Raw genomic sequence first — 115,343 nt, forward strand, 5'->3', positions numbered from 1 at the left:
CCGATGTTGACCCGGCGGCAGCCGGTGGCCAGCGCCGCCTGGAGCGACTCGTCGTCGCGGATGCCACCGGACAGCTCGACGTGCACGTCGAGCTGTCCGACGACCTTGGCGAGCTGCGCGTGGTTGCTGCCCCGGCCGAAGGCGGCGTCGAGATCCACCAGGTGGATCCACTCCGCGCCCGCCTCCTGCCAGGCCAGCGCGGCGGCGAGCGGGTCGCCGTAGCCGGTTTCGGTGCCGGCCTCACCCTGGACCAGGCGTACGGCCTGGCCGCCCACCACGTCCACGGCCGGGAGCAACACGAGCGACATTCAGATCCTCCGGTTGAAGGCAAGGGTCACGAACACAGGGACGAACAACACCGAGAAGACGAGCACCCCGAAACTCACCGCCGGCGCCCGCCAGATCAGCCACACCAGGAGCTGCACGAGCAGGAAGACGCCGGCCACGATGGCGTTCTGGACGCGGTGGCGGCGGGCCAGCACCCCGCCCTGGCGGGCGAAGCGCACCGGCCGGGGAACCAGCCGGACGAGGCGGGCACGGCGGCGCGCCGAACGCGCCTGCCGCTCCTCGTTGCGCCGCATCGCCTGTGCGCGCTCGGCCTCGCGCAGCGCGCGCCGCCGCGCGCGTTCCTTGCTCACCGCCTGTTCACAGGGTGCCGACCCAGTTCTTCAGCAGGACGGCTCCCGCGTCCCCGGACTTCTCCGGGTGGAACTGGGCGGCCATGAGCGGACCGTTCTCCACGGCGGCCACGAACGGCACGCCGTGCTCGGCCCAGGTGACCAGCGGCGCGCCGAAGCCGTCGCCGGGCACCAGCTCCCACTCCCGCACGCCGTAGGAGTGCACGAAGTAGAAGCGCTCCTCCTCGATCCCGGCGAACAGGACGCTGCCGCCGGGCACCTTGACGGTGTTCCAGCCCATGTGCGGCAGGACGGGCGCCTCCAGCCGCTCGACGGTGCCCGGCCACTCGCCGCAGCCCTCGGTCTCCACGCCGTGCTCGACGCCCCGCGCGAACAGCACCTGCATGCCCACGCAGATGCCCAGCACCGGCCGGCCGCCGGCGAGCCTGCGCCCGACGATCTCGTCGCCGCGCACGCCCTTCAGCCCGGCCATGCACGCCGCGAACGCCCCCACACCGGGCACGACCAGCCCGTCGGCGTTGAGCGCCGCGTCGTAGTCGGCGGTCACGGTCACCTGCGCGCCGGTCCTGGCCAGGGCCCGCTCGGCCGAGCGCAGGTTGCCCGAGCCGTAGTCGAGCACCACGACGTTCCTGCTCACCACCACAGCACCCCCGCCGTGATCGCCATGACGCCACCGAGCGCGCAGAACACCGCGCCCAGCTTCAGTCCCTGCTTGAGCAGCGAGAACACCCCGCCGAACAGGAAGAGCCCGATGAACACCATCGCATAGGCGATCATGTTCTCGCTCATAGGACACCCTTGGTGGACGGCACCCCGCTGGCGCGCGGGTCGCGCTCGCTCGCCTCGCGCAGCGCCCTGGCCAGCGCCTTGAACTGCGCCTCCACGATGTGGTGGGCGTTGCGGCCGTAGGGGACGTGCACGTGCAGGCAGATCGCCGCCTGCGCGACGAAAGACTCCAGGATGTGCCTGGTCATCGTCGTGTCGTACTCGGGGCCGATCATCGGCGCCATGCCCTCGGGCTCGGAGTGCACCAGGTACGGCCGGCCGGACAGGTCGACCGTCACGTTGGCCAGCGACTCGTCCAGCGGGCACGACGCGCTACCGAACCGCCGGATGCCCGACTTGTCACCCAACGCCTGCCGGAACGCCGCGCCCAGCGCCAGCGCCGTGTCCTCGATCGTGTGGTGGGAGTCGATGTGGAGGTCGCCCTCGGTCTTGACGGTCAGGTCGAACAACCCGTGCTTGCCCAACTGGTTGAGCATGTGGTCGTAGAAGCCCACCCCGGTGGACACCTCGACCTGACCCGTGCCGTCGAGGTCCACCTCGACCAGCACCGACGTCTCCTTGGTGGCCCTCTCCACGCGGCCGATACGGCTCACAGAACTCCCTCCAGAGCGGCGCGGAACGCCGCCATCTCCTCGCCGGTGCCGATCGAGACCCGCAGCCACTGCGGTGGCCCGACCTCGCGGATGAGCACTCCCCGCTCCAGGAGCCCCCGCCACACGGCCTCACGATTTGCGAACCGTCCGAACAACACGAAATTGGCGTCCGAATCGGCGACCGTCAACCCCTGACCGCGCAGCCATTCCACCGTGGCATCGCGCTCGCGCCGCAGCGCCGCCACGCCGCCGAGCAACTCCTCGCGGTGGCGCAGCGCCGTACGCGCCGCCGCCTGCGTCAGCGTCGACAGGTGGTACGGCAGGCGGACCAGCAGCAACGCCTGCACCACCACCGGATGCGCGGCCAGATACCCCACCCGCGTCCCGGCCATGGCGAACGCCTTCGACATCGTCCGCGTCACGATCAGCCGGGGGAAGTCCGGCAGCAGCGACAGCGCCGACGCCGTGCCCTCCCGGGCGAACTCCGCGTAGGCCTCGTCCACCACCACCATGCCGGGCGCCGCCTCCAGCACCGCCCGGATCGTCTCCAGCGGCAGCGACGTGCCCGTCGGGTTGTTCGGCGAGGTCAGGAAGACGATGTCGGGCCGGTGCTCCTCCACCGCGGCCACCGCCTTGCCGGGGTCGAGCGTGAAGTCCTCCTCGCGCGAGCCGTCCACCCACTCGGTGCTCGTGCCCGAGGTGATGATCGGGTGCATCGAGTACGACGGCTCGAAGCCCAGCGCGCTGCGGCCGTGGCCGCCGAACGCCTGGAGGATCTGCTGGAGCACCTCGTTGGAGCCGTTGGCCGCCCACACCTGCTCGCCGCCCAGGCCGTGGCCGAGGTAGGCGGCCAGCTCCGCGCGCAGCTCCACGGCGTCGCGGTCGGGGTAGCGGTTGAGCGTCGAGGCGCTCCTGCGCACCTCCTCGGCCAGGTCGTCGACCAGGGCCTTGGAGGGCGGGTACGGGTTCTCGTTGGTGTTGAGCCGGATCGGGACGTCGATCTGGGGCGCGCCGTACGGCGTCTTGCCCCTGAGGTCGTCGCGCAGCGGCAGGTCTTCCAGCCTCACGGGTTAGGCACTTCCCAGTCGAAACGGGCGCGGACCGCCGCGCCGTGTGCGGGCAGGTCTTCCGCGTCGGCCAGCACCGACACGTGCGCGGCGGCGCCGGCCAGCGCCTCGCGCGTGTACTCCACGACGTGGATGCCGCGCAGGAACGACTGCACCGACAGCCCGCTGGAGTGGCAGGCGCACCCGCCGGTCGGCAGCACGTGGTTGGACCCGGCCAGATAGTCGCCCAGCGACACCGGCGCGTACGTGCCCACGAAGATCGCGCCCGCGTTGCGCACCCGCGCCGCCACCGCGGCGGCGTCCTCGGTGTGGATCTCCAGGTGCTCGGCCGCGTACGCGTCGACCACCTTCAGCCCCGCCTCGACGTCCGACACCAGCACGATGCCCGACTGCCTGCCGCCCAGCGCCTCGGCGATGCGCTCGCCGTGCCGGGTCGCGGCGACCTGGCCGGGCAGTTCCTTCTCCACCGCCTCGGCCAGCTCGACGCTGTCGGTGACCAGCACCGCGGCGGCGATCACGTCGTGCTCGGCCTGGCTGATCAGGTCGGCGGCCACGTGCGCCGGGTCGGCCGTGGAGTCGGCCAGGATCGCGATCTCGGTCGGCCCCGCCTCGGAGTCGATGCCGATGCGGCCCTTCAGCAGCCGCTTGGCCGCCGCCACCCAGATGTTGCCGGGGCCGGTCACCATGGTCGCGGGCGCGCACTCCTCGGTGCCGTAGGCGAACATCGCCACCGCCTGCGCGCCGCCCACGTTGTAGACCTCGTCCACGCCCAGCAGCGCGCACGCCGCCAGGATCGTCGGGTGCGGCAGCCCGCCGAACTCCTTCTGCGCCGGGCTGGTGACCGCCAGCGAGGCGACCCCCGCCTCCTGCGCCGGAACCACGTTCATGACCACGCTCGACGGGTAGACCGCCCGGCCGCCCGGCACGTAGAGCCCGACCCGGTCCACCGGCACCCAGCGCTCGGTGACCGTGCCGCCCGGGACCACCTCGGTCGTGGTGTCCGTGCGCCGCTGGTCGCGGTGGACCTTCCTGGCCCGCCTGATCGACTCCTCCAGCGCCGCCCGCACCCTGGGGTCGAGCTCGGCCAGGGCCCGGTCGATCTCCTCCTTCGCCACGCGCGTGGAGGCGATCTCGACACCGTCGAACCTGGCGGTCAGCTCCCGTACGGCTGCCGCCCCACGATGGCGCACGTCCTCGCAGATGGGCCGCACCTTCTCCAGGGCGGCCTCGACGTCGAGCTCGGCGCGGGGCAGCACGTCGCGCAGGTTCTCCGGCAGGGAACCGCGCATGTCGATACGGGAAATCACCCTCCCTAGTCTACGGAGTCCAGCACCCCATCCCCGTAACGTCCACGATGCGGACAGTTTGTACGCCAGCACAGCCCGTGGCCGACGACTTGGTGGTCCAGCACGAAGCACAATCGCACCCGGCGGGCGGAGGGTTACGGAAAGCGATTCGAGCCCCAGGAGGACCACTGGCATGGGACTCGCCGGAAACACCCCCACCCTGACGCCCGTCCAGGTGCGCAGGACCGCCACCGTGACGGTCGGCCTGCTCATGGGCGTCTGGGTGATCGACTACGTCGACCGCGTCATGATGGCGGTGGCCCTGCCGTTCATCGGAGAGGAGTACTCGCTCACCAAGACCGAGCAGGGCTGGCTCATCACCGTCTTCTCCCTGGTGTACCTGCTGTGCCAGGTGCCCGGCGGCATCCTCGCCGACCGCTACGGCGCCCGCCGCCAGCTCATGGTCTCCCTCGTGCTGTGGTCGGCGTTCACCGCCCTCACCGGCCTGGCCTGGGGCCTGGCGTCGCTGCTGGTGATCAGGGCGCTGTTCGGCGTCGGCCAGGGACTGTTCCCCGGCGCGTCGTTCAAGGCCATGGCGGAACGCACCACGCCGGCCACCCGCGCCACCGCCGCCGGGTCCATGCTCGCCTCCAACCAGCTCGGCGCCGGCGTCGCCCCGCTCATCGTGGCCCCGCTCATCCTCCTGATCGACTGGCGGCACACCTTCTGGGTCATCGCCGCCGCCGGCGTGGTCATCGGCTTCCTGCTGTGGAAGATGCTGCCCCCGCCGCTGCCCGCCCACCTCAACGGCTCCGACCGGCCCGAGCAGCGCGGCGTGCCCCTGTCCGTCGTGCTCCGCTCCGCCTCGGTGTGGAAGTTCGCCGCCCTGTTCTGCGCCACCAACATGCTCGGCTACGGCATGATGACCTGGGTCCCCAGCTACCTGCTGGAGGAACGCGGCATCTCGCTCATCAGCACCGGATTCATGGCCGCCGTGCCCAGCCTCGTCATGTGCGCGACCACGTTCGTCGGCGGCTGGCTGTTCGACCGCTACTTCCACGACCGCGCCCGGCTCTACGTCATCCCGCTGCTGCTGCTCACCGCCGTGCTGCTGGTCATCATGCTCCAGGCCGAGACCGCCGCCGGCTTCACCGTCTACCAGACGCTCGCGCTGGCCGTGGCGGGCCTTTCCACGATGGGCATCCTCGGCATGCCGTTCCGCGCGCTGCCGCCCGCCGTCGTCGGCTCCGGCATGGGCGTCGTCAACGTCGGCGGCCAGGTCGCCGGCGTCCTCGCCCCCGTCCTCATGGGCCTGCTCGTCGACCGGTTCTCCTACACCGCCGCGTTCGGGCTGCTCATCGCCACCACCGTGCTCGCCGCACTGATCGCCGTCATCGTCCCGCAACGCCCCGACCAGTTCATCCTCGGCACCAAGGAGGCCGCGTGAGCGGATACGACCTCGTCCTCGCCAACGGCCGGGCCATCGACCCCGAGACCGGCCTCGACGCCGTGCGCGACATCGGCATCACCGGCGGCGTCATCCGCGCCGTGTCGGCGACGCCGCTGACCGGCGCCACCCGCGTCGACCTCGGCGGCCTGGTCGTCTGCCCCGGCTTCATCGACCTGCACAGCCACAGCGCCGACGTCGCCGGGCACCGCCTGCAGGCCCTCGACGGCGTCACCACCGTCCTCGAACTCGAGGCGGGCGCCTACCCCGTCGCCGGCTCCTACCACCGGGCCGCCCAGCAGGGCAGGCCGCTCAACTACGGCTACGCCACCTCCTGGGCCATCGCCCGCATGTCCGTCCTGCTCGGCCTGGAGACCGGCGGCGACCTCGACGCCTTCCTGCCCCACATCGGCCACGAGGACTGGCAGCAGCCCGCGCCGCGCCCCGCCGTGGACCGCATCCTCGGCATGCTCGAAACGGACCTCGCCGACGGCGCGCTCGGCATCGGCATCCTCGTCGGCTACGCGCCGCGCATCGACCCCGCCGAGTACCTCGCCGTCGCCGCGCTCGCCGCCCGCCACAACCTGCCGACCTACACCCACGCCCGCGAACTCGTCGAACAGGACCCCACCACGCCGATCGACGGCGCCGAGGAGATCGTCAGGGCCGCCGCCGAGACCGGCGCGCACATGCACTACTGCCACGTCAACAGCACCTCCATCCGGCACGTGGACCGGGTGCTCGGCCTCGTGGAGAAGGTCCGCGCCGAAGGCTCGCGCGTCACCACCGAGGCCTACCCGTACGGCGCCGGCATGACCGGCGTCGGCGCCGCCTTCCTCGCCCCCGAGATCCTGCACCGGCGCGGGCTGACCGCCCACTCCATCGGCCTGCTCGGCGCCGAGGGCCGCCTGGCCGACGACGCGGCCCTGCGCGCCGCCCGCCGCGACGACCCGGGCGCGGCCGCGTTCGTCCACCTCCTGGACGAGGACGACCCGGACGCCTTCGCCTACATCCAGCGGGCGCTCGCCTTCCCCGACGCCGCCGTCGCCACCGACGCCGTGCCGCTGCTGTGGCGCTCGGGCGCGCCCGACCCGCTCGCCTGGCCGCTGGCTCCCGACGCGGTCACCCATCCGCGTACGGCCGGCACCTACGGCCGCACGTTCCGGCGCCTCGTGCGTGAGAACGGCGTGCTCGGGCTCCAGGAGGCCATCAGGCGCTGCACGCTGGTGCCCGCCGACGTCGTCGGCTCCGGCGTGCCGGCGATGCACCGCAAGGGCCGCGTCCAGGTGGGCTGCGACGCCGACCTCACCGTCTTCGACCCGGGAACCGTCACCGACCGCGCCACCTACACCGACACCGCCGCGAACTCGTCCGGGTTCGTCCACGTCGTCGTCTCCGGCGAGTTCGTGGTCAGGGACGCGCAGATCGTCCCCACGGCCTTCCCCGGCCGCCCGGTCCGCGCCTGACCCCCGCCAAACCCGGGGCCCCAGCCCGACTCCCTCCGGGGCTGGGTCCCCGCCCGGGGCCCGGGATCCCAGCTTTTCCCCTGGCTGGGATCCCACCCTCCCCACCCGCTCCCACCCCAACGCAACCGCCCACGCGACACCACCACCGCCACCGCGCGACCCACCTCGCGCGCCGCCACCGCCACTGCGCGACCCACCTCGCGCGCCGCCACGAAGCCCGCACGGCAAGCAGCCCCCAGCTTGTCCAACCGCGCCCTGACACCCCGTCTCCGGCAAGCTCGCCCTGACACCCCGTCCTCCGGCAAGCGCGCTCGGCCTCAGGCCGGTCCCGCTTGGGCAGCGCCGTACAAGCTGCTCGTCCGAGGCGGTCTGGGCCGGGCCGCGGTTGGGTCGGTGAGGCCGCTACGGCACGGCGATCGCGGGCTCCTTGAGAGGGCGGGACAGGAGCCAGGCCAGCAACGGCATCGCGATCAGGGTGGCCAGGGCCAGGCGTAGTGAGGTGGCCTCGGCCAACGCGCCGACCAGCGGGCTGGCCACGCCGCCGGCGCTGACGGCCAGGCCGAGCGTGACACCGCTGGCCGTACCGGCGTGGCGGGGCAGGTAGTCCTGGCCGAGCGTGACGTGCAGCGAGAACGGGACGTAGAGGGCGAGGCCCGACGCCGCGACGAACAGGAACACGGCCGGTCCGGGCACCAGCACCACGCCCGCCACCGCGGGGACCGCGGCCAGGTAGGCCAGCCGCAGCGTCCGCACCCGGCCGAAGCGCGTGGCCAGGCGCCCGCCCAGGATCGTGCCCGCCGCACCCCCCGCGAACTGCACGAACAGCGCCACCGCACCCGCCGCGCCACCGCCGACGTACAGCGCCACGAACGTGCTCAGCCCGATGTAGCCCACCGACCGCAGCCCCATGACCAGCGCCAGCCGCACGAAGGCCGCCCAGTCGTCGCGCGCCCCCTCCACGGTACGGCTGCCGCCCCCACCCCGCCCCACCGACCGCATCGCCCCCACGGTGACCAGGCACCCCAGCACCGCGGGCACCGCCAGCAGCGGCGAGACGGCCAGCCCACCCCACGACAGCAACGGCGTGACCAGCAGCGGCGCCACCGCGAACCCCAGGTTGCCGCCCAGCGAGAACCAGCTCATCCCCACATGACTGCCCTGACTGGCCGCCCGCGCCAGCCGCGCGGACTCCGGGTGGTAGGCCGCCACCCCCAGCCCGGACAGGGCGATCGCGAGCCACGTCAGCGGGTACGAGCCCGCCGGACCCGCCAGCCCCACCCCGAGTCCGGTCACCAGCATGCTCACCGGGATCAGCCAGCCCAGCCGCCACCGGTCGGCGATCACGCCGAACACGGGCTGCACCACCGACGACAGGAGGGTGGCGGCCAGCACGATCCCGGAGGCGGCCACGTACCCGTAGTGCCGCTCCGCCACCAGGAACGGCACCATCGCGGGGACGACCCCCTGGTAGAAGTCGACGCTGGCATGCCCGGCGGCCAGCACGCCCATCCTGTTGATCCGCACCCTACGATCGTCGCCTTAACGACATCTGGCGCGCTTCCGATAAAGTGCCAACATATCCCGGAAAATCGCCAATCACCGGCGAGCCCGCCCGGGAACGGGAAGACAGCAGCGGGACGACGACCGCGGGACGACTGCGGGATGACGACACCGGGATCACGACACCGGGATCACGGCACCGGGATCACGGCAGCGGGAGGGAGGCGGCCAAGTGGTACGGCACATGCCGGAAGCGCCCACCGGCACCCGCCCCCTGCCCGGCGGCGCCGAGATCGACGCGCACCGCCACGACGACCACCAGATCGCCTACCCCCGCGAGGGCGTCATCTCCATCAGCACCGGCGCCGGCACCTGGGTGGCCCCCGGCAACCGGGCGCTGTGGATCCCCGCGGGCACCGTCCACGAGCACCGCGCCTACGGCCGCACCGACCTGCGCCTGATCGGCCTCGCCGAGAACCCGCTGGGCCTGGACCAGCCCGCCGTCCTGTCCGTGACGCCGCTGCTGCGCGAGCTGATCGTGGCCTGCTCGGAGGAGCCGGGCGACCCGCTGCTGCGCGCCGTCCTGCTCGACCGGTTGCGGCGCGCCCCCGTCCCCGAGCATCCGGTACGCCTGCCCGAGCCCCGCGACCCCCGGCTGGCCGCGGTGTGCGCGATGGTCCGCGACGACCCGGCCGGCGACCGTACGCTGCCGGAGCTGGCCGCGGCGGCGGGCACCAGCGACCGCACGCTGGCCAGGCTCTGCCGCGCGGAGCTCGGCATGACCTTCCCCCAGTGGCGCACCCAGGCCCGCCTCCACCACGCGCTGATCCTGCTGGCCGAGGGCCTGCAGGTCACCACGGTGGCGCACCGGTGCGGCTGGTCGTCGGCCAGCGCGTTCATCGACGCCTTCCGGCACGCGTTCGGCCACACGCCCGGCCGCGCCTTCCGGACCTGACGCCTTTACATTGTAGATCCCGAGTACGATGAGGGCTGTGAGCAAGAAGAGCAAAGGCGGCGGCCAGGGCACCCCGGCCACGGTGGCGCTGGCCAAGGCGGGGGTGGACTTCACCCTCCATCCGTACGAGCACGACGCGAACGCCCAGGCCTATGGCGAGGAGGCGGCCGACGCGCTCGGCCTGCCGTACGAGCGGATCTTCAAGACGCTCGTGGCCGAGGTGGAGAGCGGCCTGGCGGTGGCGGTGGTGCCGGTGGCGGGCAAGCTGGACCTGAAGGCGTTCGCGGCGGCGCTGAAGAGCAAGCGGGCGGCGATGGCCGACGCGGCCAAGGTCGAACGCGTCACCGGGTACGTCGTGGGCGGCATCAGCCCGCTCGGGCAGCGCAGGCCGCTGCCGACCGTGGTGGACGCCTCGGCGCTCGGCTTCGCCACCATCTACTTCTCGGCCGGGCGCCGCGGGCTGCAGATCGAGACCGCCCCCGGCAACCTCGTCGGCCTGACCGGCGCCACGACGGCCCCGATCGCCAAGACCGGCTGAGCACCCTCCGGCCGGCGGTTCGTAGGATCGGCCTGTGACGGATCTGCACTACCTGACGGCCACCGAGATGTCGCGGCTGCTGCGTGCCCGCGAGATCGGCGCCGTGGAGCTGCTCCAGGCCCACCTCGACCGCATCGAGCAGGTCAACCCCCGCGTCAACGCGATCGTGACGCTCGCCGCCGAGCAGGCCATGGACACCGCGCGGGCGCTGGACTCCGTCGCGCCCGCCGGGCCCCTGCACGGGCTGCCCATCGCCCACAAGGACCTGGTCGACACCGCGGGCCTGCGCACCACGTACGGCTCGCCCGCCTTCGCCGACCACGTACCGGAGAAGGACGACCTGATCGTCCAGCGGCTCAAGGCGGCCGGGGCGGTCACGATCGGCAAGACCAACACGCCCGAGTACGGCACCGGCTCCCACACCGTCAACGAGGTCTTCGGCGCCACCCGCAACCCCTACGACCTGTCGAAGTCCGCGGGCGGCTCCAGCGGCGGCGCGGCGGCGGCGCTGGCGGCCGGGATGATCCCGCTGGCCGACGGCTCCGACATGGGCGGATCGCTGCGCAACCCCGCCTCGTTCTGCAACGTGGTGGGCCTGCGCCCGACGCCCGGACGGGTGCCAGCCCTGTCGGACAAGGCGGCCTGGTACACGCTGGCCGTACCGGGACCCATGGCCAGGACCGTCCCCGACCTCGTGCTGATGCTGCAGGTCGTCGCCGGGTTCCACCCGGGCTCGCCGTTCGCGGTCACCGAGCCCTTCCACCCCGACCCCATCGAGACCGTGGAGCACCTGCGGGTGGCCTGGAGCCCCGACCTGGGCGGACTGCCCGTCGACCCGCGCACCGCCGAGGTCACCGCGAGCGCGCCGAGGGTCCTGGAGGAGCTCGGCGCCCGGGTCGAGCGGGTGGACCTCGATCTGTCCGACGCCGACGAGGCCTTCCGCCTCTACCGGGCGTGGTACTACGCGCTGGCCTTCCCCGACCTGGAGATCCTCGGCCCCAACACCCGCTGGAACGCCGAGCAGGGCCGCCTGCTCACCGGCGCCGACCTGGCCCGCGCCGAACGCCTGCGCACCGGCCTCTACCACCGGATGACCGCGTTCTGGGACCGCTACGACGTCCTGCTGGCCCCGGTCAGCCAGGTGCCGCCGTTCCCGGTCGAGGACCCGTACGTCGGCGAGATCAACGGGGTCCGCCTGCCCGACTACCTGTCGTGGATGCGCTCGGCGTACTGGATCAGCGTGCTGCACGCGCCCGCCGCCAGCGTCCCCGCGGGCTTCACGCCCGACGGGCTGCCGGTCGGCGTGCAGATCGTCGGCCGCCCGTTCGCCGACGCGCGCGTCCTGCGTGTGGCGAACGCCTTCGAGCAGGCCACCGGGTACGGCTCCCGCCGCCCCGCCCTCTAGATCCCGTACGGCTTGCGCAGCGCCGAGTCGCGGTAGCCGTGCATGCCTTCGAGCAGCCCGAACAGCGCCACCGCCAGCAGCGGCCAGGCCACGAGCACGCCGCCCGCGGTGAGCTCCAGCGGTCCGGGCACCACCTTCAGCCCGGGCGCCGCCGCCTCCACGGTGACCACGCCGATGGTGACCGCCGAGCCGACCCAGAGCGTGAGGAAGGCGGCCAGCACGCCGCCCGCGCACAGCCCGGCCAGCACGGGAAGCTGGTCCTGCCGGTTGCGCAGCCACGCCACGGCGCCGCAGAGCAGGCCGAGCCCGCCGGTGATCGCCGCGAACCAGCCGTCGGCGGCGATGAGCGCCTGCGTGGACGGGTCGGCCAGCGCGGGGCCCTTCTCGGTGACGGCCATCGCCGCGCGCGGAGCGGCGTACGACCAGGCCAGGCCGGCCAGAACCCCTAGCACCGCCATGACGAGCACGGTCACCGCGAAAGGCCGCACATGCCGTACCAAGCCACTCTCCCTCGCAACTATGCCCGAACCGCTCGATGGTATCCCGGTACCTATCCGAACACGCCGAGGCGGACATCGCACGAGCGCCTCCGGTAACGCGGGACAATGTCCGGATGAGCGATGAAGAGGTCTGGCTGATCGATCCCTCCGGACCGCTGCGGGGGGACGTCGTCGTCAGGGGATCCAAGAACGGCGTCTCCAAGCACATGGTGGCCGCCATGATGGGCAGCGGGGAGAGCACGATCGGCAACGCGCCCGAGGTCGGCGAGGTCGGCATCACCGCCGCCATGCTGCGCGCCCTCGGCATCAACGTCGAGATCGACGACGGGGAGATCCGCATCGAGCAGGGGCCGGAGATCCGGCCGCGGGTGCCGGAGGAGTACACCGGGCTCAACCGCATCCCCATCCTCATGCTCGGCCCGCTGCTGCACCTGGCGGGCGAGGCGTTCGTGCCCCTGGTGGGCGGCGACCCGATCGGCCGGCGGCCCATCGACTTCCACGTCGACGCGCTGCGCCAGATGGGCGCCGAGGTCGACATCCAGGAGGGCGGCGTCTACGCCAAGGCCAAGCGCCTCAACGGCGCCCGGCTCGTGCTGCCCTACCCGAGCGTAGGCGCCACCGAGACCGTGCTCATGTCGGCGGTGCTGGCCGAGGGCAAGACCGTGCTGAAGAACGCGGCCATGGAGCCCGAGGTCGTGGAGCTGGCGCTGTTCCTGCAGCGGATGGGCGCCAGGATCGAGCTCTCGCCCGACCGCAGGATCGTCATCGAGGGCGTCGAGCGCCTGCACGGCGCCCAGACCTGGCTGGCCGGCGACCGCATCGAGGCCTTCTCCTACCTGGCGGCGGGCCTGGTGACCGGCGGCGAGGTACGCGTGCACGGCTGCCCCCAGGACCGCCTGGTCACCGCGATCACCACGCTGGCCAGGATGGGCGCCCAGTTCGAGATCAACGACGAGTACCTGTGCGCGACCGCCCCGCCCGAGGGCCTGCGCTCGGCCGCGGTGCAGACCGACACCCACCCGGGCTTCATGACCGACTGGCAGACGCCGCTCATGGTGCTGTTCACCCAGAGCCAGGGCATGTCGGTGCTGCACGAGACCGTCTTCGAGAACCGCCTGGTCTACGTGCCCGCGCTGCAGGAGATGGGCTGCGAGATCGAGGTGTTCGACCAGTGCCTGGGCGGCCCCGCCTGCCGCTACCACGACACCAACGCCAAGCACTCGGCGGTCGTGCGCGGCGTCTCCCAGCTCAAGGGCGCCGACGTGCGGCTGCCCGACATCCGCGCGGGCTTCTCCGCGGTGCTGGCGGCGGCGGTGGCCGACGGGCGGTCCACGCTGCGCGGCGTCCACCACATCGAACGCGGCTACCACCGGCCTTTCGAGCAGTTCAAGATGCTGGGATTGAACATCCAAAGGCGCCGGTAAAGAGTTGGAAGCGGGCGTTTGCCGCTGATCACCAGGTCGTACATCAACCTTCGTGACTGTCCTCAAATCCGTCGGCGCGCTGGGTGTGGTGGGGGCTCTCGGAGGGGTGCTGGCGGCCGCCTTGGCCGTGCCCGCCGTCAGCGGCGCGGGGCTCACGGCCAAGGGCCTCGCCGCGACCTTCACCGACCTGCCGCCCGCCCCGCGCGAAGAGCCGCTCTCCCAGGTCACGCGGCTCCTCGACCGCCACGGAGAGGTCTTCGCGCAGTTCTACACCGCCAACAGGACCGAGGTGCCGCTGGCGGCGGTCGCGCCGGTCATGCGCCAGGCCATCGTGGCCATCGAGGACGCCCGCTTCTACGAGCACGGCGGCCTCGACGTCAAGGGCACGCTGCGGGCGCTGATCACCAACAGCCAGGCGGGCGGCATCCGCCAGGGCGGCTCCTCGCTCACCCAGCAGCTCGTGAAGAACATCCTGGTGGAGAACGCCCAGAGCGAGGTCGAGCGGGACCGCGCGCGGGCGCCCAGCATGGCCAGGAAGATCACCGAGCTGCGGTACGCGCTGGCGCTGGAGGAGAAGTACCGCAAGGACGAGATCCTGGAGCGCTACCTCAACATCGCCTACTTCGGCGCCGGCGCCTACGGCGTGGAGGCCGCCGCCCAGCGCTTCTTCTCCACCTCCTCGGCCAAGCTCACACTCACCCAGGCGGCCACGCTGGCCGGGGCGGTGCGCTCGCCGTACGCCAACGATCCCTCGCTCGGACGCAGGCAGCAGGCGCGGCTGAAGGCGCGGCGCGACCTCGTCCTGGACCGCATGGCCGAGCTCGGCCTGGTGACGGGGGCGCAGGCCACGGCGGCCAAGGCCGCCAAGCTCGGCATCAGGCTGGCGCCGCAGCCGGGCGGCTGCGCGCAGAGCCCCTACCCGTTCTACTGCGTGTACGTGCAGCGCGAGCTGCTTTCCAGCCCGGTCTTCGGCAACACGCCCGCCGAGCGGCAGCGGCGCATGACCCGCGGCGGGCTGACGATCCGCACCGCGCTCGACCCCAAGGCGCAGCGGGCCGCCGACCGGGCGATCACCGCGCGCGTGGCGGCCGACGACACCGAGGTGGCCGCCGAGGCCATGGTCGAGCCGGGCACCGGGCGCATCAGGGCGATGGCCGCCAGCAAGCGCTTCGGCAACAACCCGGGCAACCGCAAGAACGGCCCGCGCACCACCTTCAACCTGGCCGCCGACGTACGGCACGGCGGCGGGCAGGGCTTCCAGGCCGGCTCGACGTTCAAGGTGTTCACGCTGGCCACCGCCCTGCAGCAGGGCTGGCGCTTCGGCCAGGGCTTCCAGACGCCCGGCGCGCTGGTGCCCGCCAGCGGCTACCGCGACTGCCGCGGCAACCCCGTCAACGACCCGGGCGCCCGCGTCTACAACGCCAGCGGCGAGGGCAAGGGCGGCCCGCACAGCCTGGAGACCGGAACCTGGCAGTCGGTCAACATCTTCTACATGATGCTGGAGCAGAAGGTCGGCCTGTGCAACGTGGTCAGGACCGCGCGGGCGCTCGGCATCGGCCGTGCCGACGGGGCGGCGCTGCGCGAGGTGCCGACGTTCACGCTCGGCGTCAACGAGATGGACCCGGTCACGGTGGCCGCCTCGTTCGCCGCGTTCGGCGCGCGGGGCCGCTACTGCGAGCCGCAGGCCATCCTGGAGATCTCCGGCGGCGACAGCGGCAGGACGGCGGTGCCGCCCTCCTGCGAGCAGGCGATCGAGCGGCCCGTGGCCGACGCGGTCAACCACGTGCTGAGCGGGGTGTTCAGCAAGGGCACGATGAAGGGCCAGAGCATCGGCCGCCCCGCCGCCGGCAAGACCGGGACGAACAACGGCTACACCTCGGCGTGGTTCGCCGGCTACACCCCGGACCTGGCGGCGGCGGTCAGCGTCGGCGACATCCGGGGCTCCTATCGCTACCCGCTGCGCGGCGTCCAGATCGGGGACTCCTACTACGGCTCGGTCCAGGGCGCCTCGCTGCCCGGCCCGATCTGGGTGCGGTCGATGGAGGCGGCGCTGCGTGGCGTGCGGAGCAACGGCTTCGCCCATCCCGACATGTCCCGCTTCGGCGGTGGGTTCACCCCGGGATTGAAGGAGGCCCAGAAAGAGGCCGAGGCGGCCGAGCGCAAGCCGGGCCGCGACCGCAGGGCCCGCCACCAGCGGGCGCGCTGGAACCGCGGCGGCCACCACCGCAAGCCGCACAAGGTCCGCTGGAAGCGCCGCCACCGTTGACAGGGCCGCTTGACACCGCATCGCAACCCGGGAGTTATGTTCCGGGATTGAACCACGTGTCTGCGGTGGATAACGTCCGGGAGGATTCACCTAGCCGTTCGGAGTCATTCATGCGCGATTGGCCAGGTTTAGTCGGGCGGGACGCCGCACTTCAGTCGCTGCGTGAGGCGATGACGGCTCCCCCGTCCGTGGCGTTGGTGGAGGGTGAGCCGGGCATCGGCAAGACCACCCTGGTGCACGCGGCGGCCGTCCACGCCCGGGCGTCCGGGCGCAGCCTCCTGCTCGGGCACTGCCATCAGTTGCGTGAGCCGTTCCCCTATGGGCCGGTCTTCGAGGCGTTGCGCGATCTGATGGGGCGCCTGCCGTACCCGGACCGGCTCAATCCGGTCACCGGCGCGTTGCACGGGCACCTGCCCGAACTGGGGGACGTCTTACCCCCGGCGCCGGCGCCCCTCTCCGATCCGGACGCCGAGCGCCATCGCCTCTTCCGCGCCGTGCACGGGCTGCTGGACGCCGCGGGGCCGACCGTCCTGGTCATCGAGGACCTGCACTGGGCCGACGACGGCACCCAGGACCTGCTGCGGTTCCTGCGCCGCCGGCCGCCGGACGGACTGTCGCTGGTCATGACCTACCGCAGGCGCGACCTGCCCGCCGCCGGGCTGCCGCTCGGCTCCGCCTACCGTCACGCCCCCGAGGCCACCACGGTCGTCATCCCGCTCGGCCCGCTGGACGCGCGCGACGTCGGCACGCTGGCCGCCGGCCTGCTCGGCCGCGACGACCTGCCGCCCGCCTTCGCCACCCGGCTGCACGAACGCACCTCGGGCATCCCGTTCCTCGTCGAGGAGGTGGTGCGCTCGCTCGGCGACGACCGCAGCCCCGAGGCCCTGGAACACGCCGGAGTGCCGCTGCTGCTGCGCGAGTCGATGACCGAGCAACTGGCCAGGCTCTCCCCCGCCGCGCTGGCCACCGTCCGCGCGGCCGCCGTCCTGCGCCTGCCGTCCGCCGAGCCGCAGCTCGCCGCCGTCGCCGGCGACGCGGGCGGCCTCCTGGAGGCGCTGGCCCTCGGCGTCCTGCACGAATACCCCGGCAACCGGTACGGCTTCCGCCACGCCCTCGCCCAGGAGGCCGTCTACGACACCATCCCCGGCCCCGACCGCAGGATGGCCCACGAGCGCGCGGTGCGTGCCCTGTCAGGCGAGGACCCGCCCTCGCTGGTCCAGCTCACCTTCCACGCCCGCAGATCCGGCGACACCACAGCCTGGCTGCGCTACGGCACCGCCGCCGCCGAGCGGGCCGCCGCGCTCGGCGACGTGGCGATGGCCATCCACCTGCTCGAGGAGATGGTCGCCGACCCCGGCCTGCCCGGCTCGGAACGCGTCGCGCTGGTGCTGACCATGGGCCGCCTGGCCGTGGCCGGGCTGTCGGTGCCCCGCGTGACCCGGCTGCTCAAGCAGGTGCTCACGGACACGACGCTCTCCCGCGACCTGCGTGGCCAGGCCAGGCTGGCGCTCGGACTCATCCTGTTCGCCCAGATGGGCGACATGGTCACCGGGCCGCCGGTGATTCTGACCGCCGTCGAGGAGCTGGACGACCGCCCCGCGCTCGCCGCCAGGGGCCTGGCCGGGCTGGCCATGCCCTGGTGGGGCACCGAGCCGCTCGCCGTGCACGAGAAGTGGATGGCCCGCGCCGAGGAACTGGTCGCCACCGCCGACGACCCGGAGGTCAGCGCGGCCGTGCTCGGAAACAGGGCCGCGCTGTCCATGGCGACGGGCACCCCCGATGCGAGCAAGCTCGTCGCCATGCTCCCGGCCGCCGATCCGTCGGCCGCCGTACGCAGGCAGGTGGCCCGCGCCTACTGCAACCTCTACGACCTGGCCGCCACCCTCGGCCTGTACGGCGAGGCCGACGACCTCGGCCGCCGCGGCCGCACCCTCGCCCAGGAGACCGGCGCCTTCTTCCACGCCAACCTGGCCGAGGGCGTGGACCTGCGCCTGGCCTGGCTGACCGGGCGCTGGGAGGGGCTGGCCGCCAGGGCGGCGACGGCGATCGAGCAGTTCGAGGAGACGCCGGTCGCGACCCTCGACGCGCACTTCGTCATCGGCCGCCTCGCGCTGGCCTCCGGCGAGTGGTCGGAGGCCGCCGCGCACCTGCACGCCGCCGGGCTCGACGAGCCGCACGCCGGCTACCTGCCGCTCGCGCTGGCCGCCAGCGGCGGCCTCATCGAGCTGCATCTGGCCCGCGGCGAGCAGGCCCCCGCGGTGGTGGCGGCGGTGCGAGAGGCGGTGCGCGCGGTGGAGCGGCTGCGCGGCAAGGGCCTGTGGGTCTGGGGCGACCAGTTGCTCGTCCCCGCGGTCAACGCCCTGCTGCGCGGCGGGCTGGCCGAGGAGGCCGCGGACCTGACCGCCGCCTTCGCCGAGGGCGTCGTGGGCCGGCACGCGCCCTCCAGCGCCGCCGCGCTCGACCTGGCCCGCGGCACCCTTGAGGCCGCCGCCGGCCGGCACGAGGCCGCCGCCGCCAGGTTCGCGCTGGCTCGCGCCGCCTACGCGGCCATGCCCCAGCCCTACGCCGCGGCCCGCGCCGGGGAGGCGGAGGCCGGTTCGCTGCTGGCCCTGGGCGACCGTACGGCTGCCGCCACCGCGCTGGCCGAGGCGGCCGAGCGCTTCGCGGCGCTCGGGGCCACCCGCGACGCCGCGCGCTGCCGGCACGCGCTGCGCGAGTGCGGCGTCGCCATCCCGACCGTGCGGCGCAAGAGCGCCGGCGTCCTGTCGCCGAGGGAGCGGGAGGTGGCCAGGCTGGTGGCGCTGGGCCGTACCAACAAGGAGATCGCGGAGGTGCTGTTCCTGTCGCGCAGGACGGTCGAGACTCACGTGGCGACCCTCCTGCGCAAACTCGGAGTGCGCTCGCGGACGGAGGTCGTGTCCGCGCTCGCGGCTGAAGGGGTCCCGGCCGACGGACGGCCGGGACCCGGGTGATCAGACCTTGATGCTCCACCAGTCGAGAACGCCCTGGTCCTGGGCGTAGATGTCCTCGATGTAGAGCACCCACTGGCCCGCGGCCTGCTGGGTCACCGGCACGGACCAGGTCCGGGTGCCGAAGGCCGAGCAGGAGGTGCCGCCGGCGGCCCTGATCTGGCGCCACGTCCCGTTCGGGCCGCGCAACCAGATGTCCAGGTCCTCCAGGCACGTGTGGGTGCTGGTGGCCGTGACCGTCACCGGCGACTGCGCCGTGCCCGTCGCCGTGGAGGTGACCGGGCTCTGGACGTAGGTGAAGTCGCGGATCTGGTAGTCGGTGTCGTTGCGGAACGTGCGGCCGCCCGTGTCGCCCGTCACGTTCAGCGTGAACACCGTGGAGCGGGTCGCGGTCTCACCGGCTCCGTTGATCGTCACCGTGTGGTTGCCCGTCGGGGTCGACGTGCTGGTGGTGATCGTCAGCGTGGAGCTGGCGCCGGAGGTGACCGAGGCCGGGTTGAAGCTGGCGCTGGCGCCGGCGGGCAGGCCGGAGGCGGTCAGGTTGACCGTCTGCGCGGTGCCGGCCGTCGTCTGCGTGTTGATCGTGGTCGTCGCCGCGTTGCCGGCCAGGACGGTGCCGGACGACGGGTTGGCCGCGATCGAGAAGTCGCGCGGGTTCGGGTTGTCGGTACCCACCGCGAGCTTCCATATGGCGTACGCCGCCGCGTCGGAGGCACGGTCGAGAACCGTGTCGTTGATGTTGGCGGAGGTGTCGCACGCGGCGTGGTAGCAGCGGTCGTAGGCCTGTCCGGCCGTGCCGCCCCACTTGGCCGCCTGCGCCTGGGTCTTGGTGTAGCTGGCGCCCGCCGCCACACCCGACGTCGCGATGCCCGCGTTGCGGAAGGAGGCGTCGTCGGAGCGGTTGGCGCCCTCGGTGTTCTCCTCAGGCTGCAGGTTCAGCCGGTCGTAGAACGCCTTGAGGTGCTGCGCGGCCGTGGTGTTGATGTTGTTGATGAAGTAGCCGCCGTTGGGCGAGCCCACCATGTCGTAGTTGTGGTAGACCTGGATCCTGCCGCGCTCGGTCTGGCTCAGCGAGGCGACGTAGCCCTCGGAGCCGTTGAGCCCCTGCTCCTCGTCGCTCCACCAGCCGAACCTGACGTGCTTGAGCATGTTCGGCCGCGTCGCGGCCAGGGTCAGCGCGACCTCCAGCAGCGCCGAGGAGCCCGAGGCGTTGTCGTTGATGCCCGGACCCGCCGAGACGCCGTCGAGGTGCGCGCCGGCCATGATGACCTGGTTGGCGTCGCCGCCCGGCCAGTCCGCGACGAGGTTCGGGCCCGCCCCGGAGGTGCAGGTCGAGCCGCACGCCACGCGGCGTACCTCATAGCCCGCGGCCTGGAGCTTCTGCTCCACGTAGGAGACCGAGGCGGTGTAGCCGGCGCCGGTCGACCTGCGGTTGCCGCCGTTGTTGTTGGCGATCGTCTGGAACTGCGAGATGTGCGCCTTGACGTTGGCCAGGCTGATGTCCGGCGGGTCCACCGTCGAGGAGCCCACGGTCAGCCGGTAGGTGGCCGTGTGCGTGGCCGTCTGGCCGGTGCCCGTCACCGTGATGGTGTGGGCGCCCTGCGGCGTCGAGGCGCTCGTCGTGATCGTCAGCGTGCTGTTGTTGCCGCTGGTCACCGACGCAGGGTTGAAGCTGGCGCTGGCGCCGGCGGGCAGGCCGGAGGCGGTCAGGTTGACCGTCTGCGCCGCGCCCGACGTGGTCTGGGTGCCGACCGTCGTCGTGGCCGTCTGACCCGGCTGGACCGTCCCCGTCGTCGGGTTGGTCGAGATGGAGAAGTCCTGGCCGGGCTGCTGGCAGGTCGGCTCGCCGGACTGCACCGGCACGCTCACCGCGTTCCAGGCCGCCTTGGTCGTGGCGCACTCGACGCTGCTGGCGCCGTACAGCTCGACCACCGCGGCCAGCGAGGCCGAGCGGACGTTGGCGTAACGCCAGGACGAGGTCTTGCGGGCCAGGGCGCCCATGAAGATCTTGCCGGCCTTCTGGATGCCGATGCCGGTCACCGAGCTCGGCCCGCCGGAGCAGATCGGGCTGTCCGGCTTGCCGCCGCCGGGCGCGTTGCCCTCGGCCAGCAGGTAGAACCAGTGGTTCAGCGGACCGGCCGCCGCGTGCACCTCGGTGCTGGGGATCGAGGTGGACCAGCAGTTCGGGTCGCCGACGCGCGACGGGTTGTACATGTACCTGATCGGGCCGTCGCCGACCAGGTTCACCTCTTCGCCCACCTCGTAGTCCGGCGGGTCGTTCGGGTGGTTGGCGTAGTGCTCGGTCAGGGCGCCGAAGATGTCGCCGGTGCCCTCGTTGATGCCGCCGTTCTCGTTGCCGGATCCGGCGCCGCCCGGCGTGGTCTGGAAGATGGCGTGGCCGTACTCGTGGCCGACCACGTCGATCGGGGTGACCTGGCGCTGGTTGTCCTGGGAGCGGCCGAAGTTGGTGTAGCTGCCGTTCCAGTACGCGTTGACGTCGGCCAGGCCCACCCGGGCCGGGAAGCCGCGGCCCTGGCCGTCGATGCCGTTGCGGCCGAGCCAGTCACGCAGCATCTCCCACTCGCGCTGCACGCCGTACAGGGCGTCCACGCAGGCGGTCTCCAGGTTGGTGCCCGAGCCGTTGCCCCACACGTCGTCGGGTCCGGTGTACGGCTGGCCGTTCTGGCCGCCGCACTGGATGCCGGGACGGGCGGTGTCGACCATCCGGTACGTGCCGCCGGACTGGCTCGTGTCGATGGTCACGTTCGGGTAGTAGTAGCCGTTGCCGGTGCCGGCCTTGACCTCGTCGTAGTGGTCGGCGACCTTGCCGGTGCGGGCGTCCACGAAGACGTGCTGCTTGCTCGGCTTGCGGGCGGCGACGCCCTCGACCACGGTCTCCCAGGCCAGCGTGGGCCGCTCGCCCCAGGCCAGGACGACCAGGCGGGGTGTGCCGGTGACGTCCACCCGCGACAGCCGGCTCTTCGACACGCGGGCCGCGCGCTCGGCGCTGACCGCCGGCTTGGTGGCCAGGTCGGCCGGCGCGGGACCGGAGGCCGCGGTGGTGTCGCGTACCCGGCCCTGCGAGTCGGTCACGACGACGGCGTCGCCGCCGACCACCGGCAGGCCCTTGTAGGTGCGGTCGTAGGACACGTAGAACATGCCGCTGGCGCCGGGCGTGACGGCCCGGCGCCAGTAGGTCTCGTCAGCGCCCTTGCGTAACTCGTCGAGCCCGCTGGCCACGGCGCGGTCGGCCGCGGCGGCGGCGAGGCTCTTCGGGTCGGAGGCGGTCAGGCTCTTCTGGGGGTTGACGCCCGGGGGCGCCGCTGCGGCGGCCGGATTGATCACCATGGCGGCCGTGACGGCCAGCCCGGCGACTGCCGCGAGGACGGATCTGCGTCTCACTCGCCAGTCCTTTCAGGGGTCCGTCCACGCTGGCCCGCCGGTGTGGGCGGGCCGGCGTGGAGGATGGGGGGTGTGGCGGCTTGACACTAAGACTGGACAGCTTGACGGGATATCCGTATCGATATCGGTATACGTACGGAAATTACGCTAACCCCCGCTTTACGCGCCCACCTGTAAGACACCCCCACCTGACCTCCACCCCACCCCGCCCCCAGCACCCACTCCCCCAGCCCGGCACCCCAAGCCGCGGGCCCAGCACGCCAAGCCCGGCACGCCCGTCTCCGCGCGGCGGCGCCCACCACTCCCCGGCCGTGGCACCCGCCCCCGCGGCCCAGGCCCAGCACACAAGCCCGACACGCCCGGTCCACGCACCCCCACTAGCGCCCGGCCCGACGCACCGGTGAGCCCGCTGGCCATGCCGACGATCCGCCGCCACCTGCGGGCGGGGCCACGCGGAGCCGCCTCTGGACTTGGCCGGGCAAGGTCACGGCACGACGGTGCACACGCGCGAGCCCCCAGCCCGGAGAGTGGTGCCCGCGTCCCTGAGACGTGGCGCGCGAGCTGGGGTGTGGGCCCGCGCCGGGGTGTTGGGCGGGCCGGGCAGGGGTGGATGTGTTGGGACAGAGCGGGGTGTCGGCCGGCGCCGGTATGTTGGGCGGGCCGGGCAGGGGTGGATGTGTTGGGGCGGAGGAGGGTGTCGGCCGGCGCCGGGATGTGGAGGGCGGGGGTGGGTGGTTAGTGGGGGGTGGAGGGAGAGGAGGCGTTGCGGGTGAGGAGGTGGGGGGTGCCGGTGCCGTCGGCGGGGACGGACCAGAGGTCATTGCCCTTGGCGTACATCACGGTCCGGGAGTCCAGCCACGCCGCCTGGTCGTCGATGGAGGCGGTCTCGGCCAGCGGGGTTTCGCGGCCGGTGGCCAGGTCGAGGGAGTGCAGGCGCCACGGGCCCGGTTTGACGCGTTTCTTGTAGACCAGGGTGGCGCCGTCCGGGGACAGGGACGGGCATTCGGCGTTCGAGCGGATCGTGCGCGCGCGCCAGTTCGTGAAGTCGCCCTCCACCAGGTACGTGCGGCCCTTCGTGGACAGGGTGGCGTAGAAGCGGGAGTCGTCGGCGGCGAACGTGATGCCCCAGTAGTTGACGTCGGCGGAGAAGTAGCGGCGGCCGTCGATGCGCAGCGGGATCTCCTCGATGTTGGTGATCACGTAGCCGGTCCTGGTGTCCAGGATGCCGCTCCAGGTGGAGAAGCCGCCGCTGTTGTAGGAGTCGCCGGTCACGAACACCGTCCAGGACGCCATCCGCCCGCTGGCCGAGACGCGGGCCCGGCTGGGGATGCCGGCCAGCCGTACCCTGCGGACCTCGCGCATCGAGCGGTCGAGGACGACCGCGTCCGTGGTCGGCGGGGCGCCGGGGCGGGTGAGCAGGCAGAGGGTCGTGCCGGCGGCGGTGTAGTTGCGGTCGCAGGAGGTCGCGCTCACGGCGGGCACGGCCCCGGGGTCGGCGAGCGGCACGGCCGCGATCCGCCCGGAACTGCGCACCAGCAACTGGCCCGCCTTCCCGGGATCCACGGCCGACGCCGCCGGCCCCTCCTTCTTGGCCGCCGCCCAGCTCGCGTATCCGACGGCCACTCCCGCCAGCACCACCACCGCCAGGACGACCGCGCCAGCACGCCGGAAACTCACAGCACCCTCCACGCCACGATGACCGATACCACCAGTCCCGCCGACATCACCAGCAATCCCTGCCCCGCGCCCAGACCCGTCCAGAGCACCCCGAAGGCGATCGAGGACACCATCCGCGCCGCCGCCTGCCCGGTCTGCAGCACCGCCAGGCCGCTGGTGCGCAGTCCCTCCGGCAGCATCGGCCCGGCCAGCGCCATCAGCACCCCGTCCGTCGCCGCGTAGAACGCCCCGTGCAGCACCAGCACCGGCACGAGCCAGCCCGGCCCCATCAGCACCAGGTACGCCCCCAGCAGGGCCAGATGCCCGCCCAGGAACACCGCGGCCCTGCCGTACCGGTCAGAAAGCCGCCCAAACGGTACGGCCAGCAGCAGATAGACCCCAGCCGTCCCCAAAGGCAACAGCGGGAACAGCTCGGGCGCGAACCCGAGGCGGCTCTGCAGCATGAGGTAGACGAACGCATCGCTCACCGTCACCAGCCCGAGCAGGCACGCGGCCGCGCAGACCCGCAGGAACGCGCGGTCGCGCAGCACCGCCGCCCGCAGCGAAGGGCGCGGGGCGAGCGGGCCGCGCCGGTCGCGCACCAGGGCGGCGAGCAGGACGACCCCGAGCACCGCGACGCAGAAGCTGGTCACGAACACGGCGTCGTGCGCGCCCCCGGTGGCCGCGAGCACGCCGAAGGCGGCCAGCGGCCCGAGGAAGGCGCCGGCCGTGTCCATCGCGCGGTGGACGCCGAAGGCCGAGCCGAGCCCCTCCGGCGGCGCGCTCAGCGTGATCAGCGCGTCCCTCGGCGCGGTGCGCAGGCCCTTGCCGGTGCGGTCGGCGGCGATGACCGCGCCCAGCGCCGCCACCGACGAACCGGCGGCGAGCAGGCCCACCTTGGCCACCGCGGACAGGCCGTAGCCGAGGCCCGCGACCAGCTTGCGCCGCCGCCAGCGGTCGGCGGCGTGGCCGCCGGCCAGGCGCACGGCGGCGGTGACGCCGAAGTAGAGGCCGTCGAGGACGCCGAACTGCACGAGGCTGAGCCCGAGCGTGCCGACGAGGTACAGCGGCAGCACCGCTGTGATCATTTCTGAGGAGATGTCGGTCACCAGGCTCACCGCGCCGAGCGCCACCACATTGGCGGGCACGGCGCGGGTGAGCGTGGTGCCGCGTATCGACACGTACATCTAGTGGCAGGTGTAGGTCGGGCTCGTGTCCTTGACCGCACCGTCGACGCCCACGAGTTGCCAGGCGAACGTGGTGTCGGTGAAGGTCAGCTTCACGACGCCGAAGGTGCCGGTGATCCGCTTCTGGCTGTTCGGCTGCACGTTCTCGATGTTGTACGGCGAGGCCCCGCCCATCCCGCCGAGGATCTCGACGATCCCGTTGGGGTCGGCCTGCGCGGTCGGGGTCTGCGGGCCGAAGCGCTCGTAGTGGTGGTCGTGCCCGTTGAGGACGAGGTCGGCGCGGGCCGCGTACAGCCGCTGCCAGACCGGGCGGCTCACCGGGTCGTTGCCGTGCTCACCCGAGCTGAACAGCGGGTGGTGCCAGTACGCCGCCACGCACCGCTTGCCGTTGGCGGCCAGGTCCGCGCTGAGCCAGTCAAGCTGGGCCTGGTCGTCGAAGGAGTTGGAGTCGAGGGCGATGAAGTGCCATTCGCCCCGGTCGTAGCTGTAGTACGGCTTGCCCTGCGGGTAGGCGATGGACCCGAAGTACGACTTGTAGCCGGCCAGCGGGCCCGCCGGGTCGTAGGTCTCGTGGTTGCCCGGCGAGGGGCGCGTCTTGGACTTGAACCGGCCCCACGTCTTGTCGTAGTAGTTCCGGAAGTCCGACAGCAGGGCGTCGTCGTACTGGTTGTCGCCCATGGTGATGACGAACTCGGGGTTCAGCGACTCGACCAGGGCGGCGGTCTTGGGGTGGACGCAGGAGGAGCCGGAGGTGCACTGCTCGGCGATGTCGCCGGCGGCGGCGACGGTGAAGGAGGGGCCGCCGGGGTCGGGGGTGCCGCCGAACACCTGCATCTCCCACAACGAGTAGCCGTAGGAGGTGCCGCGGGCGGTGCCGTACATGCGCACGTAGCGGCCGGAGGCGGTGAGGGTCAGGTCGTCGAGGCCGCCGTCGCCCGAGGTGGTGGAGTAGACGGTGCTCCAGGTGGCGGCGTCGGGCGAGACCTGGATCTGGTACGCCCGCCCGTAGGCCACCTCCCAGAACAGCTTGACCCGCGAGATCTGCTGGACGCTGCCCAGGTCGACGCGGATCCACTGGGGATCGCTGCCTTCCAGGGAGGCCCAGCGGGTAGAGGTGAAGTTGCCGTCGACGGCCTTGCCCGAACTGTAGGAGGTGCCCTCCTTCGAGGAGGACGCGGCGGGCTTGCCCTGCGACAGCAGGGTCTCGACGACGGCGGACGACGTGGTGGAGGCGGTGGAGGCGGTGGCCGGGGTTAACAGCCCAGCCATCAGGACGAGGACGGAGAGCAGAGACCAGCGTGCTCTGGACATGGCGAATCTCCTGGGGGCGAGATCTGGGCATGATCCGTTGAGCAGCCGGGACGGCGGGTGGTTTCCACGCCGAGCGCGTCACCCCGTCACAGGGCCGCGCCGAGCCACTTACCGGCGATCGTGGCAAGCGGCAACGCGCGTGTCAAGTTAGTTAGGAAGGTTTCTTAACCTCCGAGGCAGGCCGGGCCGAGCAACTGCTTCAGATCGCCCATCAACGCCGGCGACGGCGTGACGCGCAGCCGGTCCTCGACCCGCAGGACCGTCGTCTTCGGCCCGTTGTGCACCTGCAGGTGCACCTCGGAGGTGCCGGGGTGGGTGGTCAGGATCTCCTTGAGCCGGGAGACGACCGGCGGCGTGCAGCGGCCCAGCGGCAGGCTGACCGTCAGCGGCCCGCCCGCCTCCTGGGTCAGGTCGGGCGCGGTCACCTCCATCGCGATGATCTTCGCGACGTCCTCGCGCTTGTCGATGCGGCCCTTGACGAAGACGATCGCGTCCTCGGCCAGGATCGTCGAGCAGAGCTGGTACGCCGAGGGGAAGATCATGACCTCGATGGCGCCTTCGAGGTCCTCCAACTGGGTCAGGACCCAGGTGTCGCCCTTCTTGGTGACCTTGCGCTGCACCCCCGACAGGATGCCGCCCACGGTGACGACCTGGCCGTCGGCCCGGCTCTCGTCCTGCAGCGCCGCGATCGAGCAGTCGGCGCCGGAGGCCAGGATGTGCTCGACGCCGAACAGCGGGTGGTCGGAGACGTACAGGCCCAGCATCTCCCGCTCGAACTGCAGCAGGGTGTTCTTGTCCCACTCCCCCACCGGGATCTGCACGTCGAAGGTCTGGTCCTCGCCGCCCTCGATCGCGCCGAACAGGGAGTCCTGGCCGATGGCCTCGTTCTTCTTGATGTCGATGATCGCGTCCACGGCCTGCTCGTGCACCATGACCAGGCCCTTGCGGACGTGCCCGAGCGAGTCGAAGGCGCCCGCCTTGATCAGCGACTCGATGACGCGCTTGTTGCAGACGATCGCCGGGACCTTGCGCAGGAACTCCTTGAAGTCGGCGAAGCGCCCCTTCTCCTTGCGCGCGGAGATGATCCCGTCGACCACGTTGCCGCCGACGTTGCGGATCGCCGACAGGCCGAAGCGGATGTCGGTGCCGCGCGGGGTGAAGTCGAAGTCGGAGTCGTTGACGTCCGGCGGGAAGACCTTGATGCCCATGCGGCGGCACTCGTTGAGGTAGAGCGCCGACTTGTCCTTGTCGTCCTTGACCGAGGTGAGCAGCGCGGCCATGTACGCGGCCGGGTAGTTGGCCTTGAGGTAGGCGGTCCAGTAGGAGACCAGGCCGTAGCCGGCGGTGTGGGCCTTGTTGAAGGCGTAGTCGGAGAAGGGCAGCAGGATGTCCCACAGGGCCTTGATGGCGGCGGCCGGGTAGCCGTTGTCCTTCATGCCCTTTTCGAAGAACTCGTACTGCTTGTCCAGCTCGGACTTCTTCTTCTTGCCCATCGCGCGCCGCAGCAGGTCGGCGCCGCCCAGCGAGTAGCCGGCGACCTTCTGCGCGATCGCCATGACCTGCTCCTGATAGACGATCAGGCCGTGGGTCGTGTCGAGGATGTCGCGCAGCGGCTCTTCGAGCGCCTCGTGGATCGGGGAGATCTCCTGCTGGCCGTTCTTGCGCAGCGCGTAGTTGGTGTGGGAGTTGGCGCCCATCGGGCCGGGCCGGTAGAGCGCGAGGGCGGCGGAGATGTCCTCGAAGTTGTCGGGGCGCATCAGGCGCAGCAGCGAGCGCATGCCGCCGCCGTCGAGCTGGAAGATGCCGAGGGTGTCGCCGCGGGCCAGCAGCTCGTAGGTCTTGACGTCGTCGAGCGGCAGGTCGAGCAGCTCGATCGTCTCGCCGGTGGTCGACTCGATGGCCTTGAGGCAGTCGTCGATGATCGTCAGGTTGCGCAGGCCCAGGAAGTCCATCTTCAGCAGGCCGAGCGTCTCGCAGGTCGGGTAGTCGAACTGCGTGATGATCGCGCCGTCGGAGTCGCGGCGCATGATCGGGATGTAGTCGGTGAGGACCTCGGAGGACATGATGACACCGGCGGCGTGCACGCCGGTCTGCCTGATCAGGCCCTCCAGGCCCTTGCCCAGGTCCATCGTCGCCTTGACGTCGACGTCCTCGTCGTAGAGCTTGCGCAGTTCGCCGGCCTCGGCGTAGCGCGGGTGGTCCTTGTCGAAGATGCCCGACAGCGGGATGTCCTTGCCCATGACCGCGGGCGGGAAGGCCTTGGAGACCCGGTCGCCCAGCGCGTAGGGGTAGCCCAGGACGCGGCCGGCGTCCTTGATGGCGGCCTTCGCCTTGATGGTGCCGAAGGTGGCGATCATGGCGACCTTGTCGGCGCCCCACTTCTCGGTGACGTAGCGGATCACGTCGGCGCGCCTGCGCTCGTCGAAGTCGATGTCGACGTCGGGCATGGACACGCGCTCCGGATTGAGGAAGCGCTCGAAGATCAGGCCGTGGGGGATCGGGTCGAGGTCGGTGATGCCCAGGGCGTAGGCGACCAGGGAGCCCGCGGCGGAGCCTCGTCCCGGCCCCACGCGGATGCCGTTGTTCTTGGCCCACATGATGAAGTCGGCGACCACGAGGAAGTAGCTCGGGAAGCCCATCTGGATGATGACGCCCAGCTCGTTCTCGGCCCAGGCGCGGTGCTCCTCGTCCACGCCGTCGGGGAAGCGGCGCTCCAGGCCCTTCCAGACCTCCTGGCGGAAGAACTGCTCCTCGGTCATGCCCTCGGGGACGGGGAAGGTCGGCATGAGGTTCTTGTGCTCGAAGAACCCGGTGGCGTCGACCTTCTCGGCCACCAGCAGCGTGTTGCGGCAGCCCTCGGCCCACAGGTCGGAGGAGTCGACCGCGCGCATCTCGTCGGCGGACTTGATGTAGTAGCCGGAGCCGTCGAAGCGGAAGCGGTCGGGGTCGGAGAGCTGCTTGCCGGTCTGGATGCACAGCAGGGCGTCGTGGGAGGCGGCGTCGGACTCGTAGGTGTAGTGGGAGTCGTTGGTCACCAGCGGCGGGATGTTCAGCTCTTTGCTGATCCTGGTGAGGCCGTCGCGCACGCGGCGCTCGATCTCCAGGCCGTGGTCCATGATCTCCAGGAAGTAGTGCTCCTTGCCGAAGATCTCCTGGAACTTGGCCGCCGCCTTCACGGCCTCGTCGTACTGCCCGAGCCTGAGCCTGGTCTGCACCTCGCCGGAAGGACAGCCGGTCGTGGCCATGAGGCCCTCGGCGTGCTCGGCCAGGATCTCCGCGTCCATGCGGGCCCACTTGCGGTGGAAGCCCTCGGTGTAGGCGCGCGAGGACAGCCGCATCAGGTTGTGCAGGCCGGCCCTGTTGCGCGCCCAGATCGTCATGTGGGTGTAGTAGCCGCCGGCGGAGACGTCGTCCTTCTTCTGGTGCGGCTCGCCCCACAGCACGGGCTTCTTGTTCTGCCGCATCTCGGGGGCGACGTACGCCTCGATCCCGATGACCGGCTTCACCCCCGCCGCGGTGGCCTGCTTGTAGAAGTCGTAGGCGCCGTGCATGTTCCCGTGGTCGGTGATGGCGATCGCGGGCATGCCCAGCTCGCCGACCTGTTTGAACATCTGCTTGAGGCGCGCGGCCCCGTCGAGCATGGAGTATTCGGTGTGCACGTGCAGATGGACGAACGAGTCGCTGGACGACATGGAGCGGCGCCTCCCGGACGGACGTGGTGTGCGCTCCGACTCTAGTGGTCCGCGCCGACAGTTCGGCGCCCGCCGCGAAGGCGGACCGATCGGCGCGTCCCCCGCGTCGCGGACACCTGCGTGGATATCGTCGCCCTTACGGAAAGCGACGAAGGGCTCACACGGTGCAGACGGACGAAGGCTACACCCACGCGCTGGGCAACCGGCACGTCCAGATGATCGCGATCGGCGGCGCGATCGGGGTCGGCCTCTTCCTGGGCGCGGGCGGCAAGCTGGCCGCCGCGGGGCCCGCGCTGGTGCTGTCCTACGCGGCGGCGGGCCTCGCGGCCTTCTTCGTCATGCGGGCGCTGGGCGAGCTGGTGCTCTACCGGCCCACGTCGGGCTCGTTCGTCGAGTACGCCAACGAGTTCGTCGGCCCGTGGGCCGCCTTCGCCAGCGGCTGGATGTACTGGATCAACTGGGCCTTCACCGGCATCGCCGAGCTGACCGCGATCGCCACCTACGTCCACCGCTGGGCGCCCCACTTCCCCACCTGGATCACCGCGCTGCTGGCCCTGGGCCTGGTGCTCGTGGTCAACCTGCTGTCGGTGCGGCTGTTCGGCGAGCTGGAGTTCTGGTTCGCGCTGCTGAAGGTGCTGGCGATCGTCACCTTCCTGATCGTGGGCCTGTGCGCGGTGGTGTTCTCGGTGGGCCAGGCCACCCCGGCCAACCTGGTCGCGCACGACGGCTTCTTCCCCAACGGCTTCGGCGTCGTGCTGATGAGCCTGCAGGCCGTGGTCTTCGCCTACGCCTCGATCGAGCTGGTCGGCATCACGGCCGGCGAGACCGCCAACCCCCGCCAGGTCATGCCCAAGGCCATCAACGGCGTCATCTGGCGCATCGCGGTCTTCTACGTCGGCTCGGTGATCCTGCTGGCGATGGTGCTGCCCTGGACCGCCTACAGCGCCGGCGCCTCCCCGTTCGTCACGTTCTTCGCCAGCCTCGGCGTGCCGTGGGCGGCCGACGCCATGAACCTCATCGTGATCACCGCCGCGATGTCGTCGTGCAACTCCGGCCTGTACTCCACGGGCCGCATCCTGCGCTCGATGGCGACCAAGGGCGAGGCGCCCGCCTTCGCCGCGCGGCTGAGCGGGCGGCACGTCCCCATCGGCGGCATCATGATGACCGCCGCGGTCTTCCTGGCCGGGGTGGCGTTGTTCTACTTCGTGCCCGAGCGGGCGTTCAACATCGCCACCGCCGTGGCCTCGCTCGGGGTGATCACCACCTGGGGCACGCTGGTCTACTGCCAGCTCCGGCTGCGCGCGCGTGGGCACGTCTCGTCGTTCAGGATGCCGGGCTCGCCGTACACGAACTGGGCGACGCTGGCGTTCCTGGCGCTGGTGGTGCTGCTCATGCCGTTCGCCGACGAGGACCAGCGGGTGGCGTTCTTCCTGCTGCCGCTGCTCGCCGCCGCGATCGCGGCCGGCTGGAAGATCACCGCGGTACGCCGCCGCGCCCACCGGTAGCGCAACCGCCGTCGACCGGCGACTTCGTGAACATGTGGCGATGAATGATGTCGAAAAGATTACATCTGCCCTCTACCTGCCATACCTTACTTGCCGCAGAACGGACTGGCTCTTACGTGAGTCGCCGTTGATCCCCCGCTATGGGAGTATTTCTTGGCCTAGAGGAGGGTTTGAGGCCGTTGACGTCGGATCGTACGCAGCGTGGTCGCCGCATCGCCGGCCGCTACCAGCTGCAGGAGCCCATCGGCAAGGGCGGCATGGGGATCGTCTGGCGGGCCCATGACGAGTTGCTCGATCGCACGGTCGCGGTCAAGGAGGTCCGTTACGCGGCCGCCCTGGGCGACGAGGTCCAGTTGCTCAACCGGCGTACCATGCGCGAGGCGAGGGCGGCGGCCAGGTTCGAGCACCCCAACGTGATCGTCGTGCACGACGTGATCGAGGAGGACGACCGCCCCTGGATCGTCATGCAGCTCGTCCCCTCACGCTCCCTGGGCGCGGTGATCAAGCAGGATGGGCCGCTCCAGCCCGGCCGCGTGGCCGAGATCGGCGTGGCCGTCCTGGACGCGCTGCACCGCGCGCACGAGGCGGGCGTCCTGCACCGCGACGTCAAGCCGGAGAACGTCCTGCTGGCCGACGACGGCCGCGTGGTGCTGACCGACTTCGGCATCGCCACGCTGGAGACCGAGACCCAGCTCACCATGACCGGCCTGGCCGGCACGCCCGCGTTCATCGCGCCCGAGCGGCTCAAGGGCCTGCCCGCGCGGCGCGAGTCCGACCTGTGGTCGCTGGGCGCCACGCTGTACACGGCGGTGGAGGGCAGGTCGCCGCACGAGCGCGGCATGGCGCTGGCGACCATGCACGCGGTGCTGACCGACGAGCCCGACGCCTCCCACAACGCCGGTCCGCTCAAACCCGTGATCGACGGGCTGCTGGTCAAGGAGCCGGTGCAGCGGCTGACGTACGAGGAGACGGCGCGCATGCTGCGCCGGATCGTCATGCAGTCGCACTCCGAGGCCGCGGTGGCCGTGGACGACATGCCCACCGATCCCAACCTCAAGCCGGTGGCGGCGGCCGTACCCGAAACCGGGACCAAGATCGCCCGGCCGACCCGCATCGACTCCTCCGCCCTGGAGAGCGCGGCGGCCGAGCAGGCGCGCGCGGCCGAGCGCGAGCGCGAGCTGATCCGCAAGCGGGAGCTGGAGCGCGAGCGCGCAAGGGCCCGCGAGCGCGAGAAGGCGGCGGAACGCGAGCGCGCCAGGGAACGCGAGCGGGAACAGGAACGTGTCAGAGAGCGCGAGCGGGAGCAGGAACGCGCCAGGGAGCGCGAGGCCGCCAGGGAACGCGAGCGCGAGGCCAGGGAGCGGGCGGCGGTCGCCGCGCAGCCGCCCTCCGACGCCGACGACCCCGACTCCTGGGAGCTGACCCCGCCGCCGGAGGGCGAGCTCACCCATCCCGCGGGCGAGGGCGGCCGCCGGCGCCGCTACCTGCCGCTCATCGCGGCGGGCGCCGCCGTGATCCTGGTCGCCGGGATCGGCGGCTACCTCGGCCTGCGCTCGGCGCCGGACAAGGACGAGGACCCCGGCCGCGTACGGCAGACGGCCGCCGTGACCTCCACGCCCGACGCGAGCGAGCCCGAGCAGCAGCCCGAGCCCTCCCCCAGCCCGGAGGAGACCAAGTCGGAGGGCGTGCTGCCGGCCGGCTGGAAGATGTACAAGGACAAGACGGGCTTCTCCATGGCCCTGCCCAAGGGCTGGGAGGAGTACAAGCGCGAGGGCAGCCAGGTCTTCTTCCGCGGTCCCGGCGCCGGCTCCAACGCCTTCGTGGCCATCGACCAGATCGACAAGGCCGGCGACGACCCGGTCGGCGACTGGAAGCGGCAGGAGAAGTCGGCCAAGAACAGCTTCGGCGGCTACGAGAAGATCCACATCAAGAAGGTCGACTACATGGTGGCGGCGGCCGACTGGGAGTTCACCTGGAACACCAACACCGGCAAGACCAGGGTGCGCAACCGGGGCTTCGTCACCGAGGGCGGGATGGGCTACTCCATCTACTGGCACAACCTGAACAGCCGCTGGAAGAAGGACCTGCACTTCTTCGACACCTTCGCCGCCACCTTCAAGCCGGCCAAGTAGGCTGCACCGCGTGGAACGGCTGGTCAGCAACCGCTATCGCCTCATCGAGCCGATCGGCGAGGGCGGCATGGGCGTGGTGTGGCGCGCCCACGACGAGTTGCTCGACCGTCCCGTGGCCGTCAAGGAGGTCCGCTACTCCGGCGTCGGCGAGGCCAAGCGCAACGAGCTGAACCGGCGCACGATCCGCGAGGCCAGGGCCGCCGGACGGCTGGAGCACCCGTCGGTCGTCGTGGTCTACGACGTGGTCGAGGAGGACGGCCGGCCCTGGATCGTCATGAACCTCGTGCGCTCGCGCTCGCTGGCCCGCGTGGTCGCCGACGGCGGGCCGCTGCCGCCGGGCCGGGTGGCCGCGATCGGCGCGGCGCTGCTGGACGCGCTGCGCACCGCGCACGCGGCGGGCGTCCTGCACCGGGACGTGAAGCCGGAGAACGTGCTGCTGGCCGACGACGGCCGCGTGGTGCTGACCGACTTCGGCATCGCCACGCTGGAGGCCGAACAGGGGCTGACCGCGACGGGGAACCTGGTCGGCACGCCCGCGTACATGCCGCCCGAGCGCCTCAACGGCCTGCCCGCCGGGCCGGAGTCCGACCTGTGGGCGCTGGGCGCGACCCTGTACACCGCGGTCGAGGGCCGGGCGCCCTTCCGCGGCGACTCGTGGGCGGCCACGGTGGCCGCCGTCCTGCGTGACCCGCCGGCCCCGACGGGGCGGGCGGGCGCGCTCGCGCCGGTCATCGAGGGCCTGCTGCGCCGCGACCCGGCCGCCCGCATCCCCGCCGCCCAGGCCGCCGCGCTGCTCGGCGCCGCATCCGGTACGGCCCCGCCGCCCGGCGCCGCCGTACCGCACGATCACGCCCCCCACGAGGCGGGCCGCCACAAGCGCGGACACCACGAGCCGGGGCACCACGAGCCCGGACACCACGCGCACAGCCGCCACGAGCTCAGCCGCCACGACACCTTCCGTGACGGGCCCGGTCCCACGGGCGAGTCGCGCGCCAGGCGCCGCCCGCGCTGGATCCTCGCCTCCACCGCGCTGGTGGCCGTGGGCGGCCTGGCCACGGCCGGCATCCTGCTGTCCGACCGGCTGATCGGCGCCGCCGCGCCCAACCCCACGCCCAGCCCCAAACCGTCCCAGACCACCGCCACCGCGACCGCGACCCCGAAGCCGACCCCCACGCTGCCGGAGGGCTGGCGCAGTGTCACCAGCCGCGCCGGCCGCTTCTCCCTCGCCGTGCCCAAGGACTGGAAGGGCGCCAAGAGCCAGGACCGCGACAGCATCTCCTGGACCGGCCCCGGCCCGGGCGGCCAGCTCATCGTCGAGTGGACCGACGACATCTGGAGCGACCCCGTCCAGCATTGGAAGAACGTCGAGGGCGACATCCTGCGGCGCGAGGAGTTCCGCGACTACCGGCGGATCGCGATCAGGCGGCTGACCTACCTGGGCCGCCCGGCCGCCGACTGGGAGTTCACCCGGGCCAAGGGCGGCACGAAGGTGCACGTCATCACGCGCGGCTTCCGCGCCGCCGACGGCCGCCCCTACGCCGTCTACTGGGAGCTGCCCGACAGCCGATGGAAGGCCCACGTGAACTACTTCAACACCTTCGTGGAGTATTTTCGGGTGTTGTGAAGGAGCAGGCGAACTTCTGGCGGCACCCCGCGGTGCCGGAGGTCGACCTGCTCAAAGCCCGCTACGTGACCCACCGCTTCACCCGCCACACCCACGCCGAGTACGCGATCGGGCTGATCGTCGACGGCGTCGAGGAGTTCCAGAACCGCGGCGCCGGCCACCGGGCGGGCGCGGGCGAGATCGTGCTGGTCAACGCCGACTCGGTGCACGACGGCCACGCGGGGACGGCGGACGGGTGGGCCTACCGGATGCTGTACCCGCCGGTGGAGGCCATGGCGGAGGTGGCGGCCGAGCTGGGCCTGCCGTACGCGCGGCCGTTCTTCCCCGAGCAGGTGGTGCGCGACCGGGCGCTGGCGGGGCTGCTGGCGCGCACCCATCTGGCGGCCGAGCGCGGCGACGACCTGACGGCCTCCACGCTGATGCGGACGTTCTTCGCGCGGCTGATGTCGCGGCACTCGACGCCGCACCACGCCGCCGTGAGCGGCCCGCCCGCGGGCGGTCGCGAGGTGGCGGCGGCGCTGGAGGTCCTGACCGCGCGGATGGCCGACCCGCCGACGCTGGAGGAACTCGCCGCGACCGTGGGCGCGCGGCCGTTCCCGCTGCTGCGGGCGTTCAAGGCGGCGACGGGCCTGCCGCCGCACGCCTACCTCACCTCGCTGCGGGTACGGCAGGCCCGTTCCCTCCTGGAGACGGGCAGCCCGCCGGCCCTGGTGGCGGCCGAGGTGGGCTTCACCGACCAGGCCCACCTGAACCGGCACTTCAAGCGCATCGTGGGCGTGCCACCGGCGGCGTACCGGCGGGCCGCAGGAACGTACAAGACCGAGGAACCCCCAGCTTCCTAGCCTTACCCGTATGGAACAGACAACAACCCGTTCCGCCGCGATCCGGGACGGTTTGGGCGTCGGGCTGGCGGTGGGCCTGTCCGGTGTCGCCTTCGGAGCCGCGGCCGTCACCGCGGGACTGGACGTGGCCCAGGCGTGCGTGCTGAGCCTGCTGACGTTCACGGGCGCCTCGCAGTTCGCGCTGACCGGCGCCGTGGGCGCGGGCGGCGACCTGGTCTCCGCCACGGCCGGCGCCCTGCTGCTCGGCACCCGCAACACCCTGTACGGCCTGCGCCTGGCCGACCTCCTCCAGGTACGCGGCGCGCGCCGGGCGGTCGCCGCCCACGGCGTCATCGACGAGAGCACCGCCGTCGCCCTCGCCCAGCCGGACCCGGCGGCGGCCAGGGCCGGGTTCACCACCACGTTCGCCACGCTCTACGTCATGTGGAACCTCACCACGCTCGCCGGCGCGCTCGGCACGTCCTTCCTGGGCGATCCGGGCATGCTGGGGCTGGACGTCGTCGGCCCGGCGACGTTCCTGGCGATCCTGTGGCCGAGGCTGCGGGAACGTTCCGAGCTGCGCGTACTCGCGCTGACCGGGGCGCTGATCGCGCTGGCGGCCACGCCGTTCCTGCCGCCGGGCGTGCCCGTGCTGCTGGCGGCCGCGGCCGTGCTGGTGGTGATGGTCCGATGACGCTGTGGTGGGCGATCGCGATCGTCTGCGCGGGCTGCTACGCGCTGAAGCTGGCGGGCCTGGCCGCGCCGCGCAAGGTGCTGGACCACCCGCTCGTGCACCGTTTCTCCGAACTGGTGCCCGTGGCGCTGCTGGCCGCGCTGATCGCGGTGCAGATGTTCACCGAGCAGGGCCGCCTGGACTTCGACCTGGCCAGGACCGCGGGGCTGGGCGCCGCGGTGGTCGCGCTGCTGCTGCGCGCGCCCTTCCTGGCCGTCCTGGCCTCGGCGGCGGTCGTCACCGCGCTTGTGAGGCTGATTACCGGGTAGGCGCCCCACATGTCCGAATCTGCGGGGATCGTCGGCGGCCGATACCGTCTGCTCAGAACCATCGGCAAGGGTGGCATGGGCACCGTCTGGCAGGCCCATGACGAGGTGCTCGGCCGGGACGTGGCGGTCAAGGAGATCCAGCCGCCGCCCGACCTCACCGGCCCCGAGCGCGAGGTGTTCACCGTCCGGACCTTCCGCGAGGCGCGGGCCGCGGGCCGGGTCGCCCACCCGGGCGTGGCCACCGTCTACGACGTGCTGGAAGAGCACGGGCACCCCTGGATCGTCATGCAGTTCGTCCCCTCGCGCACGCTCGGCGAGATGGTGCGCGAGGACGGGCCGCTCTCGCCGGTACGCGCGGCGGAGATCGGCCAGCAGCTCCTCCAGGCGTTGCAGGCGGCGCACATGGCCGGCGTCCTGCACCGTGACGTCAAACCGGACAACGTGCTGCTCACCGACGACGGCCGGGCGGTGCTGACCGACTTCGGCATCGCCACCACCGAGGACGACTCCTCCCTCACCAGGACCGGCGTCCTGGTCGGCACCCCCGCCTTCATCGCCCCGGAACGCGCCGCGGGCAGCACCGCCTCCCCCGCCGCCGACCTCTGGTCCCTGGGCGTCACCCTGTACGTGGCCGTCGAGGGGCACTCCCCGTTCCAGCGCGCGCACGCGCTGGCGACGCTGGGCGCCGTCATGCACGACCCGCCCGGCCCGCTGTCCAAGGCGGGCCCGCTGGGCCCGGTCATCCTGGGCCTGCTGGCCAAGGATCCCGCGACCCGCCTGACCGCCGTGGACACCGAACGCCACCTGCACGCCATCACCACCGGCCTGGCCCCCGAACCCACCGCCCCCATCACCCCGATCATCGAGAGACCCCCCGCACCCCCGGCCGCCGGGGGCGGTCCTGGCGCCGCGGGCGTGGCGGGCGCGGGAGCCGCGGCGGGCGCGGGGGCCGCGGGCCTGTGGCGCGCGAACCCCGGTGACGCGGGAGCCCCAGGCGGTGACGCGGGCGCCGGAGCCCCAGGCATCGGCGCCCCCGGCGCAGTCCCAGGCGCAGGCCCAGGCGGAGGGGCCGCCGCGGGCGCGCACGGCGCGGGGGCGGGGGCGGGCGCGCACGGCGCGGGCGCAGGGGCGCACGGCGCGGGTGTGGGCGCGCACGGCGCGGGTTTGGGAGGCGCTGGCCTGGATGTGGCGGCCGGGGCTGGCGGGCCGGGCGCGGGGGGCGGCGGCCGGGGCGGCAGGCACGGGCGTGGCGGGCGCGGGCGCGGGTCGGGGCGGGCGGGGCGGGTGGCCGTGCTGGTCGGGCTCGTGCTGGCGGCGGGCCTGGTGACGGGCGGGGTGGCGTGGTGGTCCGAGCGCGACGTGGCGACCCCGTCGCGCGTGACGCCCGCGGTCAAGGACACCCCCTCCAAGGGCTCCTCGCCTTCCGGCGATCAGCCGCCGTCCTCCGCCCCCACCGACTCCCCGGTACGGCAGGGCACCACCACCCGCCCCACCCCGGACGCCACCACGAAGGCCCCCGAGCCCGATCCCACCCAGACCAAGAAGAAGGAGCCCACCCCCACCCGTTCAGCCACGGAGAAGGGCGACGACGACAAGCCCGGCGAGGTGGAGCCCTCGGACAACGGCGACGACAAGGGCGGCCAGAACAAGCAGGACGAGGGCGAGAACGCCGACCAGCAGAGCGACGCGGACCAGCAGGGCGACACGGACCAGCAGGCTGACGCGGACGAGCAGACTGTCGCGGATCAGCAGAGCGTCGCGGACCAGCGGGGCGCCGCGGACCAGCAGGGGTGAGGGCACCGGCTCCGGTAACGCGATGGCCGTTCCGGCGCCGGAAACTGAGGCCGCACCGGAACGGCCGAGATTCAGAGCGGCAGCCGTACCGTGAAGGTGGTGCCTGTGCCAGGGGTGGAGGCGCGCACCTCGCCGCCGTGGGAGGCGACGACGGCGGCCACGATCGACAGGCCCAGGCCGGAGCCGCCGAGCCTGCGCCCGTCGGCCTGCCGGTGCTCCCCGCGCCAGAAGCGCTCGAAGACCCGCTCGGTCTGCTCCGCGCTCAGCCCGGGTCCCTCGTCGGCGACCTCCAGGACGGCGTGGCCGCCCTCGCGGAGGAGGCGGACGACGGCGGGGGTGCCGGGCGGGGTGTGGTCCAGGACGTTCTTGAGCAGGTTGCCGACGACCTGGCGGAGCCTGAGCGGGTCGCCGGTGACGGTGACGGGGGCGGCGCACTCCAGGGCGATCACCCGGCCGGGGTCCATGGCGTGCGCGTCGGAGACGGCGTCGGCGGCCAGGGCCATCAGGTCGACGGGCGTGCGTTCGAGGGGACGGCCCTGGTCGAGGCGGGCCAGCAGCAGCATCTCGTCCACCATCGAGCCCATGCGCCCGGCCTCGGCCTCGATGCGGTGCATGGCGCGCGCCAGGTCCTCGGGACGGCCGTCGGCGCCGCGGCGGAACAGTTCGGCGTAGCCGCGGATGGTGGCGATCGGGGTGCGCAGTTCGTGGGAGGCGTCGGCGACGAACCGGCGCAGCCGTTCCTCGGAGGACTCGCGCTCGCGGAAGGCGCCCTCCAACTGGCCGAGCATGGCGTTGAGCGCGTGGGCCAGCCGGCCCACCTCGCCGACCGGGCGGGTGGCCTCGATGCGGCGTTCCAGGTCGCCGGCGCCGATGTCGGCGGCGGCCTCGACCATGCGGTCCAGCGGGCGCAGGCCCTTGCGGATCAGGTGGGCGGCCAGGAACGTCAGCAGGACCAGCGCCGCCGCCGAGGTACCGGCCAGCACCCAGGCCACCCGCGAGGTCAGCTCGTCGGAGGCGGCCACGAGCGCCTCGGGGGTGGCCATGGCCAGCAGCCTGCTGTCGTCGGAGCCGCGCCAGTCCTGCAGCGCGCCGAACGTGGCCCCCGCCACCAGTCCGAGCGCCAGCGTGACCAGCCCGACGGTGGTGATCACCAGCCGGGTGCGCAGCGTCATCGGTCCTCCCTGGGCAGGCGCAGGACGTAGCCGATCCTCGGCATGGTGTGGATCAGCGGCGGCTCGAAGGCGTCGACCTTGCGGCGCAGGTAGCTGATGTAGGTCTGCACGACGCCGTCGTTGCCGCCGAAGTCGTAGTCCCAGACGTGGTCGAGGATCTGGCGCTTGGACATGACCTTGCCGGCGTTGGCGACCAGGAAGCGCAGCAGCTTGAACTCGGTCGGCGTCAGGTCGATACGCTGGCCGGCCCGCCAGACCTCGTAGGTGTCGTCGTCCACGACCAGGTCGGCGAACCCGACCCTGGCGGCGCTCTGCGCGGCCCTGCTGGTCCTGCGCAGCACGGCGTGGATGCGCAGGATCAGCTCCTCCAGGCTGAACGGCTTGGTGACGTAGTCGTCGCCGCCCACGGTCAGTCCGGTGATCTTGTCCTCGGTGGCGTCGCGCGCGGTGAGGAAGACGATGGGCACCTGGGAGCCCGCCGTCCTGATCCGGTGGCAGACCTCGGTGCCGAGGATGTCGGGCAGCAGCACGTCCAGCACGATCAGGTCGGGGTCGAAGCTCTGGGCCAGCGCCACCGCGGACGCCCCGCTGCCGGCGATCCGCGTCTCGAAGCCCTCGTAGCGCAGGGCGGTGGAGACCAGGTCGGCCAGGTACGGTTCGTCGTCGACGACCAGGATTCGGCTCACGGGACCAGTCTTTCCCGTCCGTTCTGTGAAAGCCCATAAAGATCTCTGTGAAACCGCACTCACATGCTTTCCTAAGAACGCCCACAGAACGGCCACCGGCGGCGCTGCTCGACTGGTTCCATGGAGAGAATCTCGGCCTTCGTGCTCGGCCGCAAGGGCCTCGTCACGCTGCTGGCCGTCCTTGCCTTCCTGGTCGGCATGGGCGCCACCCCGATCGCGATCCAGCGGCTGTCGGAGGAGTACTCCCACGCCGGCATGCCCGCCTTCGACGCCAACCAGGAGATCGTCCGCATCTATGGCAACGGCGGCTACCAGCGGCCGTTCGTGCCGGTCGTGGTGCTGCCCGAGGGCACGGCCGCCACCGGTCAGCGGGAGGCGCTCGGCCGCGCGTACGACGCCGTGGCCGCCGCGCTGCCCCAGTCGCGCGTGGTGTCGTTCGCCGGTACCGGTGACGCCAGGCTGGTCGGCTCCGACGGGCGTACCACCTTCGGGCTGGTCTACCCCGGCACCTACTCCGACGGCAGCCCACCGGGCGGCGGCCTCGGCGAGACGCCCGACGAGGGCCCGGTGATCAGGGCGGCGATGAGCCCGCACCTGCCCCCCGGCAGCCGCGTGGAGGTGACCGGCCTGGACGCGCTGGCGCCCAGCGTGGACGCCGGCGGCGTGGACGTGCCCACGAAGCTCGGCATCGGCGTGCTGGCGGCGGTGCTCGTGCTGCTGCTGGTCTTCCGCTCGGCGCTGGCGCTGGTGCCGGTGCTGATCTCGGTGCTGGCGGTGTTCGTGTCGTTCATCGTGATCCTGCTGCTGACGTTCGTGATGACCGTGCACGACGTGGCGCTGACCACGATGCCGCTGCTCGGGCTCGGCATCGCGGTGGACTACTCGTTGCTGATCGTGGCGCGCTGGCGGGAGGAGCAGGCCAACGGGCACCGGGGCGACGAGGCGGTCCACCGGGCCATGGCGGGGGCCGGGCGGGCGGTGCTGTTCAGCGGCGTGGCCGTGGCCATCGGGCTGGTGACCATGGTGGTGCTGCCGGTGCCGTTCCTGCGCAGCCTCGGGGTCGCCGGGATGATCATCGCGGCGGTGAGCGTGCTGGCGACGCTGACCGTGCTGCCGGTCCTGCTCGCGCGTACCGGGCAGCGCCTGGACCGCAAGAAGGGCGGCGAGGTGCGCTTCGCCCGCGAGGCGCGGGCGGGACGGGCCTGGTCGGCGTGGGCGCACGCGGTGGTGCGGCGGCGCTGGCCGGCCGCGATCGTGGCCGGCGGGCTGCTGGCCGCGCTCTGCTACACCGCCCTGGGCGTCAACCTCGGCCTGCCCGAGAGCTCGCACCTGCGCACCTCGGGTTCCGGGTACGCGGGGCTGACCGCCCTGCGGCAGGCAGGTGTGCCGACGGGCTCCATCACCCCGTTCGACGTGCTGGTGAAGGGCGACCCCGCGGCGGCCGCCACCACGATCGCCGGGGTGGAGGGCGTCTCCGCGGTGCTGTCGCCCGACACGCCCGGCTGGCGCCGCGAGGGCACCGCCGTCCTGGCCGTGCTGCCCACGGCCGAGAACGGCACCGACGCCGGTGAGGCGACCATCGCCCGCGTGCGCGCCGCCGTCCCCGACGGCGTGCTGGTCGGCGGCAACGCCGCGCAGAGCATGGACTTCCGCGAGCACACCTACGGCGCGTTCCCGTGGATGTTCGCGATGATCGCGCTGGTGACCTTCGTCATGCTGGCCCGCGCGTTCCGCTCGCTGCTGCTGCCGCTGAAGGCGGTCCTGCTCAACCTGCTGTCGCTGGGCGCGGTGATCGGCGCGATGGTGCTCATCTGGCAGTACGGCTGGGGCACCCGCGAGATCCTGGACATCCAGCCGACCGGGTCCATCGGGGAGTTCGTCCCACTGACCATCTTCGCCTTCCTGTACGGGCTGAGCATGGACTACGAGGTCTTCCTCCTGGCCAGGATGCGGGAGGAGTACGACAAGTCCGGCAACACGGCGCACGCGGTCGTGGAGGGCGTGGGCCGGACCGGCCGCCTCGTAACCTCCGCGGCGCTGATCCTGTTCATCTCCTTCGCCGTGCTGGCCATGACGCCCGAGCTGGACGTGAAGGTGTTCGCCAGCGGTCTCGCGCTGGGGATCGCCCTGGACGCCACGCTCATCCGGGCCGTGCTGGTGCCCGCGGCGGTGGCCATGATGGGGCGCTGGAACTGGTGGCTGCCGGGGTGGGCGGCACGCGTGCTGTTCGTGCGGCCCTCGCCGCTGCGCAGGGAGGAGAGCGTGACGCCGGCCGTACCGGAACCCGTGGGCTGACCCCGGACGGGCCGCCATCCCGCCCGGGGCGGCGGCCCCAACCTGGTCGTTCAGGGCCTCCGGATGGCAGGCGGCTCATGGGGACAAGGGAACGGCCCGCCCCCGTCGGGAGGCGGGCCGTTCAGGAGGCCGAAGGTCAGGGGCGGGTGAGGACGGCGGCGGAGTTGAAGCCGCCGGCGCCGCGGGCGGTGACCAGGGCGGCCGACAGGCCGCGCACCAGGCGCGGCTCGGTGACCAGGTCGAGGTCGGCGGAGGTGGTGTTGATGGTGGGCGGGATGACCCCGTCGGCCAGGGCCAGCGCGGCCCAGGCCAGATCGAGCGCGGCGCCGCCCGAGCACAGGCGGCCGGTCATCGTCTTCGGGACGGTCACCGGGACCCCTCGCGGTCCGAAGACCTCCCGCAGGGCGGCGACCTCGGCGGCGTCCCGGTCCCTGCTGCCCGCGCCGTCGGCGAAGACGACGCCGATGTCGGCGGGGGTCAGCCCGGACCTGGCGATCGCCTCGCGCATGGCACGCGCGTACTGGCGATGGTCGGGGCTGGGGTCGGTGACGTGGTGGGCGTCGTGGGTGGAGGCGGTGCCGGCGATCTCGGCGTAGATCGTGGGGGCGCCCCTGCCGTAGGCCGAGTCTCTCTCCTCGACCAGCAGGATGGCGCCGCCCTCCGCCGGGACGTACCCGGAGGCGTCCGGCGCGAAGGGGCGGTAGGCCCGGCCGGGGTCGGTGTCGCCGGACAGGGCCGTCTCGCTCGACTGGCAGGCCAGCGCGTAGGGGGACAGCGGCGCCTCGGTGCCGCCGGTGACGACCGCCTCCGTTCCGCCGCGGACGAGCCTGGCGGACTCGGCCAGCGCGTCGATCGCGCCCGCGGCGTCGGCCACCAGGACGCCGCAGGCGCCCTTGAGCTGGTGCTTGATCGACAACTGGCCGCTGCTGGCGGCGTAGAACCAGCCGATCGACTGGTAGGCGCTGACCGCCTTCGGGCCCTGGCTCCACAGCGCCTGGATCTCCCGCTGGCCGAAGGCGTTGCCGCCGGAGCCGCTGGCGGTCACCACCGACAGGTCGAACGGATTCTCCCTGCTGGGGTCGAAGGCGGCGTCGGCCAGCGCCAGGTGGGCCGCGGCCAGCGCGAACCAGGTCCACCTGTCGGTCTGGACGCGTAGCTTGCTGTCGACGAACTCGCTGTCGTCGAAGCCGCCGACCTGGCCGGCCAGGCGTACCGGCCCTGAGGCGACGGCGGAGATGCGGTTCTCACCGGCGAGGGAGGCCTCCCAGTGGTCGGTGACGCCCACCCCCGTGGGCGCCACCACGCCGAGGCCGGTGATGACCGCGCGGCGCGCGCTCATGCGGCCCCCGAGAAGACCATCGCCGACTGGAAGCCGCCGAAGCCGCTGCCCGCCGACAGGACGTGCCGTGCCCTGACCTCGCGCGCGACCAGCGGCGTGTAGTCGAGGTCGCACTCGGGGTCGGGGGTGGCCAGGTTGGCCGTGGGCGGCACGACGCCGCGCTTGAGCACGAGCGCGCACGCGGCCATCTCGATCGAGCCGATGGCGCCGAGCGAGTGCCCGACGACCGACTTGATCGAGCTGATCGGCACGTTCCCGGCGTGCTCGCCGAGCGCCCGCTTGTAGGCGGCGGTCTCGTGGCGGTCGTTCTGCTTGGTGCCGGAGCCGTGGGCGCTGATGTAGCCGATCGCCTCGGGGTCGAGCCTGGCCTGGCCGAGCGCCGCGGTGATCGCCTCGGCCAGTTCGACGCCGTCCGGGCGCAGGCCGGTCATGTGGAAGCCGTTGGCGCGGGCGGCGTACCCGGAGACCTCGCAGTAGATCGTCGCGCCACGCCGTACGGCGTGCTCCAGCTCCTCCACGACCAGGATCGCGGCGCCCTCGCCGAGCACGAAGCCCTTGCGGTCGGCGTCGAAGGGCCGCGAGGCGGCCTCCGGGTCGTCGTTGCTGGGAGTGGTGGCGCGGATGGCGTCGAAGCAGGCCACGGTGATCGGGGAGATGGGCGCGTCGGCCGCTCCCGTGATCATGATGTCGGCCTCGCCGTCCTGGATGAGCTGGAAGGCGCGGCCGATGGCGTCGATGCCCGAGGTGCAGCCGGTGGAGACGACCGCGGCCGGGCCGTGCGCGCCGTAGCGCACGGCCAGCTCGGTGGCCGCGCTGGAGGGCACGAGCGCCTGGTAGAGGAAGGGCCGCAGGTGGCGGTGGTCCACCTCCCAGTCGCGGCCGTGGTCGCTGGCGACCACGTACTCGTCCTCCAGCGTGATGGTGGCGCCGACGGCCGAGCCGAGCGAGACGCCGATCCGGTCGCGGTCGGCCGACTCCAGGTCCAGCCCGGAGTCGGCGAGCGCCTCGTCGGCGCAGGCCAGCGCCATCTGCACGAACCGGTCCGTGCGCCGGATCTCGCGCGGCGTCAGCCCCGCCGCGGCGGGATCGAAGTCCACCTCCGCGGCGATCTGGGAGCGGAAGGGCGAGGGGTCGAAGGCGGTGATCCGCCGTACGGCCGGCTTGCCGTCCACGATCCGGTTCCAGAACTCCTCGCGGCCGACGCCGCCCGGCGCGATGACGCCCAGGCCGGTGACGACCACGCGCCTGCCCGAGCCGGGTCTCACGACGCTTCCTCGGTGTCGACGTGCCCCAGCTCGGGCCGGGGTGCGAGCGGGCAGAGCTGGAAGACCACGAGCGCCTCGACCTCGCCGACGTTCGTCAGGCGGTGGCGGACGTTGCGCGGCACGAACAGCGCCTGCTCGGCCTCCAGGACGACGGGCTCGCCGTCCAGGTCCACCTTGAGCGTGCCGGCGGTCAGGAAGAGGAACTCCTCGGAGTACGGGTGGTAGTGCTCGGCGACCTTCTCGCCGGGCGCGACCCGGACCGCGCCGCTGAAGCCGGACGTGGCGCCGCAGGTGGCGGGCGAGAGCAGGGTGCGCAGGTCGCCGCCGCGCCGCTGGTTGGAGGGCACGTCGTGGAAGCCGATCACCGCGCGGCGGCGGTTCTCCAGCTTCTCCTTGATCAGCCCCATCTGGACCAGCGTGTTGGCGTTGATCCGGTCGGTCATGGCGGCGGTGTCGATCGGGGCGTCGGGCTTCATGTGGAAGTCCTGGACCCAGCGCATCCTGGTCAGGTCGTCGGCCAGTTCCTCGTACACCCAGGTGATGTTCATGAACTCGAACGGGCCGGTCTCCACGCGGCGGGCGCGCACGGTCCAGGTGTCGCGGTCCCAGGAGCGCTCGGAGACCCAGCTCCAGACCCGGCCCTGCTCGTCGGGGTGCATGGTCAGGCGGAAGGTGACCGAGGACTCGCTCTCCTCCAGCACCTCGGCCTTGGCGTACTCGGAGAACAGCTCCGGCCAGGTGGTGACGTCGTTGGTGTGCTCCCAGACGAAGGCGGCCGGGGCGGCGATCTCGATCGCGTTGTCGGTGTGCCCGATCATCGGGTCACCGCCGTGAGGCGCTGGTTGACCAGCTCGCGGACCTCGGCGGGCGTGGCGTGCTCGGTGATGCGGTCCTCCACGTCGACGCCGAAGCGGTCCTCGATGCGGGTGGCCAGCTCGACGCGGGCCAGGGAGTCAAGGCCGAGCTCGTCGAAGGTGCGCTCGGCGGTGCCGTCTCCGGCCTCGGACGGCAGGCCCACGGAGGCCAGCAACTCGCGCAGCGTGCTGTCGGGGAATTCCATCATGATCCTTTCAGGGCGGTGACGAGCCAGATGCGGGCGGCGCCGACGACGGACGCGTCGGCCATCGGCGGAACGGGGCGGCCGAGGCTCTGGGCGAGGTCGGCCTGGTGGGTGACCTCGGCCCGCCAGCCGAAGCCGGCGAGCCAGTCGACGGGGTCCTCGACCGACGACAGCCAGGCGGCCTGGGTGGCCTGCAGGCGGTTCATGGCCGGTTTCATGGCGGGCTGGCGCAGGTAGGCCTCGTTGACGTGCTCGGCCGACAGCCGGCTGCCGGGCGCCGACAGCTCGCCCACGCGCTCCAGCACCCGCGCGCCGTCCTCGGGCGCCAGGTACATGAGCACGCCCTCGATCAGCCAGGCGGTCGGCCTGTCCGGGTCGAACCCGGCCTCGGCGAGCGCGGCGGGCCAGTCCTCGCGCAGGTCGGCGGCCACGGCCCGGCGTACGCACCGGGGCTGGGCGCCCTGGTCGGCCAGCACCTTCTCCTTGAACGCCACCAGGTCGGGCAGGTCCACCTCGAACAGGGCGAGATCCTGCGGCCAGTCGAGGCGGAAGGCGCGGGTGTCGAGCCCGGCGGCCAGCAGCACGACCTGGCGGACGCCCGCCGCGGCCGCCTCGGTCAGCCGGTCGTCGAAGTAGCGGGTGCGCAGCACGAAGTGGTCGGCGGCACGCCGTCCCGCCTCGCTGACGCCCTCGATCCGCCCGGCCGCGTCGACCAGGGGGCGGGCGAGGGGGTCGTGGAAGAGGCCGCTCGGGCGCGCGCTCTCTCCCTCTCTGGCCTGCGCGATCAGCACGGCTGTACGGCTCACGCCGCTGGGCAGCCCGGTCATGGTGTGTTCCTCTCGGCGAAGTCGACGGCCATGGTGAGGTCGTAGGTCTTGCGGAAGACGAGGCGGTCGAAGGTCAGCCGCATGAAGGCGTCGCGGGCGGCGCAGGCCAGCGGGTTGCGCCAGCGGGTGAGCGCCCCGTTGGCCCTGGACCTGCGCGCGATGCGGGCCGTGCGGGCCACCCTTCTCGCCTCGTAGCGGGCGAGGGCGGCGGCCAGGTCGTCCCAGGCGCCGGGCTCGGCGAGGACCTGGCCGAGGACGACGGCGTCCTCGATGGCCTGGCCCGCGCCCTGGCCCAGGTTGAAGGTCATGGGGTGGGCGGCGTCCCCGAGCAGCGTCACCGGGCCGTGGCTCCAGCGCGGGGCCGGCGGCCGGTCGTGGATGGGGACGGGGGTCAGGTCCGCCTCGGGGGTGGCGGCGATGAGGGCGGGCACCGGGTCGGGCCAGCCGTTGAACTGCGCGGCCAGCAGGTCGATGGTCCTCGTGCCGAGCGGGGCCGCGACGCGGTCGCTGAGCACGCCGTCCCAGTAGACGTGCTCGCCGCCCAGCCGGTAGCAGACGAACCAGCGGCCCTCGCCCCAGGTGCTGAGGAAGGTGTGCGGGGGGACGCCGGATCCGGGCAGCTTGATCACGCCCTGGAAGGCGGTGAAGCCGGCGTACCTGGGGGGCGGTTCGTGCGGGATGAGCCCGGCCCGCACGGACGAGCGCAGCCCGTCGGCGCCGACGAGCAGGTCGGCCCGCTCCTCCCTGCCGTCGTCGAAGCGGAGCGTGACCCCGTCGCGGCCGGGCGAGAAGCCGGTGCAGCGGGAGCCGAGCACCAGGTCGCCGCCGGCTTCCTCGGCGAGCAACTGGTGCAGGTCGGGACGGCTGACGCTGTAGACGGGCGCGTCGTAGACCGGGGCCATGTCGGCCATCGGCCAGGTGGCGAGCGTGCGGTCGCGCCGGTTGCGGAAGTGATGGGTGTGCAGCTCGTAGCCCACCTTGGCGGCGTCCAGGCCGAGCTGCCGCAGCGCCAGCACGGCGTTGTGCCAGAGCACCAGCCCGTGTCCCGACTGGGCGGCGCGCAGCGCGGGCGCGCGTTCGTGCACGGTGACGGCGGCGCCGGCGCGGCGCAGCGCGATCGCGGCGCTGAGACCGCCGATGCCGCCGCCGACCACGGCGATCCTGCGCGCGCTCACGACGGGCTGCTGGTCTCTTGCCTGATGTGGAAGCGCAGCGAGCGCGCCTCGGTGATGCACTCGCGCATGGGCTTGACCAGCTCGCTGTGCTCCTCGCCGGCCTCCCAGGCCAGGAACGCCTCCAGGTTCGCCCACTCGCTGGTGATGAGCCACTGCTCGGGGTCGGTGGCCGACTGGCAGACCTGGTCCTTGAGGTGGCCGGGCACGCCGCCGGCGACCTCGTAGCGGATCTTCTCGTAGGCGGTGAGGAAGTCGTCGGTGCGCTCGGCGGGCACCCGGATGAGGAAGACGATGCGGGCGCTCACTGCGGCGGCCTCCCCGACAGCTCGGAGGTGAACTCGAAGCGGCCGAGCACCGGCACCACGCTGCCGTACAGGCCGTCGGACTCGGCGCTGGTCAGGAACGCCACGGCGCGGGCGACGAGCTCGGGCGCGACCATGTGGTCGGTGTTGAGGTCGGGACGCTCCCTGCGCTTGCGGGGCGTGTCGGCCATCGTCATCGACACGACGTTGGCGTGCACGCCGCCGCGCTTGAGCTCGTGCGCGATCGAACGCACCCACGCGACGAGCGCGGCCTTGGAGGCGGCGTAGGCCGACAGCGCGGGCATCGGCTCGTCGGCCAGCGGCGTGCTGAAGTACACCAGCCGCCCGCCGTCGGTGAGGTGGGGCAGCAGCGCCTGGGTGGCGGTGACCGCGGACAGGAAGTTGTCGCGCAGCATGCCCTCGTACGCGGCCGCGTCCATCAGAAAGTACGGCCCGGCCCGGAACCCGCCCACCAGGTGGACCATTCCGTCGATGCGCCCGAAGGCGGCCAGGGCCGCGTCGGCCACCTCGCGGGCCCCCTCGGGGTCGGAGACGTCGGCGGTCACGGTCTCGGCGCCGAACTCCCCCGCCAGCTCGGCCAGCCGGTCCTTGTCGCGCCCGGTGAGCAGGAGGCGGTCGCCGCGCTCGGCCAGCCGGCCGATGACGGCGGGGCCGAGGCCGCCGGTCGCCCCGGTCACGATGATCGCGGTCATCGGACGGGCTCCGCCACGCGGGTGGTGACGTGTTCCATGATCGCCGTCATGAAGAAGGCGCGGGCGCCGTCGGACGTGCTCAGGTCGCGGGGCACGGCCAGGTGGGGGTCGAGCGCGCGCTCCAGCCTCTGGATGCTGGGCTGCCTCGACAGGTGCGCCATCACGCTGGGCAGGCTGCCCTCGATCTCGACGACGCGGATCACCGTGGTGCCCTTCATGAAGATCGAGGTGCTGATCAGCCGCGCGCCGTCGGGGGTGTCCCACTCCGGCGGCTCGTAGGTGGCCAGCAGCTCGCGCACGGCCGCCTCGGAGCCGGGCTTGATCTGGAATGTGATCGCATGACGTTGCATGCCTTCAGCGTGTTCGCAGGCGCGCCGGGTGTCTTCCACCGCTCAGGCGAACCCGCGTCCCCTCACTTCGGAGGATCTCCTCCCCTCCCCGAATGAGACATAGAGGATTCACCCCAATAAAACCCAAATGTAAATTGTTGAACCGCGCACCATTTCGCCTGGTTACGGCTGGCATAGAGAAGCCATAGCGAACCCTGGGAGAACCCTGTGAACGCTTGATCCGGGCAGGTCAGCATGGTATGACCTGGCGCGGGCGGGGCTCCGGCTAACCGAATAACCCTCTATGTGAAGCTCCTGTGACCATTCTTACGATTTTCTTGTAATGGGTATCCGGCTCAACTAGGCTCCCCGATCATGGGGGTTAAATGGGGAAATACTCACTTACTTCAGGGCATCCTGCTCCTTGAAGTGGAGGTACTGCTGGCCGTCCTTCTCGGCCTCACCACAGCCGCCCTGGTCGTCACCGGGGCGCACTGCCGGCTCAAGTCCGGCGCCATGCTGCGCGAGCGCAGCCGGATCGCCCGTGACCTGCACGACGGTGTCGGCCACGGTCTCGTCGTCATCGCCTTCCACGCCCGTCAGCTCGCCGCCGCGGTGCCCACCGCGCGCTGCGCCGCCGACGTCATCGACGGCACCGCGCAGGCCACGCTGGCCGAGCTGCGCGGCGCCCTGGGCAGCCTCCGGGCCATGCCCGCTCCCCCGCCGGGAGGAGAACCCGGCCTCGTGGCGCCCTCCAGGACCCCGCTGGCGGTCCGGCTGGCCGAACTCACCGACCGTGCCCCGGAAGGCCAGCTCACGCTCGTGCTGGAGAACCTGTCCAGCGTCCAGGACGTGGGGGCCGACGTGGAGCACACCGCCTTCAGGGTCGCCCAGGAGGCGCTGACCAACGCGCTCAAGCACGCCGACGGACCGATCCTGCTGTCGGCCTCGGTCGACGGCTGCCTCACCGTCGAGGTGATCAGTCACGGCGGCGGCGGGCCCAGGGCGGTGCCGCCGGAAGGAGGAGGCGGCACCGGGCTCGAAGGGCTGCGCCAGCGCGTGGCCGAGCACGGCGGCGTACTGGAGTCGAGCCCGGTCACCGGGGGCGGCTTCGCCGTACGCGCGCTGCTCCCGCTCGAAGGCGGCAGGTTACGGGAGGAGCGTCAGTGCGAACGATCCGCGTCCTGATCGTCGACGACCAGCCGCTCATCAGGACCGGCCTGCACGCCACGTTCAGCGGTGTGCCGGACATCGTCGTCGTGGGCGAGGCGGCCAACGGCGTCGAGGCCGTGCAGGCGGTCAAGCGGCTCAGCCCCGACGTGGTGCTCATGGACATCAACATGCCGCGCATGGACGGTCTCACCGCGACCCGGGAGATCATCGGCGCGCGCAGCCCGGCCAAGGTGGTCATCCTCACCATCTACGACCAGGACGAGCACCTCTTCGACGCCCTGCGCAACGGCGCCAGCGGCTTCATACTCAAGCACGCGCCCACCGAGCGGCTCATCGAGGCGGTACGCGAGGCCGCCGAGGGCGACGCGCTGCTGTCGCCCTCGGTCACCCGGCGGCTGATCGACGAGTTCGCCAAGCGGCCCACGCTCTCCGGCGCCGCCGGAGCCACGCCGCAGCAACTCACCGACCGGGAGCGGGACGTCTTCCGCCTCCTCGTGCGCGGCTACAGCAACGACGAGATCGCCAGGGAACTGGTGCTCGGCGACAGCACGGTCAAGTCCCACGTCCAGCACCTCTACCAGAAACTCGGCGTCCGCGACCGCGTCCAGGTCGTGATCTACGCCTACGAGAACGGCCTGGTCCCCTCCTCCGCGCGTTAGCGCTCTCCCCCGCGCGGAGGAGGCGGGCAATCAGGCGCGCGGTGGGAGACACCCGCCGGGGGCGCTTCCTACGGTGTGAGCGACACAGCGGCTCGTTCCACCCAGGAGGTCACGTGTCCGAAAGGATCCTCATCGTCGCCAGGCTCACCCCCGGCAGCGCCCCCGAGGTCGCCCGGCTGTTCGGCGAGTCCGACGACGGCGAACTCCCCCGCGCGCTCGGGGTACGGCGGCGCGAGCTGTACCAGTACCGCGAGCTGTACTTCCACGTCGTCGACTTCGACGGCCCGGCGGGACAGGCGATGACGCGGGCGCGCGAGCGCGACGACTTCCGCGGACTGAGCGAGGAGCTGAGCCCGCACGTCGTCCCGTACGACCCGGCGACCTGGCGCGGCCCCGCCGACGCCATGGCCACCCGCTTCTACCACTGGACACCCGGCGGAGGTGCGCAGTGACCGTCACCGCCACCGACGAGTGGACCCGGTGCGCGGGCTGCTCGGCCATCGTCTACCTGCCGCGCCTGGCCCGCGCGCACCAGGTCTGCCCCGAGTGCGGCCACCACCACCGGCTGGGGGCCACGGAGCGGCTCGCGACCCTCGTCGACGAGGGCTCCTTCGTGCCGGCCGTACCCCAGGTCAGGGGCGGCGACCCGCTGGGCTTCTCCGACACCCTCCCCTACACCGAGCGGCTGGCCCGCGCCAGGGCGAAGACCGGCCTCGACGACGCGATCGTCTACGGCCGCGCCAGCGTCGGCGGGCGTCCCGCGGTCGTGGCCGCCATGGACTTCGCCTTCCTCGGCGGCAGCATGGGCTCGGCGGTCGGCGAGGCCGTCACCCGGGCCTGCGAGCTGGCCGTGCGCACCCGCCTTCCGCTGGTGCTGGCCATCGCCTCGGGCGGCGCCCGCATGCAGGAGGGCACGCTCTCGCTCATGCAGATGGGCAAGACCGCCCAGGCCATGAGCCGCCTGCGCCAGGAGGGGCTGCTGTCGGTGTGCGTGCTCACCGACCCGACCTTCGGCGGGGTGACCGCCTCGTTCGCGACGCTGGGCGACGTGCTGGTGGCCGAGCGGGGCGCGCTCATCGGCTTCGCGGGCCCGCGCGTCATCGCCGCGGCCACCAGGGAGCGGCTGCCCGAGGGCTTCCAGAGCGCCGAGTACCTGTTCGCCGGCGGCATGCTCGACCGCGTCGAGCCCCGCGAGGGCCTGCGCCCGCTCCTGTCCCGCCTCCTCGCCCTGACCTCCCCAGGTCCCGCCCTGCCGCTCGCCACCCCGCCGTCCGACGGCGTGGCGCCCGACGCCCTGACGTCCCTCGGCGTCATGCCGGGTGCCCATCCGCAGGCTGAGCCCGCCGTGGTGCGCGAAGCCCGGCCGCCGGCCGGGCCCGTCGTGGTGCGGGATCCGGAGGAGCCGGCCGGTCCGTCGGGCCCCCACGAGACGGTACGGCTGGCCCGCGATACCGCCCGCCCCACCGCACTGGACTACGTCTGGCACCTGTGCACCGACTTCGTCGAGCTGCACGGCGACCGCCTGCACGCCGACGACCCGGCGATCGTCGGCGGCCCCGCCATGCTCGGCGGCGCCCCGGTGATGATCGTGGCCCACCAGAAGGGCCACGACACCAAGGAGCTCGTCGCCAGGAACTTCGGCCTGGCCCACCCCGAGGGCTACCGCAAGGCGCTGCGCCTGATGCGCCTGGCCGACCGCCTGGGCCTGCCCGTGGTGACCTTCGTCGACACCCAGGGCGCCGCGCCCGGCGTCGGCGCCGAGGACCGCGGCCAGTCGTGGGCCATCGCCGAGTGCCTGGCCGGGATGTCGGAGCTGTCCGTGCCGGTGGTCGCCACGGTCATCGGCGAGGGCGGCAGCGGCGGCGCGCTGGCGCTGGCCGTGGCCAACCGGGTGCTGATGCTGCGCAACGCCGTCTACTCGGTGATCAGCCCGGAGAGCTGCTCCACCATCCTGCACGGCGACCCCTCCCACGCGGTGGAGCTGTCGTCGGCGCTGCGCATCACCGCGCCCGACCTGCTGCGCCTGGGCGTGGTGGACGGCGTGGTGCCCGAGCCGCCCGGCGGCGCGCAGGCGGACCCCGTGGCCGCCATGGACGCGCTGGGCGCGGCGGTGCTGGAGGCGCTCGGCGAGCTGGCCGGGATGGACGGCGCCCAGCTCCGCAAGGACAGGTACGAGCGGTTCCGCCGGCTGGGGGTGTTCGAAGGTGAGTGAACAGGATCTGCACGCGGCGCTGCGCCTGCTGCGCGAGGAGGTGGGCAATCTCGTCAAGACCGTTCCCGGGCCGGTGTCGTCGGTCTCGGTACGGCTCGGCGAATGCTCCCTCGAGGTGTCCTGGGCCGGTTCCGTGCCCGTGGAAGCGCCCAGTGTGCCGCCCGCCGTACAGGCCGGTTGGGAGGAGACGCCGCAGGAGGCGGCCGATCCGGCGCTGACGGTCGTGACGGCGCCGCTCGTCGGCACGTTCTACCTCGCGCCCGAGCCGGGGGCGGCGCCGTTCGTGCGCGCCGGGGACCGGGTCGAGGCGGGCCAGACGATCGGCATCGTGGAGGCGATGAAGCTGATGAACCCCGTGGCCGCCGAGCACTCGGGCGAGGTCGTGGAGGTGCTGGCGGGCAACGCCGAGCCGGTGGAGTACGGCCAGGACCTGGTGCGGATCAGGGTGGACGGATGAGGCCGGGTAAGATCCTCATCGCCAACCGGGGCGAGATCGCGGTCCGCGTGGCCAGGACCTGCCGGGAGCTGGGCATCCCGACGGTGGCCGTGTACTCGACCGCCGACCGGCACTCCAGGCACGTGGCGGCCTGCGACGAGTCGGTGCGCATCGGCCCGCCCCCGGCCCGGCGCAGCTATCTGTACGTGCCCGCGATCATCGAGGCGGCCCTGCGCACCGGGGCGGACGCGATCCATCCCGGCTACGGGTTCCTGTCGGAGGACGCCGACTTCGCCCGGATCTGCGCCGCCCACGGCATCACGTTCATCGGCCCGCGCCCCGAGGTCATGGAGCTGGTCGGCGACAAGGCACGGGTACGCGCGCTGATGGCCGAGGCCGGGCTGCCGGTGCTGCCGGGCAGCGACGGCGCGGTCCCGTCACTGGCCGACGCGGAGAAGGTGGCGGCCGAGATCGGCTATCCGGTGATCGTCAAGGCCGCCGCGGGCGGCGGCGGTCGCGGCATCGCGGTGGCCCGCGACCTCGCCGAGCTGCGCGAGGTCTACCGCGCCACGACCGCGCTGGCCCAGCAGGTCTTCGGCGACGGTTCGGTGTACGTCGAACGGTTCGTCCCCGCGGCCAGGCACGTCGAGGTCCAGTTGCTGGGCGACGACTCGGGCAGCGTCATCCACCTGGGCGAGCGCGACTGCTCGCTGCAGCGGCGCAACCAGAAGCTGGTCGAGGAGGCCCCTTCCCCGCTGCTGCCCGAGGACCTGCGCCGCCGCCTGGGCGCCCACGCGGTCGCGGGGGCCCGGCACGTCGGCTACACCGGCGCCGGCACCATGGAGTTCCTGGTCGACGCCGACGGCAACGCCACCTTCATGGAGATCAACGCCAGGATCCAGGTCGAGCACCCCGTCACCGAGCTCCTCACCGGCGTGGACCTGGTCGCCGAGCAGATCAGGGCCGCCTCGGGCGAACGGCTGTCGCTGACCCAGGACCAGGTCAGGCTCACCGGCGCGGCCATCGAGTGCCGTATCAACGCCGAGGACCCGGCGGCGGACTTCCGTCCCACGCCGGGCAGGCTCGACGTCTTCCGCCCGCCGGGCGGACCCGGTGTCCGCGTGGACTCGGGTTTCGCCCAGGGCGACCGGGTGCCGCCGGACTACGACTCGCTCGTCGCCAAGCTGGTCGTGTGGGCGCCGACCCGGGCACAGGCCATCGCGAGGGCCGACCGGGCGCTGGCCGAGTTCGCGGTGGAGGGTCCGGGGGTGGCCACTACCCTTCCGTTGCTGCGCGAGCTGCTGGCGCAGCCCGAGTTCGCCGCGGGCACCCACACGACGGGCTTCGTCACCGACTACCTGACCCGCACCCCGCAACCCACCGGCTGACCGGGACACCTGGGCCAGGGGTTTCCGCCCAGGTGGTCAAGGCGGGCCGTTACGGCGGCGCGTCCGTGCGACGTGGGAGGCGACCCCCACGATCAGCGCCCGCGCGCGGCGGCGGGTGGCGTGGGGGCGGCTCCGCCGTAACGGGTGGGCGGGGTCTAGGACTCGGCGCGCACCAGGTCGAGGGCCTTCTGGAGGTCGGCGGGATACTCCGTGGAGAACGACATCCACTCCCCCGAGGGGTGCTCGAAGCCGAGGGACACCGCGTGCAGCCACTGGCGCGTCACGCCCAGCCGGGCGGCCAGCGTCGGGTCCGCGCCGTACAGCAGGTCGCCCACGCATGGATGCCGCAGCGCCGACATGTGCACCCGGATCTGGTGCGTGCGGCCGGTCTCCAGCTTGATGTCCAGCAGCGACGCCGCCCGGAACGCCTCGATCGTGTCGTAGTGCGTCACCGACGGCTTGCCGCCCGCCACCACCGCCCAGCGCCCGTCCCCGGCCGGATGCCGGTCGATCGGCGCGTCCACCGTGCCCCTGAACGGGTCGGGATGCCCCTGGACGAGCGCGTGGTAACGCTTGTCCACCGTGCGCTCCTTGAAGGCGCGCTTGAGGTGGGAGTACGCGTGCTCGCTCTTGGCCACGACCATCGCCCCGGTGGTGTTGGCGTCGAGGCGGTGCACGATGCCCTGGCGCTCGGCCGCGCCGCTGGTGGCGATCGTGTGCCCGGCGCCGAGCAGCCCGCCGATCACGGTGGGGCCGGTCCAGCCGACGGTCGGGTGGGCGGCCACGCCGATCGGCTTGTTGACCACGACGACGTCGTCGTCCTCGTAGACGATCGCCATACCGGGCACCGGCTCGGCGACCGGCATCGGGGTGGTGACCGGGGGCGGCATCGTCACCTCCAGCCAGGCGCCCGCCTGGACCCGGTCGGACTTGGCCGCTTCCTTGCCGTCGACCAGCACCTCTCCGGCGCCGATCAGCTCGGCGGCGCGCGTACGGGAGAAGCCGAACAGCCGCGAGAGCGCGGCGTCCAGGCGCTCGCCCTCCAGCCCGTCGGGCACCGGCAGGCTGCGCTGCTCGCTCACTTCTTCACCTCGCGGGTGCCGTCGATCTGCAGTCCGCGCCAGGCCAGGATGACCGCCAGGATGCCGCCGCACACGATCGCGGAGTCGGCGATGTTGAAGACGGGGAAGTAGTCGATCACCGGGAAGTTGCCCGGCAGCACCTCGATGAAGTCGACCACGTGCCCCTGCAACTGGGTCGAGCGGCCGAAACCGGACGGCCAGCGCAGCAACCGGTCGGTCAGGTTGCCCAGCGCGCCGCCCAGCAGCAGGCCCAGCGTGATCGCCCACGGCAGGCTGCGCAGCTTGCGGGCGGTGCGGATGATCGCGACCACCACGCCCGCGGCGATGATGGTGAACACGAACGTCATCCCGGTCCCGATGCTGAACGCGGCACCGGAGTTGAAGATCACCCGGAACTGGAGCACGCCCGGAATGATCACGTTGGGCGGCTCGCCTTCGAGCGTCCGCAGCACGACGGTCTTGGTGACCAGGTCGGCCGCGTAGATCACGAAGGCGAGCGCGCCCAGCAGGAGGAGAAGCTTGCGCTTTACCTGCGCTCCTCCCGCTGCTTGCACGTCACGCACAGCGTCGCCCTCGGGAACGCCTGCAGGCGCTCCTTGCCGATCGGCTTCTGGCACGATTCGCACACTCCATAGGTCCCTGCGTCGATCCTGGCGATCGCACGTTCGTTCTGCGCGACCAGGTCGCGCGCATTCAGGGTAAGGGCGATCTCGCGTTCCCGCTCATAGGTCTTGGCTCCGGCGTCCGCCTGGTCGTCGCCGGCGCCCTGCGTGACGTCGCCCGAGGCGATCTCCGACTCGTGGCGGCGGATGTCCGCGTTGAGCTCGTCTATCTCCCTTTGCAGGGACTCGCGTACCTCGGCCAGCTCCTTCTCCGACCACATCGACGGTGTTGCGGTCTGCGTGACTGCCGCCATGGCTGCCTCCATGCTGATCAAGGCCGGTAAATGGTGCGGGCAGCTTAGGTGCCCGATAACGGATCGGCAAACGACCCGCCGTGGGGTTTGCCTCTCCCGTACTATCCCGCCCCGCGCAATCAACTCCTGCACTGGGTGGTCCATTCCCACCGCTTTGCCCGCCACGGACCCGGCCCTCGGAAAACGGGGAAGTCTTTCGCTCCACTCTGCGTTATGGTTTGAGCCTGCAAGGCGTCGATGGGGCCCGACTGTGAGGGATATCACCCCGGAGCCGCCGGAAGAACGGCTCTTCCCGAGCTCACTAGAACCGGCCGCAGCCATAAACGAAGAGGGTCCCCTCCGGGGGCCAAGAAGGGTGGTACCGCGGGGCCGTACGGCTTCGTCCCTTCACGCACCTGTCAGCTCGTGACCAGCGTGGAGGTCCCGCCCGAGATGTCTTCCCACTCTTTCCGCTCTCTTCCCGCGCAGGTCGACCTGCCCGCGCTCGAGCGCGAGGTCCTCGACCGCTGGCGTGACGGGAAGATCTTCGAGCGCTCGGTGGAGCAGAACGAAGGCAACCCGTCGTGGGTCTTCTACGAGGGCCCGCCCACCGCCAACGGCCTGCCCGGCGTCCACCACGTCGAGGCCCGCGTCTTCAAGGACCTGTTCCCGCGCTACAAGACCATGCGCGGCTTCAGCGTCCCGCGCAAGGCCGGCTGGGACTGTCACGGCCTGCCGGTCGAGGTCGGCATCGAGAAGGAACTCGGCCTGTCCGGCAAGAAGGACATCGAGGCGTACGGCATCGCCGAGTTCAACGCCAAGTGCCGCGAGTCCGTGCTGCGCCACGTCGACGCCTTCGAAGAGCTCACCGAGCGGATGGGCTACTGGATCGACCTGTCCACCGCCTACCGGACCATGGACCCCGACTACATCGAGTCGGTCTGGTGGTCGCTGAAGGTCATCTTCGACAAGGGCCTGCTGTTTCGCGACTTCCGCATCACGCCGTACTGCCCGCGCTGCGGCACCGGCCTGTCCGACCACGAGCTGGGCCAGCCGGGCGGCTACGAGACCGTGTCCTCGCCGTCGGTGTACGTGCGCATGCCGGCCACCTCCGGCCGCCTCCAGGAGCTCGGCGCCTCGCTGCTGGTCTGGACGACGACGCCGTGGACGCTGGTGTCCAACACGGCCGTGGCCGTACACCCCGACGTGACCTACGTCGCGGCGCGCACCGCCGACGGCGAGGTGCTCGTGGTCGCCGAGCCGCTGCTCGGCGTGCTGGGCGACGGCGCCACCGAGGTGGCCCGCTTCACCGGCCGCGAGCTGGAGCGCACCTCCTACACGCGCCCCTTCGACCTCGTCGACATCCCCGGCGCGCACTACGTCGTGCTCGGCGACTACGTCACCGTCGAGGACGGCACCGGCCTGGTCCACCAGGCGCCCGCGTTCGGCGCCGACGACCTCACCGTCTGCAAGCGCTACGGCATGCCGGTCGTCAACCCGATCGGCCCCGACGGCCGCTTCCTCGACGACGTCCCCATGGTCGGCGGCCAGTTCTTCAAGGACGCCGACGAGGGCCTGACCGAGGACCTGCGCGCCCGCGGCCTGCTGTTCCGCGGCGGCCACTTCGAGCACAGCTACCCGCACTGCTGGCGCTGCCACACCGCACTGCTCTACTACGCGCTGCCCTCCTGGTACATCCGCACCACCGCGGTCAAGGACCAGATGCTCGCCGAGAACGAGAAGACCAACTGGTTCCCCGACACGATCAAGTGGGGCCGCTTCGGCGAGTGGCTGCGCAACAACGTCGACTGGTCGCTGTCGCGCTCGCGCTACTGGGGCACGCCGCTGCCGCTGTGGGTGTGCACCGCCGACGAGAGCCACGTCACCTGCGTCGGCTCCCTGGAGGAGCTGGGCGAGCTGGCCGGTCAGGAACTGTCCGCGCTCGACCCCCACCGCCCGTTCGTCGACGACGTGAGCTTCCCCTGCCCGACCTGCTCGGCCGAGGCCAGGCGGGTGCCGGACGTCATCGACGCCTGGTACGACTCCGGCTCGATGCCGTTCGCCCAGTGGGGGGCCCGCGGCAAGCCGGAGGGCGTCTACCCGGCGCAGTTCATCTGCGAGGCCACCGACCAGACGCGCGGCTGGTTCTACTCCCTCATGGCCGTCGGCACGCTGACCTTCGGCCAGTCCTCCTACGAGAACGTGCTCTGCCTCGGCCTCATCCTGGCCGAGGACGGCCGCAAGATGAGCAAGCACCTGGGCAACGTGCTGCAGCCCATCCCGCTCATGGACCAGCACGGCGCCGACGCCCTGCGCTGGTTCATGGCCTGCTCGGGCTCGCCCTGGGCGGCGCGCCGGGTCGGCCACGGCACGCTGGAGGAGATCGTCAGGAAGGTCCTGCTGACCTACTGGAACACCGCCTCCTTCTTCACCCTCTACGCCAACGCCTCGTCCTGGACGCCGCCCCAGGACGCCTCCCCCGCCGCCGAGCGGCCGCTCATCGACCGCTGGGCGCTGGCCGAGCTCCACCGCACCGTCGCCGAGGTGAGCGCGGCGCTCGACGAGTACGACACCGTGCGGGCCGGGCGCCGGCTGGCGGAGTTCCTCGACGACCTGTCCAACTGGTACGTGCGCCGCTCGCGCCGCCGCTTCTGGCAGGGCTCGCAGGACGCCTTCGCCACGCTGTACGAGTGCCTGGAGACCGTCACGCGGCTCATGGCGCCGATCACCCCGTTCGTCACCGACTACCTGTGGGACGTGCTGCGCCGGGAGGGCGAGCCCGCCTCGGTCCACCTGACCTCGTGGCCGGCCGTACGCGAGGACCTGCTCGACCCCGCGCTGTCGCAGCAGATGGCGCTGGTGCGGCGGCTGGTCGAGCTGGGCCGCTCGGCGCGCGCGTCGTCCGGCGTCAAGACCCGCCAGCCGCTCGGCCGGGCACTGGTCGGCGCGCACGACTGGCCCGCGCTGCCGCACGAGCTGCGCGAGCTCATCGCCGACGAGCTGAACGTGCAGACGCTGGAGGACATGTCCGGCTACAGCGCCGACCTCGTCTCCTACACGGTCAAGCCCAACTTCCGCGCTCTGGGCAAGCGGTTCGGCTCCCAGACCAAGCTGGTCGCCGCCGCCGTCTCCGCCGCCGACGCCGCCTCCCTAGCGCGCACCCTGCGCTCCGGGGGTACGGCGCCGCTGGAGGCCGGCGAGCTGGGCACGGTCGAGGTGGGCCCGGACGACGTGATCGTCACCGAGCAGCCGCGTTCCGGCTGGGCGGTGGAGACCGGCGCCGTCGACACCGGCACCGGCGAGACCGTCGCCCTGGACCTGGCCATGACCGGCGAACTGCGCAGGGCCGGGCTGATCCGCGAGGTCATCCGCCTCGTGCAGGACGCCCGCAAGTCGAGCGGCCTGGCGATCACGGACCGGATCGAGCTGTGGTGGGCGGCCGAGTCCGCCGACCTCGCACAGGCGCTGCGCGCCGACTTCGGGCTGGTGGCCGACGAGGTCCTGGCCGTGTCCGTCACGGAGGGCTCCTCCGCCGAGCCGGTGTTCACCGACACCGACCTGGGCCTGACCTTCCAGCTACGCCGCGCCTGACCACCTCGGACAAGAAGACGCGGTCCCCCTCACCCGGGGGCCGCGTCTTCTCGTGTCAGGGGCCACGCCTTGTCCCGGCCGCTTGGAAGGCGGCGTCATCTTGTGCCCGCCAGGAGGCGCCGTCATGGTCCGTGCCGGCGGCCCTGTGTCCCTCTCGGTGTCGCGGGCTAGCCGACCGATTCGCGGTCGTTCTGGCAGACCGAGCAGCTCGTGAGCCCGGCGGCTTCGGCCTGGGCCAGCGTCATCGTCTCGACGCCCGTGTCGCCCGCGCCGCGGATCAGGGGGCAGGCGGTGCTGTGGTAGCGCCGCGTGCCGACGATGACCTTGACCGTGCCCGGCCGCTCGTCCTGGGCGGGCTCACCGGCCTCGTCGCCGGCGGGCCGCTTGCCGCCTTCCTGCCTGTCTCCGGAGGCGGCGGGCCGTGGCTTCCCTGGCCCGTCGGCTGCCGCGGGCCGCGGGCCGGACTCTCCGGCCGCCGAGGGCCGGGGGCCAGGCTCTGCTGCCGAGGGCCGCGGGCCAGATTCTCCGGCCGCCGAGGGCCGTGCGCCGGACTCCCCTGCTGCCGGGGGGCGCGGGCCGGATGCGGCGGGCCGCTCAGGCTTGCTCTCCGGGGGCGCGGGCTTGGCGGCGCCGTTGGTGGTCGAGGGGCTGACATAGGGCGCCACACGGGGCCCTGACGGGCTCTTGCCGGTGGACCTGCCCTCGTCGGCGACCGGCGCCTCGGGCCGTCGTCCCGCGCCGTTGTCACCCGGTCCCGAGGACTCCTTCGCACCGGCCGGCGCCACCCGCTCGGGCTTCTCGTCCGCAGACCGCGCCGGGCCGCTGGGCTCGCCTTCCGCGCCCATGGCCGCGCTGGGCGGGGTGCCGGGCTTGGCGGACGGCTTGCGGGTCTGGTCCTGCGGGGCGCTGGTACGGCCGGTCGGTGGCTTGGCCGGGGACTCCATCGCGGGCAGGCGCAGGTGCGGGTTGGTGGTCTCGGCGTCGGACTCGTCGTCCGGTCCCGGGGTGGGCGGGGTGTCGTCACCCGCCGTGGGCGGCTTCGCCGTACCGGGAGAATCGCCCGCCGTGGGCGGCTTCGCCGTACCGGGGGAATCAGCCGCCGTGGGCGGCTTTGCCGTACCGGAGGAAGAGGCTTTGGGGGCGAACCAGCCGCCAGGCTGGTCGGGCCCGGACTCCGGGGTGGGGGTGGAAGCGGCGGCGGGGGCCGGCTTCGGCGCTGCGACGGGGCCCGGAGGCCGCAGGTCGCGGGTCGCCTCGGAGGGTTCCGCCGGAAGCTCGGCGGAGACGGTCCTGGTCTCCGGCGAGGCGGCGGGCTGGGGCGTGGCAGGCTCGGGGTCGGCGGCAGGCGGCAGTTGCCGTCCGCCGAGCGCCGCGTCGGGAAGGCAGCTCGTGCAGGGGGTGAACCCCTCCTCGCGCGCCTCCTCGAAGGTGAGCTCTTCGTGATCCCGTCCGATGAGCTGCCGGCAGCCCGCTACGTGGTAGCGCTTGCGCCCGGGGATCACCAGGACGATGGCGTCCGGGGAGATCCCGCGTGCCGCGGGCCGGCGGGGAGCCGGGGAAGGAACGGTCGCCGTCTGCTGGAACGTCTGGGGACGCGGAGGAGACGGCGGCGCTCCCGCGGGAGCCTGGTCGGAGTGTGGCGGCTGCGGGTACCCGAACTTGGGAGGCTCGGGAGGGGTGGCCGTGGCCCCGGCACGCCCGCCGGGGAACAGCTCATGACGCCGCAGCAGCGCCCCGATCACCAGGAACAACGCGGAAAGCACGCTCACCACGATGGACCACATGATCAGGAACGGCTTTGCCAGCACGAAGCCCGCGATCAGAAGTACGACCGCCGCGAGCACCAAACCAGCACTGATAAGGATCACTAGGGGGCTCTCTCGAGTGACGGGTCCTGTTGACCCGCTACTTTACCGGCGGTCGTTGTGCGGGCCGTCGGCGCCGGGGAAGGCGCCCTGGGGAGCCTCGCCGCCGAACGGGCTGGGACCGCCGGGAAGCGGCTGCTGACCACCCTGGGGAACGGCGTGCGACATGGCCGGTGCTCCGGGGTTGGAAAGAACCGGGAACCCGCCGCTGCCCTCCGCGGAGACGTTCAGCTCGGCGAGCTGGTTCTCCAGGTAGAGCTTGAGGCGGCTGCGGTACTCGCGCTCGAAGCTGCGCAGCTCCTCGACCTTGCGCTCCAGCTCGTCACGGGTCTGGACGAGGGAGCCCATGGCCTGGCGGTGGCGCTCCTGCGCGTCGCGCTCCAGCGTCTCGGCGCGGGCACGCGCGTCACCGATGACCTGCTCGGCCTGGCGGCGAGCCTTGGTCAGGATGTCGTCGGCCTCGCGGCGGGCGCGGGTGACGGTCTCGTCCGCCTCGCGGCGGGCGTCGGCGATGGCCTGGTCGGCCGTCTGCTGGGCGAGGGCGAGCACGCGAGCGGCGGTGTCCATGTTGTCCTCGGCGGGAGGCATGTTCATGGCGACCGGCTGGGGCTGCGGCTGCATGGGCGGCGGCTCGGGGGCCCGCATGGGCTCCGGCTGCGGGGGGAGCTGCATCTCGGCCTTGGGCTCCTGCACGGGGGCGGAGGCCATGGGCATGTTCATGCCGCCGGGCACCTTCCCACGCAGGCACTCGGCCAGTTTGGCGCGTAGCTCCTCGTTCTCTTGGATCAGGCGGTCAAGCTCAGCCTCCACCTCGTCGAGGAAGGCGTCGACCTCTTCCTCGTCGTAGCCCGGCCGCAGCCGGGTGGTACTGAACTGCTTGTTCCGCACGTCAGCGGGCGTCAGCGGCATCTTTTGGTCTCCTTGGCGCGCTTGGAGTCTGTCCGGAGGGGGCAGACCGAATCACTTCAGCGCGGACACGAGTCGGTTCTCGACCGGACCTCGCAGGCCCGTCATCTGGCGAGTGACCCAGCGATCTGGATCAGGATCAGCACCACGATGAACAGGACTGTGAAGCTTAGGTCAAAGGCCACCGTACCCAACCGGAGGGGAGGAATGAAACGGCGGAGAAACTTGAGAGGTGGGTCCGTTGCGGTGTATGTGGCCTCAGCGAGGACCAGCACGACGCCGGAGGGCCGCCACTGCCGGGCGAACGCCTGCACCGTCTCAAAGATCATTCTTCCGATGAGCAACACCAGATAGAGGGACAGGACAACCACCAAGATCTGACCTACGATCCCCACGGCGTGGCCGCGCCTCCACTTCTGATGAGCCCTCCCGTCGGTCTCGGCGAGACCAGGTTGGGTCCGATAGGCATACAGAGACTCTAACTCTGGTTGAAGAATCCGCGTTCCGCGATTCGAGCCTTGTCCTCGGCGGTCACCTCGACATTGGCAGGGGACAACAGGAACACCTTGTTGGTAACACGTTCAATGCTGCCATGTAGGCCAAAGACCAGACCTGCCGCGAAATCCACAAGCCGCTTGGCGTCGCTGTCAACCATCTCGGTCAGATTCATGATGACCGGGGTCCCGTCGCGGAAGTGCTCTCCGATCGTGCGCGCCTCGTTGTAGGTGCGCGGGTGGAGTGTGGTGATCCTCGCGAGGTCGGTGGTGCGCCGCTCCAGCACCGTCGTCGCGGGCCTCGGCGCGGGCACGCCGGGATCGGTCTCGTCGTCGCGGTCCTGGACCGCGACGGCCCGCTCCTCGCCGGTCCGCGGTGACTCCTCCTCGTACGGAGGGTCGTAGTCCGCGTAGGCCTCGTACCTCTCGTAGCGGTCGTCCTCCACGAGACCGAGGTAGACCGCCATCTTGCGCATCGCGCCGGCCATACTACGTCGTCCTCCTGCTCATGGTCGCACTCGCTCGGGCGGGGACCCGAGGCGGTAGCCGTACCCCCTTGGAGCTCACCGCAGATCGACCTCTACTAAGACCCACTTGAGGGGACATTACCTGACGAAGGGCTTGCGGCGACCGAGCAACGCCGTACCGACCCGCACGTGTGTCGCGCCGTGGGCCACAGCCTCGGACAAATCCCCGCTCATCCCCGCGGACACCATGACCGCCCCCGGATGCCGCGCCTGGAGCGCGAGCGCGATCTCCCGCAGCCTGCCGAACGCCTTGCCCGGATCCTCCCCCAGCGGCGCCACCGCCATGACCCCGCCCAGCCGCAGCCCGCCGGCCGCGGCGATCACGTCGGCCAGCGCCGGAACGTCCACCGGCCGCGCGCCGCCGCGCTCCGGGTCGTCGTCGAGCGCCACCTGCACCAGGCACGTCACCTCGCGTCCCGCCCTGACGGCCTCCTTGGAGATCGCCGTGGCCAGCCGTTCGCGGTCGACGGAGTGGATCACGTCCGCATACCTGACCACCGACCTGACCTTGTTCGTCTGCAACTGGCCGACGAAGTGCCAGGTCAGCGGCACGTCGGCGCACTCGGCCGCCTTGCCGGCGGCTTCCTGGTCGCGGTTCTCGCCGACGTCCCTGACGCCGAGCCCGGCGAGGATCCGCACGTCGGCGGCGGGATAGGTCTTGGTGACCGCGATCAGCGTCACCTCCGCCCGGTCCCTGCCCGCCGCCTGACACGCCCGCGCGATCCGCGCCTCCACCTCGCCCAGCCGCTCGCCGATCTCCGCCTCGCGCGTCACGTCACACCCTTCTTCCCGGTACGGCACGCCGCCGCAACCAGGACAGAACGCTACTCCAGGCCAGGGCAGAGCCTCGCACGTGAGTTCGATCACTCTTGCCCGCCACCGGCGTGTCGCGCCCCCCGGAGACAGCGGTGCGCCCGCACCGGATCCGGCACGGGCGCACGTTGTGTCCGCTGTTACTTGAGGAAGTCGGGGACGTCCAGTTCCTCTTCCTGCTCCTCGAAGACCACCGGGCGGCGCTTGGCCGGCTCCGACATCCGGGAGTTGATCGGCGTCGGCGGGTTGGGGGGCTCGGGGGCGGGGCGGGGGATGGAGACCGGGGCGGGCGGCTCCTCCGCGACCGGCTCGACCGCGGGGGCCACCTGGGCGGCGGGCGGCTCGGGGGTGTGGGTCTCGGCCGGGCGGACGGGCTCGGGCTTGGGCTCGGGCCGCGGTTCCGGCCGCGGCTCGGGGCGCATCGGCTCGGCGCGCAGTTGCGAGTACGGCACCGCCTCCGGGCGCGCGGGCTCGGCGCGGGCCGGCTCGGGACGGGCGGGCTCGGCACGCGGCGGCGCCACCGGCTCGGCCTTCACGCTGGGCGGCTGGACGCCGCTCGGGCGCACCGGGGCCGAGGCCTGGGCGGTGGCCGAGGAGGCGGCCGGCCGTACGGCGGCCGGGGGCTGCTTGGGCACCTCGTCGAAGCCCGCGGCGATGACGGTCACCCGCACCTCGTCGCCGAGCGCGTCGTCGATGACCGTGCCGAAGATGATGTTGGCGTCGGGCGCGGCGGCCATGGAGACGAGCTGGGCGGCCTCGTTGATCTCGAACAGGCCCAGGTCGGAACCGCCCGCGATCGACAGCAGCACGCCGTGGGCGCCGTCGATCGAGGCCTCCAGCAGCGGGCTGGAGACCGCCATCTCGGCCGCCGCCACGGAACGGTCGTCGCCACGCGCGTGCCCGATGCCCATGAGGGCCGAGCCGGCGCCGGACATGACGGATTTCACATCCGCGAAGTCCAGGTTGATCAGACCGGGCGTGGTGATCAGGTCCGTGATGCCCTGGACACCGGACAGCAGGACCTGGTCGGCCGCCTTGAAGGCGTCAAGCACGCTGACCTGGCGGTCGGAGATCGACAGCAGGCGGTCGTTCGGGATCACGATGAGGGTGTCGACCTCGTCGCGCAGCGTCTCTATGCCGGCTTCCGCCTGCGAGGCCCTGCGCCGCCCCTCGAAGCTGAACGGCCTGGTCACCACGCCGATCGTCAGCGCTCCAAGCGACCTGGCGATGTTGGCCACGACGGGCGCGCCGCCGGTGCCCGTGCCACCGCCTTCGCCGGCCGTGACGAAGACCATGTCGGCGCCCTTGAGCACCTCCTCGATCTCTTCACGGTGGTCCTCGGCCGCCTTGCGCCCCACGTCGGGGTTGGCGCCCGCGCCAAGTCCGCGCGTGAGCTCGCGGCCCACGTCCAATTTCACGTCGGCGTCACTCATCAGCAGCGCCTGGGCGTCGGTGTTTATCGCGATGAACTCGACGCCCTTGAGTCCCTCTTCGATCATCCGGTTGACGGCGTTGACTCCGCCGCCGCCGATGCCGACGACCTTGATGACCGCGAGGTAGTTCTGCGGTGCTGCCACGACGAGGGGCCTTTCCGCTCGTTGACTTGCCATTTCGGTGCGGATTGTTCTCCGCCATTTCTCACTTCGGGTAACTCTCAACCTCAGGTTGAGATTTAGATTTATGTCAACCTGAGGATTGATACGGACAGTAGGAGTTACGCTCCGGGCGGGTCAACTAACCGCGCCGCAAGCACGTCCGGCGTGTCGCGGGCTGTCCGATTCGCTCCCGTGTCATGCCTGGCCGGGCTCCCGTCCGGGATACAGACTCTCACGCTCCACCCCCCGGATCGGACAGGCTCCACCCATTCTCCTCCCAAACCCTCACCACCCCAAGCCGCCCAACCCTGCCCTGCCACTACCACACACCAGACATTCCACGCCTACCGCCTCCCCCACCCCCGCCGGACCAGGCCCAAGACCCCCAAGAGCCCGGCAAGCGTCCAGACCACCCGGCAACCCGCCACCAGCCCACCGGCCACCCCTGCCGGACACCCCCTTGGGCAGACGCCGTCGGGGTCGGGCGGGCATGACACCGGACCCTGACCACGGGAGTTGCCACGCCGAAGGAGCAGGGCGACAACGCACCACCCAGCAGCACCGCCACACCCGGCAGGACCTCGGCGCGGCGGAACCGCGAACAAGAGATGGCGAAGCAGCCGCGACGACCAGGGCAAAGGCATGGCGAAGCGGACGCGGTGCACACGGCGTGGCGGAGCGGGTGCGGCGGGCAGAGGGTGTTGGCCGGGGTGGGCGGGTGTGTTCGGGTGGGGTGGCCGGGGGCCGGGTTGGGGAGGCGGGGGTCAAGCGGGGCCGTGACGGCGGGGACCACGTCCGACGTGAGAAGCGATCCCCCCGACCTGCCTCAGCCCACGTCGGCGGGTGGCGTCAGCCTGGCCCGCCGTAACGGAGAAAGAGCCCGAAGCCTGGCCCGCCGTAACGGAGAAAGAGCCCGAAGCCTGGCCCGCCGTAACGGAGAAGGGGCCCGAACGACAAGACGGACGGTCACTTGAGCGTGACGACATCCGGCGAGCTGACGTCGTAGACGTCGGCCTTGCGGGATAGCAGGGACAGCAACACGGCCGCCTTGTCCTCGCCCCGGTCGGAGCCGCCCCACACCACGGTCCGCCCGTCGTTGAGGCCGAACGTGATGCCCTCGGCCGTCGGCGCGCGCACCGTCTTGACCTTCCCGGCCAGCGTGTCGGGCAGTGTGCTGACGACCTTGAGCGCCGCCAGCGTCACCGGGTCCGTAGGGCTGGGCCGGCCCATGTGCAGCACCGGCAGGTGCGGCGGCCCGATGTCGCGGATCTCGGTCACCACCCCCTGCTTGTCCACCAGCGCCGCCTTCCCGCCCACGGGCAGCACGGCGACCGGCTCGCGTTCGGCGACGGTGATCTCCAGCGTGGACGGCCACACCCGCGCGGCCTTCACGGTCGCGAGCTGCCGGATGCCCAGTACGCGGCTCTCCACCGCGGCCAGGTCGACGGTGGCCAGCGGGTGCAGCGCGGCGACCGCGGCCTGCTGCTCGATCCGGTCCGCGGGCACTGTGAGATTCCCCACGATCTCCACATCTCGGACACCAAGGACAGGCGAGTAGAAAACCAGCCAGACCGCCGCGCCCACCACCCCGGCGGTCAGCAGCCCGATGAAGGCGGTGCGCGCCCTCACCGGGTGGACAGCTCCGCGACGATCTGCGGCCCGAGCTCGGTGACGTCGCCCGCGCCCATCGTCAGCACGATGTCGCCGGGACGCGCCTTCTCGGCCACCAGCGCGGGCACCGCGGCCTTGTCGGGCGCGTAGTCCACGTGCGACTCGGGCAGCGTCACCCGCCCCGCGACCATCGCGCCCGACACCCCGGGCTCGGGATCCTCGCGGGCGCCGTAGACGTCCAGCACGATCGCGCGGTCGGCCAGCCCCAGCGCCGCGCCGAACTCGTCGGCGAAGAAGCGGGTGCGCGAGTACAGGTGCGGCTGGAACACCGCGATCACCCGCCCGTCGCCCGAGTAGGAGGCGACCACGTCGCGCGCGGCGCGCAGGTCGGCGGCCAGTTCGGTCGGATGGTGGGCGTAGCTGTCGTAGACGGCCACGCCGCCCGCCTCGCCCTTGGCCTCGAAGCGCCGCTTGGCTCCGGTGAAGGCCGCCAGACCGTCCCTGATCTCCTCGAACGGCAGGCCCAAGGCATCGGCCACGGCCACCACCGCGGTCGCGTTGAGCGCGTTGTGCGCCCCGGGAACGGCCAGCCTGACCTCCCCGAGCCCCTCGATCGTGAAGCGCGTGCCGAACCCGTCGGGCCGCACCCCGCTCACCCGGTAGTCGTCGGACTCGGTGCCGTAGGTCCTGACCCGCAGCCCGCGCTTGGCGGCCACCTCGATCAGCGCCGCCGACCCCGGGTCGTCCGCGCAGACGACCAGCAGCGAGCCGACCCGCTCCACGAACCGGTTGAAGGTGTCGTGCACCGCCCGCGGGTCCCCGTAGTTGTCGAGATGGTCCGCCTCGACGTTGGTCACCAGCGCGATGTCCGGCGCGAGCATCAGGAACGACCCGTCGCTCTCGTCGGCCTCGGCCACGAACACCTCCCCGGCGCCCTCGTCCGCGCCGAGCCCGGTGGTGACCAGTTGCCCGCCCACGCAGTAGGACGGGTCGGCCCCGCACTTCTGCAGCGCCACGGTCAGCATCGAGGTCGTCGTGGTCTTGCCGTGGGTGCCGGCGACGGCGACCGCGGTGCGCCCCGCCATCACCGAGGCGAGCGCGGCGGCGCGCGGGATGACCCGCACCCCGCGTTTGAGCGCCTCCCCCAGCTCGGGGTTGGAGTCGCGGATGGCGGTGGAGACCACCACGGTGTCGGCGTCCTTGACGTGGGAGGCGGCGTGCCCGATGTGCACGGTCGCGCCGAGCTCGCGCAGCTCGTTCACCAGGTCGGAGCCGCGGGCGTCGCTGCCGGTCACGCGTACGCCGCGCTTGAGCAGGATGCGGGCGATCCCCGACATCCCGGCCCCGCCGATGCCGATGAAGTGGACTCTCCCCAGGTCCTCGGCGGCGACCGGATCGACAAGCTTGACCATGTTCATCGGTCGTTCACCCTCCACTCCGCTCACCGCGTCGGTCTCGCTCGCAGCTCATTGGGCTATCTCCAACACTTTCCCGGCCAGGGTGCTGTCCGCGTCCTTGCGTCCCAGCCTGGCCGCGGCCTCCGACATGACGGCGACGCGCTCAGGGTCCCGCAGGATGGGCAGCACGTTCTGGATGATCCAATCAGGTGACAAATCGGCATCGTCGGCGAGCAGGCCCCCGCCGCCGCCGACGATGCGCTCGGCGTTGATCCGCTGTTCGCCGTTGCCGTGGGGCAGCGGCACGTACGCCGCGGGCAGCCCGACCGCCGTCAGCTCCGCGCAGGTCAGCGCCCCGCTCCGGCACAGGGCCAGGTCGGCGGCGGCGTAGGCGAGGTCCATGCGGTCGAGGTAGGGCAGCAGCACGTACTGCGGGTCGCCGGGCGGCGGCTCCCGCTCTACGGTGTTCTTGGGGCCGACGACGTGCAGCACCTGCACCCCGGCGGCGCGCAGCGCGGGCGCGGCGGCCAGCGCGGCCTGGTTGATCGAGCGTGCGCCCTGGGAGCCGCCGAAGACGAGCAGCGTCGGCCGGTGGGTCTGCAGGCCGAACCAGGAGCGCGCCTTGTCGCCCATCGACAGCCGGTCGAGCTGGACGATCTCGCGCCGCAGCGGCGTGCCGATGTACTCGGCCTTGGCCAGCACGCACTCGGGGTGCCCGGTGAAGACGTGGTCGGTGAGCTTGGCGCCCAGGCGGTTGGCCAGGCCGGGCCGCGGGTTCGCCTCGTGCACGACGATGGGCACGCCGCGCCGCTTGGCCGCCAGGTACGCGGGCGTGGCCACGTACCCGCCGAAGCCCACGAGCACGTCGGCCCGTACGCGGTCCAGGACCGCGGCCGCCGCGTTGACCGCTCCGGCCAGGCGTCCCGGCATGGTCAGCAACTGCGGGGTGATCGCCCTGGGCAGGGGTACGGCGGGCACGAGCTCCAGCTCGTACCCCCGGGCGGGCACCAGCCGGGTCTCCAGGCCGCGGTCGGTGCCCATGCAGGTGATGCCGATGCCCGGGTCCAGCCCGCGCAGCGTGTCCGCTAGGGCGAGAGCGGGCTCGATGTGCCCGGCCGTCCCGCCACCGGCGAGGACCACCCTCATGATCGGTCACTCCCTAACGTCTCGCTCTGCCCCTGCTCGTTCTTCCCCCCAGGCCAAGCCAGCTTAGAGCCCGAGCGGCCGGTCCGGGGCCACGAGCGGCCAGCGCCTCCCGCGCGCCCGGTTCCTGTTTGGCGAACGACAGCAGCATCCCGAGCGCGGCCAGCGTCGGCAGCAGGGCCGAGCCGCCGTAGGAGACCAGCGGCAACGGGATGCCGGTGATGGGCAGCACGCCGATCACCGCGCCCATGTTGACGATGGCCTGGCCGCAGATCCAGGCGACGACCGCGGCGGCGGCGAGCCGGATGAACGGGTCCTTGACGCGCCCCGCCACGCGCAGCCCGGCGTACCCGAGCAGGCCGAACAGCGCGACGACCACGAGCGTGCCCATGAGCCCGAGCTCCTCGCCGAGGATGGCGAAGATGAAGTCGCTCTCCCCGTGCGGCAGCCAGCTCCACTTCTGCCGGCTGGACCCGAGCCCGAGCCCGAACCAGCCGCCCGAGCCCATCGCGATCTGCCCCTGCACGGCCTGGTACCCGGCGCCCTGCGCCTCGGCCCACGGGTCGAGGAAGGCGCCGATGCGGGCCATGCGGTACGGCTCGACCTTGATCATGATGACCGCCGCCAGCACCGCCACGCCGAGGATGCCGCCGAACAGCTTCAGCGGCGCCCCCACCACCCACAGCAGCGCCAGGAAGATCATCATGAGCACGAGCGTGGTGCCGAGGTCGCGTCCCAGCATGACCATGACGGCCAGGATCGCGGTGCCCGGCATGAGCGGGATGAGCATCTGCCGCCACTCGATCCGCCCCAGCCGCGCCCGGCGGGCCAGCAGGTCCGCGCCCCACAGCGCCAGGCCGAGCTTGGCCGGCTCCGACGGCTGCACGGTCAGCGGCCCGATGTAGATCCAGCGCTGCGCGCCCAGCTCGGAGGAGCCGATGAACAGCACCATGACCAGCGCGATGATCGACAGCACCATGAGCGGGTAGCCCGCCCACCGGAAGAACTTGTGCGGCAGCCGCGAGCACACGTACATCACCGGCACGCCGATGGCCGCCGACAGCGACTGCTTGATGAACCACGAGAACGGGCTGCCGGTCTTGTTCAGCGCCTCGATGCTGGAGGCCGACAGCACCATCATCAGCCCGAGGGTCAGCAGCAGCGCGCTGCAGCCGATGATCAGGTAGTAGGTGGTGAGCGGCTTGCCGAGCAGCTCGCGCAGCGCGCCCATCTGCTCGCGCGCCCACGCCGACGGCCCCTCGACGGCCCCGCGCGGCCGCTCGTCCGTGGTCGCGCTCACGTCCGCGGCTCCCTGCGGCCGTGCTCGTGTACGGCTCGCGCGAAGGCCTCCCCCCGCGCCGGGTAGTTGGCGAACATGTCGAGGGAGGCGCCCGCGGGCGCCAGCAACACGGTGTCCCCCGGGGAGGCGAGCGCTGCGGCTTCGGTGACGACGCGGTCCATCACCCCAGTGTCTTGGTCGGCGATGTCCACCACGGGGACATTCGGCGCGTGTCGCGACATCGCTTCGGCGATCCTGGCGCGGTCCACGCCGATCAGCACCGCCCCGCGCAGCCTCGGCGCCGCCACGCGCACGAGCTCCTCCACGTCGGCGCCCTTGAGCTGGCCGCCGGCCACCCAGACGACCGACGGGTAGGAGGCCAGCGCGGCGGCGGCGGCGTGCGGGTTGGTCGCCTTGGAGTCGTCCACGTAGTCGACCTCGGCGACCCGCTCGACGAAGGCCATGCGGTGCGGGTCGGGGACGAAGTCCCGCAGGCCCTGCCGTACCGCGTGGGCGGGCACGCCGTGGGCGCGGGCCAGCGCTCCGGCGGCCAGGGCGTTGGCCACGTTGTGCGGCGCGAACGGGTGCACGTCGGCCAGGTTGGCCAGCTCGTCGGCGGCGCGCACGGGATCGGGGCAGAAGGCCCGGTCGACGATCAGGTCCTCCACCACGCCGATCTGGCCCGCCCTCGGCACGCGCAGCGTGAACCCCACCGCCCCCGGGTACGGCGCCGCCAGCTCGGCCGCGATCGGGTCGTCGGCGTTGTAGACCACGGTCCCGGCCCGCTCGAAGATCCTGGCCTTGGCGGCGGCGTACTCCTCCAGGGAGCCGTGCCAGTCGAGGTGGTCGGGGGCGACGTTGAGCAGCGCCGCCGCCTGGGGCGCCAGCGAGCCGGACCAGTGCAACTGGAAGCTGGACAGCTCGACCGCCAGCACGTCGTACGGCTCGGCCACCGCCGCCACCACCGGCACCCCGACGTTCCCGACGGCCAGCGCCTTCTCCCCCGCCGCCAGCAGCATCGAGGTGAGCATGCGCACCGCGGTGGTCTTGCCGTTGGTGCCGGTCAGGGCCAGCCAGGGCGCCGCGTTCGCGGACCGCAGCCGCCAGGCCAGCTCGACCTCGCCCACGACCTCCACCCCCGCCGCCAGCGCGGCGGCGATCAGCGGATGGTGGGGCGCCCAGCCGGTGGTGACCAGCCGGGTGACCGACTCGGGCAGTTCCATGGGGCCGAAGCGCACTTCGACGCCCAGCCGGGCCAGCTCGGCGGCGACGAGCCGCTGCCGCTCCCCCTCGACCGCCTCCAGGACGACGACCCGCTCGCCCCGCCCGGCCAGCACCCGGGCGGCGGCCGTACCGGAGACGCCGAGCCCCGCCACACACGTCAGCGTCATGCGCGCGGCATCCACTCCACGTAGAACAGCCCGAGTCCCACGGCCGCGCACAACCCGGCGATCAGCCAGAAGCGGACCACGATCGTGGTCTCCGCCCACCCCTTCAGCTCGAAGTGGTGCTGCAGCGGTGCCATGCGGAAGACCCGTTTGCCGGTCATCTTGAAGAACCCGACCTGGATGATCACCGACATCGTGATGATCACGCAGAGCCCGGCCAGGATGATCAGCAGGAGCTGGGTGCGGGTGGCGATCGCGAGGCCGGCCAGCACGCCGCCCAGCGCGAGCGACCCGGTGTCGCCCATGAAGATCTTGGCCGGCGGGGCGTTCCACCACAGGAACCCGATCAGCGAGCCCAGCACCGCCGCCGCCACCACGGCCAGGTCGAGCGGGTCGCGCACCCAGTAGCAGTTGGGGCCGAGCTGGTCGATGCAGTTGTTGCGGAGCTGCCAGTTGCCGATCAGCACGTACGCGCCCAGGACCACGGCGGTCGCGCCGCTGGCCAGGCCGTCGAGGCCGTCGGTGAGGTTCACCGCGTTGGAGAACCCGACGATCATGATGAGCACCCAGATGGTGAACCCGACGATGCCGATCGAGGGGCCGAAGTCGCGCAGGAACGACAGCCGGGTCTCGGCGGGCGTGATGCCGTACACGTTGGCCTGCTGGGTCACCAGCACCGCGAAGACGGCGCCGACGACGAGCTGGCCCAGCGCCTTGGCGCCCGAGCGCAGGCCGAGGCTGCGCTGCTTGTAGATCTTGATGAAGTCGTCGAGGAAGCCGACCGCGCCGAGCCCCGTCATGAGGAACAGCACCAGCAGGCCCGAGATCGTCGGCGACTCGAACATGACCAGGTGCGAGGCGCCGTAGGCCAGCAGCGAGGCCAGCACGAACACCACGCCGCCCATCGTGGGCGTGCCCTTCTTGCTCAGGTGCGCCTGGACGCCGTCCTCACGGACCTCCTGCCCGTAGCCCCGCCTGGCGAACAGGCGGATCGCGAGGGGGGTGCCGAGCATCGACAGGATGAGTCCCACCGCGCCGGCGATGATGATGTTGGTCACCGCGCGCTCCCGAGAACACGCTCGGCCGTGCGTTCGAGCCCCATCGCCCGCGGACCCTTGACCAGCACCGCGTCACCGGGCATCAGCCACGCCGCGAGCTCCTGGGCCGCCGCCTCCGCGTCGGCCACGTGTACGATCCGCGTCCCCTGCTGTGGGTACGGCCCGGCCGGCGGCGCGCCCGGTGGCGGCGCTCCCTGGGCCGCCTGCCCGGCGGCGGCGAAGGCGCCCTCCAGCACCGGCCCCGCGTCGGGCCCTGCCACGATCAGCCCGGCCAGCCCGGCGCCGCCCGCCAGGCGGCCCAGCTCCTCGTTGAGGGTGACGCTGTCCTCGCCCAGCTCGCGCAGCGCGGCGATGACGGCGAAGCGGCGCCGGCCCTCGCCGATCACGCCGAGCGCCTCGAAGGCGGCCCGCATGGAGTCGGGGTTGGCGTTGTAGGCGTCGTTGACGACGGTCACGCCGTCGTGGCGGTCGGTGACCTCCATGCGCCAGCGGCTGCGGGGCTCGGCCTCCGACAGCTCCTCGGCGATCGTGGCCACCGGCAGCCCGAGCTCGTAGCCGGCCGCCGCGGCGGCCAGCGCGTTCTCGACGGCGTGCGCGCCGTACAGCCGCAGCCGCACGTAGGCGACGCCGGACGGCGTGCGCAGCCGGAAGGCGGCGCGGCCCCGCTCGTCCACGGTCACCTCCTCGGCGCGGATGGCGGCGTCCTCGCCGCGGCCGAAGAACGTGACGCGGGCGTCGGTGCGCCCGGCCATGTCGCGCACGAGCGGGTCGTCGGCGTTGAGGATGGCCACGCCGGTGGCCGGCAGCGCCTCGACGAGCTCGCCCTTGGCCTTGGCGATGGCGTCCTTGCCGCCGAAGACGCCGAGGTGGGCGGTGCCGACGTTGAGCACCACGCCGATGCTTGGCGGCGCGATGCGGGCCAGGTGGGCGATGTGCCCGGCGTCGCGGGCGCTCAGCTCCAGCACCAGGAAGCGGGTGTCGTGGTCGGCCTTCAGGACGGTCAGCGGGTGGCCGATCTCGTTGTTGAACGAGCCGACCGGCGCGATCGTCGGCCCGATGCGGCCGGTCAGGCGGGCCAGCAGGTCCTTGGTGGTGGTCTTGCCCGCAGAGCCGGTCACGCCGAGCACGGTCGCCTGGGGCAGCGAGCCGGCCACCGCCGAGGCGAGCGCCGCCAGCGCCTCCGCCACGTCGGGGACGATCACGGTGGGCGCCTCGACCGGGCGGCTGGCCAGCACGGCGACCGCGCCGGCGCGGACCGCCTGGGCGGCGTACTCGTGCCCGTCGACGTTGGCGCCACGGAAGGCGGCGAACAACGATCCCGGCTCGACCTGCCGCGAGTCGATCACGACGGGGCCGCGCACCACGGCCCTGGGGTCGGCCATGCCCGACAGAGCGCCCGAGGTGATCTCGGCGATCCTGGCCAGTGGCAACGGGATCATTGGTAAACCTTCCTGTGGATCGCTTCGGCGACCACCTCGCGGTCGTCGAAGGGGATCACTTCGCCTGAGATGTACTGGCCCTGCTCGTGGCCCTTGCCCGCCACGACGATCACGTCGCCGCGGCCGGCCCGGCGCACGGCCAGGTCGATCGCCGCCGCGCGGTCGGGCTCAATGATCACATGAGCGCGCTCATGCCGGGGAACGCCGAGCGCCCCCTCCATCATCGCGGCAAGGATATGGAGAGGATCCTCTGTGCGGGGGTTGTCGCTGGTGAAAATGGCCACATCTGCCAGACGCGCGGCGGCTTCGCCCATCATGGGCCTTTTGCCCTTATCGCGGTCGCCGCCGCAGCCGAGCACGATCGTGAGCGTGCCGGCGGTCACCTGGCGCAGCGAACCGAGCACCGACTCCACGGCGCCCGGTTTGTGGGAGTAGTCGACGACCGCCTGGAACTCGTCCTGCGCCGTCGTCACCCGCTCCATGCGGCCGGGAACGCCTTTCAGCGAGCCGACGCCGCTCACCGCGGCCTGCAGCGGCACGCCCGCCTCCACCAGCGTCACGATCGCGCCCAGCGCGTTGGCGACGTTGAACGCCCCCGGCAGCGCCACCTGGGCGTCGGCCTCGACGCCGCCGGGGCCCACGACGCGGAAGGAGGAGCCGTCGGGGCCCAGCCGCACGTCGAGCGCCCGCCAGTCGGCCTGCGGGTCGCCGGTGGGCGAGAACGTCGTCATCGGGATCTTGGCCACCGCCAGCAGCTCGCGGCCATGGGCGTCGTCCAGGTTCGTCACGCCCGCCCGGCTCAGCTCCGGCTGGAACAACCTGGCCTTCGTGGCGAAGTAGTCCTCCAGGTCGCGGTGGAAGTCGAGGTGGTCCTGCGACAGGTTCGTGAACAGGGCCACGTCGTAGAAGACGCCGTCGATGCGGCCCAGCGCCAGCGCGTGGCTGGAGACCTCCATCACCGCCGAGGAGACGCCCTGCTCGCGCATGAAGGCGAACAGCCCGTGCAGCTCCGACGCCTCCGGCGTGGTCAGCCGCGACTCGAAGCGCACCTCGCCCGCCCGGATCTCCACCCCGCCGATCAGGCCCGTGGTGTGGCCCGCGGCGCGCAGCCCCGCCTCCAGCAGGAACGTGGTCGTGGACTTGCCGCTCGTGCCGGTCACGCCGATGACCGACAGGTCGTGGGACGGCTGGCCGTACACCCAGGAGGAGATCTGCCCGAGCAGGCCGCGCGGTTCGGGCACGACCAGCACCGGCAGCCCCGTCGCGACCGCGGCCGCGCGGCCGGCCGGATCGGTGAGCACCGCGACCGCGCCGCGCGCCATGGCCTCGGCGGCGAAGCTCGCGCCGTGGGCGTGGCTGCCGGGCAGCGCGACGTAGAGGTCTCCGCGCCGCACCTGGCGGGAGTCGATGGTGACGCCGGTGATCGCGGCATGCGGCGAACGCGCCGTGCCGGAATCGGCGTCGAGCATGGTGGCCAGGCCGGTCAGCGGGCGCGGCGGGCTGGTCGTGGGACGCATAGACGACGGGGGACGCACGGCGAGAGCGTACCTTCCCCGGTCACTGTCCGGCGCTCAACCGCACCGGAGGCGCGGTCGAGCTTGTGGGCGGGATCTTCCTGCTCTTGATGGCGAACGTCATCACCTGCTTGAAAACGGGGGCCGCGAGCTGCCCGCCGAAGTGGCCCTTCTGCGGGTTCTGCAGCACCGACAGCACCACCAGGCGGGGCGCGTCGGCGGGCGCGAAGCCCACGAAGGATGCGGTGTAGCCGTCGTAGCGGCCCAGCTTCGGATCGTAGCGGTTCGCGGTACCGGTCTTGCCCGCCACGCGGTATCCGGGGATGGCCGCCAGGCCGCCGGTGCCCTCCTCGCTGGCCGCGCTTTCGAGCATCGCGGTGATCTCGCTCGCCGTCCGGTCGCTGACGACCTTGGTCTGCTTGCCGGCCGGAGCCGCCGTGAACCTGCCGTCGCCGCCGGTGGTGCCCGCGACGATCTGCGGCGGCACCCTGACGCCGCCGTTGGCGATCGTCTGGTAGACGCTGGCCATCTGCAGCGCCGTGACCGAGACGCCCTGGCCGTAGGCGATCGTGCAGCTCTGGCTGCCCGACCAGGTCTTGTAGTCGGGCAGCAGCCCGGCCTCCTCGCCCGGCACGCCGCCGCCCGGCCTGGCGCCGAACCCGAACGACTTCAGCATGCCGTGCAGCCGCTGCGAGCCCACCTTGCGCGCGGCCATGATCGTGGCGACGTTGCTGGACTTGGCGATCGCCGTCTGGAACGTCATCGTCTCGGTCGGGTGCGGCTCGGCGTCGCGCAGCGTGCGGTCGTAGCAGCGGATGTTGTCCTTGACGCGGAAGCTCGTCGTCGGCCGGACCGCGCCGCTCTCCAGCGCCGCCGCGGCGGTGATCACCTTGTTGGTGCTGCCCGGTTCGAACACGTCGGCCGCCGCCCGGTTGACGTAGTTGGCCTGGGGGGCCTGGCGCCAGTTGTTCAGGTCGAGCTCGGGGGCGTTGGCCATGGCGACGATCTGGGCGGTCTTCACGTCCATGACGATGACCGTGCCGCTCTCCGCGCCGACCGCCCGCACCTGCTCGGCGATCGACTTCTGGGCGGCCCACTGGATGTCGCGGTCGATGGTCAGCCGTACGTCGCTGCCCTCCACGGGCGCCTGGCGCTGGCTGTGGGTCATCGGGATGCGCTGGCCGTCGCGGCCCTGCTCCACCCGCTGTTTGCCGTCGCGGCCGGCCAGGACCGAGTTCTTGGACTCCTCCAGGCCGCCGAGCCCGGTGCCGTCCACGCCCACGAAGCCGACCAGCGAGCCGGCCAGGTCGCCCGCCGGGTAGATCCGCTTGTACTGCTTCTTCGCGGTCAGCGCCGGGATCTGCGCCTTGAGCAGGCGGTTCGCCACGATCGGGTCGACGTCCTTGGCCAGGAGCTGGTAGCGGGTGGTGTCCTTGGCGAGCTTGGCGGCGATCTCCTGCTCGGGCTTGCCCAGCTCGGCCGCCAGCACGTTCGCGACCTTGGCGCGCACGCCCGCGTGCACCTTCGACGGGTCGATCGCCACCTCGCGGGCCTCGACGGTCATGGCCAGAGCGTGGCCGTTGACGTCGGTGATCGATCCGCGCTTGGCCGGGATCACCTCGGTGATCATGCGCTGGCCGACGGCCTTGGCCTCGTAGATCTTGGAGTCGAGTCCCTGCATCTGGATCAGGCGGCCGGCGAAGATCGACAGGATGAAGGTCATGGCGATCATGCCGATGTTGATGCGGCGGCGCGGGTTGCCGAGCCTGAGCACCAGCGGCGGCCTGGGCGGGCGCGGCGGAATCGGCGGCCGCCGCGGTGGCATCCCGCCCCTGCGCCCGCCTTCCCCGTCTTCCCGCTGCCGGGTTCCGCGCGTCTGGTCGCCGGGCCCGTGCGGCGCGCCGCCACGGGGCCTCGGCACCTCGCTTCTCGTCCGTCCGCCGCCGGTCGCCTGCCTGCCCGGCCGGGTCTCCGTCTCACGGCCGTCCTCGGCGTCGGTTCTGCGCGGCCGGACCCCGCCCTCGCCGTCGCTGTCGGCCCTGCGCGGCCGGGTCCTGCCCTCGCCGTCGCTCCCGGGCCTGCGCGCGTCGCCGTCCCGGCCCTCCTCCGGTGTACGGCGCCGCGGCTCCTGAGCCGGATCCTGGGACGCGCGGCCACGGGAACGCTCGCCGTCACCGGTCCTGGGGCGGCGGCGGTCGTCGGTGAAGGGCAGGTCGAACGGGTCGTCGTCCGGCGCCGGTCGCCCGCCGCCCGCGGGCCTGCCGGAGCGCCCCGCGCCGCCGGCGCCACGCGGAGTACGCCGAGCGGCGCCGGGCCCTCCTTGAGCGCCGGCGCCGCCTGGTCCGCGACCGGGTCCCTGCCCGCGGCCGCCCTGGTCCCTCACCGGTTCGCGCCGCCCACCTTGCTGGAGTCCTCGCTGGCGGGGGTGATGACGTTGGGGTCCTTCCAGTCCGGCTCGAGCCCCTGCCGCGTGCCCGCGTCGGCGATCTGGCCGGGCTGCTGGCGGCGCTCGATGTCCACGCCGAGCTGCTGTTTGCTGAGCTCGAGCTGGGCGATCTCGGACTTCAGGTTGCCCGCGCGGATGGAGTCCTGGGCCAGCACGGTGTTGAGCAGCAGCAGGCTGACCAGCCCGCCGCCGAGCAGCCCGAGCACCAGCACGATGAAAGGACCGCGCTGGCGCCGCGCCGGCCCACGCCGAGCGCTGCCCGGCCGTCGCGCGCCCTGAGGCCGGGCAGCGCGCACCCGCGCCCCGTCGGCCCCCGGCGCACCGGCGCCGCGCCCGTCGCGAACCTCGTCGCCCTGACGCGTCAGCAGAGCACCGGCCTCCTGGCCGGCGACCTCCTCACCACGCCGGGCGGAGACACGCTCACCGTCCTGCGGCGCCCGCACGGCGCGCTCGCCCGCGTCCTCGGCACGCCGCGCCCGCCCGGCCGGACCCCGGCGGGCCCGCGAGGTGGCCGCCCGCTCGTCGCGGGGCTCGGCACCCTGGCGGGACCGGGAGCGCACGTCGCGGGGCTCGTCGGCGTGGTCAAGGGTGGAGGCGGCGGGACGCGGGGGCGGGACGGGCTTGGCCGCCGAACCGGACCTGCCGGCACCGCTCTTCGACGTGCCGGCGCCGCGTGCGGGCGCGCTCCTCCTGATCTCCTGCTCAGTCCTCGTCGTCAACACGGATCCTCTCTGCCGCCCTCAGCCGGGCCGAGGTCGCCCGCGGGTTGCGGGTGACCTCTTCTTCACTTGGGAGCTCCGCTCCCCTCGTCAGCAGGCGGAACCTCGGCTGGTGAGCCGGGAGCGGGACGGGCAGCCCGGGCGGGCTGGTGTCCCTGGTTCGCGCCGTGAGGACCTGCTTGGCCAGCCGGTCCTCCAGGGAGTGGTAGGCGAGCACGACGACTCGCCCACCCAGCGCCAGCGCGTCGAGGGCGGCGGGCAGCGCCGCCTCCAGGGCGGCGAGTTCCGCGTTCACCTCGATGCGCAACGCTTGAAAAGTCCTCTTGGCGGGGTTTCCCCCAGTGCGCCGGGTAGCGGCAGGAATCGCCTCTCGGACGATGTCGGCCAGCCGCTTAGTCGACGTTATGGCCTCCTTGGCCCTTTCCTTGATGATTAGGCCCGCGACACGCGGTGCGAACCGTTCCTCTCCGTATTCGCGGAGGATGCGGGTTAGCTCCCCAGCCGAGTAGGTATTGACCACCTTCTCCGCTGTGAGCTCCTGGCTCGTGTCCATCCGCATGTCGAGCGGAGCGTCGTAGGAATAGGCGAAACCGCGCTCGGCCTCGTCGAGCTGCGGCGAGGAGACGCCCAGGTCGAACAGCACTCCGTCGACCTTCTCACGGCCCAGCCGCGCGAGCACGGAGGCCAGCTCGTCCGAGGTGGCGTGGACGAGCGAGGTCCTTCCGGCGTACGGCGCGAGCCGTCTGGTGGAGAACTCGACCGCGTAAGGGTCGCGGTCGATCCCCACCACGTGCAGTGCGGGGTGGGCGGCGAGCAGGGCTTCCGTATGGCCACCGAGGCCGAGGTTGGCGTCGACGACGACGGGCTGCGCACCGGTCAAGGCCGGCGCGAGCAACTCCAGAACGCGCTCGAGCATCACCGGAACGTGACCGCTGTCTGCCATCTCTCCAACCCCCCTCTCGCGTCCTTGCTCGCGGATGACGCGACGGCCGATCCTTCCAAAGGTCCCCACACGGTGCCCGTCCGGCCAGGTCCCCATCCGCATCCTCTTCGAGATACCGGCCATCTGACACCGGGGAAGGTGCATCAGCTGCCGGGCAGTGGTTGCGGGTGGAGACCTCGCCGAACGACCACACCGTCGAATCGACCGTGACGATTACAGAATCCCTGGCAGCACCTCCTCCGAGAGATCGGCGAAGGCCTGCTCCTGTGCGTTGAGATAGGTCTCCCAGGCCTGCGCGTCCCAGATCTCCAGGCGGGTGTTGGCCCCGATGACCACGCAGTCACGTTCCAGGCCCGCGTACGTGCGCAGGCCCTGCGGGATCGTGATGCGCCCCTGCTTGTCCGGAGTCTCGTCGGACGCGCTGGCGAAGAAGACACGGCTGTAGTCACGCACCGCCTTGGCGGTGACCGGGGCGGTGCTGAGAGCCTCGGTAATGCGCTGGAACTCCTCCACGGGAAAGACGTAGAGGCATCGCTCCTGGCCTTTGGTAATCACAAGACCCTCCGCCAGCTCCTCACGGTACTTAGCCGGCAGGAACAGCCGTCCCTTGTCGTCGAGACGCGGCTGATGGGTGCCGAGGAACATCGGCCCCACCTCCCGTGCCTCATGAAGTGCCTAGCGCTGGTGCACCGGCCCTCCACTGCGCACCACCATACTCCACTTCTCCCCACCGTCAACTGATTACAACCCTGGTCGCCGCCTATCCGCTTCACAAATCCCCAGGTCAGCGCGATGCGGTCCGGTGGAGCGGGCTGGGCGGCCGGTCAACCCTCATGGGCGTGTCGAGGGTTGAAACGCCCCCGGAAATAGGGCCTGGAGGGGTCCGGCGGGGGCGGTGGTGGAGGAAAGTGGAGCGCCCGCGGCCACCGACTGTCACGGGATTCGCACCGCGACGGCACAAGAACAGGAAGGAACCTCCGAACACTGATGAGCACTGTCAGGACCGGAGGAATACCGACAAATGTCGCTCAAGAACCCCCAGCGTCGTAGGGTCGGTACACACAATGGAAAAGGAATGGCATGGCTCCCGCCAAGGCATGATCCAGCGGGACAGCCGTCGCACTTCTCATGGAGGCCTGGTGGCAGTAACCCATGACGTCCCTCAGCGGCTGGACGAACTCGTATCCACCGCGCACCGGATTCGGCAGGCGATCGAGTCGGTGATCGAGGGCAAGAGCGACGCCGTCCGTCTCACCCTGACGGTGCTGCTCGCCGAGGGGCACCTGCTCATCGAGGACGTGCCCGGAGTCGGCAAGACCATGCTCGCCAAGGCCTTGGCGCGCTCCATCGACTGCCCGGTGCGCCGCGTGCAGTTCACGCCCGACCTGCTGCCCAGCGACATCACCGGCGTCAGCGCCTACAACCAGCAGACCCGCGAGTTCGAGTTCAAGCCCGGTCCCGTCTTCGCCAACATCGTGGTCGGCGACGAGATCAACCGCGCCTCCCCCAAGACGCAGTCGGCCCTCCTGGAGTGCATGGAGGAGCACCAGGTGACGGTCGACGGCGTCACCTACGGCCTCGAGTCGCCCTTCATGGTCATCGCCACGCAGAACCCGATCGAGATGGAGGGCACCTATCCCCTCCCCGAGGCGCAGCGCGACCGCTTCACCGCGCGCGTGGCGATGGGCTACCCCGAGCCGGCCGCCGAGCTGGAGATGCTCGACGTGCACGGCGGCACCCCGCCGCTGGACAAGCTGCAGCCCGTGGCCACCACGGCCGAGGTGCGGGCGCTGATCGAGGCGGTGCGCGGCGTGTACGTCTCGCAGCCGGTCAAGAAGTACGCCATCGACCTGGTGGTCGCCACCCGCCACTCCCCCGACCTGCGGCTGGGCGCCTCCCCGCGCTCCACGCTGCAGCTCGTGCGCGCCGCCCGCGCCCACGCGGCCCTGGCCGGGCGCGACTACGTCATCCCCGACGACCTCCAGGAACTGGCGGTGCCGGTCCTGGCCCACCGGCTGCTGCCCAGCGTCGAGGCGCAGGGCCAGCGCCGCCTGCCGGAGCAGGTCGTGGGCGATCTGGTCAGGAGGGTGCCCGTACCGGAGAGCCGGGCGTGAGAACGGGACTGCGGGCGCTGACCGCGCGCGGCAGGTCGTTCCTCGCCGCGGGGATCGCGGCGCTGCTCATGGCCCTGATGCTCGGCGAGCACGACCTGCTGCGCATCGGCGTGCTGGTGACGGCGCTGCCATTGCTGGCCGCGATGGTGGTCGCGCGCACCCGCTACCGGCTGAGCTGCGCCCGCCGCCTGTCGCCCTCGCGGGCCGAGGTGGGCGGCGAGGCGACCGTGACGCTGCGGCTGGAGAACGTGACCCGCCTGCCCACCGGCCTGCTGCTCATCGAGGACACCGTCCCGTACGCCCTGGGCGTGCGCCCGCGCTTCGTCCTGGACCGGGTGGAGGCCAAGGGCATCAGGGAGATCGACTACCGGGTCCGCTCCGACCTGCGCGGCCGGTTCACCATCGGGCCGCTGTCGGTGCGCATCGCCGACCCCTTCGGGCTGGTGGAGCTGTCGCGGGCGTTCACGATCAGCGACACGCTCGTGGTGACGCCGCAGGTCGTGGCCCTTCCCCACGTACGCCTGTCGGGCGAGTGGACCGGCGGCGGCGACAGCCGTACCAGGAGTGTGGCGGCGGCGGGCGACGACGACGTGGCGCCGCGCGAGTACCGGCAGGGCGACGACCTGCGGCGCGTGCACTGGCGCTCGACCGCCCGCCACGGCGAGCTGATGGTGCGGCGCGAGGAGCAGCAGTGGCAGAGCCGCGGCGCGCTCCTGCTCGACACCCGGCGCGCGGCGCACCGCGGCGAGGGCCCGCGCTCGTCGTTCGAGGTGGCCGTCTCGGCGGCGGCCTCGATCGGCGTGCACCTGGCGCACGAGGGGCTCGGCCTGCGGCTGGTCACCGACCAGGGCGCCGAGCACCTGACCGACACCGGGCTGAGCTGGTCGCTGCTCGACACGCTCGCGATGGTGCGCAACAGCCCGGCGCGCTCGCTGGAGATCGGCGTCTCGGCGCTGCGGCAGGGCAGCGGTGACGGCCTGGTCGTGGCCGTGCTCGGCGCCATGGACCCGGAGGAGGCGCGCGACCTGGCCAGGATCAGGCACAGCGGCATCACCGGCGTGGCCGTCCTGCTGGACGTCGACACCTGGGACGCCGCCGAGCCCAGCACCTCGGAGAGCTACCTGGCCGTGCAGACCGTCCTCGCGGGGTACGGCTGGCGCACCGTCCGGCTCCCGGCGGGCACGTCCATCGCCTCGGTGTGGCAGGACGCCGCCAGCCGGGGCCGCTTCGCCGTCCATCCCGGAGGTGCGGCATGAGGCTCTCCGTCGCCGCGGCCGTCGCCACGTTCTGCGCGGCCATCCTGCTGTACCCGCTGTTCGAGGGCGGCGCCTGGTTCTGGGGCTCGCTGGGCGCGGTCCTGTCGGTCCTGGTGGCCGGCGCGATCAGCGGCAGGCTGTCGCTGCCCACGTGGGCGGCGGGCCTGGTCGGCCTGGCCGTGCTCGGCGTGTACCTGACCGCCTCGTTCGCCGGTGACAAGGCGTGGGCCCTGGTGGTGCCCACGAAGGGCTCGGCGGCCGAACTGCTCAAGCTGCTGGCCACCGGCTGGGACGACATCCAGCGCTTCGCCGCTCCGGTGCCGGGCGACAACCCGGGCATCGCGCTGCTGACCACGGGCGGGGTGGGGCTCATCGCGATCGCGGTGGACCTGCTGTCCGCCAGGATGCGGCGGGCGGCGCTGGCCGGGCTGCCGCTGCTGGCGCTGGCGACGGTGCCGGCGACGATCCTGCTGGAGCCGATCGCCTGGTGGGCGTTCATCATCGCCGCCCTCGGCTTCACCGCCCTGCTGATCGCCGACGGCCGCGAGCGGGTCGGGCACTGGGGCAGGGCCGTCCTGGTGCGCAGGACCCGCGCGGCCACCACCCCGTCGCCCGGCGAGAACGCGGACACGCGCGGCCTGCGGCTGTCGGGCAAGCGGATCGGGTTCGCCGCGATCGCGATCGCGGTCGTGGTGCCGGCGTTCCTGCCGCCGCTGGAGCCGGTGTCGTTCTTCAGCTTCGGCGTGGGCGGCCAGGGCACCGGGGGCCGGGGCAACATGATCCAGATCCCCGACCCGGTCACGAACATGCGAGGTCAGCTCACGCTTCCCGAGAAGCGCACGGTGATGACCTACACCAACAACGACGACCTCCCGCGCTATCTGCGGATCTACTCCCTGGACGTCTTCGACGGCGACAAGTTCGACATGACCAAGCCGAAGGGCGCGGCGGAGAACCGCACCGACGCCGGCCCGCTGCCGCCTCCCCCGGGACTGGCCGGCGGCGTCGAGACCGTGAACGCGGTGACCGACGTCAAGATCAGCGAAGAGGTCGAGAACCTGGTCTTCCTGCCGCTGCCGTACCCGCCGCGCGAGGTGCAGGCGGACGGCGACTGGCGGGCGGACGTGAGCACGCTCATGGTCTTCTCCACCCGCGACAGCGCCTCCGGCCTGGAGTACCGGGTGGCGACGAGCGAGCCGCAGCCGACGCCGGAGCAGTTGCGCGCGGTGCAGCGCCCGCAGCAGCCGAACGTCGACCCGCGCTACCTGCGGCTGCCGGAGGACTTCCCCTCCGACCTGCTCGACCTGGCCTACCAGCAGACCAAGGGCGCCGAGACGCAGTACGAGGCGGCGCTGCGGCTGCAGGAGTTCTTCACCAAGACCGGCAACTTCACCTACGACCTGCGCACGCAGGGCAGCAGCACCTCGGCGCTGCGCGACTTCCTGCTGAGCAGCAAGGTCGGCTACTGCGAGCAGTTCGCCAGCGCGATGGCGGTGCTGGCCAGGGCGGTCGGCATCCCCGCCAGGGTCGCGGTCGGCTACACCGGCGGCGACAAGGTCGGCGACCGGTGGGAGGTCGGCACCGACGACTCCCACTCCTGGCCGGAGCTGTACTTCGACGGCATCGGCTGGCTGCCGTTCGAGCCGACGCCGGCGGGTTCGGCCGGTCAGGGCAGCGCGCGGGTTCCGCTGTACGCCCGCCCGCAGCCCACGCCGACCGCCTCGTCCTCCAGCCCGACGCCCGGCGCCACCACGCAGGGCGAGGAGCTCCCGCCCGGCACGCAGCCCGGCCGCAACCCGCGCGAGATCGACGACCGCGAGGCCAGGCTCGGCGGCAACGGCCTGCCGGTGGAGGAGCCGACGCCGCTGATCGCCAAGATCGGGATCGGGGCGGCGATCCTGCTGCTGATCCTGCTCATCCCCGCGGCGATCCGGCAGATCACCCGCAGCCGCAGGGTGCGCGCGCTCGGCTGGAAGGTCTCCGCGCCGTCCGACGAGCTCACCGCGCGCGTGGTCGCGGGCAGCCACCCGTCGGTGGCCGCCGCGTGGGCGGAACTGGACGACGTCCTCTACGACTACGGCATGGCGCGCGAACGCAGCGAGACGCCGCGGGCGCTGGCCAGGAGGCTGAGTCAGCAGTACGAGTTCGACGCCGACTCCGCGACGGCGATCGCCTCGATCGCCTCGACGGTCGAGCGGGTGCTGTTCGCGCGCGACCCCGGCGAGGTCGGCCCGCTGGGCAAGGACCTGCGCAAGGTACGGCGGGCCCTGGCGGCCACCGTGTCACGGGGCCGGCGGATCAGGGCGGCGCTGCTGCCCCCTTCGACGCTGCGCGGGCTGCGGTCGATGGGCGAGGGCGTGCTGGACGGGTTCGACCGCCTGGAGAACGTCAGGTTCAGGAGGGGCGCGACCCGGTAGATCAGCGGGAGGAAGGTGGCTTGCCCGGTCCTGGGCAGGCCACCTTCGTCGTTGCGCCCTGGTCCGGTCGTCCCCGTCGGCCGGTCGAGGATGACCGTGACGGCGGGGACCACGTCCGGCGTGCGAGGCGATCCCCCCGATCGAGGCCAGCCCTCAACGGCGGGTGGCGGTGGGGCGGCACCGCCGTAACGCGTGGAGAAGGGTCAGCGGTCGTCGTGGCGACGCCGCCAGCGCTCCTCCATGCGTTCCATGAACGAGCCACGGCTCTTCTTGGCTCCCTTGCTGCCCGGCACCGGAGCGCCCTGGGCGGAGCCGGAGTCACCGAATCCGTTCATACGTTTCCAACTGGACAGACCCCACAGACACGCGGCGAGCATGACCACGAAACCGCCGACGCCGAGCGGGATCATCTGGATGACGACGCCGACCATCATGATGACGACACCCAGAGCAAAGCCGATGGAGGCTTTGATCAGGCGACGCTTGTAATGGCTGCGCGGGTCACTGATCCTTACGGTGTTGGCCCACTTCGGGTCCTCGGCGTAGAGGGCCTGCTCGATCTGGTCGAGCAAGCGCTGCTCGTGCTCAGAGAGCGGCACGGCGCCTCCCAAGGACGGCCCCAGGACGGGGAAGACGGCAACGGACGACACGGGGTGTCCGAACCTCGCGGTCGGTTATCCCCAGAATACGAGCCTGTAGACGTAGGCGAAAGGAAACGTCCAACGCAGACCAAACCGGAGGTGACGTCATACCTCCATTTTGGGCCATTCGCGACATGGGCGTCATGCCTCCATTTCATCAAGTCGCCCCCGGACCAGCGACGCCGGGAGTACCGCATCCGGCCCGAACCGCCGGATCGCCTTGTCCATCGCCTGCTCCGCCTCACGCCAGCCGGTCTCCCGCGCACCCAGGCTGAGCTGGCGAGACGCGGTCTCCGCCGGCCCGAGATTCTCCATCCGGACGCCCACCAGGCGCAGCCGCACGCGCTCCAGTCCGGCGGCGGTGAACAGCTCGCAGGCCGTGGCGTAAATCTCCTGGGCCACGTCGGTCGGCTCCCTGAGGGTGCGGGAGCGGTTGATCGTGGAGAAGTCGGCTCTGCGGAGCTTCACACTCACTGTCCTGCCCACGTGGCCGCTCTTACGCATCCTGGCGGCGACCTTCTCCGACAGGCGCAGCAGTTCGCGCTTGATCACTTCGGGGTCGTCCACATCTGTGGCGAATGTCTCCTCGTTGCCGATGCTCTTGTCCGGGGTGTGGGCGGTCACCGCGCGCTCGTCGCGGCCCCATGCCAGGGCCGCGAGGTGGCTGCCCGCGGCGGGGCCCAGTTCGCGCTGGAGCGTCGCGGGCGGCACCCTGGCCAGATCGCCCACGGTGCGGATGCCGAGGCGCACCAGGGCCTGCTCGGTGCGCTCGCCCACCCCCCACAGCGCCGAGACCGGCAGCGGGTGGAGGAAGTCGACCACCTGGCCGGCCGGCACCACGAGCAACCCGTCGGGCTTGCACTGTTTTGAGGCAAGCTTGGCGATGAACTTGCTCGCGGCCACGCCCACGGAGCAGGTGATGCCGTATCTTTCCCGAACCTGTGACCGGATCAGCTCGGCGATCCTCGCCGGCGGGCCCAGCCTGCGCCGCGCGCCGCCGACGTCGAGGAAGGCCTCGTCGGAGGCGATCGGCTCGACCAGCGGGGTGATCGCGTGGAAGATCTCCATGACGCCCCTGGAGACCTCGGAGTACTTCCCGTGGCTGGGCGGGATGATCACGGCCCGCGGGCACACGCGGCGCGCCCTGCTCATCGGCATCGCCGAGTGCACGCCGAACGCCCTGGCCTCGTAGGTCGCGCTGAGCACCACGCCGCGGCCCGCGGGCGAGCCCACGATGACCGGGCGCCCTCTGAGCTCGGGCCGCTCCAGCAGCTCGACGCTGGCGAAGAAGGCGTCCATGTCGACGTGGAGGATCGGGCAGCCGGTGTCGTCGGCCCCGGTGGTGGGAGCGGGGCCGATGCCGGTGATCTGCTTGCGTGCCACTCCGTGATTCTATCCGAACAGGCGTTCTACGGCTTGTGGGCGAGGACGTGGACCTGGGCGGCGATCTCCCGCAGGACCGGATGGGCGGCGGCGGCCTGCTCCAGCGCCACCAGCGCCTCCACGGCTCCCGGCTCCCCGTCGACCAGCCTGCTGGGCACCAGGTCGGCGAAGACCCGTACCCCGAGCGCGGGCCCGACCGCGAACCCGGTCGCCGCCAGCAGCTCCGACAGCGCCGCGGGCGTGAAGCGGCGCGGCGTGGGGTCGCGCTCGCCCCAGCGCCCCTCGGGATCGTCCAGTACGGCCAGCGCCTCGTCGAAGTGGCCGGTGAGCGCCCGGTGCAGGGAGCTGGCGAGCGGGTTGGCGGCCAGCACGCTGACCGCTCCCCCGTGGCGCAGCAGCCCCGAGACGGCGGTGAGCGCGCTGATGGGGTCCTCGACGTACTCCAGGACGCTGTGGCACAGCACCAGGTCGGCGCCGTCCTTGGGCAGCAGTTCGCCGAGGTCGGCGGCGTCGCCCTGGATCGCCCTGACGCCGACGCCCTTCTCCTTGGCCCGCCGCTCCAGCGCGGCCAGCGAGTCGGGGCTGGGGTCGACGACCGTGACGTCGTGCCCGAGTTCGGCCAGCGGTACGGCGAAGCCGCCCGTGCCCCCTCCGGCGTCCACGATGTCGAGCACCCCCCGCCCCGCGGACGCGGCCCGTTCGGCCAGCGCCCCGCGCAGGGCGTCCCAGACCACGGCGGTGCGCACCGGGCTCCTCGTCACGTGTTCCCCTCCCACTCGGCCAGCCGGTGTCAGCCTACGCGCTCCGGCGCCGGCCTGGTGTCCTGGGCGGGAACGCTGATGCCCCGCCCGGCGAAGAAGTCGCCGAAGCGCTCCGGGGCCAGCCTGGCCCGCCTGCTGTCCTCGGTGTGGCCGGAGGGGTTGTTGAAGCTCATCGTCCCGTCCGCGGCGCCGGTGACCAGGACCAGGTGCCCGCCCCTGCCCGGCGCCGGGCGCTCGGGGCGGCGGATCTCCGGGTGGACCGAGGCGATCACCATCCTGCCCTCGGCCAGCAGCTCCTGGAGCTCGCCCAGGTCCAGGCGCGGGTGGACCTCGGCGGCGAGGCCGTGCTCGGCGCGGACGTAGTCGGCGAAGGGGGCGTAGTAGAGCCCCTTGATGCCCTCGGGCTCCTCGCGGTAGCCGCCGTAGGCGCGGCAGCCGTGGACGAGGTCGAGCAGGGGCGGCGCGTGGCCGTCGCGGTGGTGCAGGAGCATGCGCAGGCAGGCCATGCCGCACGCGTGGCGGCACCAGCGGGAGTACTCGGCCCGGGTCCGCGCGCCCGACAACCGCCACAGGGGGTCGTCGCCCGGGTCGGCGCCGCCGTAGACGTAGGAGGCGATCCGGTCGGCGCTCATGAACTGCGTGAACGCGGCTACCTGCATGAACACCCAGGGTAATCGGTCACGGCACGAGGGGGCGGAGTTTCCCCGGCGCGCGCAGGCGCCAGGCGTCGGCCAGGAGTTCGGCCGTCTCCTGCTCCCCGATCGCGGGCATGCGGACCAGGACGATCGCGTGGCCGTCGTAGTGGGGCAGGGTGAAGAAGACGTCCGGGTCGGCGGCGATCAGCTCGTGCTTGTCCTCCTGGGTGGCCACCGGCAGCACCAGCACCTCGCCCTCCTCGCGGATGCGGGCGAACCACCTGGCCTTCACGTAGAAGGCGGGCGTGCCGTACATCGGCTTCTCGCCGGTCTCGGGCAGGGCCAGGGCCAGGCGGCGGACGTCTTCCTCGGTCACCATCCCCCGATTGTCACCCGCGCCGGCCCGCGAGATCGAGCGCGATGTCCACGATCATGTCCTCCTGTCCGCCGACCATGCCGCGGCGCCCCGCCTCCACGAGGATGGCGCGGGTGTCGAGGCCGTAGCGCGCGGCGGCGTCCTCGGCGTGGCGCAGGAAGCTGGAGTAGACGCCCGCGTAACCGAGGGTGAGCGTCTCGCGGTCCACCTGGACCGGCCGGGTCTGCAGGGGGCGGACGAGGTCGTCGGCGGCGTCCATGAGCGCGAACAGGTCGCAGCCGTGCTCCCAGCCCATCAGGTCGGCGACCGCGACGAACGCCTCCAGCGGGCAGTTGCCCGCCCCGGCGCCCATGCCGGCCAGGGAGGCGTCGACGCGGGTGACCCCATTCTCCACGGCGACGACCGAGTTGGCGACGCCCAGGCCGAGGTTGTGGTGGGCGTGGATGCCGAGTTCGGTGCCCGGGTCGAGGACGTCGCGGTAGGCGCGCACGCGCTCCTTCACGCCGTCCATGGTCAGCCTGCCGCCGGAGTCGGTGACGTAGACGCACTGCGCGCCGTACGACTCCATGAGCCCGGCCTGGCGGGCGAGCTCGGCGGGCGGGGCGAGGTGGGACATCATGAGGAAGCCGGAGACGTCCATGCCGAGCTCGCGGGCGACGCCGATGTGCTGGGCGGCGATGTCGGCCTCGGTGCAGTGGGTGGCCACGCGCACCGAGCGCACGCCGAGCGCGTGGGCGCGGCGCAGGTCGGCGATGGTGCCGATGCCGGGCAGCAGCAGCGTCGTGAGGACCGCGCGTTCCATGGCGGAGGCGGCGGCCTCGATCCACTCGTCGTCGGGGCAGGCGCCGAAGCCGTAGTTGACGCTGCTGCCGGCCAGCCCGTCGCCGTGGGCGACCTCGACGGCCGCCACCCCGGCCGCGTCGAGGGCGCGCGCGATGGCGGCGACCTGGTCGGCGGTGTAGCGGTGGCGGATGGCGTGCATGCCGTCGCGCAGCGTCACGTCCTGGACGTAGAGCTTCATCGGGCCGCCATCCTCTCCGCGACGCGCAGCGCCGCCGACGTCATGATGTCCAGGTTGCCGGCGTAGGCGGGCAGGTAGTGGGCGGCGCCCTCGACCTCCAGGAACACCGAGACGAGCGTGCCGCCCTCGGCCGGGCGGAACTGCACGTCCTGCTTGAGCCGGTAGCCGGGCACGTACGCGGCGACGGCCGCCACCATCTCCTTGACCGAGGCGGCGACCTCGGCCTCGTCGCAGCCGGGCACGAGGCAGTAGACGGTGTCGCGCATGATCACCGGGGGTTCGGCCGGGTTGAGCACGATGATCGCCTTGCCGCGTTCCGCGCCGCCGACGCTCTCCAGGGCGCGCGCGGTGGTCTCGGTGAACTCGTCGATGTTGGCGCGGGTGCCGGGCCCTGCCGAGCGGGAGGCGATCGAGGCGACGATCTCGGCGTAGCGGACCGGCGCGACCCGGGAGACGGCCGCGACGATCGGCACCGTGGCCTGGCCGCCGCAGGTGACCATGTTGACGTTGTCCGCGCCGAGGTGCTCGCCGAGGTTCACGGCGGGCACGACGTAGGGTCCGAGCGCGGCCGGCGTCAGGTCCACGACCTTCTTCCGGTACGGCGCCAGCGCCGCGGCGTTGCGCCGGTGGGCCCCGGCCGAGGTGGCGTCGAGCACCACCGCGACCTCCTCGAAGCAGGGCAGGGCCAGCAGGCCCTCGACGCCCTCGTGGGTGGTGGCCACGCCCATCCTCCTGGCCCTGGCCAGGCCGTCGGAGCCGGGGTCGATCCCGGCCATCGCGGCCACCTCCAGCGACGCGGAGGTCCGCTTCACCTTGATCATCAGGTCGGTCCCGATGTTGCCGGACCCGATGATGGCGATCTTGCTCATGTGTCCTCCTCGCCGCGGCAGAACCGGGCGAACTCAAGGGTCATCTCCGGCGCCGGCTCGTGGCCGGTGAGCGGGGTGTCGTAATTGCCGAAGTACAGCGGCAGGTCCACGAGGTGGCAGGCGCCGAGCTCGACGCCGCCGTACGTCATGGGTGAACGCACCTCGCGGAGCAGGTGGCGGGCGGGGCCGGGGTGGATGCGCACCAGTTCCCGCGCGGGCTCGGTGAAGATCTCGCCGGTGGACGGCTCGCCCATGCCGGCGGCGGTGAACAGCCGCGCCTCCTGCGCGGTGGTGGTCACCAGCAGCGGCATGCTCGCGAGGTTTCCGGTCATGGGGTGTTCCTTCAGCAGGTCGCCGTCGAGCACCGGCGCGACCGGCAGCAGCCCTCCGACCGGGGGCAGGGCGCGGGCGGCGCGTTCCTCCCCGGCCAGCAGGTCCGCGATGGGCACGGTGTGCGGGTCGGCGATCCCGCTCGCCCGGGTCCAGGCCAGGGCCTGTCCGGGGGTGGCGAAGCCGTACGGGACGGGGCTCATCGCGGCGGCGCGCTCGAACAGGGCGGGCGCGCAGGCCATCAGGGCCAGGACGCTGGTGCCGCCCGCCGAGTGCCCGGCGAGGGTCACGTTGCCCGGGTCGCCGCCGAAGGCCGCGGCGGCCGAGCGCACCCAGGCGAGCGCCGCCATCTGGTCGCGCAGGGCCAGGTTCGAGGGCACGCCGTCGCCGTACCACAGGCCGCTCGCGCCGAAGCGGTAGTTCACGGTCACCACGACGAGGCCGTGCTCGCGGGCCAGGGTGGCGCCGTCGTACATGGCCTGGGCGCCGGAGCCGAACACGAACGCGCCGCCGTGCAGGAAGACCAGCACCGGGTGGCGGCCGCGGGTGCCGGGGGTCCAGACGTTGAGGAACAGGCAGTCCTCGCGGGCGGAGGCCGGGTCGATCTCCAGGCCGGGCACCCAGGCCATCCGGCCCGGCCGCTGGGGCGCGGGCGGGCCCGGGACCAGGGCGTCGCGGACGCCGTCCCAGGCGGCCGGGGGCTCGGGGGCGGTGAAGCGGCGGGCGGGGGCGGCGTACCTGACGCCCTTGAACGCCAGCGCGCCCCCGAGGTCGAGCCCGCGCAGCGTGCCCTGCGGCGTGTGGGCGAGCGTCATCCGTCCAGGCCCAGGAACCGGGCGGCGTTGCCGCCGAGGATGGCCTCGCGCTCGGCGTCGGTCAGCCCGGGGCACTCGCGCACGACCGAGCCCGGCTCCTCCTCGCCCAGCGGGAAGGGGAAGTCGGTGCCGAGCATGACCCGTTCGGCGCCCATGACGTCCACGAGCAGGCGCAGCGCCCGGGGGTCGAAGACCGCGGAGTCCACGGAGAAGCGGTCGGTGTAGGCGGAGGGCGGCTTGGGCGAGTCGCGGCGGACCAGGTCGCGCCGGTGCCAGGCGTTGTCGGCCCGGCCCAGCAGGAAGGCGAAGCTGCCGCCGCCGTGGCAGAAGCACAGCCGCAGCTCGCCGGGCAGCTTCTCGAAGGCGCCCGAAAGGATCATGGTCAGGATGCCGAGCTGGGTCTCGGCGGCCATGCCGACCAGCCAGGGCAGCATGTAGCCGCGCATGCGGTCGGCGGCCATCATGTCCCAGGGGTGGACCAGCACCGGCATGTCCTGGTGGGCGCAGTGCTCCAGGAAGGCGAGCAGGTCGGCGTCGTCGAGGTTGCGCGCGCCGACGTGGTTGCCGATGTGGACGCCCTTGTGGCCGGCGGCCTTGGCTTTGGCCAGGGTCTCGGTGGCGCGGCCGAGGTCCTGCAGCGGCACCTGGCACAGCGGGACGAGCCGTCCGGGGTCCTCGGCGCAGTACGCGAGGATCCGGTCGTTGACCATGTCGCACCAGTCGGCGGCGCGGCCGGGCTCGGCCTCGTACCCGAACAGCAGCGGCGTGGAGGAGACGGCCTGCACCCGCACGCCGGTGCGGTCCATGGCGGCCAGGCGCGCCCCGGCGTCCCACAGCTCGGGGGTGACCGGGCGGTAGTCCTGCTCGCCGCTCATCATCATGCCCTCGCGCAGCCACGGTTCGCCCGCCCCCGCCAGGACGCGGGCCTCCTCGCGGGAGATCCGCGGGAAGACGTGTGCGTGGATGTCGATCACTGGACCACCGGGCGGAGCTCGTCGGGCCAGTCCTTGCCCGGGTGCGTGGCCCCGCAGTGCGGGCAGGTGCGGTCGCCGCCGTAGAAGCCCTCGAAGACCGGCGGCAGGTCGTCCACGATCGACTCGAGCTGCACCTCGGCGCGGTGCACGAGGCGGTGGCAGTTGACGCAGTACCACTCGAAGGCGTCCAGGTCGCCGCGCGGGCGGGCGTACTCCACGACCAGGCCGATGGAGCCGGGCACCGGCCGCTGCGGGGAGTGGCGCACGTGCGGCGGCAGCAGGAAGACGTCGCCCTCGCGGATCTGGACGTCGACCGGCGGCTTGCCCTCCTCCTCCATGACGCGCAGCACCATGCCGCCCTTGAGCTGGTAGAAGAACTCCTCGATGGGGTCGTCGTGGAAGTCGGTGCGCTGGTTGGGGCCGCCGACGACGGTCACCATCAGGTCGGCCTCCTTCCAGATCTGCACGTTGCCCACCGGCGGCTTGAGCTGGCCGGCGTGCTCGTCGATCCACCTGGCGAGGTTGAAGGGCGGGATCATGGGGTGCTCCTCGTCGGGATGTGGGCGGTGCAGGAGATCTCGATCAGCAGATGCGGGTGGGGTAGCTGGTGGACGGCGACGGTGGTGCGGGCGGGGCCGTTCTCGTCGAAGTAGGCGCCGTAGACCTCGTTGTAGCCGCCGAAGTCGTTCATGCTGACCAGGTACGTGGTGACGTTGACGACGTCCTGCAGCCCGCCGCCCGCGGCCTTGAGGATGTCGGCGACGTTCTCGATGACGGCCCTGGTCTGCTCGCGGATGTCGAGGCTGGTGGTGCCCATCTCGTCGGCGCTCGCCCCCGCGAAGGTTCCGTCGGGGCGGCGCGAGCTCGTACCGGAGACGAAGACCAGGTCGCCGGCCCGTCTGAAGTGCGGGAAGCGGCCGCGCGGGCGGGCCTTGCCGGGGACCAGCCCGGGGGTCGGGTCCGCGCTCACGTCGTCACCTCCGCGTGCCCGAGCCCCTGCCCGCTGACCCGCACGTGCGCGCCGGGCGGCAGGGGTACGGCGGCGGTCGCCGCACCCGCCAGCACCACCCAGCCCGCCTCCAGCTCGATCCCGGCGGCGCTCGCCAGCCGGGCGGCGGCGCGCAGGGAGCGCATGGGGTCGCCGAGGATGGCCGCCGACGACCCGGAGGCGACGATCCTGCCGTCGATCTCCAGGGTCAGGCCGACGTTGGCGACCTCGCGCGGCCGGTGCCAGGGGCCGAGGCCGAAGCCGCTGGCGGAGGCGTTGTCGGCGATGACGTCCTCCAGCGTGAAGGAGAAGCCGGCGAAGCGGGAGTCGAGCACCTCGTAGCCGACCGCCACGCCGCCGACGGCGGCCTCCACGTCGGCGGGCGAGCGCACCGGGCGTTCCAGCAGGAAGGCGATCTCGGGCTCGACCCGCGGGTGGATGAGGCCGCCCACGTCCAGGCGGGACTCGATGAGCATGGCGTCGGTGAGCAGGCCCCAGATGACGTCGTCCACGCCCATCTGGACCATCTTGGCCCGGCTCGTGAAGCCCATCTTGACGCCCGCGAGCCTCTCGCCGCGGGCCTGGCGGCGGGCGACGACCTCGCGCTGCACCCGGTAGGCGGCGGGCACGTCGAGCGCCGCCTGCTCGGTCAGCTTCGGGATCGCGGTACGGCTCAGCGCCGCCTCGTCCAGGCGTTGGGCCAGGAGGTTCACGTGTTCTCCTTCGCGAAGGCGGCCCGGACGTCGCCGAGCCCGTCGATCCTGGCCTCCAGCACGTCGCCGGGCACGACCGGCACCACGGGCCCGAGGGCGCCGGTGAGCACGGTGTCGCCGGCCTGGAGCGGGCGGCCGAGGCGGGCCAGGGTGTCGGCCAGCCAGACGGCCGCGTGCAGCGGGTGTCCCAGGCACGCGGCGCCGATCCCGGTCGAGACCTGCTCGCCGCGCCGCTCGATCACCATCCCGGCCAGCCGCAGGTCCAGGTCTTTCAGCGGGACGGGCCGGTTGCCCAGCACGTACAGGCCGGAGGAGGCGTTGTCGGCGACGGTGTCGGCCAGCGTGATGTCCCAGTCGCGGATCCGGCTGCCGACGACCTCGATGGCGGGCAGCGCGAACGCGGTGGCCCTGATCACGTCGGCCACGGTGTGCCGCTCGTGTGGCAGGTCGTGCTCCAGCACCAGCGCCACCTCGGCCTCCGCGCGCGGCTGCAGGACAGTCCCCGCCGGGATCTCGGCGCCGTCGGGCACCGCCATGTCGGCGAACAGCACGCCGAAGTCCGGCTGGTCCACGCCGAGCTGCTGCTGCACCGCCGCGCTGGTCAGCCCGATCTTGCGGCCGGTCAGCCGCCGTCCCTCGCCCAGCCACCTGTCGGTCAGCCGGTCCTGGACGGCGTACGCCTCCTCGACCCCGATGACCAGGTCGCGCACGGGCGCGCAGGGCCGGCCCGAGGCGTGCGCCTCCAGCAGCCGCTCGGCGGCCTGTTGAACGTTCGTCACCGATGTCCTCAAATCTTCACGCACACGTTGACCGGCTCGGAGAAGAAGTCGAGCGAGTACTCGCCGCCCTCCCGGCCGATGCCCGACGCCTTGACCCCGCCGAACGGGGTGCGCAGGTCGCGCAGGTTCCAGCAGTTCACCCAGACGATCCCGGCCTCGATCTTCGGCGCGACCCGGTGGGCGCGCGACAGGTCGCCGGTCCACACCGTGGCGGCCAGGCCGTAGGGGCTGTCGTTGGCCAGCCATACGGCCTCGGCCTCCTCCTCGAAGGGCGCGAGGTGGCAGATCGGGCCGAAGACCTCCTCGCGGACGGTCCTGGCGTCCTCCGGCAGGCCGGTCAGCACGGTGGGCTCGACGTAGAAGCCGCCGTCGCGCTCGTCGCCGAAGCTCGGGACGCCGCCGCCGGCCAGGACCGTGGCGCCCTCCTCGACGGCCAGGCGGTAGTAGGACAGCACCTTGTCGCGGTGCTCGGCCGAGATCATCGGGCCGTAGTCCTTCAGCTCGCGGGCCCTGGCGGCCAGGCGCTCGGTGAACTCCGCGAAGATCTCGCGCTGCACGTAGACGCGCTCGGTGCACAGGCAGATCTGGCCCGAGTGGGTGAAGCTCGACCTGATCGTGCCCTCGACCGCCTCGTCCAGGTCGGCGTCGGCGAAGACCACGGCCGGGTTCTTGCCGCCGAGCTCGAAGGAGACCGGGGTGACGTGGTCAGCGGCGGCGCGCATGATGGCCGAGCCGGTGGCCGACTCGCCGGTGAAGGCGATGGCGTCGATGCCGGGGTGGCCGGTCAGGAACTCGCCCGCCGCGTCCGCGCCGTGGCCGTGGATCAGGTTGAAGGCGCCGGGCGGCAGCCGTACGTCGTCGATGACCTCGGCGAGCAGCGTCGCGGTCGAGGGCGTCTCCTCCGAGGGCTTGGCCACCACCGCGTTGCCCGCCGCCAGGGCGGGCGCGACCTTCCAGGTGAGCAGCAGCAGCGGGAGGTTCCACGGCGAGATGACCGCGACCACGCCCAGCGGGCGGCGGACGGTGTAGTTGAGCGCCTCGCCCGAGCCGCTCCAGCCGGGCACGGTGGTGTGGTAGGCGCGTTCGGGGCGGCCGTAGGAGAGGTCGGCGTAGGCGCGGAAGTTGCCGATCGCGCGCGGGACGTCGACGGTGGCGGCCAGGGCCCGCGGCTTGCCGGTGTCGGCCACCTCGGCGTCGACGAACGCGTCGAACCGGGCCTCGATGCCGTCGGCGATGCGCCGCAGGTAGGCGCAGCGCTCCTCGGTGCTCGTGGCGCCCCACGGGCCGGCCAGCGCCGCCCTGGCCGCGGCGACCGCCGCGTCGACGACCTCGCGCGGGGCCTCGGGCACGGTTCCCACCTGCCGCCCGTCGGCGGGCGAGATCAGCGGGAAGGCCGTCCCCGAGGTGTCGAAGACCCCGTTGACGTAATGCTTCATGGACGCATTGTCCGGCCGCGCGGCCATATCAGACCAATACCGGATCGCTGGCCTGCCATCACAAAACCTATATATGTCGTTTTATGCATAGGTGACGGCCAGAACGGTATTCGCCTGGACATACCACCAGCGTGCATCCTCGTCCGTACCCCCTGATCGGAAGGTACAGACGCAAATGGACACTGACCGCCGCAGGGCGGCGCGCCGCGTCTCGTGGGCGGCCTTCATCGGCACGACCATCGAGTGGTACGACTTCTTCCTGTACGGCACGGCCGCCGCGCTCATCTTCAACAAGCAGTTCTTCCCCGCCATGGACCCCGTCGCCGGCTCCATCGCCGCCTTCGGCACCATGACCGTGGGCTTCCTGGCCCGCCCGCTGGGCGGCATCGTCTTCGGCCACTTCGGCGACCGCCTCGGCCGCCGCAACACGCTGGTCGTCTCGCTGCTGATCATGGGGATCGGAACCACGCTCATCGGGCTGCTGCCCACCTACTCCAGCATCGGCATCTGGGCCGCGGTCCTGCTGGTCGTGATGCGCATCGCCCAGGGCATCGGCCTCGGCGGCGAACTCGGCGGGGCCGTGGTGCTGACCATGGAGCACGCGCCGAAGGGCCGGCGCGGCCTGTTCGGCGCCTTCCCGATGATGGGCACGCCCGCCGGCATGCTCTGCGCCAACCTGGTCTTCCTGGGCACCTCCTCCGCCCTGAGCGAGGAGGCCTTCATGTCGTGGGGCTGGCGGGTGCCGTTCCTGCTGAGCGTCGTGCTCGTGGTCGTCGGCATCTACCTGCGGCTGCGCATCGAGGAGAGCCCCGACTTCGTCGTCCGGCGCGAGCCGGTCAAGCTGCCGATCGCCGAGGTCCTGCGCGGCCACTGGCGCGGCGTCGTGCACAGCATCGCGGTGATCATCGGCAACAGCGCCGTCGCCTACATCTTCATGGTCTACATCCTCCAGTACGGCCAGGCCCCCGCGATCGGCCTGTCCAGAACCTTCCTGCTGACCTGCGTGATCGGCGGCGCGACGGTCTGGCTGGCGACCGCGCCGCTCTGGGCCCACCTGGGTGACCGGCTCGGGCTGCGGGCGCTGTTCTCCTACGGCTCGTGGGTGCTGCTGGCCGGCGCCGTGGCCATCCTGCCGGTCGTCAACACCGGCGACCACGCGCTGATCGCGGTCTTCATGGTGGTCATGGGCGCGGTGCTGGCGATGACCCACGCGGCGCAGGGCACGCTGACGGCCAGCTTCTTCCCCGTCGCCATCCGCTACTCGGGCACCTCGGCCGCCTACCAGCTCGCCGCGCTGCTCGGCGGCGGCATCACGCCGCTGGTGGCCGCCTCCCTGCTGGCCTCGACCGGGTCGTCGTGGTCGATCACCGCATACCTGGCGTTCGTGACCGCGATCAGCCTCGCGGCCGCGCTGGTCCTGCCGCGCAACGACGCCGAGCGCTTCGGCGACGTCCCCGAAGCCATACCGAATCGGGTCTCCCAGAGCTGAAGCTATGCTGAAATGGTGATGTCCCGCGCTCTGGACCTGCTCGGCGGACGCCTCAAGCTCCGCCATCTCGTGCTGGTCACCGCCATCGCCGACCACGGCAGCGTGCTGCGCGCCGCCGAACACCTCCACCTCGCCCAGCCCGCCGCCACGCGCGGCCTGCGCGAGGTGGAGCAGATCCTCGGCGTCGAACTGTTCACCAGGGGCCCGCGCGGGGTCACCCCGACCGTGTTCGGCACCGCGTTCGTCGACCACGCCCGCGCCGTCCAGGCCGAACTGCGCCGGGCCGGCGACCGCATCACCGGCCTGGCCAACGGCGAGACCGGCACCGTCACCGTCGGCACCCTGCTGGCCGCCACGAACGTGCTGCTCCCCCGCTCGATCGCCACCCTCAAGGCGGAACGGCCCGGCATCACGGTCATCGTGCGCGAGGGCACCTTCGACTCTCTGGTCCCCCGGCTCATCGACGGCGACACCGACCTGGTCCTCGGCCGCCTCAACCCCATCGACGACCGGCACGGGCTGCGCCAGATCCCGCTCTACGACGAGCCGATCCTCCTGGTCGCCCGCGCCGGCCATCCCGCCTCGTCCGCCTCGTCGCTGGCCGGGCTGCTGGGCTACCCGTGGATCCTGCCGCTGGAGCAGACAGCGCTGCGGCAGGAGCTCGAACAGGTCTTCAAGGCCCAGGACCTGCCGTTGCCCGAAGACCGCGTGGAGTGCACGTCGATCCTGACGATCCGGTCGTTGCTGCTGCAGACGGACATGGTGGCGGCGCTGCCGGCGTTGCTGGTCAGGTCCGATCCGCAACTGGTGTGCCTGCCGGTGCCGCTGGCCTCGGTCAAACGGTCCGTGGGGGTCACCCTGCCCCGCTCACGTGCCCTGACGCCCGCGGCGAAGGCCATGCTCGACCACCTCAGAACCCAGTCAACGACCCTGGAACCTTGACGGGCAGAACCTGGAAACCCTTGAGCCGGGTAGAGATTTCCAGCTTTGGAGCCCGGAGCGGGTCAAGGGCGGAGTCGTTGCGGCGGGGACCCCGTGAGCCCTCACGAGCGGCGCTCGACGGGCGCCCGGCCACGGCGGCGGGGCGGGTGGGGTGGCGGTAGCCGTAACGGATGGGGCTCATCACGGCGCCCAGCGCCAGCGGGCCTCGTCACGAGGCCCTCGTCACGAAAGGCGGCGCGCCGTAAGACGATCACGGCGCGCTCGGCTACAGCGACAGGCTCGGCTTGAGCTGCTTGAACCGGGCCAGGAGCCCGTTGATGAAGCTGGGCGACTCGTCGGTGGACAGCTCCCCCGCCAGGTGCACCCACTCGCTGATGACCACGCCCTCCGGCACGTCCGGCATCCACAGCAGCTCGTACGTGCCGCCGCGCAGCAGGTTGCGGTCCACGGCGGGCATGCGCTCCAGCGTCCAGCCCTCCGCGTAGGTGGTGATGAGCTCGTCGATGCGCGCCCGGTGGCGGGCCACGCCCTCGACGATCGCCGAGGTGTACTCGTTGACCGGCGGCTCGCTCCGCTCCACCCGCTCGGCGAGGATCTTGAGCGGGTCCTCTTCCCTGGCCTCCGCCTCGAAGAGGATGTCGAGGGCGCGTCTGCGTGCTTTACCCCGTGCCGACACCTCAGGCCCGGCCGAGGTATTCGCCGCTGCGGGTGTCGACCTTGACCTTCTCACCGGTGGTGATGAACAGCGGGACCTTGATCTCGGCGCCGGTCTCCAGCGTGGCGGGCTTGGTGCCGCCGGTCGAGCGGTCGCCCTGCAGGCCCGGCTCGGTGTTGGAGATCAGCAGCTCGACCGCGGCCGGCAGGTCGACGTAGAGCGCGGAGCCCTCGTTGAAGGCGATCGTGGCCAGGGTGTTCTCAAGCATGTAGTTGGCCGCGTCGCCGACGGTCTTGGCGGGCACGTTGACCATGTCGTAGGTCTCGGTGTCCATGAAGACGAAGTCGTCGCCGTCCTTGTAGGAGTACTGCATCTCGCGCTTGTCGACGTTGGCCACGTCGACCTTCACCCCGGCGTTGAAGGTCTTGTCGACGACCTTGCCGGAGAGCACGTTCTTGAGCTTGGTGCGCACGAACGCGCCGCCCTTGCCCGGCTTGACGTGCTGGAACTCCACAACGGCCCACAGCTCACCGCCGTCGAGCCTCAGCACCATGCCGTTCTTGAGGTCGTTGGTCGTCGCCACTCGTTTTCTCCCGCGTGTTGCCGCTCTTAAAGGACGAGCAGCTCTTTGGTCGTCTTCGTGAGGAGTTCCGGCCCGCCCGCACGCGTGACCAGCGTGTCCTCGATGCGGACCCCGCCCTGGCCCGGGAGGTAGACCCCCGGTTCGACGGTGATCGGAACTCGATCCTCTAGTCTACCGGTCCTGGCGGGGCCCAGGAACGGCTCCTCGTGGATCTCCAGGCCGACGCCGTGTCCGAGGCCGTGGCGGAAGTGCTCGGCGTGTCCCGCTTCGGCGATCAGGGCGCGCGCGGCGGAGTCGACGTCCTTGGCCGTGGCGCCGGGCGCGAGGGCCTCGCGACCGGCCTTCTGCGCGGCGGCGACCAGGTCGTAGATCTCGCGCTGCCAGGCGGCGGGCTCGCCGAGGCTGACGGTGCGGGTCATGTCGGCGTGGTAGCCGCGGTGGTTGGCGCCGAAGTCGAGGGTGACCAGGTCGCCCTTGCGCAGTTCGCGGTCGGTGGGGGTGTGGTGTGGCACGGCGCCGTGCTCGCCGGCCGCCACGATGGACTCGAACGCGATCTTGTCGGCGCCGAGTTCGATCATCCGGTTCTCCAGGGCGCGGGCGATCTGGCGTTCGGTGGCGCCTGGGCGGATTTTTTCGGAAATATCGTGGAATGCCTGGTCGGAGATGGCGCAGGCCGTACGCAGGAACTCGATCTCTTCCTCGTCCTTGACCGTCCGCAGGAGCTCCACCAGCGGCTCCAGCGGGACGAGGCCCTCGCACATCCGCCGGAACGTCGCGACAGACATGTGCGCGGCCTCGACGCCCGTGCCGGGCGTGGCCAGCGCGCCCGCGGTGTCGGGCGCCTCGATGACCTCGAGGCCGAGGTCGCGGGTCATCTCGATGTAGCGGGAGTCGGTCGCGAGCGTGGCGCTGCCGTCCTCGCGCACCAGGACGGCGGCGTTGCTGCTGTCGAGGCCGGTCAGGTACCTCACGTTGACCAGGGAGGAGACGAGCACCGCGGGGACGCCGCGCTCCGGGAGCAGCGCGGCCAGGGCGGCTCTGCGCCGCGCGGGAGTGTCGGTCATTTCGTCAATGTACGCGTATTGACCTTCCTCACGCTCCGCGGCTACCGTGCGCAGCAAGGTTAGTAAGGTTTCCTAACCTTCAAGGAGCGTGCATGAAGCTGGCAGCGGCGTTGACCGCGTTAACCGTCCTGATCGCAGGGAGCCCAGCGATGGCCGAGAGCGCGTCGTTCATCAGGGTCGACCAGGTGGGCTTCGCGCCGGAGGAGGCCAAAGACGCCTACCTCATGGCCGATCGACCTCTCCCCTTCACCGTCGTCGACCGCCGGGGGCGGGTGGTCCTGCGCGGTACGGCGGGCCGCGACCTCGGCGAGTGGAACGACACCTACCGTCACGTCTACCACCTGGACCTGTCCAGGCTCCGCACCCCCGGCAGCTACCGGGTCAAGGCGGGCGGCCAGACCTCCGCCGAGTTCGCCGTCGCCCCCTCGATCGCCCTGTCGCTGCCCGCGGCCAAGATCGTGACGTTCTTCGGCGGCCAGCGCGACCGCTGGCACAAGAGCGACAAGGCGGCGTTCGTCTATGACTGGCCCGAGTTCACCGGTCCGGGCACCGACCAGATCAGGGGCGACCTGACCAAGATCGGCGGCCCGGTGGACGTGTCGGGCGGATGGTTCGACGCCGGGGACTACCTGAAGTTCACCCACATCCTCGCCTATGTCGACACCCTCCTGTGGGCGGCCAAACGCGACGGCGCCATCGACCCGCGCCTGCGCGGCGAGGCCGACCACGGGCTGAAGTTCCTCGACAAGATGTGGGACGAGACGTCGAAGACCCTCTACATCCAGGTCGGCATCGGCGCGGGCAACGCCGAGGGCACCTTCGCCGGCGACCACGACATCTGGCGCATGCCGGAGGAGGACGACAACTCCTCCGAGAAGTACATCCGCGACCGGCCCGTCTTCCGCGCCGCGGCCCCCGGCCAGCCGATCAGCCCGAACCTGGCCGGCCGTACCGCGGCGGCCTTCGCGCTGGCCGCGCAGGTGGAGCCCGACCGCGGACGCGCCCGCGAACTGCTGGAGAAGGGCGCCTCCGTCTACGCCATGGCCAAGACGGAGAACGTCGGCCAGCTCGTCACCTCGCTCCCCCACGCCTTCTACCCGGAGAGCGTGTGGCGCGACGACATGGAGCTGGGCGGCGCGGAACTGGCCCTGGCCGCCCAGCGCCTGCGCGACCCGCGGGCCGGCGACTGGCTGCGGCAGGCCGCCCACTGGGCCGGCGAGTACCTGAAGCACGACGCCGGAGGCGACACCTTCAACCTCTACGACGTCAGCGCGCTCGGCCACGCCGACCTCGTCAAGGCGATCCGCCAGGCGCGTCCCGGCACGCTGCCGGTGACCGAGCGGCAGCTCGTCGGCGACCTCAGGGCGCAACTGGAGATCGGCGCCGCCCGGGCCGGGCAGGACCCGTTCCAGGCCGGTGCGCGGTATGACCAGTTCGACTCGGTGCCGCACGCGTTCGGCCTGGCCGCCACCTCGCGGCTGTACCGCTCGGTCAGCGGCGAGCGCGCCTACGACGCCTTCGGCACCCGCCAGCGCGGCTGGGCGCTCGGGGCCAACGCGTGGGGCGTGTCCTTCGTCTCCGGGGTCGGCGACAACGCGATCACCTGCCCGCACTACCAGATGTCCAACATCACCGGCCGGCCGCCGACCGGCGCCGTCGTCAACGGCCCGAACAGCGCCTCCCTGTTCGACGACGGGCTCGGCGGCCACATGGACCGCATGAGCCCCTGCCCCGCCGACGGCGTCGACCGGTACGCGCCCTTCACCGGGCGGGGCAGCCGGTTCGTGGACGACGTGCGGTCGTGGCAGGCGTCCGAACCCGCCGACGACTTCGCCGCGGTCGCGCTCTACGCGCTCACGCTGATGTCGCGGGGCGGTTGAGTCCCCAGTCGGCGAGGAAGTCCGCCAGGGGGCCAGTGGCGGCCATGTCGCCGCTGCCGGCCGCCTGACGCAGGTCCGCCGCCGCCTCCAGGGCCTGGCGGCGGGCCTGGTCCTCCCGGCCCTTCCTGAGGCGGTCCATGGCTCTGGCGATCTTCTTGCGGGCGTCGGCGGCCACCTCGCCGTCGATACCCCTCAGTTGCTGCTGCAGCCTGACGGCCTCGTCGAAGCGGCCCAGCCAGTTCTGCCAGCCGCCCGGCGGGGTCTGGGTGAGGCCGGTGGTGTCGCGTGGCTGCGGGGTGAGGGTGTCCAGGGGGTTCGCCGGACCCAGGGTGTCGACCAGGCCCGTGGGCTCCGGTTCCTCGGGGGTGGGCGTGGGCGTGGGGGTCGGCTCCTCCAGGGTCGGAGTCGGGCTGACGACGGGCGTGGCCTCGGGCCGGTCGCGCCCTGACAGAACGACGAAGCCGATCGTCACCAGGGCGATGACGGCCAGGGCTGCCACGAGCTGGATGATCAGGCGGCGGTTCTGGTTCGGAGGGTCCTCGTGGAGAGGGCCCTCGTAGATCTGGGTGTGGCCGTCCTTGTAGGGCGGGCCCGCGGGCTGGCTGTCCCGGTGGGGCGGCGGGCCCATGGGTGACTGCATGCCGGTCTGCGGGACGGGGGCCGGACCCGGGGTGTCGGGGAGGCTGGGCAGGGGGCCGGTGCGCTGGGTGGCACCGGGGCGGGCGATGCTGGCCAGGCGGCGCCGTACCGCGTCACCGCTCGCGGGCCGTGCGGCGGGATCCTTGGCCAGCGACGCCAGCAACAACTGCTCCAGCTCGGCCGGAACGGCGGGACGATGCCGCGTGGGCGGCTCAGGCTCCGCGGTGCGGATGCGCTCGGCCAGTTCCTCCCCCTCGCCCTCGAAGGGCGGCCGACCACACAACATCTCATAACAAACAGCGGCCAGCGCATACAGATCGGCCGCGGGCCCGCCCCGGCCGTCAAGCTGCTCAGGCGCCCGGTACGGCGTCACCGGCCCCTGATCCGCCCCCTGAATCCCGAATCCGACCACCTTGAGCACCCCGCTGCCCGCCCGGCGGAAGGAGTCCGGGTCGATCTGCCCGTGTACCACCCCCGCCCGGTGCGCCGCGTCCAGCCCGGCCGCCGCCTGCCCGAACAGGTCGCACGCCTCGACGATCCCGAGCGGCCCGTGCGCGGCCCGCTCCTCACCGAGGCTCGCCCCCGTCAAGAACTCCATCACCAGGTACGGCACGCCGTTGTGACCGCCGATGTCCAGCACCATGGCCACATGGGGATGCACGACCTTGGCGACGGTCTGGGCGTGTTTGTGGGCCAGTTCGCTGGAGCCCGCGGTGAGCATCTTGACGGCCACGGTCCAGTCGGCGTTCTCGTCGTGCGCCCGCCACACCTCACCGGCCTGACCTCGGCCGATGAGCTCGTCCAGCCGGTAGCGACCGGCGACCGGCGTCTCCTCGGACATATCCCCGCCAATGCGTCTCAAGGTTGGCAATTTGCCCCCAACCTTAGGGGCTCCCATCCCCCCAATCCCTCAAACTCCCCACCCACCCAGCCACCCCACCCCCTCATCACCCCCACCCGGAAACCCCCAACCACGCCACTCCACCAGCCCTCCTGGCCGCCCCACATCACCCGCACGGCCATCGCCATTTCGCAGGACGCCCGCAACCACCCCGCACCCGCACACCCGCCCGGCCGCACCGCGCACTCCGCACGGGCGCCACCATCTTGGGACACGCCCCGCCCCACCCACACCGCGACACCCCCAGCCCGCGCCACCCGCAAGAGCGCCGGACATCGCGCAACACGCGCCTGCAATCGCCCCGCGCCCTCCGCACAAGCGCCCACCATCTCGCGAACGCCCTCGAACACCCGCTCACCGGCACCCCGCGGCTGCTCTCGTCCGCCTGGCCAGGGGCCGAGCCAGGCATACCGAGGCAGCGCGGGGAAGGCCGGACCTGGACGGGTACGGGCGGGGCGGGTCAGCGGAGGAAGGCGGCGGGGACGCCTGCGTCTACCGGGACGTGCAGGCCCGTGGTCAGGGCCAGGTCTCCGGCCGTAAGGGCGAACACCGCGGCCGCCACGTGCTCAGGCAGCACCTCGCGCTTCAGCAACGTCCGCTGGGCGTAGAACTCGCCGAGCCGCTCCTCCGGCACCCCGTACACGGCCGCGCGGTTGGCGCCCCAGCCGGAGGCGAAGATGCCCGAACCGCGCACCACCCCGTCCGGGTTGACGCCGTTGACCCGGACGCCGTGCTCGCCCAGTTCCGCGGCCAGCAGGCGGACCTGGTGGGCCTGGTCGGCCTTGGCGGCGCCGTACGCGACGTTGTTGGGACCGGCGAAGACCGAGTTCTTGGAGGAGATGTAGATGATGTCTCCCCCCATGCCCTGATTTATCAGGACCCGGGCGGCTTCGCGGGAGACCAGGAACGAGCCCCTGGCCATCACGTCGTGCTGCACGTCCCAGTCCGCCAAGCTGGTCTCCAGCAGGGGGCGCGACAGGGACAGTCCCGCGTTGTTGACCACCAGGTCGAGGCCGCCGAAGGCCAGCACGGCCTGCCGTACCATGTCCTGGACCTGCGCTTCGTCGGTCACGTCCGCGCGGACGGCCACCGCCGCGTCCGCCGTGCCGATCCGCGCGGCCACCTTCTCGGCGGCGGCGAGGTCGCGGTCGGCGACCACCACGCGGGCGCCCTCGGCGGCCAGGCGGCGCGCGGTCGCCGCGCCGATGCCGGAACCGCCGCCGGTGACCAGCGCGATCCGGGTGGCCAGCGGCTTGGGCGCGGGCAGGCGGCGGAGCTTGGCCTCCTCAAGGTCCCAGTACTCGATGCGGAACTTCTCACTCTCCTCGATCGGCGCGTATGCCGACAAAGCCTCGGCGCCGCGCATGACGTTGATCGCGTTGAGGTAGAACTCCCCGGCGACGCGAGCGGTCTGCTTGTCCTTGCCGAAGGAGAACATGCCGACGCCGGGTACCAGCACGATCGCGGGGTCCGCGCCGCGCATCGGGGGTGATTCCGGTACGGCGTGGCGCGCGTAGTAGGCGGCGTAGTCGGCGCGGTAGGCGGCGTGGAGTTCCCTGATCTGCTCCTCGGCCGGGTCCGGGGGCAGGACGAGGGGGGCGACCTTGGTGCGCAGGAAGTGGTCGGGGCAGGAGGTGCCGAGGGCGGCCAGGCGTACGTGCTCGGCGCGCGAGACGAAGTCGAGGACCTCGGGGGTGGCGGTGTAGTGGCCGACCATGGGCGCGTCGGTCGAGGCCAGGCCGCGTAGCAGGGGGAAGAGCCTGGCCGCCGCGGCCTGCCGTACCTCCTCCGGCGGGGTCTCGTGGACGATCGGGCCGAAGGGGTCGGGGCGGCCGTGCTCGGTGATGTACCGTTCGGCGGTGCGGATGATCTCCAGCGAGTTGTCGCGGCACTCCTGCGAGGTGGCGCCCCAGGCGGTGATGCCGTGTCCGCCCAGGATGACGCCGATGGCCTGCGGGTTCGCGGCCTGGATGGCGGCGATGTCCAGGCCGAGCTGGAAGCCAGGGCGACGCCAGGGCACCCACACCACGCGGTCGCCGAAGATCCGCTCGGTCAGTTCGGAGCCGTCCTGCGCGGTGGCGATCGCGATCCCGGCGTCGGGGTGCAGGTGGTCGACGTGCGCGGCCTCGACCAGGGCGTGCATGGCGGTGTCGATGGACGGCGCCGCGCCGCCCTTGCCGTGGAGGCAGTAGTCGAACGCCGCGACCATCTCGTCTTCGCGTTCAACGCCGGGGTAGATCGTTTTTAGTGCGCGTACGCGGTCGAGCCGCAGGACGGCCAGGCCGCTCGCCTTCAACGTGCCCAGGTCGCCGCCGGAACCCTTGACCCACATGAGTTCGACGTCCTGGCCGGTGACGGGGTCGGGGCCCGCCGCCTTGACGGAGGCGTTGCCGCCCGCGTAGTTGGTGTTGCGGGGGTCGCCGCCCAGGGTGTGGGCGCGGTCGAGCAGGTCTTGGACGGGCGCCGGGGGTTCAAGCGCGCGTACGGGGGCTTCGAGCGCTTGCGCGGGAGCTTTGAGCGCGTGTGCGACGGAGTCGCGTGCTTGCGCGGGGGCTTCGAGCGCGTGCGCGGCGGGGTCGCGTGCTTGGGCGGGAGCTTCGAGCGCGTGTGCGACGGAGTCGCGCGCTTGCGCGGGAGCTTCGGCCGCTCGCGCGGGGGTTTCGGCCGCTTGTGCGGCGGCGTCGTGTCCAGGTGCGTGGGTTTCGTGGGTCATCAGGCGCCCCAGCCTGCTTGGGCGCCGCCGACGCGGGTGGCGCTGATTTCCTGGAAATATCCGGACTTGGCGTAGGCGGCCATGGGGTCCGGGTCGAGGCCCATCTCCTGGCGGAGGTCGGCCAGCAGGGGGCGTACGTCGGTGTTGTAGGCGTCCATGAGGACGGCGTTGGCGGCGAGGACGTCCCCCGCGGCCTGCGCGGATTCAAGGGCATTTTTGTCGACAAGGAGGGCCTTCGCGGTGGCCTCCTGAACGTTCATCACCGAACGGATCTGACCGGGGATCTTGGGCTCGAGGTTGTGGCACTGGTCGAGCATGAACGCGATCCCGGGCTCCCCCGCCACCTCGTGCATGATCCGGAAGAGCTGGAACGGGTCGGCCGCCCCCACCATCAGGTCGTCGTCGGCGTAGAAGCGCGAGTTGAAGTCGAAGCCGCCGAGCTTGCCCTCCCTGAGCAGGAAGGCGACGATGAACTCGATGTTGGTGCCCGGCGCGTGGTGGCCGGTGTCCACGACGACCTGCGCCTTCGGCCCCAGCCTGAGGCAGTGGGCGTAGGCGGTGCCCCAGTCGGGGACGTCGGTGGCGTAGAAGGCGGGCTCGAACAGCTTGTACTCCAGCAGGAACCGCTGCCCCTCCCTCAGCCGCGCGTAAACCGATTCAAGGGCCTCGGCCAGGCGGTCCTGGCGGGCGCGGACGTCGTCCTGTCCCGGGTAGTTGGTCCCGTCGGCGAACCAGAGCTTGAGCGTGTCCGATCCGGTGGCGTCCATGATGTCGACGCATTCCAGCAAATGGTCCAGCGCCTTGCGGCGTACGCGCGGGTCGGGGTTGGTGACGCTGCCCAGCTTGTAGTCGTCGTCCTGGAAGACGTTGGCGTTGATCGCCCCGATGTTCAGCCCGAGACCGCTCGCGTGGCGGCGCAGGTCGGCGTAGTCGTCGACCTTGTCCCAGGGGATGTGCAGGGCGACGCTCGGCGCGATCCCGGTGTGGCGGTGCACCTGGGCGGCGTCGGCCAGCTTCTCGTAGGGGTCACGCGGCACGCCGGGCTGGGCGAAGACCTTGAAGCGGGTGCCCGAGTTCCCGTACGCCCACGAGGGGGTCTCGATCCGTTGCGCTCTGAGCTGCGGTCTGATGTCCACGCAAAGCCGTCCCTTGAATCGTTTTAACAACGTGTGCGACGCTAGACAGCGATCCGGCTGCCGTCAATTGCCGTTTCGGGGTTGTTACGTTTTAATCAGGTCCCGTGGTGAACATCAAGGAGGTCGCCGAACTGGCAGGGGTCAGCCCCGGCACGGTCTCGAACGTCCTGAACCGCCCCGAGAAGGTCTCCCCCACGACCCGCCTGCGGGTGGAGGCGGCCATCGAGGACCTCGGCTTCGTCCGGCACGCCTCGGCCTCGACGCTGCGCGCGGGCTACAGCCGTACGATCGGCCTGTCGGTGATCGACATCGGCAACCCCTTCTTCACCGACGTGGCGGCGGGGGTGGAGGAGACCGCCAGCGCCATGGGGTACGCGGTCATCCTGGGCAACTCCGCCGGCTCGCGCGCCAAGGAGGAACGCAACCTCCACGTGCTGGCCGAGCAGCGCGTACGCGGCGTGCTCATCACCCCGTCCGACGAGGACCCCGCGCGCCTGGACCGCCTGCGCGCCCGCGGCATCAACGTCGTCCTCGTCGACCACCCGCCCCACCGCGCCGACCAGTGCTCGGTGGCGGTGAACGACGTCGTCGGCGGGCGCCTGGCCCTCGAACACCTGCTGGCCGGAGGCGCCACCTCCGTCGCCTACGTCAGCGGCCCGCTGACCATCCGCCAGTGCCAGGACCGCTTCGACGGCGCCTCCCGCACCTTCCCCGGCACCCTGCGCCTGCTCCAGATGCCCGCCATGACCGCCCGCGACGGAGAACACGCCGCCCAGGTGCTCCTGGACACCGGCGTTCCCGACGCCGTCTTCTGCGCCAACGACCTGCTCGCGCTCGGCGTCATGCGCGGCCTCATCCAGCGCGGCGTCCGCATCCCCGACGACGTCACCCTGATGGGCTACGACGACATCGACTTCGCCTCCGCCTCGGCCGTCTCGCTGACCTCGATCCGCCAGCCCACGTACCAGTTGGGCAAGGTCGCCACCGAACTGCTCCTCGACGAGTGCGACCGCCCAGAGGCCCACGCCCACCAGCAAATCGTTTTCCAGCCCGAACTGGTCGTAAGGGAGTCCACCCGATGACCCGCTTCGCCGCCATCGACCTCGGCGCCTCCAGCGGCCGCGTGATCGTCAGCGACGAGTCCCTGACCCTGACCGAGGTCCACCGCTTCCCCAACGGCGCCACGATGCGCGACGGCGCCCTGCGCTGGGACATCCACCGCATCTTCCACGAGATCCTGTACGGCCTGGCCAAATGCGGCCCGGTCGACTCGATCGGCATCGACTCCTGGGGCGTGGACTACGGCCTCCTGGGCCACGACGGCAGCTTGCTCCGCGACCCGGTGAGCTACCGCGACAGCCGTACCGAGGGAGTGGTGGCACGCACGCTGGACCTGCTGGGCCCCGACACCCTCTACCAGGCCACCGGCATCCAGCCCCACCCCATTAACACGATTTTCCAGCTCCTGGCCGACGACCTGGCCGACGCCGCGACCATGCTCCTGATCCCCGACCTGATCGCGTACTGGCTTACCGGCGAGATCGGCGCAGAGGTCACCAACGCCTCAACCACCGGCCTCCTGGACATCCACTCCCGAACCTGGTCACACCACCTCGCGGCGAAGGCCGGCATCCCCACCCACCTCCTCCCCCCGATCCGCCACCCCGGCACCGTCATCGGCCAGATGACCCCCGCCCAAGCCCCCGCGCCGTGCTGCCGAGACGCCTTCCCCGACTGGTCGGCCCAGGTCGTCACGGTAGCCAGCCACGACACCGCCTCCGCCGTCATAGCCACCCCCGCAACGACGGACAACTTCGCCTACATCTCCTGCGGCACCTGGTCCCTGGTGGGCGTGGAACTCGCATCCCCAGTGCTGTCCGAGGCCAGCCGTACCGGAAATTTCACCAACGAGACCGGTCTGGACGGCACCACCCGCTACCTCCGCAACGTCATGGGCCTGTGGCTCCTCCAGGAATGCCTGACCACCTGGGGCTCCCCCAACCTCCCCGCCTTGCTGAAGGCGGCCGAGCAGGCCGACCCCTTCCGCTCCCTGATCGACGCCGCAGACCCCTCTTTCCTGGCCCCAGGCGACATGCCCTCCCGCATAGCCGAAGCCTGCAAGGCAACCGGCCACCCCGCCCCCAGAACCCAGGCCGAAACTGTCCGCTGCATCCTGGAAAGCCTGGCCATAGCCCACAAAAACGCAATAACCGACGCGACAACATTGTCCGCCCACCCAGTAGAGATAATCCATTTGCTAGGCGGCGGCTCCCGCAACCGCCTCCTCTGCCAACTAACCGCCAACGCCTGCGGCCTCCCGGTCATCGCCGGCCCCATGGAAGCCACCGCCCTGGGCAACATCCTCGTCCAGGCCCGAAGTGCAGGGTTCGCCACCGACCTGGCATCAATGCGCACCCTGGTCGCCAGACCCCAGACCGTCGAGCGGTTCACTCCAGCGGGCAACCCGACCGCGTGGGCCACCGCTGGAGCCGCCTTGGGCCACTGACGACGCGCTCAGCCGAGCCCGGCCCGCGCGGCCTCCAGTTCGTAGACGTCGTCGATCTTCGTCGCCAGGTCCATGGCCGTGCGGAAATGCTTCCTGGCCTGTTCCCGGTCTCCCACCAGCGAGTAGGTGCGCCCCAGCCCGTTGTGCACCTTGCACTCGGTCAGACGCCTTCTCAGCTGCTGGGCATGGGCCAGAGCCTCCTGCAGCGACTGGAATGCCTCGCCGTACAGGCCCTGCCGTCCCCTGACCTCGCCGAGGTGGCACAGCGCAAGGGCCTCGACAACGCGGTCGCCCAGTTCGCGGGCGATGCTCAGGGCCAGCGTGACACTCTCGAGGGCCGCACCGACCTTCCCCACGCCCAGATAGGCCGTGCAGACATCGAGCAGTCCGTGCGCCTCGTCATGCTGCCTGCCCTGTTCCCGTAGCGCCTTGAGCGAGGGGTGCAGACAATCCAGCGCCTCCTGCATCCTGCCCAGACGTACATAGATCTGCCCTTTGAGATAGACGGTGGCGATCTCACCGGGTTCGTGGTCGAACGCCCGGTACAACTCCTGCGCGAGCGCGTTGGCCTCAAGGGACTCCGTGAGCTGTCCCGTGCGAAACAGTCCGAACGCTACGTAGAACT

The 115,343-nt window shown here is 72.1% G+C and carries 98 protein-coding genes (2 of these 98 only partly in view); 31 read left to right on the top strand and 67 right to left on the bottom strand.

Features of this window, described 5'->3' with window-relative positions; translation table 11 throughout:
• The 7 genes in view from priA to hisD are tightly spaced (at most 7 nt apart) and all read right to left on the bottom strand, a layout consistent with a single transcriptional unit that may run on beyond the window.
• Positions 1-308, bottom strand: partial view of a bifunctional 1-(5-phosphoribosyl)-5-((5-phosphoribosylamino)methylideneamino)imidazole-4-carboxamide isomerase/phosphoribosylanthranilate isomerase PriA gene (gene priA / locus ACIBEJ_RS26580; protein ID WP_397185528.1) — the 5' portion only. It extends 415 nt beyond the left edge of the window; 308 of the gene's 723 nt are visible here — the first part of the coding sequence; it begins with the start codon at positions 306-308; its stop codon lies beyond the left edge, outside the window.
• A complete protein-coding gene (locus ACIBEJ_RS26585) occupies positions 309-638 on the bottom strand; it encodes a hypothetical protein (RefSeq protein WP_397185529.1) in 330 nt (109 codons plus the stop codon).
• A 7-nt stretch (positions 639-645) separates the two neighbouring features.
• Positions 646-1,275, bottom strand: a complete 630-nt coding sequence (hisH, locus tag ACIBEJ_RS26590) for an imidazole glycerol phosphate synthase subunit HisH (protein ID WP_397185530.1) — start codon at positions 1,273-1,275, stop codon at positions 646-648.
• Positions 1,272-1,427, bottom strand: a complete 156-nt coding sequence (locus tag ACIBEJ_RS26595; protein WP_397185531.1) for a hypothetical protein — start codon at positions 1,425-1,427, stop codon at positions 1,272-1,274. The genes hisH and ACIBEJ_RS26595 overlap by 4 nt, the downstream gene beginning before the upstream one ends.
• On the bottom strand, positions 1,424-2,017 hold the full coding sequence (gene hisB, locus ACIBEJ_RS26600; RefSeq protein ID WP_397185532.1) for an imidazoleglycerol-phosphate dehydratase HisB: 594 nt from the start codon (positions 2,015-2,017) through the stop codon (positions 1,424-1,426). Before hisB ends, ACIBEJ_RS26595 begins: the two co-directional genes overlap by 4 nt.
• Positions 2,014-3,084: a histidinol-phosphate transaminase gene (locus ACIBEJ_RS26605; RefSeq protein ID WP_397185533.1), complete on the bottom strand. Its 1,071-nt coding sequence runs from the start codon at positions 3,082-3,084 to the stop codon at positions 2,014-2,016. The genes hisB and ACIBEJ_RS26605 overlap by 4 nt, the downstream gene beginning before the upstream one ends.
• Positions 3,081-4,391 (bottom strand): histidinol dehydrogenase, encoded by a 1,311-nt coding sequence (hisD, locus tag ACIBEJ_RS26610; protein ID WP_397185534.1) that lies wholly within the window; start codon positions 4,389-4,391, stop codon positions 3,081-3,083. Before hisD ends, ACIBEJ_RS26605 begins: the two co-directional genes overlap by 4 nt.
• A 172-nt stretch (positions 4,392-4,563) precedes the next feature.
• On the opposite strand from hisD, the gene ACIBEJ_RS26615 reads away from it, so the two are divergent.
• Positions 4,564-5,817 (top strand): MFS transporter, encoded by a 1,254-nt coding sequence (locus ACIBEJ_RS26615; RefSeq protein ID WP_397185535.1) that lies wholly within the window; start codon positions 4,564-4,566, stop codon positions 5,815-5,817.
• The gene (locus ACIBEJ_RS26620) at positions 5,814-7,283 is read left to right on the top strand and encodes an amidohydrolase family protein (protein ID WP_397185536.1); all 1,470 of its coding nucleotides are present in this window, start codon (positions 5,814-5,816) and stop codon (positions 7,281-7,283) included. Before ACIBEJ_RS26615 ends, ACIBEJ_RS26620 begins: the two co-directional genes overlap by 4 nt.
• A gap of 402 nt (positions 7,284-7,685) precedes the next feature.
• Here the strand turns inward: ACIBEJ_RS26620 and ACIBEJ_RS26625 are convergent, their stop codons facing one another.
• A complete protein-coding gene (locus tag ACIBEJ_RS26625) occupies positions 7,686-8,807 on the bottom strand; it encodes an MFS transporter (protein ID WP_397185537.1) in 1,122 nt (373 codons plus the stop codon).
• 220 nt (positions 8,808-9,027) lie between these two features.
• Here ACIBEJ_RS26625 and ACIBEJ_RS26630 point away from each other — a divergent pair, with 220 nt between their 5' ends.
• From ACIBEJ_RS26630 to ACIBEJ_RS26640, 3 genes are read left to right on the top strand one after another with little or no spacing between them, the layout of a single operon-like run.
• Positions 9,028-9,738, top strand: coding sequence for an AraC family transcriptional regulator (locus tag ACIBEJ_RS26630; protein ID WP_397185538.1), 711 nt, complete (start codon positions 9,028-9,030; stop codon positions 9,736-9,738).
• A gap of 37 nt (positions 9,739-9,775) precedes the next feature.
• Positions 9,776-10,276 (top strand): Cys-tRNA(Pro) deacylase, encoded by a 501-nt coding sequence (gene ybaK, locus ACIBEJ_RS26635; RefSeq protein ID WP_397185539.1) that lies wholly within the window; start codon positions 9,776-9,778, stop codon positions 10,274-10,276.
• A gap of 34 nt (positions 10,277-10,310) precedes the next feature.
• The gene (locus ACIBEJ_RS26640; RefSeq protein WP_397185540.1) at positions 10,311-11,681 is read left to right on the top strand and encodes an amidase; all 1,371 of its coding nucleotides are present in this window, start codon (positions 10,311-10,313) and stop codon (positions 11,679-11,681) included.
• Here ACIBEJ_RS26640 and ACIBEJ_RS26645 read toward each other — a convergent pair.
• A complete protein-coding gene (locus tag ACIBEJ_RS26645) occupies positions 11,678-12,154 on the bottom strand; it encodes a hypothetical protein (protein WP_397185541.1) in 477 nt (158 codons plus the stop codon). The genes ACIBEJ_RS26640 and ACIBEJ_RS26645 overlap by 4 nt on opposite strands.
• Positions 12,155-12,294: 140 nt before the next feature.
• On the opposite strand from ACIBEJ_RS26645, the gene murA reads away from it, so the two are divergent.
• From murA to ACIBEJ_RS26660, 3 genes are all read left to right on the top strand, one after another.
• Positions 12,295-13,605 (top strand): UDP-N-acetylglucosamine 1-carboxyvinyltransferase, encoded by a 1,311-nt coding sequence (gene murA / locus ACIBEJ_RS26650; protein ID WP_397185542.1) that lies wholly within the window; start codon positions 12,295-12,297, stop codon positions 13,603-13,605.
• A 52-nt stretch (positions 13,606-13,657) separates the two neighbouring features.
• Complete coding sequence (locus ACIBEJ_RS26655; protein ID WP_397185543.1) at positions 13,658-15,871, top strand: transglycosylase domain-containing protein; 2,214 nt, start codon at positions 13,658-13,660, stop codon at positions 15,869-15,871.
• A 110-nt stretch (positions 15,872-15,981) separates the two neighbouring features.
• Entirely contained in the window at positions 15,982-18,843 is a 2,862-nt protein-coding gene (locus ACIBEJ_RS26660) for an AAA family ATPase (protein WP_397185544.1), read from the top strand.
• Here ACIBEJ_RS26660 and ACIBEJ_RS26665 read toward each other — a convergent pair whose 3' ends face one another.
• The 5 genes from ACIBEJ_RS26665 to dnaE form a co-directional block, all read right to left on the bottom strand.
• Positions 18,844-22,242 carry a M28 family peptidase gene (locus ACIBEJ_RS26665; protein ID WP_397185545.1) on the bottom strand — a complete coding sequence of 1,133 codons (3,399 nt, stop codon included), beginning with the start codon at positions 22,240-22,242 and terminating at the stop codon, positions 18,844-18,846.
• Between the two features lie 735 nt (positions 22,243-22,977).
• Positions 22,978-23,919: a TolB family protein gene (locus ACIBEJ_RS26670; RefSeq protein WP_397185546.1), complete on the bottom strand. Its 942-nt coding sequence runs from the start codon at positions 23,917-23,919 to the stop codon at positions 22,978-22,980.
• Positions 23,916-25,085 carry an MFS transporter gene (locus ACIBEJ_RS26675; RefSeq protein WP_397185547.1) on the bottom strand — a complete coding sequence of 390 codons (1,170 nt, stop codon included), beginning with the start codon at positions 25,083-25,085 and terminating at the stop codon, positions 23,916-23,918. The genes ACIBEJ_RS26670 and ACIBEJ_RS26675 overlap by 4 nt, the downstream gene beginning before the upstream one ends.
• Positions 25,086-26,396: a discoidin domain-containing protein gene (locus ACIBEJ_RS26680; protein WP_397185548.1), complete on the bottom strand. Its 1,311-nt coding sequence runs from the start codon at positions 26,394-26,396 to the stop codon at positions 25,086-25,088.
• 164 nt (positions 26,397-26,560) lie between these two features.
• A complete protein-coding gene (dnaE, locus tag ACIBEJ_RS26685; protein ID WP_397185549.1) occupies positions 26,561-30,088 on the bottom strand; it encodes a DNA polymerase III subunit alpha in 3,528 nt (1,175 codons plus the stop codon).
• Positions 30,089-30,252: 164 nt separating this feature from the next.
• Between dnaE and ACIBEJ_RS26690 the strand changes: the two genes are divergently transcribed.
• From ACIBEJ_RS26690 to ACIBEJ_RS26720, 7 genes are all read left to right on the top strand, one after another.
• The gene (locus ACIBEJ_RS26690) at positions 30,253-31,593 is read left to right on the top strand and encodes an amino acid permease (RefSeq protein WP_397185550.1); all 1,341 of its coding nucleotides are present in this window, start codon (positions 30,253-30,255) and stop codon (positions 31,591-31,593) included.
• A gap of 179 nt (positions 31,594-31,772) precedes the next feature.
• Complete coding sequence (locus ACIBEJ_RS26695; RefSeq protein WP_397185551.1) at positions 31,773-33,725, top strand: serine/threonine-protein kinase; 1,953 nt, start codon at positions 31,773-31,775, stop codon at positions 33,723-33,725.
• Between the two features lie 10 nt (positions 33,726-33,735).
• The gene (locus ACIBEJ_RS26700) at positions 33,736-35,349 is read left to right on the top strand and encodes a serine/threonine-protein kinase (RefSeq protein ID WP_397185552.1); all 1,614 of its coding nucleotides are present in this window, start codon (positions 33,736-33,738) and stop codon (positions 35,347-35,349) included.
• Positions 35,346-36,191, top strand: a complete 846-nt coding sequence (locus tag ACIBEJ_RS26705; RefSeq protein ID WP_397185553.1) for an AraC family ligand binding domain-containing protein — start codon at positions 35,346-35,348, stop codon at positions 36,189-36,191. Before ACIBEJ_RS26700 ends, ACIBEJ_RS26705 begins: the two co-directional genes overlap by 4 nt.
• A 10-nt stretch (positions 36,192-36,201) precedes the next feature.
• Entirely contained in the window at positions 36,202-36,864 is a 663-nt protein-coding gene (locus tag ACIBEJ_RS26710) for an AzlC family ABC transporter permease (RefSeq protein WP_397185554.1), read from the top strand.
• Positions 36,861-37,172 (top strand): AzlD domain-containing protein, encoded by a 312-nt coding sequence (locus ACIBEJ_RS26715; protein ID WP_397185555.1) that lies wholly within the window; start codon positions 36,861-36,863, stop codon positions 37,170-37,172. The genes ACIBEJ_RS26710 and ACIBEJ_RS26715 overlap by 4 nt, the downstream gene beginning before the upstream one ends.
• Before the next feature lie 9 nt (positions 37,173-37,181).
• Complete coding sequence (locus ACIBEJ_RS26720) at positions 37,182-38,966, top strand: protein kinase (protein ID WP_397185556.1); 1,785 nt, start codon at positions 37,182-37,184, stop codon at positions 38,964-38,966.
• Between the two features lie 71 nt (positions 38,967-39,037).
• Here ACIBEJ_RS26720 and ACIBEJ_RS26725 read toward each other — a convergent pair whose 3' ends face one another.
• Both ACIBEJ_RS26725 and ACIBEJ_RS26730 read right to left on the bottom strand, forming a co-directional pair.
• A complete protein-coding gene (locus tag ACIBEJ_RS26725) occupies positions 39,038-40,138 on the bottom strand; it encodes a sensor histidine kinase (protein ID WP_397185557.1) in 1,101 nt (366 codons plus the stop codon).
• Positions 40,135-40,824 (bottom strand): response regulator transcription factor, encoded by a 690-nt coding sequence (locus ACIBEJ_RS26730; protein ID WP_397185558.1) that lies wholly within the window; start codon positions 40,822-40,824, stop codon positions 40,135-40,137. The genes ACIBEJ_RS26725 and ACIBEJ_RS26730 overlap by 4 nt, the downstream gene beginning before the upstream one ends.
• 120 nt (positions 40,825-40,944) lie before the next feature.
• Here ACIBEJ_RS26730 and ACIBEJ_RS26735 point away from each other — a divergent pair, with 120 nt between their 5' ends.
• Entirely contained in the window at positions 40,945-43,119 is a 2,175-nt protein-coding gene (locus ACIBEJ_RS26735; protein ID WP_397185559.1) for an MMPL family transporter, read from the top strand.
• Positions 43,120-43,255: 136 nt separating this feature from the next.
• On the opposite strand, the gene ACIBEJ_RS26740 is transcribed toward ACIBEJ_RS26735, so the two are convergent.
• The 9 genes from ACIBEJ_RS26740 to ACIBEJ_RS26780 are packed head-to-tail and all read right to left on the bottom strand — an operon-like array spanning position 43,256 to position 50,150.
• Positions 43,256-44,458, bottom strand: a complete 1,203-nt coding sequence (locus tag ACIBEJ_RS26740) for a beta-ketoacyl synthase N-terminal-like domain-containing protein (RefSeq protein ID WP_397185560.1) — start codon at positions 44,456-44,458, stop codon at positions 43,256-43,258.
• A complete protein-coding gene (locus ACIBEJ_RS26745) occupies positions 44,455-45,723 on the bottom strand; it encodes a beta-ketoacyl-[acyl-carrier-protein] synthase family protein (protein WP_397185561.1) in 1,269 nt (422 codons plus the stop codon). Before ACIBEJ_RS26745 ends, ACIBEJ_RS26740 begins: the two co-directional genes overlap by 4 nt.
• Positions 45,720-46,541 (bottom strand): cupin domain-containing protein, encoded by an 822-nt coding sequence (locus ACIBEJ_RS26750; protein ID WP_397185562.1) that lies wholly within the window; start codon positions 46,539-46,541, stop codon positions 45,720-45,722. The genes ACIBEJ_RS26745 and ACIBEJ_RS26750 overlap by 4 nt, the downstream gene beginning before the upstream one ends.
• Complete coding sequence (locus ACIBEJ_RS26755) at positions 46,538-46,786, bottom strand: acyl carrier protein (RefSeq protein WP_397185563.1); 249 nt, start codon at positions 46,784-46,786, stop codon at positions 46,538-46,540. Before ACIBEJ_RS26755 ends, ACIBEJ_RS26750 begins: the two co-directional genes overlap by 4 nt.
• Positions 46,783-47,610, bottom strand: a complete 828-nt coding sequence (locus ACIBEJ_RS26760; protein ID WP_397185564.1) for an SAM-dependent methyltransferase — start codon at positions 47,608-47,610, stop codon at positions 46,783-46,785. Before ACIBEJ_RS26760 ends, ACIBEJ_RS26755 begins: the two co-directional genes overlap by 4 nt.
• Entirely contained in the window at positions 47,607-48,785 is a 1,179-nt protein-coding gene (locus ACIBEJ_RS26765; protein WP_397185565.1) for an FAD-dependent oxidoreductase, read from the bottom strand. The genes ACIBEJ_RS26760 and ACIBEJ_RS26765 overlap by 4 nt, the downstream gene beginning before the upstream one ends.
• The gene (locus ACIBEJ_RS26770; RefSeq protein ID WP_397185566.1) at positions 48,782-49,090 is read right to left on the bottom strand and encodes an antibiotic biosynthesis monooxygenase family protein; all 309 of its coding nucleotides are present in this window, start codon (positions 49,088-49,090) and stop codon (positions 48,782-48,784) included. Before ACIBEJ_RS26770 ends, ACIBEJ_RS26765 begins: the two co-directional genes overlap by 4 nt.
• The gene (locus tag ACIBEJ_RS26775; protein WP_397185567.1) at positions 49,087-49,800 is read right to left on the bottom strand and encodes an SDR family NAD(P)-dependent oxidoreductase; all 714 of its coding nucleotides are present in this window, start codon (positions 49,798-49,800) and stop codon (positions 49,087-49,089) included. The genes ACIBEJ_RS26770 and ACIBEJ_RS26775 overlap by 4 nt, the downstream gene beginning before the upstream one ends.
• Positions 49,797-50,150, bottom strand: coding sequence for a SchA/CurD-like domain-containing protein (locus ACIBEJ_RS26780; protein WP_397185568.1), 354 nt, complete (start codon positions 50,148-50,150; stop codon positions 49,797-49,799). Before ACIBEJ_RS26780 ends, ACIBEJ_RS26775 begins: the two co-directional genes overlap by 4 nt.
• 408 nt (positions 50,151-50,558) lie before the next feature.
• Between ACIBEJ_RS26780 and ACIBEJ_RS26785 the strand changes: the two genes are divergently transcribed.
• The 6 genes from ACIBEJ_RS26785 to ACIBEJ_RS26810 all read left to right on the top strand — a co-directional run bounded on the left by ACIBEJ_RS26785 (position 50,559) and on the right by ACIBEJ_RS26810 (position 55,997).
• Positions 50,559-51,317: a sensor histidine kinase gene (locus ACIBEJ_RS26785; protein ID WP_397185569.1), complete on the top strand. Its 759-nt coding sequence runs from the start codon at positions 50,559-50,561 to the stop codon at positions 51,315-51,317.
• Entirely contained in the window at positions 51,296-51,961 is a 666-nt protein-coding gene (locus ACIBEJ_RS26790) for a response regulator (protein WP_397185570.1), read from the top strand. Before ACIBEJ_RS26785 ends, ACIBEJ_RS26790 begins: the two co-directional genes overlap by 22 nt.
• Positions 51,962-52,074: 113 nt before the next feature.
• Positions 52,075-52,413: a TcmI family type II polyketide cyclase gene (locus ACIBEJ_RS26795; RefSeq protein WP_397185571.1), complete on the top strand. Its 339-nt coding sequence runs from the start codon at positions 52,075-52,077 to the stop codon at positions 52,411-52,413.
• Positions 52,410-54,173: an acetyl-CoA carboxylase carboxyltransferase subunit alpha gene (locus tag ACIBEJ_RS26800; RefSeq protein ID WP_397185572.1), complete on the top strand. Its 1,764-nt coding sequence runs from the start codon at positions 52,410-52,412 to the stop codon at positions 54,171-54,173. The genes ACIBEJ_RS26795 and ACIBEJ_RS26800 overlap by 4 nt, the downstream gene beginning before the upstream one ends.
• The gene (locus tag ACIBEJ_RS26805; RefSeq protein ID WP_397185573.1) at positions 54,166-54,630 is read left to right on the top strand and encodes an acetyl-CoA carboxylase biotin carboxyl carrier protein; all 465 of its coding nucleotides are present in this window, start codon (positions 54,166-54,168) and stop codon (positions 54,628-54,630) included. The genes ACIBEJ_RS26800 and ACIBEJ_RS26805 overlap by 8 nt, the downstream gene beginning before the upstream one ends.
• Positions 54,627-55,997, top strand: coding sequence for an acetyl/propionyl/methylcrotonyl-CoA carboxylase subunit alpha (locus tag ACIBEJ_RS26810; protein ID WP_397185574.1), 1,371 nt, complete (start codon positions 54,627-54,629; stop codon positions 55,995-55,997). The genes ACIBEJ_RS26805 and ACIBEJ_RS26810 overlap by 4 nt, the downstream gene beginning before the upstream one ends.
• A 155-nt stretch (positions 55,998-56,152) precedes the next feature.
• On the opposite strand, the gene ACIBEJ_RS26815 is transcribed toward ACIBEJ_RS26810, so the two are convergent.
• From ACIBEJ_RS26815 to ACIBEJ_RS26825, 3 genes are read right to left on the bottom strand one after another with little or no spacing between them, the layout of a single operon-like run.
• The gene (locus tag ACIBEJ_RS26815; RefSeq protein WP_397185575.1) at positions 56,153-57,079 is read right to left on the bottom strand and encodes an RluA family pseudouridine synthase; all 927 of its coding nucleotides are present in this window, start codon (positions 57,077-57,079) and stop codon (positions 56,153-56,155) included.
• Complete coding sequence (gene lspA, locus ACIBEJ_RS26820) at positions 57,076-57,642, bottom strand: signal peptidase II (protein WP_397185576.1); 567 nt, start codon at positions 57,640-57,642, stop codon at positions 57,076-57,078. The genes ACIBEJ_RS26815 and lspA overlap by 4 nt, the downstream gene beginning before the upstream one ends.
• Positions 57,606-57,995 (bottom strand): TraR/DksA family transcriptional regulator, encoded by a 390-nt coding sequence (locus tag ACIBEJ_RS26825; protein WP_397185577.1) that lies wholly within the window; start codon positions 57,993-57,995, stop codon positions 57,606-57,608. The genes lspA and ACIBEJ_RS26825 overlap by 37 nt, the downstream gene beginning before the upstream one ends.
• A 432-nt stretch (positions 57,996-58,427) precedes the next feature.
• Here ACIBEJ_RS26825 and ileS point away from each other — a divergent pair, with 432 nt between their 5' ends.
• Positions 58,428-61,565, top strand: coding sequence for an isoleucine--tRNA ligase (gene ileS, locus ACIBEJ_RS26830; protein ID WP_397185578.1), 3,138 nt, complete (start codon positions 58,428-58,430; stop codon positions 61,563-61,565).
• Positions 61,566-61,732: 167 nt separating this feature from the next.
• On the opposite strand, the gene ACIBEJ_RS26835 is transcribed toward ileS, so the two are convergent.
• From ACIBEJ_RS26835 to mraZ, 18 genes are all read right to left on the bottom strand, one after another.
• Entirely contained in the window at positions 61,733-63,433 is a 1,701-nt protein-coding gene (locus ACIBEJ_RS26835) for a hypothetical protein (protein ID WP_397185579.1), read from the bottom strand.
• A 42-nt stretch (positions 63,434-63,475) separates the two neighbouring features.
• Positions 63,476-64,339, bottom strand: a complete 864-nt coding sequence (locus ACIBEJ_RS26840) for a DivIVA domain-containing protein (protein ID WP_397185580.1) — start codon at positions 64,337-64,339, stop codon at positions 63,476-63,478.
• Between the two features lie 101 nt (positions 64,340-64,440).
• The gene (locus tag ACIBEJ_RS26845) at positions 64,441-64,731 is read right to left on the bottom strand and encodes a YggT family protein (RefSeq protein WP_184960716.1); all 291 of its coding nucleotides are present in this window, start codon (positions 64,729-64,731) and stop codon (positions 64,441-64,443) included.
• An 83-nt stretch (positions 64,732-64,814) separates the two neighbouring features.
• A complete protein-coding gene (locus ACIBEJ_RS26850; RefSeq protein WP_397185581.1) occupies positions 64,815-65,318 on the bottom strand; it encodes a cell division protein SepF in 504 nt (167 codons plus the stop codon).
• 117 nt (positions 65,319-65,435) lie between these two features.
• On the bottom strand, positions 65,436-66,131 hold the full coding sequence (locus ACIBEJ_RS26855) for a YggS family pyridoxal phosphate-dependent enzyme (RefSeq protein ID WP_397185582.1): 696 nt from the start codon (positions 66,129-66,131) through the stop codon (positions 65,436-65,438).
• A 179-nt stretch (positions 66,132-66,310) separates the two neighbouring features.
• Positions 66,311-67,747 carry a cell division protein FtsZ gene (gene ftsZ, locus ACIBEJ_RS26860; RefSeq protein ID WP_397185583.1) on the bottom strand — a complete coding sequence of 479 codons (1,437 nt, stop codon included), beginning with the start codon at positions 67,745-67,747 and terminating at the stop codon, positions 66,311-66,313.
• A gap of 984 nt (positions 67,748-68,731) precedes the next feature.
• Positions 68,732-69,394, bottom strand: coding sequence for a cell division protein FtsQ/DivIB (locus ACIBEJ_RS26865; RefSeq protein WP_397185584.1), 663 nt, complete (start codon positions 69,392-69,394; stop codon positions 68,732-68,734).
• Positions 69,391-70,794: a UDP-N-acetylmuramate--L-alanine ligase gene (gene murC, locus ACIBEJ_RS26870; protein ID WP_397185585.1), complete on the bottom strand. Its 1,404-nt coding sequence runs from the start codon at positions 70,792-70,794 to the stop codon at positions 69,391-69,393. Before murC ends, ACIBEJ_RS26865 begins: the two co-directional genes overlap by 4 nt.
• Before the next feature lie 48 nt (positions 70,795-70,842).
• Positions 70,843-71,919, bottom strand: coding sequence for an undecaprenyldiphospho-muramoylpentapeptide beta-N-acetylglucosaminyltransferase (gene murG / locus ACIBEJ_RS26875; RefSeq protein WP_397185586.1), 1,077 nt, complete (start codon positions 71,917-71,919; stop codon positions 70,843-70,845).
• A 13-nt stretch (positions 71,920-71,932) separates the two neighbouring features.
• The gene (gene ftsW, locus ACIBEJ_RS26880; protein WP_397185587.1) at positions 71,933-73,216 is read right to left on the bottom strand and encodes a putative lipid II flippase FtsW; all 1,284 of its coding nucleotides are present in this window, start codon (positions 73,214-73,216) and stop codon (positions 71,933-71,935) included.
• Complete coding sequence (gene murD, locus ACIBEJ_RS26885) at positions 73,213-74,586, bottom strand: UDP-N-acetylmuramoyl-L-alanine--D-glutamate ligase (RefSeq protein ID WP_397185588.1); 1,374 nt, start codon at positions 74,584-74,586, stop codon at positions 73,213-73,215. The genes ftsW and murD overlap by 4 nt, the downstream gene beginning before the upstream one ends.
• Positions 74,583-75,641 (bottom strand): phospho-N-acetylmuramoyl-pentapeptide-transferase, encoded by a 1,059-nt coding sequence (gene mraY / locus ACIBEJ_RS26890; RefSeq protein WP_397185589.1) that lies wholly within the window; start codon positions 75,639-75,641, stop codon positions 74,583-74,585. Before mraY ends, murD begins: the two co-directional genes overlap by 4 nt.
• A complete protein-coding gene (murF, locus tag ACIBEJ_RS26895) occupies positions 75,638-77,080 on the bottom strand; it encodes a UDP-N-acetylmuramoyl-tripeptide--D-alanyl-D-alanine ligase (RefSeq protein ID WP_397185590.1) in 1,443 nt (480 codons plus the stop codon). Before murF ends, mraY begins: the two co-directional genes overlap by 4 nt.
• Positions 77,077-78,597 carry a UDP-N-acetylmuramoyl-L-alanyl-D-glutamate--2,6-diaminopimelate ligase gene (locus ACIBEJ_RS26900; RefSeq protein WP_397185591.1) on the bottom strand — a complete coding sequence of 507 codons (1,521 nt, stop codon included), beginning with the start codon at positions 78,595-78,597 and terminating at the stop codon, positions 77,077-77,079. Before ACIBEJ_RS26900 ends, murF begins: the two co-directional genes overlap by 4 nt.
• Positions 78,598-78,637: 40 nt before the next feature.
• Positions 78,638-80,977 carry a penicillin-binding transpeptidase domain-containing protein gene (locus ACIBEJ_RS26905; protein ID WP_397185592.1) on the bottom strand — a complete coding sequence of 780 codons (2,340 nt, stop codon included), beginning with the start codon at positions 80,975-80,977 and terminating at the stop codon, positions 78,638-78,640.
• On the bottom strand, positions 80,974-81,759 hold the full coding sequence (locus ACIBEJ_RS26910) for a hypothetical protein (RefSeq protein ID WP_397185593.1): 786 nt from the start codon (positions 81,757-81,759) through the stop codon (positions 80,974-80,976). The genes ACIBEJ_RS26905 and ACIBEJ_RS26910 overlap by 4 nt, the downstream gene beginning before the upstream one ends.
• A complete protein-coding gene (gene rsmH / locus ACIBEJ_RS26915) occupies positions 81,743-82,702 on the bottom strand; it encodes a 16S rRNA (cytosine(1402)-N(4))-methyltransferase RsmH (protein WP_397186096.1) in 960 nt (319 codons plus the stop codon). The genes ACIBEJ_RS26910 and rsmH overlap by 17 nt, the downstream gene beginning before the upstream one ends.
• 213 nt (positions 82,703-82,915) lie before the next feature.
• Positions 82,916-83,347 (bottom strand): division/cell wall cluster transcriptional repressor MraZ, encoded by a 432-nt coding sequence (gene mraZ, locus ACIBEJ_RS26920; RefSeq protein ID WP_184960700.1) that lies wholly within the window; start codon positions 83,345-83,347, stop codon positions 82,916-82,918.
• Between the two features lie 452 nt (positions 83,348-83,799).
• Between mraZ and ACIBEJ_RS26925 the strand changes: the two genes are divergently transcribed.
• Genes ACIBEJ_RS26925 through ACIBEJ_RS26935 form a run of 3 tightly spaced genes read left to right on the top strand, consistent with a single transcriptional unit; the run spans position 83,800 to position 88,489 of the window.
• Positions 83,800-84,816 carry an AAA family ATPase gene (locus tag ACIBEJ_RS26925; protein ID WP_397185594.1) on the top strand — a complete coding sequence of 339 codons (1,017 nt, stop codon included), beginning with the start codon at positions 83,800-83,802 and terminating at the stop codon, positions 84,814-84,816.
• A complete protein-coding gene (locus tag ACIBEJ_RS26930; protein ID WP_397185595.1) occupies positions 84,813-86,072 on the top strand; it encodes a DUF58 domain-containing protein in 1,260 nt (419 codons plus the stop codon). The genes ACIBEJ_RS26925 and ACIBEJ_RS26930 overlap by 4 nt, the downstream gene beginning before the upstream one ends.
• Positions 86,069-88,489 (top strand): DUF3488 and DUF4129 domain-containing transglutaminase family protein, encoded by a 2,421-nt coding sequence (locus tag ACIBEJ_RS26935; RefSeq protein ID WP_397185596.1) that lies wholly within the window; start codon positions 86,069-86,071, stop codon positions 88,487-88,489. The genes ACIBEJ_RS26930 and ACIBEJ_RS26935 overlap by 4 nt, the downstream gene beginning before the upstream one ends.
• A 203-nt stretch (positions 88,490-88,692) precedes the next feature.
• Here the strand turns inward: ACIBEJ_RS26935 and ACIBEJ_RS26940 are convergent, their stop codons facing one another.
• The 14 genes from ACIBEJ_RS26940 to ACIBEJ_RS27005 form a co-directional block, all read right to left on the bottom strand.
• On the bottom strand, positions 88,693-89,088 hold the full coding sequence (locus ACIBEJ_RS26940; protein WP_397185597.1) for a DUF3040 domain-containing protein: 396 nt from the start codon (positions 89,086-89,088) through the stop codon (positions 88,693-88,695).
• Positions 89,089-89,271: 183 nt separating this feature from the next.
• A complete protein-coding gene (gene dinB, locus ACIBEJ_RS26945; RefSeq protein ID WP_397185598.1) occupies positions 89,272-90,513 on the bottom strand; it encodes a DNA polymerase IV in 1,242 nt (413 codons plus the stop codon).
• Between the two features lie 26 nt (positions 90,514-90,539).
• Positions 90,540-91,274 carry a methyltransferase domain-containing protein gene (locus ACIBEJ_RS26950; RefSeq protein ID WP_397185599.1) on the bottom strand — a complete coding sequence of 245 codons (735 nt, stop codon included), beginning with the start codon at positions 91,272-91,274 and terminating at the stop codon, positions 90,540-90,542.
• A 29-nt stretch (positions 91,275-91,303) separates the two neighbouring features.
• Complete coding sequence (locus tag ACIBEJ_RS26955) at positions 91,304-91,933, bottom strand: C39 family peptidase (protein WP_397185600.1); 630 nt, start codon at positions 91,931-91,933, stop codon at positions 91,304-91,306.
• Positions 91,934-91,952: 19 nt separating this feature from the next.
• On the bottom strand, positions 91,953-92,288 hold the full coding sequence (locus ACIBEJ_RS26960) for an MmcQ/YjbR family DNA-binding protein (protein ID WP_397185601.1): 336 nt from the start codon (positions 92,286-92,288) through the stop codon (positions 91,953-91,955).
• A gap of 10 nt (positions 92,289-92,298) precedes the next feature.
• Positions 92,299-93,306 (bottom strand): 4-hydroxy-2-oxovalerate aldolase, encoded by a 1,008-nt coding sequence (gene dmpG, locus ACIBEJ_RS26965; protein WP_397185602.1) that lies wholly within the window; start codon positions 93,304-93,306, stop codon positions 92,299-92,301.
• Complete coding sequence (locus ACIBEJ_RS26970; RefSeq protein WP_397185603.1) at positions 93,303-94,175, bottom strand: acetaldehyde dehydrogenase (acetylating); 873 nt, start codon at positions 94,173-94,175, stop codon at positions 93,303-93,305. The genes dmpG and ACIBEJ_RS26970 overlap by 4 nt, the downstream gene beginning before the upstream one ends.
• Positions 94,172-95,320 carry a carboxylesterase family protein gene (locus ACIBEJ_RS26975; RefSeq protein ID WP_397185604.1) on the bottom strand — a complete coding sequence of 383 codons (1,149 nt, stop codon included), beginning with the start codon at positions 95,318-95,320 and terminating at the stop codon, positions 94,172-94,174. Before ACIBEJ_RS26975 ends, ACIBEJ_RS26970 begins: the two co-directional genes overlap by 4 nt.
• On the bottom strand, positions 95,317-96,294 hold the full coding sequence (locus ACIBEJ_RS26980) for an amidohydrolase family protein (RefSeq protein WP_397185605.1): 978 nt from the start codon (positions 96,292-96,294) through the stop codon (positions 95,317-95,319). The genes ACIBEJ_RS26975 and ACIBEJ_RS26980 overlap by 4 nt, the downstream gene beginning before the upstream one ends.
• The gene (locus tag ACIBEJ_RS26985; protein ID WP_397185606.1) at positions 96,291-96,833 is read right to left on the bottom strand and encodes a 3-hydroxyanthranilate 3,4-dioxygenase; all 543 of its coding nucleotides are present in this window, start codon (positions 96,831-96,833) and stop codon (positions 96,291-96,293) included. Before ACIBEJ_RS26985 ends, ACIBEJ_RS26980 begins: the two co-directional genes overlap by 4 nt.
• Entirely contained in the window at positions 96,830-97,264 is a 435-nt protein-coding gene (locus ACIBEJ_RS26990) for a RidA family protein (protein WP_397185607.1), read from the bottom strand. The genes ACIBEJ_RS26985 and ACIBEJ_RS26990 overlap by 4 nt, the downstream gene beginning before the upstream one ends.
• Positions 97,261-97,995, bottom strand: coding sequence for a 2-keto-4-pentenoate hydratase (locus ACIBEJ_RS26995; RefSeq protein WP_397185608.1), 735 nt, complete (start codon positions 97,993-97,995; stop codon positions 97,261-97,263). The genes ACIBEJ_RS26990 and ACIBEJ_RS26995 overlap by 4 nt, the downstream gene beginning before the upstream one ends.
• Complete coding sequence (locus ACIBEJ_RS27000) at positions 97,992-98,774, bottom strand: 2-keto-4-pentenoate hydratase (protein WP_397185609.1); 783 nt, start codon at positions 98,772-98,774, stop codon at positions 97,992-97,994. Before ACIBEJ_RS27000 ends, ACIBEJ_RS26995 begins: the two co-directional genes overlap by 4 nt.
• A gap of 8 nt (positions 98,775-98,782) precedes the next feature.
• Complete coding sequence (locus ACIBEJ_RS27005; RefSeq protein WP_397185610.1) at positions 98,783-100,210, bottom strand: 2-hydroxymuconic semialdehyde dehydrogenase; 1,428 nt, start codon at positions 100,208-100,210, stop codon at positions 98,783-98,785.
• Between the two features lie 175 nt (positions 100,211-100,385).
• Here ACIBEJ_RS27005 and ACIBEJ_RS27010 point away from each other — a divergent pair, with 175 nt between their 5' ends.
• A complete protein-coding gene (locus ACIBEJ_RS27010; protein ID WP_397185611.1) occupies positions 100,386-101,699 on the top strand; it encodes an MFS transporter in 1,314 nt (437 codons plus the stop codon).
• An 18-nt stretch (positions 101,700-101,717) separates the two neighbouring features.
• Complete coding sequence (locus ACIBEJ_RS27015; RefSeq protein ID WP_397185612.1) at positions 101,718-102,641, top strand: LysR substrate-binding domain-containing protein; 924 nt, start codon at positions 101,718-101,720, stop codon at positions 102,639-102,641.
• A gap of 265 nt (positions 102,642-102,906) precedes the next feature.
• On the opposite strand, the gene nusB is transcribed toward ACIBEJ_RS27015, so the two are convergent.
• The 3 genes from nusB to ACIBEJ_RS27030 are packed head-to-tail and all read right to left on the bottom strand — an operon-like array spanning position 102,907 to position 104,943.
• A complete protein-coding gene (gene nusB / locus ACIBEJ_RS27020) occupies positions 102,907-103,317 on the bottom strand; it encodes a transcription antitermination factor NusB (RefSeq protein WP_397185613.1) in 411 nt (136 codons plus the stop codon).
• Between the two features lies 1 nt (position 103,318).
• Positions 103,319-103,879, bottom strand: a complete 561-nt coding sequence (efp, locus tag ACIBEJ_RS27025; RefSeq protein ID WP_397185614.1) for an elongation factor P — start codon at positions 103,877-103,879, stop codon at positions 103,319-103,321.
• Between the two features lie 26 nt (positions 103,880-103,905).
• On the bottom strand, positions 103,906-104,943 hold the full coding sequence (locus tag ACIBEJ_RS27030) for a M24 family metallopeptidase (protein WP_397185615.1): 1,038 nt from the start codon (positions 104,941-104,943) through the stop codon (positions 103,906-103,908).
• A 92-nt stretch (positions 104,944-105,035) separates the two neighbouring features.
• Here ACIBEJ_RS27030 and ACIBEJ_RS27035 point away from each other — a divergent pair, with 92 nt between their 5' ends.
• Positions 105,036-106,823 (top strand): glycoside hydrolase family 9 protein, encoded by a 1,788-nt coding sequence (locus ACIBEJ_RS27035; RefSeq protein ID WP_397185616.1) that lies wholly within the window; start codon positions 105,036-105,038, stop codon positions 106,821-106,823.
• Here ACIBEJ_RS27035 and ACIBEJ_RS27040 read toward each other — a convergent pair.
• The 3 genes from ACIBEJ_RS27040 to rhaI form a co-directional block, all read right to left on the bottom strand.
• A complete protein-coding gene (locus tag ACIBEJ_RS27040) occupies positions 106,798-108,324 on the bottom strand; it encodes a protein kinase (RefSeq protein ID WP_397185617.1) in 1,527 nt (508 codons plus the stop codon). The two genes, ACIBEJ_RS27035 and ACIBEJ_RS27040, sit on opposite strands and share 26 nt — an antisense overlap.
• A gap of 499 nt (positions 108,325-108,823) precedes the next feature.
• Positions 108,824-111,076 carry a bifunctional aldolase/short-chain dehydrogenase gene (locus ACIBEJ_RS27045; protein ID WP_397185619.1) on the bottom strand — a complete coding sequence of 751 codons (2,253 nt, stop codon included), beginning with the start codon at positions 111,074-111,076 and terminating at the stop codon, positions 108,824-108,826.
• Complete coding sequence (rhaI, locus tag ACIBEJ_RS27050; protein ID WP_397185620.1) at positions 111,076-112,212, bottom strand: L-rhamnose isomerase; 1,137 nt, start codon at positions 112,210-112,212, stop codon at positions 111,076-111,078. The genes ACIBEJ_RS27045 and rhaI overlap by 1 nt, the downstream gene beginning before the upstream one ends.
• A 107-nt stretch (positions 112,213-112,319) precedes the next feature.
• Here rhaI and ACIBEJ_RS27055 point away from each other — a divergent pair, with 107 nt between their 5' ends.
• On the top strand, positions 112,320-113,294 hold the full coding sequence (locus ACIBEJ_RS27055; RefSeq protein ID WP_397185621.1) for a LacI family DNA-binding transcriptional regulator: 975 nt from the start codon (positions 112,320-112,322) through the stop codon (positions 113,292-113,294).
• A complete protein-coding gene (locus tag ACIBEJ_RS27060) occupies positions 113,291-114,718 on the top strand; it encodes a rhamnulokinase family protein (protein WP_397185622.1) in 1,428 nt (475 codons plus the stop codon). The genes ACIBEJ_RS27055 and ACIBEJ_RS27060 overlap by 4 nt, the downstream gene beginning before the upstream one ends.
• Before the next feature lie 8 nt (positions 114,719-114,726).
• Here the strand turns inward: ACIBEJ_RS27060 and ACIBEJ_RS27065 are convergent, their stop codons facing one another.
• A protein-coding gene (locus ACIBEJ_RS27065; RefSeq protein ID WP_397185623.1) for a BTAD domain-containing putative transcriptional regulator crosses the window boundary here: on the bottom strand, positions 114,727-115,343 show its final stretch. The gene runs 2,269 nt beyond the window's last position; only the last 617 of its 2,886 coding nucleotides appear in the window; the start codon falls outside the window, past its right edge — the gene reads right to left on this strand; the stop codon is at positions 114,727-114,729.

It is taken from the genome of Nonomuraea sp. NPDC050790 (assembly GCF_044456745.1).
Classification (GTDB): Bacteria; Actinomycetota; Actinomycetes; order Streptosporangiales; family Streptosporangiaceae; genus Nonomuraea.

What these genes read in the sequence shown, in the direction of transcription:
- mraZ (WP_184960700.1), bottom strand. Translation starts at nt 83,347, where the DNA reads ATGTTCCTCGGCACCCATCAGCCGCGTCTCGACGACAAGGGACGGCTG.
- ACIBEJ_RS26630 (WP_397185538.1), top strand. Translation starts at nt 9,028, where the DNA reads ATGCCGGAAGCGCCCACCGGCACCCGCCCCCTGCCCGGCGGCGCCGAG.
- murA (WP_397185542.1), top strand. Translation starts at nt 12,295, where the DNA reads ATGAGCGATGAAGAGGTCTGGCTGATCGATCCCTCCGGACCGCTGCGG.
- ACIBEJ_RS27015 (WP_397185612.1), top strand. Translation starts at nt 101,718, where the DNA reads ATGTCCCGCGCTCTGGACCTGCTCGGCGGACGCCTCAAGCTCCGCCAT.
- rsmH (WP_397186096.1), bottom strand. Translation starts at nt 82,702, where the DNA reads ATGGCAGACAGCGGTCACGTTCCGGTGATGCTCGAGCGCGTTCTGGAG.
- ACIBEJ_RS26825 (WP_397185577.1), bottom strand. Translation starts at nt 57,995, where the DNA reads ATGGCGGCAGTCACGCAGACCGCAACACCGTCGATGTGGTCGGAGAAG.
- dmpG (WP_397185602.1), bottom strand. Translation starts at nt 93,306, where the DNA reads ATGAAGCTCTACGTCCAGGACGTGACGCTGCGCGACGGCATGCACGCC.
- murD (WP_397185588.1), bottom strand. Translation starts at nt 74,586, where the DNA reads ATGACGCTGACGTGTGTGGCGGGGCTCGGCGTCTCCGGTACGGCCGCC.
- ACIBEJ_RS26780 (WP_397185568.1), bottom strand. Translation starts at nt 50,150, where the DNA reads ATGCAACGTCATGCGATCACATTCCAGATCAAGCCCGGCTCCGAGGCG.
- ACIBEJ_RS27010 (WP_397185611.1), top strand. Translation starts at nt 100,386, where the DNA reads ATGGACACTGACCGCCGCAGGGCGGCGCGCCGCGTCTCGTGGGCGGCC.
- ACIBEJ_RS26975 (WP_397185604.1), bottom strand. Translation starts at nt 95,320, where the DNA reads ATGACGCTCGCCCACACGCCGCAGGGCACGCTGCGCGGGCTCGACCTC.
- murF (WP_397185590.1), bottom strand. Translation starts at nt 77,080, where the DNA reads ATGATCCCGTTGCCACTGGCCAGGATCGCCGAGATCACCTCGGGCGCT.
- ACIBEJ_RS26840 (WP_397185580.1), bottom strand. Translation starts at nt 64,339, where the DNA reads ATGCCGCTGACGCCCGCTGACGTGCGGAACAAGCAGTTCAGTACCACC.
- ACIBEJ_RS26715 (WP_397185555.1), top strand. Translation starts at nt 36,861, where the DNA reads ATGACGCTGTGGTGGGCGATCGCGATCGTCTGCGCGGGCTGCTACGCG.
- ACIBEJ_RS26680 (WP_397185548.1), bottom strand. Translation starts at nt 26,396, where the DNA reads ATGTCCAGAGCACGCTGGTCTCTGCTCTCCGTCCTCGTCCTGATGGCT.
- ACIBEJ_RS26595 (WP_397185531.1), bottom strand. Translation starts at nt 1,427, where the DNA reads ATGAGCGAGAACATGATCGCCTATGCGATGGTGTTCATCGGGCTCTTC.
- ACIBEJ_RS27060 (WP_397185622.1), top strand. Translation starts at nt 113,291, where the DNA reads ATGACCCGCTTCGCCGCCATCGACCTCGGCGCCTCCAGCGGCCGCGTG.
- ACIBEJ_RS26615 (WP_397185535.1), top strand. Translation starts at nt 4,564, where the DNA reads ATGGGACTCGCCGGAAACACCCCCACCCTGACGCCCGTCCAGGTGCGC.
- ACIBEJ_RS26675 (WP_397185547.1), bottom strand. Translation starts at nt 25,085, where the DNA reads ATGTACGTGTCGATACGCGGCACCACGCTCACCCGCGCCGTGCCCGCC.
- ACIBEJ_RS26985 (WP_397185606.1), bottom strand. Translation starts at nt 96,833, where the DNA reads ATGATCCCGCCCTTCAACCTCGCCAGGTGGATCGACGAGCACGCCGGC.
- ACIBEJ_RS26810 (WP_397185574.1), top strand. Translation starts at nt 54,627, where the DNA reads ATGAGGCCGGGTAAGATCCTCATCGCCAACCGGGGCGAGATCGCGGTC.
- ACIBEJ_RS26925 (WP_397185594.1), top strand. Translation starts at nt 83,800, where the DNA reads ATGATCCAGCGGGACAGCCGTCGCACTTCTCATGGAGGCCTGGTGGCA.
- ACIBEJ_RS26735 (WP_397185559.1), top strand. Translation starts at nt 40,945, where the DNA reads ATGGAGAGAATCTCGGCCTTCGTGCTCGGCCGCAAGGGCCTCGTCACG.
- murG (WP_397185586.1), bottom strand. Translation starts at nt 71,919, where the DNA reads ATGAGGGTGGTCCTCGCCGGTGGCGGGACGGCCGGGCACATCGAGCCC.
- murC (WP_397185585.1), bottom strand. Translation starts at nt 70,794, where the DNA reads ATGAACATGGTCAAGCTTGTCGATCCGGTCGCCGCCGAGGACCTGGGG.
- ACIBEJ_RS26760 (WP_397185564.1), bottom strand. Translation starts at nt 47,610, where the DNA reads ATGACCGGGCTGCCCAGCGGCGTGAGCCGTACAGCCGTGCTGATCGCG.
- ACIBEJ_RS26970 (WP_397185603.1), bottom strand. Translation starts at nt 94,175, where the DNA reads ATGAGCAAGATCGCCATCATCGGGTCCGGCAACATCGGGACCGACCTG.
- ACIBEJ_RS27035 (WP_397185616.1), top strand. Translation starts at nt 105,036, where the DNA reads ATGAAGCTGGCAGCGGCGTTGACCGCGTTAACCGTCCTGATCGCAGGG.
- ACIBEJ_RS26740 (WP_397185560.1), bottom strand. Translation starts at nt 44,458, where the DNA reads ATGAGCGCGCGCCGCGCGGTCATCACCGGCCTCGGCGTGGTGGCGCCC.
- ACIBEJ_RS26850 (WP_397185581.1), bottom strand. Translation starts at nt 65,318, where the DNA reads ATGGCCGGCGCGATGCGCAAGATGGCGGTCTACCTCGGTCTCGTGGAG.
- ACIBEJ_RS26960 (WP_397185601.1), bottom strand. Translation starts at nt 92,288, where the DNA reads ATGGTGACCGAGGAAGACGTCCGCCGCCTGGCCCTGGCCCTGCCCGAG.
- ACIBEJ_RS27045 (WP_397185619.1), bottom strand. Translation starts at nt 111,076, where the DNA reads ATGACCCACGAAACCCACGCACCTGGACACGACGCCGCCGCACAAGCG.
- ACIBEJ_RS26725 (WP_397185557.1), bottom strand. Translation starts at nt 40,138, where the DNA reads ATGACGCTGCGCACCCGGCTGGTGATCACCACCGTCGGGCTGGTCACG.
- ileS (WP_397185578.1), top strand. Translation starts at nt 58,428, where the DNA reads ATGTCTTCCCACTCTTTCCGCTCTCTTCCCGCGCAGGTCGACCTGCCC.
- dnaE (WP_397185549.1), bottom strand. Translation starts at nt 30,088, where the DNA reads ATGTCGTCCAGCGACTCGTTCGTCCATCTGCACGTGCACACCGAATAC.
- ACIBEJ_RS26935 (WP_397185596.1), top strand. Translation starts at nt 86,069, where the DNA reads ATGAGGCTCTCCGTCGCCGCGGCCGTCGCCACGTTCTGCGCGGCCATC.
- ACIBEJ_RS26710 (WP_397185554.1), top strand. Translation starts at nt 36,202, where the DNA reads ATGGAACAGACAACAACCCGTTCCGCCGCGATCCGGGACGGTTTGGGC.
- ACIBEJ_RS26750 (WP_397185562.1), bottom strand. Translation starts at nt 46,541, where the DNA reads ATGATCGGGCACACCGACAACGCGATCGAGATCGCCGCCCCGGCCGCC.
- ACIBEJ_RS27005 (WP_397185610.1), bottom strand. Translation starts at nt 100,210, where the DNA reads ATGAAGCATTACGTCAACGGGGTCTTCGACACCTCGGGGACGGCCTTC.
- ACIBEJ_RS26660 (WP_397185544.1), top strand. Translation starts at nt 15,982, where the DNA reads ATGCGCGATTGGCCAGGTTTAGTCGGGCGGGACGCCGCACTTCAGTCG.
- ACIBEJ_RS26720 (WP_397185556.1), top strand. Translation starts at nt 37,182, where the DNA reads ATGTCCGAATCTGCGGGGATCGTCGGCGGCCGATACCGTCTGCTCAGA.
- ACIBEJ_RS26955 (WP_397185600.1), bottom strand. Translation starts at nt 91,933, where the DNA reads ATGCAGGTAGCCGCGTTCACGCAGTTCATGAGCGCCGACCGGATCGCC.
- ACIBEJ_RS26755 (WP_397185563.1), bottom strand. Translation starts at nt 46,786, where the DNA reads ATGATGGAATTCCCCGACAGCACGCTGCGCGAGTTGCTGGCCTCCGTG.
- ACIBEJ_RS27030 (WP_397185615.1), bottom strand. Translation starts at nt 104,943, where the DNA reads ATGACCGACACTCCCGCGCGGCGCAGAGCCGCCCTGGCCGCGCTGCTC.
- ACIBEJ_RS26775 (WP_397185567.1), bottom strand. Translation starts at nt 49,800, where the DNA reads ATGACCGCGATCATCGTGACCGGGGCGACCGGCGGCCTCGGCCCCGCC.
- ACIBEJ_RS26900 (WP_397185591.1), bottom strand. Translation starts at nt 78,597, where the DNA reads ATGCGTCCCACGACCAGCCCGCCGCGCCCGCTGACCGGCCTGGCCACC.